Source organism: Corallincola holothuriorum (assembly GCF_003336225.1).
GTDB lineage: Bacteria > Pseudomonadota > Gammaproteobacteria > Enterobacterales > Neiellaceae > Corallincola > Corallincola holothuriorum.
On record NZ_QPID01000001.1, the window covers coordinates 228032 to 343374 of the forward strand.

The window sequence follows — 115343 nt, forward strand, 5'->3', positions numbered from 1 at the left end:
GGTCGATGTTGAAGCGTTCTGCTCGTGATCAGCATGCAGGGTAAATATTCGATCCATCGCTTTAGCAACGATAGGATCTGGTGTGTATTCTGCACACGGTGTAGCGAACATCATGTAAAGGAAATTCTCTGCATAGCCGAGATCATTTCTAGGGTACATGAATGGCTGACCGACATTGTACTTAAAGCACATTGCGGCGATTGTTGGCATTTTAGAGATCAGTCGGTAGGCTGCGATCTCACGATGACGTTCATTGGTGATGTCCAATGAGTCGTGATAGAAGGCTGACATGGTACCAACCATGCCACACATGATAGCCATCGGGTGCGCATCTCGGCGGAAGCCCTGCAAGCATCGTGTGAGTTGTTCATTCAGCATCGTGTGTTCGGAAACAATACGGCTAAATTCTGCATATTGCGTTGCATTGGGCAGTTCGCCGTACAACAGCAGATAGCATACTTCGAGATAGCTAGCGTTGTTCGCTAAATCGTCGATAGCATAACCGCGGTGTTGCAGGATGCCCTTACTACCGTTGATGAAGGTGATCGTAGACTCGCACGATGCGGTCGAAAGAAAACCTGGGTCAAATGTGAAATAACCATATTTGCCGAGGGTTCTGATATCTATTACGTCATGGCCCGCGGTACCGGAAAGCACGGGGAGTTCTATCTCCTGGCCACCGACGTGAAGAACTGCTTTCTTCTCCGTCATTTCAGGATTCTCCTTATTGGAATTGTATGATGCTCCCAAAATTAAGCGCAGTATTATTAACCGCTGCATAGGGCAGCTGTCAATTATCTATGCATTAAATCCCGTCTTGGATGCATAATTTATCATTATTACAAGTTAGTACCTGATTACAACATCTCTTGAAACAAAGATCTATTTCAGAGGTGAATAGAATTCTCCCTGATACAAATCAAAATTTAAAGAATTGTAATAAAAAAATGTCGTGGATATACTGCCCACACTACGCCCTCAAACGTAGGCAGAATGCGGCTTTGGCGCGCCAAAATGGTGCTTTTCAAACAACTGTTTGTCTAAAATGTGATCCGCATATCATTTTTGGGGTAATAACTTTATATCCCGAAAGTAATATGATGGTTAGGGCGTAAAAAAATACGACATTAAAAAAATAAATAGAGGCTCTTAAGGGCCGAGTGAGTCGGATGTGAAAAAACAAAGACCCGTTAATTTAGACCTAGCAACAATTCGCTTTCCAGCGACGGCCATTGCGTCGATATTGCACCGCGTCAGTGGCGTCATTATGTTTGTTGCAATTGCTATTCTACTTTGGCTACTAAATATTTCTCTTACCTCAGAATCCGGATTTAATGAAGTAAAGGCGATGATTGATGGCTGGTTTGTTGGTTTTGTCCTGTGGGGCATTCTGACAGCGCTGGCATATCACTTTGTCGGTGGCATTCGTCACTTATTACAGGATCTTGGATATTTTGAAGAACTCGAAAGTGGTATTCGCTCTGCCCATGTAGGTTTTGCGCTCACCGCTGTTCTGTCTGTTTTGGCGGGGGTATGGGTATGGTAACTAATGCTGCTATGTTAGGCCGAAGTGGCGTGCATGACTTTGTCTTGTTACGTGCGTCGGCGATTGTTTTAGCTCTCTATTCAATTTTTATTGTCGGTTTTGCTCTTTTTACACCAGAGATGACCTACGGCGTATGGCACGGCTTGTTCAGCACATTAGCCATGAAGGTTTTCACTTTTCTCGCATTAATCGGTCTGCTTGTGCACTGCTGGATCGGAATGTGGCAAGTGTTAACTGATTACATAAAGTGCTCGGCGCTGCGTGCCGCATTACAGTTCTTCATTAATTTAACTGCAGTTGCTTACGTCGCCGCAGGTCTGTTTATTCTCTGGGGGGTCAAGTGAGCATTCCAACATTTGAATTCGATGCCGTCGTCATCGGCGCCGGTGGTGCCGGTATGCGCGCCGCACTGCAAATTTCTGAAGAGGGCAAGTCTTGCGCTTTACTCTCCAAAGTCTTTCCTACTCGTTCACATACGGTCTCTGCTCAAGGTGGCATCACCGTTGCGTTGGGTAATGCCCACGATGACGATTGGCAATGGCATATGTATGACACGGTAAAAGGTTCCGATTATATCGGTGATCAGGACGCCATTGAGTACATGTGTAAAACCGGCCCAGAGGCGATCATTGAATTAGAAAAGATGGGGCTGCCTTTTTCTCGCTTTGAAAATGGTCGTATTTATCAACGCCCATTCGGTGGCCAATCAAAAGCATTTGGGGGCGAACAGGCCGCACGCACGGCCGCTGCCGCTGACCGAACTGGTCATGCTTTATTGCACCTCCTTTATCAACAGAACATTAAGAACAAGACCAAGGTATTTAGTGAGTGGTACGCACTGGATTTGGTTAAGAACCAAGATGGGCACATTGTTGGTTGTACCGCCATTGATATCGATTCAGGACAGGTTGTCTATTTCAAAAGTAAAGCGACGGTATTAGCCACTGGTGGTGCTGGTCGGATTTATGCTTCAACCACTAATGCGCATATTAATACTGGTGATGGCGTTGGTATGGCGCTGCGTGCCGGGGTTCCGGTTCAAGATATGGAGATGTGGCAGTTTCATCCCACAGGTATCGCTGGCGCGGGCGTGTTGGTGACTGAAGGGTGTCGCGGTGAAGGTGGCTATCTACTAAATAAAGATGGCGAACGCTTTATGGAACGCTATGCGCCAAATGCCAAAGATTTGGCTGGCCGTGACGTTGTTGCGCGTTCGATTATGACGGAGATCCGTGAGGGGCGCGGTTGCGATGGCCCTTGGGGCCCGCATGCTAAATTGAAACTCGACCATTTGGGCGAAGAGGTACTTGAGTCCCGTTTGCCTGGCATTTGCGAGTTATCACGCACCTTTGCCCATGTTGATCCCGTGAAAGAGCCGATCCCAGTGATCCCAACCTGTCATTACATGATGGGTGGTATACCTACTCAGGTGAGTGGCCAGGCGATCACTGTTGATGCGCAGGGTAACGAGAAGCCTGTAATTGGTTTGTTCGCTGTCGGCGAGATCGCTTGCGTATCGGTTCATGGGGCAAACCGCCTTGGTGGCAATTCACTATTGGATTTGGTGGTGTTTGGTCGTGCGGCAGGTAAACACTTGGGTGAAGCGCTTGATGCCATGAGCGAATCCCGTGATGCCTCTGAGTCAGACTTGGAAGCCAGCTTAGCGCGTATGAATCGGTGGAACAGCACCCAGCAGGGTGAAGATCCGGTGCAAATTCGTAAAGACCTGCAGCAGTGTATGCAGTTGAATTTCTCAGTGTTCAGGGAAGGCAACGCGATGGCTGAAGGCATGAAAGAGTTGGGTGAGATACGCGAGCGTTTAGCTAATGCGCGACTTGATGATACGAGCCAGCAGTTCAACACCCAGCGAATTGAATGCATGGAGTTGGATAACCTGATGGAAACGGCTTACGCCACAGCTAAATCTGCCAATTTCAGAACGGAAAGCCGTGGCGCACATAGCCGTGAAGATTATCTCGAACGAGATGATGGTAACTGGCTGTGCCACACCCTCTATATGCCTGAGTCAGAAGAGATGCTTAAGCGAGATGTCAATATGACGCCTAAGCTGCGTGATGCGTTTCCGCCAAAAGCTCGTACATACTAAGGGAGTATCGCAGTAATGAAAGTCGTATTTTCGCTATACCGTTACAACCCGGACGTAGATAACGCGCCAAGCATGAAGGATTACACACTTGAAGTGCCTGAAGGCTCAGACATGATGGTGTTGGACGCTTTGATCTTGCTGAAGGAGCAAGATCCGACATTGGCATTTAGACGGAGCTGTCGTGAAGGCGTTTGCGGTTCCGACGGTGTCAATATGAATGGTAAGAACGGCTTAGCTTGTATTACCCCGCTGTCAGATCTGTTGGTTGGCGGCAAAGTGATTCTTCGGCCGCTACCAGGATTGCCTGTTGTTCGTGATCTGGTGGTTGATATGGCTCAGTTCTATGAAAACTATGAACGTATCAAACCGTACCTGATTAACGATGGTAAACAGCCGCCAGCACGTGAACACCTGCAGAGCCCGGAAGAGCGTGCCAAGCTTGATGGCTTATATGAATGTATTCTCTGTGCATGTTGCTCAACGTCGTGCCCATCGTTCTGGTGGAATCCTGATAAATTTGTCGGTCCAGCGGGTTTGTTACAGGCGTATCGCTTCCTTGCTGATAGCCGTGACACTGCCACAGATGAACGTCTGTCAGAATTAGACGATGCATTTAGTGTATTTCGTTGCCATGGCATTATGAATTGTGTCAGTGTCTGTCCTAAGGGATTAAACCCAACGAAAGCTATCGGCCATATTAAGTCGATGCTTTTACAGCGGGCTGTTTAGTAGTTAAGACGTCAGGCATTTGTGCTTGGTTTACGTACGACTAAATAGCTATTCGGTTACGAATGGCTATTTTTTTGAGAGTTACACCACCGGCCAGGGGTGAGAAAACAAGAGATGGAAGAAGTCGCAATGCAGGCGTGGTGGGAGTCCAGCCACTTTGCTGGAGCCAATGCAGCCTATATAGAGCCGCTGTATGAAGCCTACTTAGAAGATCCTGATTCTGTTGATATAGAGTGGCGACGTATTTTCGATAAGTTGCCGATAGTTAAGCCTGAATCGACAGAACAGTCACACATTAAAATACGCGAGTATTTTCGGACGTTAGCTAAAGAGGGCAACCGCGGCGGCGGGCAAGTCTCAGATCCGGAGCTAGATGCAAAGCAGGTGAAAGTCCTGCAGCTCATCAACGCGTTCCGTTTTCGCGGTCATCAACACGCAAACCTAGATCCCTTAGGGTTATGGCGCCAGGAACGAGTCCTTGACCTTGATCCGAGCTTTCATAATCTTGAAGGTGACGATTTTGAGCGCGAGTTTAATGTTGGTTCATACCAAGGTGGTAGGGAAACCATGCCCCTTGGAGAGCTTATTGATGCACTGAAGCAGACCTATTGTGGTTCTATCGGTGCAGAATATATGCATATCACTTCGACAGAAGAGAAGCGCTGGATCCAGAGCCGTTTAGAGCCGAAGCATGCAGCGGTTCATTTTTCAAAAGAAGATAAGCTTGAGTTTCTTGCTGGTTTGACCGCTGCCGAGGGATTAGAAAAGTACCTAGGTGCTAAGTTTCCTGGCGCTAAACGTTTCTCATTGGAAGGTGGTGATGCACTTATTCCGATGCTTAAAGCGTTGATCCATCATGCCGGTGAAAACGGTGCGAAGGAAGTGGTTGTCGGTATGGCGCACCGTGGCCGACTTAACGTTTTAGTAAACGTGTTAGGCAAGAAAACGGGTGAATTATTTGATGAGTTTGCCGGGAAGCATTCAGGTGGTTGGGGGTCTGGTGACGTCAAATATCATCAGGGGTTCTCATCCGACTTCGAAACGGAAGGGGGTAAGGTTCATTTAGCCTTAGCTTTTAACCCGTCGCACCTGGAAATTGTAAATCCTGTGGTATTGGGCTCGGTTCGGGCACGTTTAGACCGCCGTGGTAACCCTGATACTAATACTGTGCTGCCTATTACTTTGCATGGCGATTCGGCGATAGCCGGGCAGGGTGTCGTGCAAGAAACCTTTAATATGTCCCAAGCGCGGGCGTTTAAGGTTGGCGGTACCGTGCGTATCGTGATCAACAATCAGGTTGGTTTTACTACGTCTAATCAAGAAGATACCCGTTCAACACAATATTGTACCGATATCGCTAAGATGGTGCAGGCGCCTATTTTCCACGTTAATGCTGATGACGTTGAAGCGGTGGTCGAAGTGACCAAACTGGCGCTGGATTTTCGTAATACCTTCAAACGTGATGTGTTAATCGACCTCATCTGTTATCGCCGTCATGGCCATAATGAAGCGGATGAACCTAATGCTACTCAGCCGTTAATGTACCAAAAGATCCGCAAACATCCGACGCCGCGTAAGCACTACGCTGACCGTTTGATGGCTGAGGGTACTTTGGAGCAGAGCGAAGTCTCACAAATCAACAATGATTATCGTGAGTCGCTGGACCAGGGCGAGTGCATGGTTAAAGAGTGGCGGCCGATGGAGTCACACTCTGTCGATTGGACGCCATATCTTGGCCATGATTGGGATGCGAATTATGACTCTACTGCTTCAGTAGAACGATTACAGCATTTGGGCGCGCTGATGTGCAGTTACCCCGAAGGTCATAAACTGCAATCCCGCGTTGCCAAAATCTATAATGATCGTTTAGCCATGATTAATGGTGAACGTGCGCTTGATTGGGGCGCTGCAGAAACCTTAGCTTACGCCACGCTGCTGGATGAAGGTTATGATATTCGTTTAACCGGGCAAGATAGCGGCCGTGGAACCTTCTTTCATCGGCACGCAGTATTACACAGTCAGCAAGATGCAACGGCGCTCATTCCGTTGAAACACCTACATGAGAAGCAGGGTAAGTTCGAAGTATTCGATTCGGTATTGTCGGAAGAAGCGGTACTGGCATTTGAGTATGGTTATACCACTGCTGAGCCTCGTGGCTTAACGATATGGGAAGCGCAATTTGGCGATTTTGCCAACGGCGCACAGGTCGTTATAGACCAGTTCTTAAGTTCCGGTGAGCAAAAATGGGGACGTCTATGTGGTCTAACGCTGCTGTTGCCTCATGGTTATGAAGGACAGGGGCCAGAGCACTCATCTGCAAGGTTGGAGCGTTTTCTACAGCTGTGTGCTGACCATAATATGCAGGTGTGTGTACCGTCGACTCCTGCGCAGGTATTTCATATGCTTCGGCGTCAGGTGCTTCGTAAGATGCGCCGGCCACTAATCGTCATGTCACCTAAGTCGCTGCTGCGTTTGCCTGCAGCTAGCTCTTCTTTAGATGAGCTGTCAAACGGGCGTTTCCACAATGCGATACGTGAAGTTGAGGATATCGATCCGAAAAACGTAGAGCGTGTCGTATTGTGCTCTGGCAAGGTGTATTACGATCTGGCTGAACAACGACGTAAGTCCGAGATTAATAATATTGCCATCATCCGAATCGAGCAGCTCTATCCTTTCCCTCATGAATGTCTGGCTGAAATTTTTAAAGACTATCAGCATGTTAAAGACTTCGTTTGGTGTCAGGAGGAACCTCAGAACCAAGGTGCTTGGTATTGTAGTCAGCACCATTTCTGGACTGCTATTCCGAAAGGAGCCTCTTTGGTATACGCCGGGCGCGAAGCATCGGCAGCACCGGCGGTGGGTTACGCCTCTGTACATATTGCTCAACAACAGGCGTTAGTGAACGACGCACTGATGATTGATAGCTAATTGCTAGGAAGGAACGAATAAAAATGACAATCGAGATTAAAGTCCCGGTACTCCCTGAATCAGTTGCTGATGCCACAGTTGCGACCTGGCATAAACAACCTGGAGAGGCAATTGCTCGTGACGAAAATATCGTTGATATCGAGACTGATAAAGTTGTTCTCGAAGTAGTAGCGCCTGAAGACGGTACCTTGGTAGAGATCATCCATCCCGAAGGTGACACTGTGTTGGCGGAGCAAGTGATTGCTAAGTTCAAGGCGGGTGCAGTCGCAGGACAGGAAGTGGCTCCAGCTCAAGCAGCACAGGCACCGGCAGCCAGTGAGGCCGCTGAAGCTGCTTCAAATGATGTCTTGAGCCCTTCGGTTCGCCGTATCTTGGGTGAGAAAGGTATCACTGAAGCGCATGCCATCGCGGAAATTAAGGGCACAGGTAAGGGCGGTCGCATCACTAAAGAAGATGTCGACGCCTATGCTGCAAAAGCGCCGGCCCCAGCAGGTGCTGCCGTAGCTGCAGTTGCACCTGGGCGCAGCGAAAAACGCGTACCGATGACTCGTTTGCGTAAGCGTATTGCCGAACGTCTGCTTGAAGCAAAGCAGTCTACAGCCATGTTGACAACCTTCAATGAAGTTAACATGAAGCCAATCATGGATATCCGTAAGCAGTATCAAGAGCAGTTTGAAAAGAAGCACGGTATTCGCTTGGGCTTTATGTCTTTCTATGTGAAGGCTGTGACCGAAGCATTGAAGCGTTATCCAGAAGTAAATGCATCCCTTGATGGTGATGATCTGGTTTATCACAACTATTTCGATATCAGTATTGCAGTATCAACGCCCCGCGGTTTGGTGACGCCAGTACTAAAAGATGCTGATACGCTGTCGTTAGCACAAACTGAGGACGCCATTAAGCAGCTGGCGCTTAAAGGGCGTGATGGTAAGTTGACTGTTGATGAGATTATGGGTGGCAACTTTACCATCACTAACGGTGGTGTGTTCGGCTCGCTAATGTCGACGCCAATCATCAACCCGCCGCAAAGTGCGATCCTGGGGATGCATAAGATCCAGCCACGCCCTATGGCCGTTGATGGCAAGGTAGAGATTTTACCTATGATGTATCTGGCGCTGTCGTACGATCATCGAATTATCGATGGCAAGGAGTCGGTTGGCTTCTTGGTGACGATTAAAGAACTATTAGAAGACCCAACACGTCTTCTGTTGGATCTCTAAATTTAAGTTTGCCCCGCTTTAGCGGGGTCAATAAAGAGCTGAGGGCATATAAATGCCCAGGCTATGTTCCCATCATTCAAACTGGATAATGTCCAATGAACTTGCATGAGTATCAGGCAAAACAACTGTTTGCCGAATATGGACTGCCTGTCTCCGAAGGTTTCGCGGTAGATACACCGCAAGCAGCCGTTGAAGCTGCTGATCGAATCGGCGGTGACATGTGGGTAGTAAAATGTCAGGTACACGCCGGCGGTCGCGGAAAAGCGGGCGGTGTAAAACTGGCGAAGAAGAAAGACGAAATTAAGGCCTTTGCCCAAGAGTGGTTAGGTAAGAATTTGGTCACTTATCAAACTGACGAAAAAGGTCAGCCTGTTACTAAGATTTTGGTTGAATCATGCTCTGATATCGACCAAGAGCTCTACCTGGGTGCCGTCGTTGACCGAGCCACGCAGCGTGTTGTTTTTATGGCATCAACTGAAGGTGGCGTAGAAATTGAAAAGGTAGCGGAAGAAACACCTGAACTCATTCATAAAGCAATGATTGATCCTTTGGTTGGCCCGCAAGCTTATCAAGCGCGTGATTTGGCTTTTAAATTGGGCCTTGTGGGACAACAGATACGCCAGTTCACCAAGATCTTTATGGGTCTGGGTAAAATGTTCACCGATTATGATTTTGCCCTGTTGGAGATCAACCCGCTGGTTATCACTAAACAGGGTGATCTGCATTGCTTAGATGGCAAGATCAATATCGATAGCAACGCTATGTATCGCCAGCCTAAACTGCAAGAGATGCATGATCCGTCGCAGGAAGATGCTCGTGAAGCGCATGCAGCCCAATGGGAACTGAACTACGTAGCGCTTGATGGCAGCATTGGTTGTATGGTCAATGGTGCGGGCTTGGCAATGGCGACGATGGACATTGTAAACCTGCATGGTGGTGAGCCAGCTAACTTCCTCGATGTTGGTGGTGGTGCAACGAAAGATCGCGTGGTTGAAGCATTCAAAATTATTCTGTCTGACGACAATGTAAAAGCTGTCTTGGTGAATATTTTTGGTGGCATCGTTCGCTGTGACTTGATTGCGGATGGCATCATTGGTGCAGTAGAAGAAGTGGGTGTCGAAGTGCCAGTAGTGGTTCGTTTAGAAGGCAACAATGCAGAGTTAGGTGCTAAGAAATTGGCTGATTCTGGATTAAACATTATTGCAGCAACTAGCCTGACTGACGCAGCTCAGCAAGTGGTTAAAGCAGCGGAGGCTAACCAATGAGTGTTTTGATTAATAAAGATACTAAGGTTATCTGCCAAGGTTTTACCGGTGGTCAGGGTACTTTCCACTCGGAGCAGGCCATCGAGTATGGTACGCAGATGGTCGGTGGCGTAAGCCCAGGTAAAGGCGGACAGACGCATTTAGGCCTTCCTGTATTTAATACCGTCAGCGAGGCTGTGGCAGCGACTGGCGCAACAGCGTCAGTTATTTATGTACCAGCTCCTTTTTGTAAAGATGCGATCCTTGAAGCAATTGACGCTGGTATTAAGCTGATTGTCACTATTACTGAAGGTATACCAACATTGGATATGCTGGAAGTGAAGATCAAGCTTGACCAATCTGGCGTACGCATGATTGGACCTAACTGCCCAGGCGTCATTACACCGGGTGAATCTAAGATCGGCATCATGCCTGGTCATATTCATAAGCCGGGTAAGGTGGGTATTGTTTCCCGCTCAGGAACGTTGACCTATGAAGCGGTTAAACAAACAACCGATGAAGGCTTTGGTCAGTCAACTTGTGTAGGTATCGGTGGTGACCCTATCCCTGGCACAAACTTCATTGATGTTTTGGCTATGTTTGAGAAAGATCCTCAAACTGAAGCTATCGTGATGATTGGTGAGATTGGTGGTACAGCAGAAGAAGAAGCAGCGGCCTTTATTAAGGCTAACGTGACTAAGCCAGTCGTTTCCTATATTGCTGGTGTTACAGCGCCCGCAGGCAAACGTATGGGCCATGCTGGTGCCATCATTGCAGGCGGGAAAGGAACAGCAGACGAGAAATTTGCTGCCCTTGAAGACGCTGGCGTTAAAACAGTACGTAGCCTTGCTGATATCGGTGCGGCACTAAGAGAGATTGCTGGCTGGTAATTTCCGGTGCGCTAACCTCTGAGAGGCCACCTTAAGGGTGGCCTTTTTCGTTTCTGTTTTTGCCACGGCTGCGCAGGCGATAAAAGTGAGCGAAATAGGATCACTCTTTTAGCGGTCTCTATTTCAACTATTAGATATTTTGTCTGGAGAGCACATTGGCTATTTGGGAGCGCTGTCGCGCATGGGTGTTTCAACTCGTGTTCTTTGTCTTGGTATGGTGGGTTGTTCAGTGGCTTTATACGCAGAAGCTGCTCGACGTGGGAGAAACGCTTCCCGCCTTTGAGCTTGTTACGCTGGAGCAGGAGGTCGTTTCTAGTGATTCGTTACGAGGGCGCCCAACGTTGCTCTATTTTTTTGCCCCTTGGTGTGGCGTATGCCACTTCAGTATTGATGCGGTAGACGATCTTAAGCTGAGTAATCCAAATCTGAATGTCATTGCGGTAGCTTTGGACTATCAGTCAACGACTGAAGTCGATGAGTTCATTGCTCAACATGATTTAACTATACCTGTGGTTTTAGGTGACAGGGCGATGGCCAATGCATATAAAATCACAGCTTTCCCTACCTATTACACGATAGATTCTGCAGGCATTGTTGTCTCAAAGGATATGGGGGTAACAACTTCGGCCGGTTTGTTGGCCAGAACTTGGTTGGCAAAACAATAAGTGGCGGATTTTTTTACATTCCCTAATCATATTGCGCTAGAAAACGCGCTGTAAACTTCTTTTAAAGTTGCTTAGGGAAGTGTTTGTCGATGCTTCATCGAATTGTCACATTTTACAGCTATTTTTAAAGACTTTTTTGCGCAAACCCGCGTCCTGTCGGTGCCTCAGAGAGGTTGGCTACATTTGCACAAAATTAGGGCAATTTGGCTGCAGGCCGCGTCGTTTCTGGGCTGAAGTCAGTTATCCACCAAAACTGTGGATAAGTGTGTTGATAGCTATGTTACACATGCCTAGAGGCCGCATTGTTACGTTTCGAATTGCCGATTCGTTACTATTGCTTGATGGTTTTAACGCATTGATTTTAAGTTGTTTTTATAATCATTTGTTCGTTAGATAAACGCAGCGGTTAAAAATTGTACAGCTTCTTGTTGTTACATTGTCGCTGTGCATTACTTTCTTAAAACAATAAAAAAACAAGAGATTTTTTTGAATTTTTCGTTCCATAGTCTAGATTGTGTGAGCTTTCTCATGTCAAGGCTTTTTAGGCAAAAGATTGTAGTGAAAATGAGAAAATAAGGCGCTAGATCAAGTTTAGTTTGCTCATCGCCTGCGCTCAGCCCAATATTCTTTAAAGATTCATATACTCTGGTAAATAGTGATCTTTTTAGGTGTTTGTCCGTTAATGATTTGCGAACCTTAAATTTATTCATCTTTTTGTCATGATTTGTGACCTTTTGATTTTGTTCTGTAGCAGATGAGATGGGTGATCCGAGCAGTTAAACCATGTATATTCATAACCCCTGATTTGTTTGGCCTTCTGAATGCAAAATCTGCTCTCATCCCCTATAGCACCAACCTTAAAACGTATGACTTTACCCATTTGCCTGGGGATGGTGATGCTGATGAGTTTTAATTTGGTGGACACTTTTTTCATTAGCTTGTTGGGGACTGAGCCATTAGCGGCAATTAGCTTTACCTTCCCTGTGACCTTTTCAATTATCAGTATGGTGATTGGCTTAGGAATTGGTACTTCAGCAGTGCTCGGGCGATTTGCTGGTCAGGGAAAATCAGAAGAGGCCAAAGCCCATGGTACGGCCGCGATCTATTTAACCGCCTTGTTGGTTGCAAGCTTATCTTTAGTGACCTTTTTGCTTGCTGATGAGATCTTTTCACTTCTAGGCGCTTCTGACGCGCAGATACGCTTAGTCATGGAGTATATGAACTTATGGCTTTTAGGTAGTGTGTTCTTGGCCTTGCCTATGGTCGGTAATGCTGTATTTAGAGCTAACGGGGAAACTAAGCTACCGAGCCTTTACATGGCGCTTGGTGGTGCGATCAATGCGGTATTAGATCCACTGTTGATATTTGGTATTGGGCCATTTCCAGAGATGGGGATCAGCGGGGCGGCGTTAGCCAGTGTCATTTCATTTTTTATCGGCTCTGTCATTATCATCACCGTACTAGCAAATCGTCATGGTTTAATTAATTGGTTTCCGTCTGCCGGGCTCCTCCAAGCTTGGCAACGCATTTTGAATATTGCTTTGCCTGCGGCAGGTGCAAATATGCTCACGCCGTTGGCTATGGCCGTCATGACAGCTATGGTTGCAAGTTACGGTGCTGCTGCGGTGGCTGCGTACGGCGTTGGTACTCGTCTAGAGTCAATTGCCAGCCTAGTGGTGTTGGCCTTGTCTATGTCATTGCCGCCGCTAGTGAGCCAAAATCATGGTGCAGGTAACTGGCTCCGAGTCCGAGAAGCTTACTTGTTGGCGATTAAGTTTGTAATGATTTGGCAAGGGGTTGTTTACCTACTTTTGTTGGCTACAGGTGGCTTCATCGCTAGTGCGTTTAGTCAGGATGAATCTGTTGCCGATATCATTATGTTGTTTATCTTAATCCTTCCATTTGGGTATGGTTTTCAAGGCGTGACGATTTTGACAAACTCCAGCTTTAATGCGCTCCATCAACCTCACCGAGCACTGTTACTTAGTTTTGCGCGCTTCTTCCTCTTCTTTGTGCCTTTGGCTTATTTGGGGGGGCAGTGGTTTGGTATCCAAGGCCTGTTTCTCGGTGGTTTGGTCGGTACCATACTGACCGGGGTGATTGCTTTCTGTTGGTTTCGCAAACAGCTTAATTTACATCTGCAGGAGGCATAATGAGTAAGCCTTTTAAGCTCCATTCCCAATTTGCACCGGCCGGTGATCAGCCGCAGGCAATCGAAAAGTTGATTGATGGTCTGGAAGCGGGATTAGCGCACCAGACCTTATTGGGAGTAACGGGTTCAGGTAAAACCTTTACCATGGCGAATGTGATCGCTGAGCTAAACCGGCCAACTTTAATCATGGCTCACAATAAGACATTGGCGGCGCAGCTTTATGGAGAAATGAAAGAGTTTTTCCCTAACAACGCTGTTGAGTATTTTGTCTCTTATTACGATTACTATCAGCCCGAAGCCTACGTGCCGACCACGGATACCTTCATCGAAAAAGATGCGGCCGTTAATGCTCATATTGAGCAGATGCGTCTATCTGCAACTAAAGCACTGATGGAGCGTCGAGATGTTATTTTGGTGGCCTCTGTGTCCGCCATTTATGGCCTTGGGGATCCGGACGCTTACTTAAAAATGCTATTGCACCTTCGGGTTGGCGACATGATTGATCAACGTGCGATCCTGCGCCGTTTGGCGGAGCTGCAATACACTCGCAATGACGTTGAGTTCCAGCGTGCTAATTACCGGGTGAGGGGAGATGTGATTGATATTTTTCCAGCCGAGTCAGATAGAAATGCAATCAGAGTCGAATTGTTTGACGAAGAGATTGAGCGCTTAGTCGAATTTGATCCTTTGACTGGCGCGCAGGAGCGAGTGTTACAGCGTTATACCATCTACCCTAAGTCTCATTACGTGACGCCGCGGGAACGGATACTGGAAGCCGCTGAATCGATAAAGCTAGAACTGAAAGAGCGACGAGAGCAGTTGCTATCCATCAATAAACTGGTTGAAGAGCAGCGCATTTCGCAGCGTACTATGTTCGATATCGAGATGATGAACGAATTAGGCTATTGCTCCGGCATTGAGAATTACTCACGTTATTTGTCTGGTCGCACACCGGGCGAGCCACCACCAACGCTGATTGATTATCTACCGGCAGATGGGCTGGTTATTTTAGATGAATCCCATGTGACCGTGCCGCAGATCGGAGCCATGTACAAGGGCGACCGCTCCCGCAAAGAAACCTTGGTCGAGTTTGGCTTTCGTCTCCCTTCGGCCTTGGACAACCGGCCGCTACGCTTTGAAGAGTTTGAGGCGATCGCACCGCAAACTATCTATGTCTCGGCGACGCCGGGAAAATATGAGTTAGAGCGTTCAGGCGGTGATGTGATTGAGCAAGTTGTTCGTCCTACGGGCTTGTTGGATCCGGAAATCGAAGTTCGTCCAGTGGCTACACAAGTGGACGATTTGATGTCAGAAATAAATCAACGTGTGGCGCTCAATGAGCGTGTATTGGTAACGACACTTACCAAGCGTATGGCGGAGGATCTGTCGGAGTATTTGGACGAACATGGTATACGCGTGCGCTATCTGCATTCTGATATTGATACCGTTGAGCGGGTAGAGATTATTCGGGATCTGCGTTTGGGTGAATTTGATGTGTTGGTAGGTATCAACCTATTACGAGAAGGTTTGGATATGCCAGAAGTGTCTCTGGTTGCCATTCTGGATGCCGACAAAGAGGGCTTTTTGCGCTCCGACCGCTCATTGATTCAAACCATGGGGCGTGCAGCACGTAATGTTCGGGGTAAAGCTATCTTATATGGTGACAAAATCACCGGCTCTATGCAGCGTGCGATTGATGAAACGACTCGCCGTCGAGCTAAGCAGGAAGCACATAACCTTGAGAATGGCATTGTCCCAACTGGGCTTAATAAGAAAATTGCTGACGTCATGGATTTAGGTCAGAAGTCAGGTAAAAAACAGAATAAAGCGTTGGCTATTGCCGAGCGAAAGGCGAGTTATGTACCTGCAGATCCTGCTCAGTTGGCGAAGCAGATCGCCGAACTAGAAGCAAAGATGTATGAACATGCAAAAAATTTGGAATTTGAAGAGGCCGGGCGTATACGTGATCAAGTGAAACAGTTGCAACACTCTATGGTTGTAAGCTGAGCCCGCAGCGATGAAATAACTTTTGCCAAGTTTGCTGCTGGTGTTTAGCGGCTGTTTTGATACGTTGATAGTAACCGTCATCACTGGTCAATAAACCTATAGTGTTGCTCACCTCAGTGTCACCATACAGTGGACGTAGCAACGGCTTCACCTCCTGCAGTTCTCGTAATAATTGCGAGACTACTGGTTGTACGGTGGTTGCATAGTAACCACGCAAATACCCCTTAAGCCTTTTCGCAGCGGGGCTTGGTTTGTTGTCTATACAAGTGACTTCGGGTAGCTTAACTCGTAATAACGCATTGGTGATGGCGAGCCAAGCAAGGGTGTTCTCGCTGTCTATAGCTAGCTGCCCCAGATAGTGATTGCCTTGGAGCTGGTACAGTATTTGTTCAAAAGATTGATCTAGTTGCTGGGCAAACGTTATTGTTTGATGCATCTGTTCGTTTAGCCGGGAGAGACCTTCGATAGCAGTGGAACGGCCGCGGCGGGGCAAGTGACGCTGGCTTGGCGGTTTAAATAGGCCGCGAATTATTGGATCACTCCACAGTACCTTTTGCCATACACTGGCGAGCTGTTGCTGTTTGGTTTCTCTCAGCGTTTTTAACCATTTTATTTGCTCATTGCTTTGCTGCTGTTTAAGGCATAGCTCCAAGGTTGAGAGCAGTTGTGTCTCATAAATCAGTTGTTGAGACGCCGTCATTACTTTCCCTAAAATGCTATTTCGCTCTCCCATGCGTAGTGTTAAGCCACATTCTCTGTACTGCCAGATCTCTGTCATGCTGTAGCGGATCTCTTTTAACGGGGGCGTCTTGTCCGCAGCGGATGGAAGGGGAGAAACGGCGGAGATTAAGGGAGGGGTTAGCTCTAGGTGCTCATCTCCTAGTAACCGGTTGAGGCGAATATGGTTTTGATAAAGAGCCTCGTCGGCGGGCGAAATTTTGCTGCAGCTCAACAACAAAAAGCTGCAGCACAAAAGGTAGATGAGTTTGGTTGTTGCTATCGCTTTTGCCAATGGCTTTTAACTCGATATTGATTCAGACGTAGGCCAAACAAAATCGCCGCGGAGCTAAGGCCTGCAATAAAGCCGATCCAGAATCCTTTCGCCCCCATCGCAGGTACCATTATGTCTGTCATACCCAAGATGTAGCCGATCGGTAAACCGATGCCCCAATAGGCGGCGAGTGTGATGATAAATATCGCCTTACTGTCCTTATAACCGCGCAGAGCACCTGCGCCTATTGCTTGAACTGTATCCGGTAATTGATAGATCGCGGCAAGTAACAACAGGGACGCTGCCAAGTCAATGACATGATTGTCGTCAGTGTAGACATCTGCGATCAGGTTTCTTAGGACTACAGTCGCAACGGCAGTGACTAAAGCTATTAGTAGGCCAAAGGCGATGCCACTTTTTACGGAATAAAGCGCATCTTCGGATCGTTTTGCGCCTAGATTTATACCAACACGTATCGTGACAGCCATGCCAATTGACAGCGGGATCATAAATATCATCGAACTAAAGTTGATCGCTACTTGATGTCCGGCTACATGAGCTGCTCCTAATGGGGCAACCAGCAGAGCAACCACAGCAAACAATGAGACTTCAAAAAACAGACTCAATGAGATTGGAATGCCGAGCCTTAAAAGGCTGCGGATCTGGTGCCAGTGCAATGCCGGTATGACTTCGACTAATGACACTTTCTTGTAATGCGGATGCCTGCGAACATACAGCATCATCCCTAGCATCATGCACCAGTTAACAATGGCCGTTGCCCAACCACAGCCTGCGCCCCCAAGCGCTGGCAGACCAAACTTACCGTAGATAAAGACATAGTTAGCTGGCACGTTAAGGATCAGTCCTAGTAACCCAATCAGCATGATGGGGCGCGTAAAGTCCATCCCCTCAGACATGTTTCGTAGTACTTGGAATACAACAAATGCGGGTGCCGACCAGACAATTCCTTTGAGGTAGCCAAGAGTAAGCTCAGCCAAATGGGGATCATCAACCATGCTTTCAATAATGATTGGCACTACGGGTGAGCAGAGCAGAAGTATGGCAACCATGGCCAGCCCAAGGTAGCCTGTTTGCCAAACAGCATTGGCTATTTTGTGCTGCGCTTGTGCACCATAGTAGTGTGCAGTGATAGGTGACAGCGCCATAATTAAGCCTTGAACCAGCAATAGCACCGGTAGCCAGATGCTTGTTGCGACGGCAACAGCTGCGAGATCTGTCGGAGACACTGTACCTGCCATCGTCGTGTCTATAAATGACATGACCGTAGTGGCGAGGTTGGCGGCAAATATCGGCAGACATAGGCGTAGGATCTGCCTTATTTCGCGCGTAAACTTAGCGCTGATTACTTTCATTCTTAACCTAATAAAACTTCTTGGAGGCGCATGTTTACAGGAATCGTGCAGTGTAGTGCAAGGGTCAGTAGTTTTGAACATAAAGCTAATATTAGCCGTTTGACGGTTATGCCGCCGGACACCTCTTATTTACAGCGTCTTACGACTGGTGCAAGCATCGCGATTAATGGTGTTTGCTTGACTGTGGTTAGCTTTGATAGTGAGTCCGTGAGCTTTGATCTGATCAACGAAACTCTGCAACGTTCTAATTTGGCTCAGCTAACCCTTGGTTCGTTTGTGAATTTTGAGCGAGCAGCAAAATGGGGTGACGAGATAGGTGGTCATCTTTTATCTGGGCATATCCAAACCCAAGGCGTTGTTGAACAAGTGAGCGAGTGTGAAAACCAATATGATATCGAAGTTAGTATCGCCCCTGAATGGCACAAGTATGTGCTGGAAAAAGGCTATATAGCTGTAGACGGAATTAGTCTTACTGTCGGTAAGCTGACGGAAAGAGGTTTCTGGTTGCACATTATCCCGGAGACGCTGCGGCTGACCACTTTAGGTGGTAAACCTGTTGCAAGCGGCGTTAATTTGGAGATCGATGCTCAGACGCAGGCTGTCGTTGATACGGTTGAAAGGATGCTGATGAACACCAAAAACGTTTAGCGCTCGATAATTCTCGAGTGAGGCTTTTGGAACCTATTTGGCACAAAAGCGTTAAAACAACTGCTCGTCGTCACCATCGACTGCGACCGTGGTTGTGCCGTCGGCAGAGGAATGGCCAACCGTGATATGAATACTGCAACAGCAGGCTGGACAGTCTTCATAGTAGTCTTCATCACCGCCAGTACTGTCTATTTCTGCGGTGTAGTGATGACCACAGTGGGGGCATTCAATTTGTTGCTTTAGTAGCGGATCCATGATGCCGCTCCCGTGCTCAAGTCATTCCTGTTTTAGTATGGCTCTTTCTTACTGTTTATGCCTTAAGTCGGGGAAGCCACTCTTCGATTGCCTGATTCAGCTCAACCAATGATGAGAATTTTGCATCTGCGATTGCGAACTGTACCAGTGAGGCTTGGCTTGGCTCAGGCACGGCAAAGGTTGTCATTCGAGCCGCTTTGGCTGCGATGACGCCGTTGATGGAGTCCTCTATTGCAATGCATCGGGTGGCAACGACTTCTAATGCTTCAGCTCCCTTCAAATACACTTGTGGGTGCGGTTTTCCTAGGTCTAGATGTTCCGCGGATATCAGCGCTTGGAACTTATCTTTAATCTGAAATTTTTGCACCACTGCGTCAATCAGTCGCATTGGTGAAGAGCTGCAGATAGCTAATGGATATCCGCTTGCAGATAAGCGATCCATCAGCGGCAATACGCCTGCCATTGGTTTGGCTGTTTGTTCTATCTGCGTAATCACCCGATCCATAATGGCATCCTGTAACACCTGGGAAGGGGTGTCGAAAGTGAAGCGTTGCTGCCAATAAGACACCACTTCGTCGATCCGCAACCCCGTGGTTTGATAGGCCATATCTTCGGTTATGGGCACGCCGTACGATTGAAATGCTTGTGCTTCTGCAGCCCGCCATAAGGGCTCCGAATCAACGATGACGCCATCCATATCAAAAATGACAGCATCATAGTTTTCGCTCTGTTGGTGCGAGGCGGAATTGGTCGTCATAAGGCGCTCGTTTTAATATCTGGTTGTGTTTGGTTAGAACCCATTAAGAACCAAGCAAATGGTAATAGTTCAAATTGCATTTGCTACGCTCTTTTCTTATAGTGGGCGGCTATTAAAGACAATCTCGTCTAAGCACAAAAAGCATCCTCATTTGGGATGTTTTTTGTTTTTTAATTGCATGTGGCCCTTGGTGTGGGTCACCACTGTAAATAAGGATTCTAATCAATGCCTGTAATCACTCTCCCTGACGGAAGTCAACGTGTCTTCGAATCGCCCGTAACTACTATGCAGCTCGCGGCGGATATTGGTCCCGGTTTAGCTAAGGCGACCATTGCTGGCCGTGTTAATGGTGAGCTGGTGGATGCTTGTGATGTTATCAGTAGTGACGCCGAAGTCAGCATTATTACGGCGCGAGACGACGAAGGTGTTGAGATCATTCGCCACTCCTGTGCGCACTTATTAGGGCATGCCATTAAGCAGTTATGGCCAAATTGTAAAATGGCTATCGGGCCGGTGATCGACAATGGCTTTTATTACGACGTTGATCTTGACCATGCGTTGAGCCAAGACGATCTGGATGCGTTGGAAAAACGCATGCTACAGCTGGCAAAAACTAATTACGACGTTGTGAAGAAAAACGTCAGTTGGCAGGAAGCGCGAGATACGTTTGAAGCTCGAGGTGAAAGTTACAAAATCGAGATTTTAGACGAAAACGTGCCAAAAGATTCACAACCCGGCCTTTATCATCATGAAGAGTATGTTGATATGTGTCGTGGACCTCATGTGCCAAACATGAAGTTCTGCCAGCATTTTAAAGTTCAAAAAGTTGCTGGTGCTTATTGGCGCGGTAATAGTGACAATAAAATGTTGCAGCGTGTTTATGGCACGGCGTGGGCCGATAAAAAGGCGCTTAAAGCGTATTTGAAACGCTTAGAAGAAGCTGAAAAGCGTGACCACCGTAAGATCGGTAAAGCGCTGGATCTGTTCCACTGGCAGGAAGAAGCGCCTGGTATGGTGTTTTGGCACGCCGGTGGCTGGACCATTTTCAAAAATCTTGAAGATTTCATGCGTGGCCAGCTGGTGAAGTTTGGTTATGAAGAAATCCGTGCGCCATTGATTCTGGACGTAACGTTGTGGGAAAAGTCAGGTCACTGGGATAAGTATGGTGACATGATTTTCTCTACCGAATCGGAAAAGCGCGATTATGCGGTGAAACCGATGAACTGTCCTGGTCACTTACAGATCTTTAATCAAGGTTTGAAGTCGTATCGTGATCTGCCATATCGCATGGCCGAGTTTGGATTGGTGCACCGTAATGAGCCGTCTGGATCATTACATGGTTTGATGCGTGTTCGCTCATTCACTCAGGATGATGCTCACGTATTTTGTACTGAAGACCAAGTTCAGCAAGAAGTGTCGGCGTGTATCGAGATGGTGTTTGATACATACAAAACGTTCGGTTTCGATGAGATTGATGTCAAATTGTCTACGCGTCCTGAGCAACGTGTTGGATCTGATGAGGTTTGGGATAAGTCAGAGCAAGCTTTGGCTGATGCCTTGGCGGCAAATGATCTTCAATATCAAATTCAGCCAGGCGAGGGCGCCTTCTATGGCCCGAAAATTGAATTTACCTTGTATGACTGTCTTGGTCGCGCTTGGCAATGTGGCACCATCCAGCTCGATTTTTCTATGCCCGGACGTCTTGGTGCATCTTATATCGGTGAAGATGGTGAACGTCATGAACCTGTGATGATCCACCGTGCCATTTTGGGGTCGCTTGAGCGCTTTATTGGTATCTTGACAGAAAACTACGCGGGTTATTTCCCTGATTGGTTGGCACCAACACAAGCAGTCGTCATGAATATTACTGATAAACAGGGCGATTATTGCGATGAAGTGGTTAAAAAGTTGAGATCTGAAGGTTTTAGAGCAAATGCGGACTTGAGAAACGAGAAGATAGGCTTTAAAATCCGCGAGCATACTCTAAAACGCGTTCCTTATTTATTAGTAGCAGGGGACAAAGAGGTGGAATCTGGTCAAGTGGCTGTTAGAACTCGCAGAGGTAAAGATCTCGGAGTGATGCCAATTGATGATTTCATCAACCTGCTGAAGGCCAGCGTTTCTGAGAAAAGATTAGATATCGTGGAGGAATAGCCATTAAAGGCAAAGGTGGAAGAAGAGGGCCGCTGCAACAGAAGCCCGCAAACCGTTTGAACGAAGAGATCACTCTGTCAGAAGTACGCCTCGTAGGCGTAGAAGGTGAGCCTCTTGGTGTTGTTACTATCACTGAAGCGTTAGAAGCTTCAACTGCCGCAGGCATGGACTTGGTGGAAATCAGTCCAAACGCAGAGCCGCCGGTATGTCGAGTGATGGATTACGGTAAGTTCCTCTACGAGAAGAGCAAGGAACAAAAAGAGCAGCGTAAGAAAACCAAACAGATTCAGGTTAAGGAAGTTAAGTTCCGACCTGGCACAGATGAAGGCGATTACCAGGTAAAACTGCGCAACCTGGTTCGTTTTCTTGAGGCGGGAGACAAGGCCAAAGTCACACTACGTTTTCGTGGTCGTGAAATGGCCCACCAGGAGCTCGGTATCAAGTTATTGAACCGAATTAAAGAAGACCTGGTTGAGATTTGCCAAGTGGAGTCATTCCCTCATCGAGTGGAAGGTCGCCAAATGGTAATGGTACTCGCGCCAATTAAGAAGTAACTCAGGCCTACAAGTGATCGAGAGGTCCGCCTGTTTTGCTATGTATTAACGCTCAATGCGGAGTGGCAAAATGCCAAAGATGAAAAGTAACCGAGGTGCTGCAAAGCGCTTCAAAAAAACTGGCTCCGGCCGTTTTAAACATAAACAGTCTCACCTGCGTCATATCTTGACCAAGAAGAGTACTAAGCGTAAGCGTCAGCTTCGCGCTATGCACTTGGTTGAGAAATGTGATACTAGATCAGTGCAGCGTATGCTGCCATACGCGTAAGGGGAGACTGAACTATGGCACGAGTAAAACGTGGTGTTGTAGCGCGCGCGCGTCACAAGAAGGTATTGGATCAGGCTAAAGGTTATTATGGTGCACGTTCACGTGTTTACCGCGTAGCCTTTCAGGCGATAACCAAAGCAGGTCAATATGCATACCGTGACCGTCGTCAGCGTAAACGTCAGTTCCGTCAGCTGTGGATCGCGCGTATTAACGCGGCCGCTCGTCAGAATGGTCTTTCATACAGCCGTTTCATTAACGGTCTGAAGAAAGCATCTATCGAGATCGATCGTAAGATCCTGGCAGACATCGCTGTATTCGATCAGTCCGGTTTCGCGGTACTGGTAGAAAAGGCAAAAGCGGCTCTGTAATTTCAGAGAAAGCTTTATGAATAAACGGGAAGTGTTTTCACTTCCCGTTTTTTGTGTCTGGAGAAAAGATGCTCGTAGATTCCCACTGCCATCTCGATAAGCTTAAGCTTGATGAGTTCGATGGCGATTTGGCAAAAGTGATAAGTGCGGCAAAAGCACAGAGTGTGGAACACATGCTGTGTGTTGGCATTACGCTAGAAACATTTCCTGAAATGCTGCGTCAAGTTACCGGTTTTCCAGAAGTATCTGTTTCCTGCGGGGTTCATCCGTTAGATCAGGACTCTATTTGGCAGCAAAGCAAGTTGCTAGAGCTAGCGTCAGATCCAGCCGTGGTTGCCATTGGTGAGACAGGGCTAGATTATTTCTACGCTGCAGAGTCAAAAGAGAAGCAGAAATTAGCGTTTGCTGGGCATCTTGAGGTTGCCAATACGCTTAAGAAGCCGGTGATTATTCATACCCGAGATGCAAAAGAAGATACTTTAGCCATCATGCGAGCCGGTGACGCTGAACAAGTTGGCGGTGTATTGCACTGCTTCACCGAAAGCTGGGAAATGGCGAAAGCTGCCTTGGATATGGGATTCTATATCTCTATTTCGGGGATCGTGACATTTAGAAATGCGTCGGCGTTAAGGGATGTGGTGAAACAGGTGCCTTTGGAACGCTTGTTAGTTGAAACGGACTCTCCATATCTGGCGCCAGTGCCACATCGAGGTCGACAGAATCAACCTGCTTATGTGCGTGATGTGGCGGAATTTGTTGCAGACCTCAAGGGGGTCTCGTTCCAACAATTGGCCAGTGCCACAACTGATAATTTCTATCGCTTATTTAGTCAAATTAATAGAGGCTGATTAGCGTAGTGGGGGAGTTAAACTCCCCCTATGTCAGGCTTAGGCTTCTTCTTCGTATTTCTTTAGTAACGACTCGAGTAACTCCCGGTCATTCCCCTCTTGCAGTTTCATCGCTAATACTTCTATATCTGTCATGATACGATCGCGTTCCCTCACTGCATTTTCTTTCGCCCCCATTGCGTTAGCAAAGCGCTCTTCAGCCTTAGATAGCTGCTCTAGCAACTCGCTGCGTTCTGAATTCAAAGCGTGATAATCGCGTAGCTTGGCACTTAACTGTTTACGCTCATCCTCAAACTCTTCAATGTCACTATTGAACTTGCTTTCTATGCTCTCTTTGTCAGTGACTAACTTATCGACTTGTTGTTGTGTCGCGGCCAATTTTTTCTGTAACTCGGCAGTAGAATCTTTATACCCAGCGACCTCTTGTTTTGCTTTCTCATAGGCCGAGCTATGTTTTTCCACGGCTTGTTGCATTGCTTGCAACTTAGAGCTGAGTTCATTGTTCTCCTGCTGACAGTTTTTGAGTGTCAGTAGCTCTTTTTTCAAAGCATCCAAACTGCTATTTGCCTCTGCAAGAGATTGATTACTTTGCTTGAGTTCTATTAGTTCGCTTTCTGTTGTTTCCAGTGAACAACGCTGTTGTTCTATCGTGCTTTCATGACTGCGGAGTGACGCTTCTATCTGCGCTGACTTAGTTGCTTCAGCTTCTATTCGCTCTTTATATTCCGCCAGAGATGTTTCTTTCGCTTCTAGTGCTGCGCTCAACGAACTGATTTGCTCTTCCAGATGAGCAGTTTTTTCTTTCAGTGAAGCTTTCTCTATTAAGCTCTTTTCTTCGGTTGAGTGTTTGCTGCTTAACTGTTTTTCCAAGACGCTATTTTGTGCCTTTTCCGTCTCTAAGGATTGCTCTAGCGATGCGATTTGGTCATTCGCTTTTTCTATTTCAGATTTTAATGTCGCCAGTTCTGCATCTTGCAGGCCACTCTTACTGTCAACGTCTGTGCTAACTTCCGAAAGCTCTTGCTCTAATTGTGCGATCCGATCCTGATCTACTTTTGCTTCAGATTGATGAGACTTTTTCTGTTGCTCTAACTGTTTACAAAGGTGATAGATCTCTGTTTTTGCCGCTTCAAACTGCTTATGGTACTGATCTGCGTGTAGTTTTTCTTTTTCTGCACTTTCTCTGAGCATTTTAGTGTTTAACTGAGACGACTTTAATGTGGCGATCTCGATACGAGCCTTGCCAAGGTTTTTCTGCAGTAACTGCTCAGAACTGACTTTACTCTTCAGTTGCGTTTCCAGAGAAGCGCTGTGCTTACTCAGGGCTTGAAACTGCTTCCGTAATTCAGTGATATCGTCAATATCTGCAACCGCGGCGTCTATTTCCGCTGACGATGTGCTGACCGAGCCTTTAGTTACGGCGGCTAAGGACAATGCTTGCTGCCATAACTTGGCCGTTAAAATATTTAGTTCGGCCGGAAGCTCAGTGACCGTTTTGTCATCGCTGAGCAGCACGTGAGACTTGGCTATTACGTCACTAACAGTGCCGGGTTGAAAACCCGCTTGTTCGTTAATACGGTTTAGCGTTGCAGGCTTGCACTGGCTAAGCGCATTGGACATGACTTCCAGTAAAGAGATTAGTTGGGGATCTTTTTCAGCGTTTTTTTGCTCACTCATGGCCGTTCATCAGTTCCGGTTGGTAAGAATTTGCCATTTATCTCTCTTACATTAACAACCTGTTATCGAGAGTTGGCTAAACAGGTTTCATGTTACTGTTAAAGATAGAAAAAAATTGTGATGTTGTGGGCAGAAAAAATGCTCGGGACTATTCCGGGTCCCGAGCCTAGGGGAATGGCTCTATGGAAGAGCCGTGCGCTAACTAAAAAAACACAAAAGAACTTGGTCAAACTCGTTACTTTGTTGCTTTAGCTAGCTTCAAGTGTAGACATAGATATTTAATGCACCCAAATTTTCACTTCAGCGCATTACTTAAAAGTCAGACCCTGGTCACGTACCAACTCTCTTGGCAGCTTGTTCTTTAAGCGTGATCCCGTCACCCTGGCTAAACCGATCGGTGTGCCGCGATAGGTACAGATGATATCGCCCCGTTTTGCTTGTGAACGATTTTCTATATCCTTGCCCATAAAATAGGCTTCCGCTTCGGGCGGCGATAATTCATGTTTATTTATCGCTGTTGAGCCAAACGCTATAGCAAATTCATGGGAGATACGTAATTCCTTTCTATGTTGTTCACCCACCTTAATACCGAGTCGGTCAAACTTCATTTTAGGGATCATTGGTAACAGAGCATCGGGAAACAGCCATATCTCTCTGTCTCGCTGCCAAAGGCTATGCCCATCTAGGCTGCATTCATATTGGGCTGTGATCTCCGTTTGAATTTCTGCCTGCTGTTTACGACTGGGGCGGTGGAATGGAAATTTTGCCGGCATCTCTCTGGGGGCTAATAGTTTTTTCGGGCATTCTCCATGTTTGCGGAAAGCTGAAACGAAAAAGCCCTCGCTGTCGTAATGGTGTGGCCAGATATGTAAATAGCCTTCTGGGGTCGCAGCTATTTCGGCGCCATCGAAAAGTTCATTTAGTGGGATAACGTCTATTGCATCGCGATAGGTATTAAGTAGATGCTCGCATACCTGCTGATTTTCCTGATGATTAAGGGTGCAGGTAGAGTAGATCAGCGTGCCACCAGGTTTTAGTGCCTTAAAGGCACTCTCCATCAATGCTTTTTGAGTATCACTTAGCTCTACAACGGACTCTTCTGACCAATTCTTAAAAGCATCGGGATCCTTGCGAATGGTGCCTTCACCAGAGCAGGGGGCGTCGAGCAAGATGGCATCAAACATTTGCGGCAAATACTCGCCAAATACGCGGCCGTCATAATGGGTCAGCGCGCCGTTTTTAACGCCACAACGGACGAGGTTGGAATATAGGCCTTTGATCCGGCTACCTGAATACTCATTGGCAACAAGTACGCCTTTATTGCTCATGATCGCGGCAAGTTGTGTTGTCTTTGAGCCGGGGGCGGCTGCCATATCCAGTACTTGTTCGAATGGGCGTTCGCCGACCGCATAAGCTAACGCCATTGGTGGCAGCATCGAGCTGGCTTCCTGAATGTAGAATTGCCCATTCATATGCTCAGCAACATTGCCGAGTGGCGCTTCGTTGTCGTGATCGATCCAATAGCCATCCCGGCACCAAGGGATCGACTTCATTGTCCAAGCATGCCGGTCTGCAATGCATTGGTCATCATCGTGATTGGTTTTTAGGCGATTAAAGCGGACACTTTTTCGCAACGGCCTTAAAGTTGCTTCCAGAAAGGCTTTCATTTCTTCCGGCGGAAGTATTTCTTTAACTTTTTCAAGGAAATCTGTGGGCAGAGTCGTAGGCGTCTTCACTGGGATATGTCATTCTTTTTAAGCTTAAACAAGATCATACCATAGGCAGATGAGGGCAGCTTGAAATCGATGGTGAGAAATAGGATATGTTGAATTTTTTTTGGCTGGCCATGTTTCTTATCGGTGCTGTGTCGGCGATAGGGCAGTGGCTCATAAAGAATGATAGCCAGGTGTTCTCACGCGTGATCCAGGCCCTATTTGATGCTGCGAGTTTGTCGATGACCATCGGTATCGGCTTAGCGGGCTTGCTCTGTTTCTGGTTGGGTTTAATGAAGGTGGCGGAAGCTAGCGGAGTTATCCGCGGTTTGTCGCGGCTGCTAGCCCCCTTATTTGAAAAATTGATGCCGGAGGTTCCAAGGGGCGACCCTGCGATTGGCGGTGTCACGATGAACCTGGCAGCAAATATGCTCGGTTTAGATAATGCGGCAACGCCATTGGGCATTAAAGCGATGCAGCAGCTGCATGAACTAAACCCGAACAAAAAAGTGGCATCTAACGCGCAAATACTGTTCTTAGTATTGAATACCTCCTCTGTCACCATATTCCCCGTTACCGTGTTTCTCTATCGGGCACAGATGGGCGCTGCAGTCCCTACCGATGTGTTTATCCCTATACTCTTAGCCACTGCTGCATCGACCCTGTCTGGATTAATCGCAGTGGCTGTTGTGCAGAAAATCAATTTGTTTAATACAGTCATTATTACCTACGCTGCGGCATTGCTGCTTTTGCTGGGTGCGCCTCTTCTATATCTGATGTCGTTGTCGGCGAATGCAATGGCTAATGGCTCAGCGTTTATTGCCAACTTTACCTTGCTTGGTGTTATCTGTGCGCTGCTCTCGACCGCTTGGTACAAGAAGGTCAATGTGTATGAAACCTTTGTAGAGGGGGCGAAAGAGGGGATTGAGCAAGCATTTAAGATAGTCCCTTACTTGGTCGCCATGCTTTGTGCGATTAGCGTGCTAAGGTCATCCGGTGCGTTAGATAGTTTGATCGATGGCATTCGTTATCTCCTCTCTTGGTTTGCTATCGATACGCGATTTGTTGATGCATTACCGACGGGTCTACTTAAACCATTTTCGGGTAGCGGCGCCAGAGCGTTAATGATCGAATCTATGGATACCCATGGGGCGGATAGCTTTGTCGGTCGTCTCAGCTCTGTCATGCAGGGCTCTACTGAGACAACTTTTTACGTACTTGCCGTGTACTTCGGCGCGGTCGGTATTCAGCGTGTTCGGCATGCCGTGACTTGTGGATTGATTGCAGACTTTGCGGGTATGACGGCAGCTATTGGTGTTTGTTATTGGATGTTTGGTTAATGCTTGCTAATCAGTAAGCAAAGATAGTACTGTATAAAAAAACAGTTAAGGGTCAAGTTATGGCTGTCGTAGTAAAATATGTCGTAGTAAGAAATGGTGAGGAAAAGATGACGTTTACCAGCAAGAAGGAAGCCGATGCTTATGATCGTTTGCTTGATATCGCTGATGCAATGTCATCGTACTTGAATGAAAGTGAATTAGGGCTTGGAGATGACCTTTGTGATGCTGTTGGCCATTATTTGGCGATGAACAAAGACACGGTTGTGCAATTACTTAAGAGCGGTAAATTGCCCAGTGCCCCTGAGTCAAAAAAGTAGGTGGTAATGAGTACTGCAATGGATAGAAAGACACTGATACGATATTTGGATGACTTTCTGGTTGTCGATCAATTTAGAGATTATTGTCCTAACGGCTTGCAGGTTGAAGGTTCACTTGTCGTGCAAAATGTTGTTACCGGGGTAACAGCCAGCGCCGCCTTGATTGATAAAGCGATAGCCTTAAAAGCAGATACCTTACTGGTACATCACGGCTATTTTTGGAAGGGCGAATCTCCAGAAATTGTTGGGATCAAAGCGAATCGCATTAGAAAGTTAATCCAGAACAACATTAATCTAGTGGCTTACCATCTACCGCTCGATGCCCATCCTGTTGTTGGCAACAATGCGCAACTCGCAAAGCTGCTTGGTATCGCTCAAACAGAGAGTTCTGATCCGACAAGCGTTCTCGCTACAGGCGCATTTTCGCCGCCAATCAAAAGTGTTGAGCTAGCAGAGCGGCTTAGCCAAACGCTTAACCGAGCACCGTTGCATAGTGCTGTGGTTGATGAGATTAAGAGCGTGGCGTGGTGCACTGGTGGCGGTCAAGACTTTATTGAGCAAGCCGCCGATTTGGGGTGTGATGCGTTTATTTCCGGTGAAGTTTCTGAACGTACTGTTCTTCTTTCGCGAGAGCTAGGTATTGATTTTTTTGCAGCCGGTCATCACGCGACAGAGCGTTACGGCATTAAGGCGTTAGGTGAACACTTGAATGAGAAGTTCGGTCTGGATGTTAGTTTTGTTGATATCGACAATCCTGCATAAGTCGTGATGGCTTAGTGGCCGCCTAGCCATACCCACAAACGCCCCATATATTCGTACCAGGCTTGGCGAGTTTTCCTTATCTGGTCACTATCGGGGCGGTAGTACCACCAATCTCTCGGTTTATCAGGGGTTCCCCGAATATCAGCGGGGACCGGGTAGGGATCTAGTCCCTGGCGTTTAAACAAGTTCACTGCTCTAGGCAAATGGCTGGCCGAAGTGACCAGCGCAAACGGTGCTTGTTTAATAAAGGACGCTGTCGCAATAGCTTCTTCTGATGTGTCCCTCGGTGAAGGTAAGACAACTGCATTCTGGGCCGGAAGTCCTAGGGAAATCGCTACATCCCTCATAACGATAGCGCTGGCGGTATATTCCGCTCCGCCATATCCGGTGAATATCATAATACGGTTAGGTTTTTGATAGAAATGCCGTAGCCCTTCAGTTACTCGTTTAAGCGCGCATTCGTATAATCTTGCTGAAATAACATCAATGGGTAGGCTTTGGTGCCCGCAACCAAGCACAACAATATACTTAGTGTCTTCGGGCAGAGAGAGCACCGCAGGGTACTCTTTTTCAACCGCCGCGATCTGGTAATCACCGGCAGGGGGAATAGAGGTAAAAACGATCAGCAACAAGGTGATTGCAAGCAGGCTGGTGACTATTCTATGGCTGCCAGATTTAATCGCCATAATTAGCGCGACTAAACATAGAAGAAAGATAATGGGCAGAGGAGAGATCCAAGCTGCTGCTAATTTTTTTATTATAAACATCTACTATTCTCTCGAATTACCTATTTTCGTCCCTGAACATCATCTCACTCTCTATCTATCCAAAAGCTTGAGTCTGGCAGTGGGGTGTCGTCACTTAAGAATGGGTTATTTAAATGGATAACTTTTCTATCTTTTAACTGCGCTAGGTGGATCCACTCACCAAAGGCTTCAAAAAAATGCTTCTCAAATGAGCCATTGGCTTTGGCTATTTTTAGTCCCGCGAGCAGGCGTTTTGCAAGAGCGTCATCGCTGCTATTGACGAAAAAATAGCGCGGGAAAGGGTAGTATAAAGCCAAGTGTTGCTCCACTGCCAATCCTGGATGTTGCCCCTTAAACCGTTCTATCTCTTGCCAAGCTTCATTCAAGCCTCTGGGGAAATAATCAACACGCCGCTGCTCGACCATATTGAATAGTTCTTCATATTCCGGATGGCCGATCACCGGGATCTGGTTTGAATACAGTATTTGCATATCTGCCCAGTGCAAACCAAAGCCAGCGATCATGTTGTCTCTGAGTTGGTCGATATTTTCAACTCTACTAAACTTGTCTTGGCTCTCTTGATGGATTAATAAGATCCGATAGCCAAGAAGCCCGCCAAGGACAGGGAACTTCACCGATTGAAACCGTAGTTCTCTTTCTCTGTTTGTGGGCACAAATGCGACATCAACCTTTCCTTGCTCGAGCAAGCGCAAACCTCGAGCTTCATTCACCTTTTGGTTGAAAGCGACCGCTTTTGCTGGTCCATACTGTTCGGCAGTATTGTCCAGCGCCATCTGTAGAAGCTCTATATCATAAGAAAATCGTGCATCATCTTGAAAGTAAACTACTTGCTTTACCTTTTCTGCATGCGCATTGATACAGCAAAAAGCTAATAAAACTATCGAAATTTTTGTAAGGCGTGACTGGCTCATATAGTGCCTCGATGACTGACAAAAAGGTTAGGATATATTTTGCTATACCAATATAGTTATAAAGAACTCAGTTAGTTGACTAGATGATCACAAATTAGATTTGGATCGACAGGAAATATTATGACGTTGCACTCACTTACCGAATCTTCCTCGTCCATTACTAGTGGGAATAACGCGGCAGACCACTTCTTTCTGCTTCGACCGTTTGATGATGGGGTAATGACTGCTGAGTTAACCAATCAGACTGGCCGTTATCAGACCGTAGACAAAGTGGTTATTTATGATTGGCAACATGGTCTGAATGATGATGCGCTCTTATACGGTGAAGGCTTTCAAATGTTATCGCAAACCGGCGGAGTGCTTGCTAAGCCTGTTGATATTGGTCGTTGTGATGATGGTAAAGCCTATCGGCTGTATGATCCTAATCGAGAACAACGCGTTTACAATCTCTGCGTTCTCAATTCCGGCAACCAACTCATATTGCTTGGCTTTGTCTCTTGTCATCGCTTCGCTGGCTATTTTTCTTTGCGGCATGGAAGGATCGAGGTCACGCTGGATCTGGAAGGGGTGACTCTTGCGCCCCATGAAACAATCCAGTTAGAAGGCTTTTGCTGCCTTGAGGGGCAATACTTAGATCAGCTGCTATCGCAATTCGGTCAATTGATGCAGGTCGCTCATCCCCGAGCGCTTCCAGAGAAGATCCCCCAAGGGTGGTGCTCATGGTATCACTACTACGAAAATGTCACGGCGGATGACGTTCGAGAAAACTTGGCAGAATTAAAGTCATACCCTGCATTAGAGTTCATTCAAATCGATGATGGCTATCAAGCGTTTATGGGGGATTGGCTGACTCCTTCTGACAAGTTTGACGGTGGCGTTCCTGCGCTGATAAAAGAGATTAAAGGCCAAGGGAAAAAAGCTGGGATCTGGCTGGCGCCTTTTATTGCCGAACGCGGATCACGTTTGTTTAAAGAACATCCTGAATGGTTTGTAAAGCACCCCGAAACAGATCAACCGCTAGCGGCAGAAGAGGTGACTTATGGTGGCTGGCGCTGTACGCCGTGGTACATGTTAGACGCGACGCAGTCAGAAGTTATTCAATACCTTAAGCATGTGGTTAGTACAATGAGAAATTCGTGGGGGGTTGACTATTTTAAGCTCGACGCGAACTTTTGGGGGGCCGTTCATGGGGGAAAATTGAGCCGGGAAAACGTGACACGCGTTGAGGCTTATCGTTTGGGCATGCAAGCGATTAATGAAGCTGCCGATGGTGCGTTTATTCTCGGCTGCAATGCACCCATGTGGCCAAGCGTTGGGCTAGTCGACGGTATGCGTGTGTCCGACGATGTTGAGCGGCAGTGGTATCGCTTTAATCAGATACGGCGTGAGACCTTCTATCGTAATTGGTGCCACGGAACATTGTGGCTCAATGATCCTGATTGTTTGGTATTTAGGGATATACCCGGTCAGGTTGCAAACCAGGCAAACTATCGTCTGCATTTAACAACTATCATCGCTAGCGGTGGCATTCTGATGCTCGGTGATAGATTAAACGCGCTTACCACCGAGCAAAAGTCTTTCGTAAAAGAAGTGAGCCGGTTAATTGATCAAGGCTATGGTGCAGCGCAGTTCGTTGGTCTTGATCAGCATGTTGGTGTGGCGAACTGTAGTGGTGGACGCTTAGTCACATTGACCAATGGTGGCGAAGAAGCGCTGACACTATCAATTGCCCTGCAGAGTGAAGAAAGCTGCAACGTCATTGTGGGCGCAGAAGTGAGGTTGGAAAGTGATTGTGTTGTTGTCGTTCTCGACGGCTACGATGGCGCTGTTATTGAATTAACTAAAAGCTGATATCAATACCGACGGCGACATTACTGTCGCCATGGTTAGGAATTGCGCCAGAGCTAAACATCGTTTGAACCGTTACATCTTTATTGATTAGGTAACTGGTGCCAAAGCCGATTGCAAAATCTTTATTCAGTACGCCTGTTTGCTCACCAGCGTAGTAGTGATAGAGCGGGTCATCAGCGCCTATGTTTAGCAAGTCATTTCGTTGCTTGTCATAAAACTGTCCAAAGAGTTCAACTTGATAGCCATCATCTAGATAGGGAATGGCAACCATTGGCAGAGCGACCATTTCATACAGTTTTGAATCTGGGAAGTAGCTCTCCTGGGCTGAAGGTGCGAATTTTGCCTTCTGGTATACGTCACTCAGTGTATTAGTGATTAGCTCATAAGCTGTCGCTGGAAGCGAAAGCGGATCTTGCTTAGAGGTAGGCATCGGTGTTTGCTGATCGTAGGCCGACATAATGAACAAACGTGACCCGTCGAATATTTCGACATCCGCCGCGTTCGCGCTCAAGGAGCAACATGTTGTTAATATCGCTACGATACCTGTCAGGGACTGCTTAACCACTGAGATACACCGATTAATAAACTTTAGACGTGTTAAATGTAAACAAATTTAACAAATCAATCAAAGGGGAATTGATTAAATATTGCTCGGGATCACGAGTGAATTTGTAAGCTACGAAAAACAAAGGGATTTAAATTTTGCTTATGTAAAATATTTTGACACTGAAATTGGTTGAAACGAGGCGCAAGGGGAGTTTGGTGCGTCCTAGTGGATTCGAACCACCGACCTCTACCATGTCAAGGTAGCGCTCTAACCAACTGAGCTAAGGACGCTTTACTGCTGCTGTTTGAAGCGGCTCGTATAGTAGCAAATGAATTTTCCTGCGCAAGCAGTTTTTTTGTTTTGACAACTGTTTGGTGATTTATCAGTCGATGGGAATGCGCCAGCCTCATGTTGCAGATCATAAAGTCTGTTTAAAACTGGTCAGTATTGGTGTGGATCAGTTAGAATTCCTGCCTTTATAACGACATAAACTGGGATCTGCGCGTTCTGCGCATAGTTCGGTAACTATCCATGCATAATCTGGAAGCAATTTCTGCTGAGGCGCTAGAAGCGATCTCAAAAGCAGACGACAACGCAACGCTTGAGACGTTGCGTGTCGAATACCTTGGCAAAAAAGGTAAATTCACTGATCTAATGAAAGGCTTGGGTAAGCTAAGTCCTGAAGAAAAGCCCAAAGCAGGGCAGGCGATCAACCAAGCAAAACAAGCGATCACGGGAGCAATGAATGCTCGCCGCGAGATGTTAAAAGAGCAAGAGCTGAATATACGACTCGCCAGTGAGTCGATTGATGTCACCTTGCCTGGTCGTCGCGCTTCAACCGGTGGCTTACACCCTGTTAGTCGCACTATTGCTCGTATCGAAAGCTTTTTCGGTGAGTTAGGTTTTCAAGTTAAGCAAGGCCCAGAGATTGAGGATGGCTTTCACAACTTCGATGCATTAAACATCCCTGAGCATCACCCTGCGCGAGCGGATCACGATACCTTCTATTTTAACCCTGACATGATGTTGCGGACGCAAACTTCTGGGGTTCAGATCCGCACCATGGAAGTGGAAAAGCCGCCGTTACGCATTATTTCTCCCGGTAGAGTTTACCGCAACGATTACGACCAAACCCATACACCAATGTTTCACCAGGTTGAAGGTTTGATGGTCGATGAAAATGTCAGTTTTGCTGAGCTAAAAGGTATTCTCCACGATTTTCTTCGCGCCTTTTTTGAAGAGGATCTGGAAGTACGTTTCCGTCCCTCTTTTTTCCCGTTCACTGAACCGTCTGCAGAAGTGGATGTAAAGGGTAAGAACGGCTGGCTCGAAGTCTTAGGTTGCGGCATGGTGCATCCTAACGTCCTTCGCTCCGTAGGTATCGATCCTGAAAAGTATACGGGCTTTGCTTTTGGTATGGGAGTCGAACGACTCACCATGTTGCGCTATGGCGTTAATGACCTTCGCGCATTTTTTGAAAATGATTTGCGCTTTCTTAAGCAGTTCAGCTGATAGCCGAGGAGAACAAGAATAATGAAATTCAGCGAACAGTGGTTGCGCGAATGGGTATCACCAAAATCAACGAGTGATGAGCTGGCTGAACAGATCACTATGGCCGGCTTAGAAGTGGATGAAATTGTCCCTGTAGCGGGTGAGTTCACCGGTATCGTGATTGGCGAAGTGGTCAGTTGCGCTAAACACCCTGAAGCGGACAAGTTGCAGGTTACCAAAATTGATGTGGGTGACGAGGAGTTACTGGATATCGTATGTGGCGCCGCGAATTGCCGCCAAGGCCTTAAAGTGGCTGTTGCCACCGTGGGTGCGGTATTGCCAGGTAATTTCAAAATCAAGAAAGCGAAACTCCGCGGCCAGCCATCGTTTGGCATGCTTTGTAGTGAAGAAGAGCTGGGCATGGCAGAGAGTGCCGACGGTATTCTTGAACTTCCTCTTGATGCGCCTGTCGGCCAGTCTGTGCGTGATTACCTGCAACTGGATGACTCTGTCATTGACGTCGACTTGACGACCAACCGTGCTGATTGCCTGAGCATTACTGGTCTGGCACGGGAAGTAGGTGTTCTGAACCAAATCGATGTGCAGGGCCCAGTCAGTAATTCGGTTGAAACCAGCATCACTGATGTTTTCCCTATTTCAGTGTCGGCAACAGAAGCATGTCCACGCTATTTGGGTCAGGTTATAAAGAGTGTCGATGTCACTGCATCGACGCCTTTGTGGATGGTTGAAAAACTACGTCGTTGTGGCATACGGTCTATCGATCCAATTGTCGATATCACCAATTATGTGCTGTTAGAGCTTGGCCAGCCGATGCATGCTTTTGACTTAGCGAAGTTAGACGCCGCGATCACCGTGCGCATGGCTGAAGCGGGTGAGTCGCTAACATTGCTTGATGGCAATAGTGTTGAGCTACGAGACGATACGCTTGTTATCGCTGACGCGTCAGGCCCTGTCGCAATGGCAGGCATATTCGGTGGCGAGCGCACGGGTGTGAATGCAGACACGCAAGATATTTTACTAGAGTGTGCGTTTTTTAGCCCGCTAGCTATTACCGGTAAAGCGCGAACTTATGGTTTGCACACCGATTCCTCTCATCGATTTGAGCGTGGTGTGGATCCCGAGTTGCAATATCGCGCGATGGCGAGAGCGATTGAGCTAGTTGTCGAAATATGTGGGGGGCAGGTAGGCCCTTTGATTGACCGCACTGAAGCATCTCATTTGCCGACACGAAATACTATTGAGCTGCGTCAGAGTCGTCTGGCTCGATTATTAGGATGTAGCATTCCCAATGAGCAAGTTACTGAGATCCTGCAGCGCTTGGGGATGGCAGTTGAACTGATTGATGGTGGCTGGTCAGCGGTTGCTCCTAGCTTCCGTTTTGATATTGCTATCGAAGAGGATCTCATCGAAGAGATCGCTCGTGTTTATGGCTACAACAACATACCTAATATTGCCCCAGCGGGAAGCTTAGTGATGGGCGAGCACCAGGAAGCTGCGCTGCCTTTAGCTGAGATGAAAAAACTGCTTGTTAGTCGTGACTATCAGGAAGCGATTACATACAGTTTTGTTGATCCTAAGGCGCAAGCAGTGTTGCATCCTGAAGCTGAAGCAATCGTATTGCCGCATCCTATCTCGGTTGATATGTCAGCTATGCGCGTTAGCCTCTGGTCTGGACTCTTACAAGCCGTTAAATATAACCAGAATCGCCAGCAGACACGGGTTCGTATATTTGAAAGTGGCCTTCGCTTCTTGCCAAACGGCGAAAATTTACCGGATCAGCAAGGGATGATCGCTGGCGCTATTACCGGGGGCAAGGTTGATGAGCATTGGGATGATGTGTCATCGAATGTCGACTTCTTCGATTTGAAAGGTGAAGTAGAAGCGTTATTGTCGCTAACCTCTGATGCAGAAACATTTAGTTTCAAAAAGGAAGTGAATCCAGCCCTTCATCCAGGGCAATCTGCTCGGATATATCGTGGTGATGTTGCCGTAGGTTGGTGTGGTGCTTTGCACCCGCAAGTTGCGGATAAGCTTGGTATTGATAGCCAAGTTTTCCTGTTTGAGTTGTCATTAAGCAGCGTATTGCAGCGAAAAGTACCTGAAGCTGCGCCTGTTTCACGCTTCCCTGCTAATCGCAGAGATATCGCGATTGTCGTTGAAGAGCAGATAAATGCTGCAGACTTAATAAATGCCTCAAGGAAAGTTGGCGGAAATCAGTTAGTTGGCATAGACTTGTTCGATGTATACAGGGGCAAAGGTATTCCAGACGGACACAAAAGTCTCGCTTTAGCGTTGCGCTTACAAGATAACGAGCGGACGTTAGAGGAAAACGAGATGGCTGCCATCGTGCAACGCGTCGTGGACACCCTGTCCTCAGAATATGGTGCTTGTTTGAGGGACTGATAATGGCGTTGACCAAAGCTGACATCGCTGAACACTTGTTTGAAAAGATTGGTTTGAGCAAACGGGATTCAAAAGAGATGGTCGAATCTTTTTTTGAAGAGATCCGTTCGGCGTTGGAAAGTGGAGAACAGGTAAAGCTGTCTGGTTTTGGCAATTTTGAGTTGCGAGACAAGAATGAGCGACCTGGTCGAAATCCAAAAACTGGCGAAGATATTCCAATTTCTGCACGCAGGGTGGTGACATTTCGCCCAGGGCAAAAGCTGAAAAGCCGTGTTGAAGATGCTATCGACGGTGGTGAATAGTTTTAAATTAGTTAAATTGATGTACTAAAGAAAAGCCACCTTCGGGTGGCTTTTTTGTATATCTGTTTTGATGACTACTTCTAAAGGGGTGGTTGGTGTAACAAAACTACATTAGGCGCCCATCAAGTGTGATCAACTGCAAATAATTAAATAATTCTTGTAAACTGACTTTGCTTTAGTTACAGTGTGACCAACTTAACACTAAGGCAACGGATTGAGACATGTATATGCGTTATAGCTTCCCTAAAGTTGTGGCACGTCGCATGTTCGTATTGGTGTTAGGCGTTATAGCTTTTCCTTTTGTGTTTAATACGAAAAGGGCTCAGCTGTTTAGTTATCTTCATCGCTACTGGCTCAAAACCAGTGATAAGCCGGTTTGGATGACTCAGTCACAGAGTGTTTTTCGTAAGATTTATTAGCCTTTGAGAAGCAATTGCTTCTATTGAATTTTTGCGCGGGAGTCTTTACTCCCGCTTTTTTTTGTCAAAAATTCAGCTCCGACCAATATTCTCTCACCCTGATCACCTAAAATTAGCCTACCGCGACTGATCCGAACCAGCGTTTCTGCCGTTAACCTTTTGTGTTGTATAAACAAATATGCTGTTGTAGGCGATGTTGATCGGATAAGGGTAGTCAGTTGGCGAAATTAGTTTGGTTCCGAGACGATTTAAGAACGTTGGATAACCCCGCACTCTTTCATGCCTGTGAAAAGGATGAAGGCCAGGTCTTTGCTATTTACGTTATTTCTCCGACGCAATGGCTGCGTCATCACTGGTCTCCGAGCCGCATCGGATTGATTCGACGTCGTATAGAAGCTTTAACTGCCGAACTTGCCGCCTTAAATATTGGCCTTACTGTGTTGATGGCTGATACCTATAGTGAGATTCCAGAGCTAATTGCCAGCCATTGCCAGGCGAACGATATAGATCATCTATTTATCAATAAAGAGGTCGGCTTTAATGAAGGCAAAAGAGATCGCGAGGTTAAAGCTGCCTTGCAACTGCTAGGTGTCGCTACGGTCGCTTATGATACAAGAGCAATACTGCCTCCAGGGTCGGTATTAACAGGGAAGGACAAGCCATTCTCCGTGTTTACGCCATTTAAAAAGGCATGGCTGCGCCTTTTCAGTAGTGCCGGGGTTAGCTGTTTGCCTCGACCTAAGGCGAGGCAGTGTCACACCCTGTCGTCGAGCCATAATGAAGCGTCTAGCTGGCCTGAAAATATTGACGTCAATAATAGTCAAACAGTAACTGAAGAGCAGATATTAGGTACCTTGCGCCAGTTTGTTGCTGAGAAAGTTAAAGATTATCATGCAGATAGGGATGTTCCAGCCATTGCCGGTACAAGTGCTTTAAGTCCGTTTTTGGCAATAGGTGCTATTTCTGCAAGGCAATGTATTGCCAGATTGCTATATCAGGGCAGCGGTGATCTCAGTGCGTTGTCCGAGGGCGAAAATGTTTGGCTAAGCGAACTGGTCTGGCGAGACTTTTATCGTCATTTGATTGAAGCGTACCCGCGATTATCCATGCACCGTTCATTTAAGCCTGCTTACGACTCGCTACAGTGGTGCAATGATGCACAGCTATTTCAACAGTGGTGCGATGGATTAACTGGGTATCCGTTGGTTGATGCAGGGATGCGACAACTTAAACATACCGGTTGGATGCACAACCGGCTAAGAATGGTGGTTGCCAGCTTCCTTACGAAACACTTACTCATCGATTGGCGCTGGGGAGAGCGGTATTTTATGCAGCAGTTGGTCGATGGTGATTTGGCTGCCAATAACGGTGGGTGGCAGTGGGCGGCAAGTACCGGTGCGGATTCTGTGCCTTATTTCAGGATCTTCAACCCACTTCTGCAGGCAAAACGTTTCGATCCGGACGGCAGTTTCATTCGTAAGTGGGTGCCAGAACTTAAATCGTTAGCCGTACCGGAGATCTTTGAACCGCACAAAAAGGGTAGAAACCTTTTGGCAGGAGATTACCCCATGCCTGTGGTTATTCATGCGGAGGCCCGTCAACGAGCGCTGGCGTTCTATAAAGGAATCAATGATGCAACCTTACCTTAAACGTTTCGAAACGCTGTTTACTAACCTTACTGTTGATAGTTTGGCTCAGTTGGATTCAATCTATACAGAAGAGGTTGTGTTTAAGGATCCCGCTCATACTGTTGAGGGGTTAGATGCTTTAACTGCGTACTTCTCAGGTTTATGCAATGACCTCACTCACTGTCGCTTTGAGATCTTCGAAAGAGCCTTCAACGACAACGTCTGCTTCTTGCAGTGGCAGATGTCATTTTCTCATCCGAAATTGCAGCAGGGAAAAGAGATTCTCGTGCCTGGCTGCAGTGTCCTTAAGTTTAACGACAATGGGATTTATCAGCACACCGATTTCTTTGATATGGGAACGATGCTTTACGAACAAGTGCCGCTATTGGGTGGTGTAGTTAACTTCCTCAAGCGACGCTTGGCTGCATGAGGATCCTGATAACAGGCGCTACCTCGGGTATCGGGCGGCAGCTTGCGCTAGATTACGCAGAGCTTGGTCACGATGTTATTGCATGGGGCAGAAATATAGACGCGCTCAAGCAACTTGAAGGGGCAAGCATAAGGACCCAGAGTGTTGACCTATTGGAAAGCGACCAGGTAGTAGATGCTGTTGAAGCGATGGCGGAAACAGGTTTACCGTCGTTAGTTATTATGGCGGCGGGTGGTTGCGAATATATTAATGACGGCAAGTTAGACACCGCGCTATTTATGCGGATGTGGCAGGTTAACTTCCAAAGCCAGGTTGATTTACTGGCTTTGCTAGCCCCGCATTTAGCCGAAGTTACAGACGCCCAAGTCTATATTGTCGGGTCATCTGCGCGTCTGTTTCCGTTCCCCCGTGCAGAAGCTTATGGCGCTACCAAGGCTGCGCTAAATTATTTTGCTCGTTCATTACGTGTTGACTGGCTAAAGATGGATATTAGCGTAGGCCTGGTTGAGCCAGGCTTTGTTGATACGCCGCTTACCCGTAGGAATGATTTTTCGATGCCGCTCCTAATGCCTGTAGAAGAAGCCTGTCGTCGGATCCAACGCGGGATCGCTAATCGTAAGCCATTAATCACTTTTCCTAGACGGCTGATCTGGTTTTTGCGACTGCTCGCCTGTCTACCCGAGTCTTGGCAGTTAGTAGTACAAAAAAGGTTAATTAAAGTATGAAGCGTATAGCTATCATTGGCGCCGGAATTTCAGGCTTAGTTACGGCGAAACTGCTTTCGCGAAAGCATGATGTCACCCTGTTTGAGAAGAACCACTACATTGGTGGCCACACGCATACTGTTGATGTGGAGGTGGGTGGTAAAAGCTACGCGGTAGATACAGGCTTTATCGTATTCAATGACCGTACTTATCCCAACTTTATCCGTTTGCTTGATCAATTAGGGGTTAAGTATAAGCCCACTGAAATGAGCTTCAGCGTCAGTAATAGGCAGTCTGGCCTTGAGTATAACGGCCATGACCTAAATACGCTGTTTGCTCAACGTAAGAACCTGTTTAGCCCAAAGTTTTATCGATTAATTAGCGAGATACTCCGTTTCAACAAGCTATGTAAGGCACAATCTCAATCCAGTTTCGGTCATGATTGCCTTGGTGATTTCCTTTCTAAGCATCAGTTCAGCGACTTCTTTCAGCAGCATTACATTCTACCTATGGGGGCAGCGATTTGGTCGACCAGCATAGAAGGGATGAAAGCATTTCCGTTGACCTTTTTCCTGCGTTTCTTCCTAAATCACGGTTTGCTGGATATTAAAGATCGTCCCCAATGGTATGTCGTTGGAGGGGGATCGCGCAGCTATGTCGAACCACTCGTTCGGCAAATAGATGGTGATATCCAACTGAATGCGCAAATCTCATCGGTGCAGCGTTTGGAATCCGCCGTCATCGTGAGATTTGCTGACGGCAGTGAGCAACAGTTTGATGAGGTGGTTTTTTGCTGCCATTCAGATGAAGCCCTATCTCTTCTCGCTGATGCCGACGCGAATGAGCAGGAAATACTTTCTGCGCTTGCTTATGCTGATAACGAGGTGGTTTTACATACTGATCAGTCATTGCTTCCGCTGGAAAAGCGCGCATGGGCGAGTTGGAATTACCTGATGGATGGCGTAGATACCGAGTTACCGCAGCTCACCTACAATATGAATATCTTGCAGGGGATAAAGTCGGACGAAACCTTCTGTGTCACGCTTAACGCCACGGCAAAGATCGACGCCAGCAAGGTACTAAGAAAATTCACCTATGCTCATCCACAATATACGGTCGCTGCGGCTAATGCCCAAACCATGTGGGGGCAGATTAGCGGTTGGCGGCGTAGCCACTTTTGTGGCGCGTACTGGTTTAATGGTTTCCATGAAGATGGTGTGAATAGTGCTTTAAGGGTCGCAGAAGCATTTGGGGAAACACTATGATAGGTGAGGGGTTATACCACGGTTGGGTTGCGCATACTCGCTTTGCGCCCAAGCGCCACAGCTTCAGATACTATCTGATGATGCTTTATCTAGATTTGGATAATGAAGGGAAGTGGCCAGCCCTGGTGCCTTGGTTGGGTGAGCGTCGGTTTAGTGTGGCGAAATTTTGCGCGGATAGGCACCTTTCCCACCGGTCAGAGTCACGGCTGAAGCAGCGTGTGCAAAGTGAAGTTAATGCGTTAGGCGGCGAAGGAACACTAGAGAAAGTTTTTGCACTGTGCCATCCGGCGTACTTTGGTTTTCATTTTAGCCCGATTAATCTGTATTACTGCTACCGCGGTGAAGCGCTCGTTTATATCTTAGCTGAGGTCAGCAATACCCCTTGGAACGAACGGCATAGATATCTGATTGACGCAGATAATCCTTCGTCAGTGGAAAAAGCATTCCACGTATCGCCGTTTATGGAGATGGATCAACGATACGAGTGGGCCATTGCAGAGCCAACGGCAACACTTGGTTTTGGGGTGAAGAATCTGCAAAGTGACACAGTGATGTTTAATGCCAACATGCAGCTTAAGCACCAACCGTTAACCCGAACTAATCTAAAACGTATCTTCCTACGTATACCGCTGATAACGTTCAAAATCGTCTTTGCTATCTATTGGCAAGCATTGAAGATTTGGCTTAAAGGTGTGCCTTTTATAGGTCACCCATCTGGAAAAGAGGTGCATTGATGACACGGGAAAAACGCTTACTAACAGACAAACTCTATCAAGGCACAGACACTGCGAAACCTTCAATGCGCGATAAGTTCGCCAAGCAGCTGGTATTTCGACTTTTCAACGAGGTAGAGCATGGCACAGTCATGCTGCTGGACGGTACCGACAGCTGTCGTTTCGGCGAAGGAGATGCTGATGTCACTGTTGAGATACTCGACCCTTCAGCTTACCGAGCCTTTGTTTTTGGCGGCAGTATCGGAGCGGCTGAGGCATACATTCGCGGTGCGTGGCGGTGTGATCATTTAACCCGCTTGATCCAGATTTTTGCCGCGAACCTCCCTAGGTTAGAAAGATTAGAGGCTAAGTTTAGCTGGCTGCAGTCGCCACTGCGTGTGCTCAGTCATTGGCGCCGTCGTAATAGTAGGCGGAACGCGCGTCAGAATATCGGTGACCACTACGATCTGAGTAATGATTTTTATCAGCTATTTCTCGACCCGAAAATGATGTATTCCAGCGCCATCTATCGTACCCCAGACACCAGCCTTGATGAGGCAGCGGAATATAAACTGCAGGTGGTGTGCGAAAAGCTAGCTTTGCAACCGTCTGACCACCTGCTTGAAGTAGGCACTGGCTGGGGTGGTTTGGCCATCTATGCGGCGGAACACTATGGTTGTCACGTAACCACGACAACTATTTCGGAGCAACAATATCAATTTGCACAGCAACGGATCAGAGACAAAGGGCTTGAACATCAGATCACTTTGTTAAAGCAGGATTATCGCGAGCTAACCGGCAAATATGACAAAATCGTATCCATTGAGATGATCGAAGCGGTTGGCCACCAATATTTACCGAGCTACTTCGAAAAGATATCGTCGCTACTGAAGCCGCAGGCGACAGCATTAATTCAGGCAATTACGATATCCGATCAACGTTATGTAAAGTACGTTAACAGCGTTGATTTTATTCAAAAATATATATTCCCTGGCGGTTGTTTGCCATCTGTGGAGCGCCTCTCTACCCAGGTTTCCCAGCACAGTGACATGGTGATCAGGCAACTGGAAGATATTGGTCTGCATTATGCGACAACACTGGCACATTGGCGGGAAGGATTTTTTGCCAACCTTGATGCGGTACGCGAGATGGGGTTCTCCGAACAGTTTGTGCGCCTATGGCAATACTATCTCTGTTATTGCGAAGGTGCGTTCAGAGAGCGGGTGATTAGTACGGTGCAAGTGGTGCTAAGTAAACCAGAACATCGAGCTGATCTCGCTTTCTCAGTGAAATAAGCGGAATAACTAACGTTTGTTGGGTTCGCTGCTAAGATAAATTTGATACACAACTTAGCGAGCCAAAAAACCTTGAACTGGCTGAATTACCTAACGCTTATTGTCTTTTTTTGTTTTACATCCGGTGATCTGCAAGCAGAGGCCACAGACAATAGCGGTAAAAAAACGGTACGTTACCTTTTAGGTCACGACGAGGTACGCTTGCCGGATCTGTACCCGCAACATTTACTCCAAGCGGTAATTGAAGGTTGCGGCTCTGGTTACCAACTTGAACGGTCCGAGATCTCCATGTTGCAGGGGCGTGCGGCAATGGAAATAGCGGAAGATCCTGGCAGTTTAAGTGTTGTCTGGACTATGACTTCCAGTGAGCGCGAGTCATTGTTAAAGCCCGTCCCTATTCCTATCTATCGCGGCCTGCTTGGTTTTCGCGTGCTGGTTGTGCGCCGCCAGGACCTAGCTCGTTTTAGTCACATCCGAACAATAGAACAGTTAAAAGAACTGCGCGCAGTGCAGGGGTACGATTGGCCGGATATTGAGATATTGCGTGCTAATGCGTTACCGGTTGATGGTTACGGCACAACATCTGAGATGTATCGTTTACTCAAAGAAGGGTTTGTTGATTACTTTCCCAGAGCGGTTATTGAAGTGGATAGGGAACTGGAAGTACTAAATGATGATAGTTTCGCAGTTTTGCCCGATATCGCATTAATATATCCCACCGCAGGTTATTTCTTCACTAATCATAGCGATATCGAGCTGAACACCTGTCTTACCCAGAGTATGGAAAAGATGATCGCTAACGGTGACTTTATGACAATGTTTGAGCGTTACTTTGGCCAAAGCCTTAGGCGTTACCGTTATGCAGAGATGGCCACAATTGTATTAGCCAACCCTCTGCTTGAGACGACGCGGCCTATCAATAGAAAGTATCTCGATCATGTCGCAACTGAGGTTTACAAAGACTGAGCGTAATCATACAGCGCATGTAAGATCGCCATTTTCTTCTCATTGTTTTGATGTTCCATCGCCAATTCCTCAAGTTCATGACTAAAGGTCTGAATATCTAACGCGTAGGGGTTGGGCGCAGCAAGCCTTTTTTCTCTGAATGCCTGCCATCTAAGCTGTTCCTGTTCAGATAAAAGATGAGGGTAGTTTCTGGCCTTAAAACGAAAGAACAGTTCAGCGAGCTGAGGGTCTTCGAAGTTCGGTGTGATAGCGGGTAGATCTTCAACCTTAGTTTGGTGAATCACCTCCATCGTCGCTTTGTCATGATTGCTGGCAAAACCTTGGTAAAGATTTAGGTCTACATCGTCAACATGTCCCTCGTAAGGGGCTTCATAGACGTCAGATAGGGTGTGTTTGATCTGGGCGTTGCTTCGCCACCAGCTAAGGTGCTGTAAGCACGCATCTCGGTCAATCCCTAAGCGCTCAGCATTCTCTGCTGTCAGCATCTTCGCCGGCGCCAATACCGGGCACTTATTCAGATGAACGAGTTTGAGTGGCGGTCGATAGAGTCCGGCATCTGCTTTGGCATAAAGTGCTTCCAATACCTGCTCAGTGCTCATCTTTAACAAAGGAGTCGGATCGCAATTAAGATCGGCAACCACAATGCTGTTCTTGTTTGTCGGGTGAAACATCAGCGGCAGTACCCAGCTACAGCACCCTTGAGCTGCGGGGATCTTCGAAGAGACGTGTAGCAAAGGCTGCATTTTTACAACGTCAATGAGCTTGGCAAGCTCTTGCTTTGATCTCAAGCCATATAGGTAATCGTACAGTCGTGGCTGTTTTTCTTTTATCAACTTCGCCATCGCAATGGTCGCACGCACATCTGACAGCGCATCATGGGCCTGACCGTGAGCGAGACCGTTCGCTGCAGTGAGATGCTCTAACTTAAAGCTGGGGGTACCATCTTCCCGCGTCGGCCATTCGATACCTTCGGGGCGCAGTGCGTAGCAGGTACGTACCATATCGATAATATCCCAGCGGCTATTACCGTTTTTCCATTCCCGGGCATACGGATCCATCAAGTTACGATAAAGGGTATTGCGGGTGACTTCGTCATCAAAGCGGATGGTGTTGTAACCGGCGCTGCATGTACCCGGCACACTGAATGCTGCATTCACCTGTTTAATAAACTCAACTTCAGGGATCCCGTTGGCTAATGCCAATTGCGGCGTTATCCCTGTTACTAAACATGCCATTGGTGCCGGCAGCACATCATCCGCTGGCGCACAATAAAACATCAACGGGTCGTCGATCTCGTTGAGATCTTCATCTGTACGGATCGCCGCGAACTGAACTGGGCGGTCACGTTTAGGATCAGCGCCAAAGGTTTCATAATCGTGCCAGAGGATCGTGTTCTGTTTCATAGGGTGTTTTGCTGTTTCAACGTGTTAGCTTGCTACCGATTCTAACATTCTTCTTTTTAATGTCCTGCATTGCTTTCTACTGTGCGAAGGGGAGTCGGTAGATCTAAAGGTGTTAATGACTTGTGAAGTCGAAGGTGGGCGCATATCTTCTTGGATTAAGCCAGTCACTACATACCCATACAAGCGATAGAAAAACTAGTGTAGTTCGGGGGAGTAGGAGTGAATCTAACAGATGCGACCATAATCATCGCTGATCGGCGCAAAGTATCGTTAATTCTGGATTGTTTCACTACTCGGCAACAGTGACTCGCATACGGCATAGGCCGACAGCCTGTTAGTAAAATCGGCTGCTTAACGTGTAGTTGTTGTAAATCAAATTCAACTTAAATGAAAACATAATGTTATTGCGATATTAGTGCGGCTTGATGTAGTATTCGCGCAAACAAGATGGTGCCTAACGGAGTTGTAGGTGTCGAAGTTCCTGTTCCCGCCAACCGGTCACGGTAAAGCAGGGCTCAGCAAGGAAGTCGAGCGCGTCAATCTCTCCCCCAAGAAGTTTAGGCATCACCAAACGGATTAGCCCTCAACTAATTTAGGTTGTCGTGGGAGCAGGGATGTTTAGTCGTAAATTTAGTTTCATTGCCGCACTTATTTTCACTTGTCAGGCACATGCTGCAATTGATATTCAGGCCTCTGCGCCAATTATTGAAGCGGCTGGGCAAGCCTCTTATCGTGCAATTATTTCCGACTGCGGAAGCGTTGATATTTTAGAAGCCGGAAGTGCTTCAGAATTGCTTCCTTATTCAAGTGATGATATTTCCACGCTGGTTGACCCCTTAGATAGCTGCTTAGTTTCATTTACTTTGGCAGGAGGGGATTATTTGTCGCCTTCTGTGAAGGTTGTTCGTTCTAATAAAGTGGAAGAACATCACGCAGAGACCTTCTACCCAGATGAACAGTCTCCCGAACTCAGTATTGTTAGTGCTGAGATTAGCAATATTGAAAGCCCTAAACAGCGCCTGTCTGTCACATTTGAAGCATCAGATGATGTCGATCTGTCTCAGCTTGAAATCAACGCTACGGCTTTAAGAGCTTCTGATATTCGGGCTGCAGGTGGCGTTATTGCAGAAGCAAAGAGAAACGCTTTTGCTACAACTGCTGGCTACAAGTCAATTTACCCCACCAGTAATGGACAAACTGAATTCACCTTAGTGCTAGAAGTTGAAAATTCATTAAGTGCTCAAGCTATAGCAACTGATGTGATTGTACTTGTTGATGCGATGGCTCTGGATGCGTCGGGTAATCAAACATCGATTTCAGAATTAGCGATGACAGGGGATTACATAAAGGAAGAGGCATTATCTCTCACATTACTATCCGATAGTGTCATCATCAGCGAAGCGTTGCAGACGGTTCAACTTGAACCCGTGATTGATTTCCAATTTCGTGGAAAGGTGAATGTTAGTGGGCTTGGGCAAGGGATTTCATATTCGTCAAGTCATCCGGACTTGGTAGCAGTGACGGCTGCAGGGTTAATTTACCCGCTCGATGAGACTCATTCGGAAGATGTATATGTCTCGGTGAGTTACCCCGGGCTTCCGGAAAAGAAAGTTGCAGTTGATATCGATTTTACCAAGACGCTAGAAGGCGTCTTTTTCGATCTTCCTGCTCAAGACGAAAGCTTTACCATTCCTGCACTTAACTCACCGGTGACGTTACCTTCTATTGTTGGTAGATATTCAGACGGTTCAGAGGCCGCGATTCCATCCAATTGGCAGTATCAGGTGTCTATTCCTGATGCGTATACCGCGTTTCTTAAACTGCATAATGGCCAGTTGGTTGCGACTGCACCTGTTGATAGCAAATTCCCGGCGCTTATCACGGTTTCTTATCCGGCTTTGCCGGGGTTGTCAGCGCGACTAAATGTCATCGCTTTGGATGCGGTACCAACCGTGACAGTGAACTTGCCCACTGAGTTGGCGTTGCCGAGTGACTTTAAGCTTAAGGCGGAACTTCAAGATGATGTAGGGATCGCGCAAGTTGAGTTTATGGTTGATGGCGTCATTGTTGGTACACGCCAGCAGGCTCCATATGAAATTGTGATGCCGCTGCCTGATTCTATGGTTGGTCGAACACTTGAAGTGTTAGCTATTGCCACTGACACGTCAGGGCAAAAAGGAAGTTCAGAAGCGAGTATTATCCAACTAGTACAAAAGCGACAGGCAACACCGCCTGAATTCGTTTTTGAAGCACCAGATGAAGGTATTCGATTAGTTGAAAGTACTGAATTAAGCGCAAATATCAGCACTTTCCTTGGCGAGTTGTCAAAGGGACAACTTGGCAGTAGTGGCATTTCAAAAGCAGAGCTTTTCGTTGATGGTAGCCTTGTTGGACAGAGTCTGTTCCCGGTGATGCAGATCCGTCCTATAGATGGTGGCAAAGAGGGCTTGTTTGAAATCTGGCGTGTCAAATTTCAACTACCAGATATTGCGACCAGAGAAAGTGTCACTAATGTATATTTCAAGGTTTATGGTCTAAATGGTTCAGAAACCAAGTCAGAGGCTCGCTTAGTTCGTATCGTCGAAAATAGCCTGCCACAAGTCGTTATTCGTTCGCCTGAGGTTGGCAGTTTAGCGACAGTTGGTGCCACGCTCACGACAAAAGTGGAAGTGACAGATGACACATTGGGCTTAGGCACCCTGGTTGAGCTTGTTGTTAATGACGATGTAATTAGTAAGCGGACGATAACGACGTTCAACGATGAACTCGAGGATGGCCAGACATCGAAGGTAATACACTTCGATTACGTAATCGATGCTGAAAAAGTGCAATCGACATTGGAAGTTCGGGCGCGGGTTACTGATTTTCATCAAGAAAGTATTGAAACGGCACTGCTAAAAGTGCCAGTTAAAGCAGATGATGCTCCATCTGTGGCTATTACCTCACCGACAGAAGGCACCACTTTAACTGCTGGATTACCATTGCAGATCCGTGCTGATGCGATCGATGATGTGGGTGTCGATAAGGTTGACTTTTTCGTCAACGGCCGGTTTATCGGTAGCGATGTTAGTGCGCCATATGCCATGTTCTATGAAACACCAGAGACGATCGATAACGAGCAACCTTTATCATTAAAAGCCCTTGCAACGGACAGTGTCGGTGCAACAACTGAGAGTAATATTGTGAATGTTACTCTTGGTTTTGACGAGCAGGCACCGGTGCTGAACATCGCATCGCCTGAGTTGCAGTTCGCCGAATTTGGCCGAGATTACGCACGCGTTGTCGAACAGAGTGACTTTGTTCTAAAAGCCACTGGCTTCGACAACGTTGAAGTGATTGGGCTTGAAGTTAAAGGTATTAGGAAATCTGGCCCCACTTACATTCTAACTGGTGTGTCTAGTGACACGCTGTCTGGCAATGAGTTCCTAGCACAGGCTATTCCTGGCGAGCTTAGTGCCTTTTCAGCGTTGAAATTAGTACAAAGTCCTGCGTTCTCCGGCAGTCCGGATCGTGAATTTGATAGTTACCCGATAACTGTTTCAGCGTGGGACAAGAGCGGTAATCGATCTGTTGTCGATTACTGGATCGCCGTTTATCCTGATCAGGCGCCTGAGATCGTACAAGCTGTCGCAGATAAGACATCATATTCACCCAATGACACTTTGAGATTAAGTGTATTAGCAAAAGATGATCGCGCTGTTGAATCAATTGAGTTTACCTATTGGCTGGGCCAAGAGCAGCTTGCTATCCATCGCTTTGACAAAGCGACCAACCTTGTCCCTGCACCTGAACTGTCGTTTTCTGATACGTTAGATTTAAGCCTTCTAGCTATTCCTAATAGCGATGCAGAAATTTTTATTGATGTTTTGGCTCTGGATGCGTCTTCTAATCGTTCATTAGCATTTCGCCATGAGGTTTCATTGCTGGCTGATACGAAATCTCCCAATGTTGCGTTATTACAACCGATGGCAGGAACCAGTTTAGTTGCAGATCAATTATCCGAAGTGCGTTTTGGAATTGATGATCCATCTGGATTAACGGCAGCAATACTTACGATTGATGGTGAGACGGTTTGGTCAAAGCAATTGGGCAACGTGACTGAGCACTTCGACAGTGTAAATATTCAGCCGACACCTGAGCAGACTTCTCTGACCATCGCTCTAGAAGCAGAAGATAAGTTCGGTAATCTGCAATCATCTGACTGGGAATTTGATGTTATCGGCAACGAATTGCCAGATATTTCTATCCGTCAACCTGCTGCGGGTTTGGCTGTTGTGGAAGGTGAGCAACTAACCGTAACGGCTTTGGTCACCGATGACATTGGACTGCAAGAGGTCACCTTCTTCACCACCAGTAAAGGGCAAGAGTCACTTGTTAAGTTTTACGATGACAAGAGCTTGCAGGCGGTAGTGGCTGACGGTGGTTATTTTACTGCCACGGTTAGAGTGCCGACCATTACTGATGATATGGCGATAGGGGTTAGAGCAAAGGACCAACACGATGGCACCTCATCAACCCTGCTTGAATTGCGATTTGATCATGACAACCAAGTACCTACGATCGCGTTAGAAACACCGTCAGAACCAATTGCATTGCTACCAGGCCAATCTTTTGATGTTAGTGGTGTGGCATCTGATGATCGTATCGTAAGCGAGATCTTACCTCGCTTGGTCGCTTTAGATGGCACGCCTGTTGACGTTGTATGGGAAAGCCTGGTTAAAAAAGACCGAGTTGAACAGATAAAAATTGGTAATGAAAATAGCTTTTCAGACACGGTCATCAGTGAACGACAGTACTCTGACTTTTTTGCTCGCCTTAGGTTGCCAGAAGATATCGCTGACAACGGAGACAAGTTTACTTTCAGCGTCATCGCTCAAGATCATGGTGTAAATGAAACACAGTCCGTTGAAATTGATTTGACGGTGCTTGCCGATACTACCAAGCCGAAAATAGAGGTTAACTCACCTAAAGGTACTTTGGTTGAAGGACAGCCTTTCGAATTCAATATGAGCATATCCGACAATGTGGGTGTTGCCTCATATCGTGTCACACTAGTCGCTGATGAATCCGCCGAATTAATGTCGGTCACTGATTTACGTGAGCGCTTAGTTGAAGTCGCAGAAGAAAACGTTTTCGACACTTCGCAGTTCTCTCCTGTGCTGCCGGAAGGGAAATCCGTGGCGCTCAAAGTCGTCGCAACAGACATTGCCGGCAATGAATCTGTTCATACCGAAAATCTGCTGATCAAACAGGATGAAGCGCCTGTCATTAGTATCTACGATCGCGTCCCTGAAGCTGGTTGGCAAGATGGTCAGTTGGTATTCACCGAGCTGAATATCAAAGATGACTATGCGTCTGGATCACACCCGATAAATGGTTATTCGCTGCTTTCTGGCTTTAAAACAGACACACAAGGAGAGCCAAGGGAGTGGCAGGGACAGGCTTCACTGAACGATGCTCAAAAGGAGATCGTTCAAGCTGTATTAGCCTATCCGGAGCATTCTGGTGCGGACGTCAAAATATTTCTAAATGAACGGGAGTTTGCCTCGTTCATAAATGATGAATTGGTTTATAGCCCGATCATTGCATCAAGCATTGGTTCAATTCGTATCAATATCCCCGGGCTGAATATTGGTTATAAGCTCCGCTTCGAAGAGATGGCTCTGTGTCCAGTGCAATTAACCGAAGTTGAGGTTTCATTTGAATCGTTAGTGGATAGCGGTGGCGTACTTAACTTCGAGAAATGGGTTCCTGATAACGCGCCGTATGTCGAAATTGTCCCCGTCTTTAATGATGGTAACCCTGTGCCATATTTGCAGACTATTCGTGTGGATCGTCTGGAATTAGCTAAGGCATTTAACCGCTCAACGGACAAAGTCTTGGCTGAAACACAGGTGCAGCTGACATTGACTGACCAGTTTTCACCGTCAGGGGTTTCTCATCTAGTTGCGCTTCCTCAGTGGAAAGGTACTGCCGAAGATTTTTATGTAGAACAGAGCTGGTTGTTGCCGTTCAATGCTGAAAATCGTGAACTTTCACTGCATGGATTTGCCGCTGATTGGCGTTCAATCTCGCGTCCGCCAGTAGATTTAGACAGTTTGCTCAACGAGGTTATCGAATTCGATACTGATGTGCCCACTATCTCTATCGCAGTGCCGACCCAAGATACGATCGTTAACGAAGGCGAACGCTTGCTGTTGGAGCTACAAGCGGCTGATAGTGCTGGGCTAAGTTCCATCATTTTGCAAGATAACGATGGTATCTATTCGCAAATTGGTGTGCTTCCTCAACAAGATAGCTTCCAGTTTCAGTATGAGTTAGACAAGATAAAATCGGGCGGCGTTCTTAATTTAACCGCGATCGCGATTGATCGCTCTGGGCGAGAAGTTTCTAGTCAGCTGTCGTTACCTGTGACTGCGAACGATGCACCTGACTTACGGTTGGCATCACTTTCCTCCTATCGTGTTGGTGGCAAGTTCACCAAGGTAATCGACGACGCAACGCGGCTAAATTATGCTGAGTTTTGGTTGCGAACAGGGGAAGAGTTCGAGCTGGCGCTGGACGCCGTTGACGATATCGGAATCAATGAAATAGCGCTGTATCGCCTGACCCGTGATGGTGGGCGAGTAGTGGAGTATATCGAAGGCTTCGGCCAGTCTTGTCCGCAGCAAGATATCAAAAGGGTTTTGAACAAAGTATTACCTCTCAGCTTTGAACAAACTGAGCCCACAGAGTATCAGCTACGCGTCACAGACAAACTGGGGTTGATTACTGAAAAGAATTTTATTATTCACCCGCTGGCTAATATTGCGCCAGAGATCCGTATCGTTTCTCCTGCAAATGATCAGTACATCGTGACGGGAACATTCAGGATTAAAGTTGGCGTTGTTGTTACTGACGACCGTTTGGTTGGTAGTTCTCAAATCAGTGTTTCAGCTAATGGTGTTGCTCTGCCACGGGTGTCTGAGCGTGAAGTTAATGATATCGGCGCTGACGACGCACAGGTCAAAGAAGCAATCGATGAAATTTATGATGCCTTAGAAGCCAAATATTCTGTGGCCGTCGCCGACCAATATGCAGATTTAAACAGCCCTACAACCACGATAAAAACGTTTGAGTTCGAACTGCCGCAACAGGTCTATCAGAAAAATCAGGATATTGAGTTCGTAGCAACGGTCACAGATAGTGATTCTGCATTTGGCAGTGATACGCTATCAATTATCAGTGCTGTTGATGAGATTAAGCCGGAAATCAGTGTGATTTCTCCAAGCGTCGGGATTGGCGCGGTAGAAAATGCTGATTTCACCTTAGATTGGCGTGCATATGACAATGTGAAAGTCTCCAGTATGGAGGTGTTTACAACCTATGGTCTACTAGAAACCAATCGTAACTACCGTAAGCTCGAGGATGAATATCAGCTGGTTCGTCGGGTATCATCGGTACCTAATCTTGATGCTGATCCTATTACCAGCAACAACATAGATACGCCTCGCTACAAGCAAGTGCTACATGTCGAGCGTTTGGCCGACTTGGCAGCGAAGTTTGGCGACATAGCAGACCTCCAGAATGCTCGTTTTGATGTCTGGATTAAGGTTGTTGCGGTCGACGCTTCAGGTAACTCAACTGTTCGCGAATTCAGCTTGCCTGTGACTATTGATGAACGTCCGGTAATTGACCTGACTACACCTATCGATGGCTCTAGAGCGGTCGAAGGGGCGATGCAGTTTGTTCAGGTGAATGCTTATGACGATGTTGGTATCGACTCAGTACGTCTAATCGTTATGAGAGGCGATCAACAGCTTCTCGATATGCGCAAGACGCAAGCGCCTTATAGTTTTGCCTTGCCACTGCCAGCGTTTGACCAAGCCAATGCCGACAATAACCGACTGATATTTCGCGCTGAGGCTCTAGATACCTACGGGGCTACCTATGGTGATCTTGATAAGCACATTGCGACAGAAAGCGCGATTATTGAACTAGTGCAGGATACGCCACCAACAGTTGCTATTGGCAACCCAGCTCATAATTCCAGCATTACCGAGGGTGAGTACCTATTAGTTCAGATCGCAGCGGCAGATGATATTGGTATCGACTCTGTGACCCTAAATGTGTCCGGACTTGTCACTGGGGACACCACTCTCGTTTCCGGTCGAGCGCCATTCGACTTTTATATATCAGTACCGTATGGCCAGTCAGGGCAAGATATACTGCTGACTGCGTCAGCCACCGAAATTGAAGGCATTGCTAAAGCACGCTCTGTGACCGCCGTTGATACGGTATCGGTTAATGTGACCAAAGACAGTGTTGCGCCAGAAGCCGTTATTCTTAAGCCTGCAGGCGCTGGTAGTACCATTGCAGAGAAACGTCCGCTTGGATTCCAATTATCGGTCACTGACAATGTAAAAGTATCCAGTGTGCTCGTAGAGTTAATGGCTGACCAAGATTTGAATGGCAGTTTTGATGGATCGGAAGTTGTTTCCAGCACCATTTTGTTAACCGCACCTTGGTCTGGACAGCTTAATGTTCAAACCATCAAAGACTATTTGCAAGCCGATCTGACTGCCGACACGTTACCACTGCAACTAAGAGTGGTTGCAAAGGATGGCGCAGGTAATGCCGAGGTTGTCACTCAGAATATATCGCTAATTAAGAATCAGCCTCCTCGTGTGGATCTGATCCGGTTCTTAGGTGCCGATGGCCAGATGTTCGCAAATGATGGCGACTCAGTTACTGAGGGACGTGAGATTGTCGTTGATGTTCAGGCAAGTGACCTGGAGATCGGCGTCGCTGAAGTTTCGCTATACCAAGCGAACGGCGATCCGCAAAATGCTGAATTGACATATTCGAAAGTGGAGACAGATTCGGCAGCACCTTACCTGTTCCATGTCCGCGTTGCTAAAGGTCATATCGGTGAAGCGATTAGCTTTAAGGCGATGGCCAAAGATGTCGATGGTAATGAATCTGAATTATCGACAGCCTATTCATTGACGATCAAGAAAGACCAAGCGCCAGCGGTCGTGATTATCGAGCCGGGTGCTGAAGCCGTGGTGATTGATGGTCAGCAACTCTCTGTTATCGCTAAAGTGACTGATGACTTAGGTGCAGAAGGCGTTGACCGGGTTCAGTTCCTGATCAACGGCACTCCTGTTGATACTGTTTACCAAAGCATGTCAGAACTCTCCGGTGGCGCCGGTCAGTTCGACCTATATCAGATCAATATGACACCGCCTCAAGGCACCGATGGGTTTGTGATCCAGGCCGTCGCTTATGACCGTTTGAATCAAGCCGGTACCTCTGATTTAGTCACTGTCGGTATCATTGATGATACGGTTAAACCAAAGCTGGAGATCCTTTATCCGCTAGACGGCGACGTGCTCACTGAAGGGGAAACCTTAACGGTTGCAACACTCGTTTCAGATATCGGTGTTGAGGAAGAGCGCTTTGTGCAGGCTGAATTGATCCGAGAGTATCAGCTCGCAACGGGTGAATGGGTTACTTTAAATAGTCGCACTATTGAACTGTACCGCAATGATTTGTTGGCAGGTCGTCCGGATGTCGTACCTGTAAGTACGCCGCAACAGCACAGCTATATTTATTGGGCGCAAGTGGCTGATGGCAATGTGATTGCGCGTCAGAGAAATCGTAATGAGCGGGTTCGTGCTGTCGTTAGCGTCTCAACGCCAGAGCATTCCGTTAGCGAGGAAAGCGCTTATGAAGTAGGTTTGGGGATCAGTGATAGAACCTATCTGCAGCCAGGTAATGTCAATTTAAACGTGCAGCAAACTGCTGCTCGACAGGTCTACTATTCTGCGGTTGACCAATTCAACTCAATGACGCGTCAAGGCGCATTAGTCGCCAGCTGGTCAACTGTCGACCCTGTTACGCTCGAAAATGGCGTGGCAATGATTTCCGAGGCACGTTCTAAAGTGGCCTGTGGCGCTTGTTCCGGTATCTTCCTCTCCGAATTTGTTGAAGAGGTAAATGACGACGGTGAACGCTTTGTTTACTCGGAACTGCTTAACGGCGCGTCTGAAATATTTGCTGGTGTGATCAGTGAAATTCAAGCTGACGAGCAGTTCTTATTGGCATCTAAACATGGCGTCACCGTGATAGATGTCGATGATGTGCCAGTTAACAACTTTTCTAAATTGCTAGAGAGCGAAATTGGCAAGAACCCAGATACTGGCGCAATTTATGATGGTGGAAAATTTGGTGAATTACTGATCTTCTCTGTTCAAAATGGTGACGATCAGTTTGGTTTACCATATCTGCTTAAAGGTCGTTATGAATTACCTTATCCGCAAGCCTATGGCGTTTCTCGTTCAGATAACCTCGCATTCGTTGCTAATGGCCATGGTGGCGTTCAAGTTATTGATTTGGCAGATTTTGAGCAGCCTCGCCGGATAGGTTTTATTAAACCGGATGGTTATGCGCGAGACGTTGCGGTTTCAGGGCAGTTTGCCTACATAGCCGCAAGCCACCAGGGCTTAGTTGTTGCGAATATTGCCGATCCAACCATGCCTATCGTTGCCTATGCTGACACCCTTGGATTAGCTAATCGCATTGCCATTGATGGCAACACCGCTTATGTCACCGAAATGGCAGCCGACGGTACTATTTCGCAATTAAGCGTATTCAATATTCGAGACCCCTACAATCCACGCTTTGAACGTTCGATTTCTCTCTCCCCGGGACGTAAAGAGCTGCGCGGCGGTGGCGCGTACGATGTCGTTGTTGTTGGCAACCTGGCTTATGTGACTACTCATTACCTTGATCAGGAAGACAAGCCTGCACAAAGCTTGATTGAAATTATCGATCTGGAACAACAGGACAATGCCGGTACCGATAGTTCTGTGCCTGTAATGGTACAGCGAACTGCAGCAGAAGACGGTTTCGTTATTCGTGATTTAGCCTTTGCAAACGGTGCTGTTCAAGCGGCGGCAGGCAAACAGGGCGTTGCCCGTATTGAACTGAGCGAGTTGATGGTAGTTGACGCTGCGCCCAGTAATGGTGAGACCGGAGTGTATACCGATCTTGCTCAGGTACAGATTGAATTTTCTGCAGCGTTATCTCGCAACCAAGACTTGACGGCATATATTTCCGTATATCGCGGAGATGTTTTGGTAGATGAAGCGGGGGATTATCAGATTGGTGAAGATGTCACCGCTGATTTTCAGGTAAGCCTGCTTGAGCGTGACATCGATAGCTCCCGAGTGGTGGTGTTAACTCCACAAACTCAACTTGATCCTGCAACTACATACACTTGGGTCGTTAAAGCCGGATTACAGCCTTTAACGGGTTATGCACTGGCTAACGATTACCGAGCGAGCTTTATCACTTCGCCAGCAGGCAGTGTTCTGCGCCCAGATATTCAGTCGGTGTTTCCAACCAGTGGCGCGATTGATGGTGGCAATGAAATCAAGTTGATTGTGGCTAATCTTGGTTCCGGCATCACGGTGTTGTTCGGTGAACAGTTAGCGGAAGTGATCGACATTACGGCTGATGGTGACGAATCTATCGTTACCGTGATTACTCCAGCCAATTATGCCGGTGCTGCGTCGGTTGAGGTACGAAATGAACAACAATTGTCTGACCGTATTATTGGTGGTTTCACTTACCTAGACCAATTGCAGATCAATTCGGTAAGCCCAGCGGTATTGGATGTGAAACAGGCCGGAGCGGGTGAGCATGTCACCATCGTTGGTTATGGTTTCGACAGTGACTTGGAATTAATCGCTTATCCTCATGGTTATCCAGATCTGGCTAAGCGAGCGACGATGGATGGCAGTGGCTTACGCCTGCTAAGTAGTGAACGACTAGAGTGGGTGGTGCCAGACTTTGATATTGCGGCTCGCAGTTATATCGATATTGAACTACGTACACCGGCAGGTCGTCTGGCGGTAAAACCGAAGGCCCTATTTTTGGGTGGTGTTTCTATCAACCGTACACTCGAGACCCGGCAACCCTATTCTTATGCCGATTTGAATGAGGATTTGGCACGAGCGAAACAAGGCTTGCCAAGCAAATTTGTACCTGATGTGACCAAGTTACCAGCGGGGCGCATTGTGGGTCTGCAGTCTGACGCCGAACTTGGTCTGATCTATGTTCTCGGGGCTCCGGTTCCTGGCGATGAGTCTCCACGTTACGTTCATGGCAACGTTAGTAACCAAGAGCTGTTAAATAGCTATATCGCACCAGGTTGGTTGTCGTTGGTGCATTACAAAACGGACGCGTTGCAAGATGCTGCGCCTATGGCTGGGCTGGGTTACTACGACTTACCGCAGGATCTGTCACCGTCTTCTATCACCCTGGGCAAAGATCACCTTTATGTTGCTGCTAATGGCTTCCATTTGCCGCTAATTGACACCCCATATGAAGATAGCGCCTGGTTGTTAGTGTACGAGCGGGAAACTCGCTTACCTGAAGAATTGGACGGGTTGGAAAAAGATCGCGATATACTGTTTGCCATCCCGCTGCCATCAGTTGATGCACCAACCAAAATGTCTGTCGTTGATCGCCTCTTGATCGCGCAGGCAGCAGACAAAGAGCTATTGCTTGTCAGCTTGGCCAATCCTTTGAAACCAACGTTATTACAACGGCTGTCGCGCGCAAATATTGGTGGATATGATCAAACCGTTAGAGTGTTTGATTATGCGGTAAGTGGCAATATTTTGCATCTGGTCGTCAGCGCGAGAGACGGGCGTTATTTAGTTGATTTTGATCTATCACGCCCTTCGTTACCTCAACTATCAGCGCGCAAGTTGAAAGGCAATGCCAACCAGTTGGTTGCCGACGTTGGTCAGCCATCAGGCTTGATAGCCGCGGGGCAGGGAACCAGTGTCGTCGATCTGAGTCAACCGAATACCCTAGTGACACTTGGGCAATATGTTGATAATGGTTTCTCGCTGCCCTCAAACCTGGTCGCGATGGATAGCAGTCTGACGTCCGCTGTCCAGTTTCGAACGGGAGGGTGTGGTAAGGAAAAAGCTCGGGAGGAGTTCGATTTTGTAGATGTGAGCCGTCCTGAAAATGTTCAAGTATTAGATGCGCTAGAGATAAAGCCCTGCGGCGCAATAACTCGGGTTAAGCAGTATTCATCGAACGCTATTCAGCCGAGCGATATCAGTCAACATTTAACGGCCGATGGCGTCTATGTTGCTGTAACACCTCTTGATAAATACCGCTCAAAGTTGATGTTGATAGATACATTGACTGCTGATTTGGTTGACCACTTCCCTGGTCATGGCGCCACCGGCGTTGGCCTTGATATGGTCGGCTCGTTCGACTTTAACCACGATGTGGTGATCCCTGCAGATGAGACGGCGGGTGCCTATTTGGCCCGTTATCTCTCATTGATAGAAGAGGACGGCTCACCGCAAGGCCTACCCGTTAGTTTTTCTGCTCAAATCAACGCCACAGATCCGTCCATCGTCGAAGTTGTTCCAAGTCAGCAACTCAAAGCAAATACCGATTATCGTATTGAACTAGCCGCCGATCTTGCCGCTCGTCGCAGCGAAGGCCTGGTTACTTATAAAGTAAACTTCCGCTCCGGTGAGAGTAGCGGCGCAGCTCCTCGTATTGTTGATGTTGAGAACGGTGTTGTTCCTATCGATGGTGGGGATGTCGTTGTTATTACCCAACATGCCGAAGCACCCGTTATCCGGGTTGGGGGGGAGATCGCTTCAATTGTTAGCGAAGTAACGGATGGCGAGTTGCAGCGATTCACTATCACTGTGCCGCCGCATGCCCCTGGCGTTGCGTCAATTTCCATTACCCAGAGTGATGGACGTACAGACCAGATGTTAGGCGCCGTTCGTTATATTGAACCGCTGGTGGTGAACTCAATATCGCCAATTGTTGGCAGTGTTAATGGTGGCACCAAAATCGTTATTCAGGGGCGTGGTTTCGTTGCTGGCAATGGTTTTACCAAAGTACGCATGGCCGGAATTGAGTTGGCTGAGGAAAACGTTAACGTAGTCAGTGCAGAGCTTATTGAAGTCATTGCGCCAGCAGGTCAACTGGGCAGCACAGATCTATCTGTCGTTAATGGCGATGGTCAGTTGGTCACATTAGCAGATGTTTATACCTACCAGCAGCCAGCTAATATGCGTATTGACGGCCCACCATATCGTCTTTACCAGTTGGCGCTCGATCCGACCAATACGTACATGATGGCGGCGGCGGGTAGTGCGGGCGTGCTTATTTATAATATTGATGGCTCGACCTACACCGCTGACCAGTTGGATGTTGCCAATGCCGATGAACTGCTACAAAAGATCGACCGTGATGGCGATGGTGCTGATGATCGGATAGTCGGTCAGATCGATCTGCCAGCGGGCTATCGTGCATTGGGCATCGATAGCTATTTCAGTCGTAATAGCAACCGGCTCTATGTTACCGCAGCCAAGTTTTCTGGTGGGGTTCCTTCTGACGCGCGGTTGTTTGTGCTTGGCGTCGACGGCAGTGACTTATCTGACGCTGCCATTATCAGATCTCTGCCGCTTTCCAGTGATTTTGCTAAGGGTATCGACCGATTAGACAGCCAGCTAGTGATCGCAATGGCTGATAAGGGCCTCGGCTTTGTCGACGCATTTTTAAATACTAAAGCCTATGTAACAACTAACTTCCCACTGCCTGACGCTCTCCCAGCATTGGATGTCGAGCAGTTAACTGTTGCTGCACAAGATCGTCCTGTGTTTGCCGTTGTTGGGGGAGAGTACAACTTTGATCAACAGCGATTAATGTCAGTAGAGAAAGCTGGGGCAGGTGGTTTCTACTTGGTGGGTAATAGTGCAGAGCAAGGCCTACATCTGCTGTCTTCTCTTGATATACCTGCGTCACGGGTGATGACACGTGGGAAATACGCGTTTCTAGCCGCCGGTGAGTCAGGGTTAGTGGTTGTGGATACGGCCGACTTACTTAATCCTCGCGTTGTCACTCGTATTAATGAGTTTGGATACGTCTATGATTTGTCGATTTCGAGCCATATCCTTTACATTGCTACGGATAAACAGGGCATAGTTGCAGTCGATATTAGCGATGCGAAATCACCGGTAATTCTTGATAGTTTTGAACATGTTAGTGGTGATTATTCTCGTGCGGTGATCGCTTCGCCATACGAAGTTATTTATGGCGGGAAAGGTGTTATTCAGGCGTCTCCAGACGTGACATTGAAATTACACAGCGTCACACCAGAAACCGGTGTTGTGGAAATTAACGCCGAAGCGATTGCGTCAATCCGCTTGCGCTTTAATAAAGCGGTCGACTTGTATAATAAGAATATCGAATTTATCGATGTAGAGAGCGCAGACAACAAGTTGGTGAGTTACAGCGTTGAGTTCATTAACAATGATGTACTGATCCATCTTGCTGACGACAACGGCTTTGCCGCAGGTGATCAGATCCGCGTGTTAGTTAAGCGCGGATTGAAAGCGACAAAACCGGTCTTGGTTGATGACAAGCCGATAAGCGTGACGCTTTACGAATTAGCGCAGTCAATGGAACTGCCGTTCACTGTTGCGATAGATAAGCGTGAACCATTGCAAATTGTTTCAGTATTGCCACGACATGTCGTGAAAGATACCCCGACACCACTGACTATTGCGATGAAGGGGGTCTCACGTCTAACGGAAGAGCTTAATCTATCCGTGGGTGGACAGAACGTAGTCGTAGAGCGCATTGAACCAAGCAGTGAAGATTCTACGGTCAGCATGATCTATGGTCGCATCGAAGGTTTTTCTACGCCGGGTGCTTATGACCTCACCGCAACAGCAAAACAGCAGCAAATCACGACATCTGCGCGCCTTTCAGGGGCATTAACAGTTGACGCGCCATTACGTTTTGACCATTTCTTGCCGCTTTGGGGGCCGGTACAGGGTGGCGCTCAGTTAAAGGTTTATGGTGAAGGTTTTGAACCGGGCTCCAGTGTCAGTGACGGTCTGTCTATTTCCATTGGCGGTGTGCCCATTGGCTTCATCAATGTTATCTCGTCAACAGAGCTGTGGATCAGCACGCCTCGCGGTTTACCGGGTAAACAAACGCTTGCTGGACGCAACCGATATGGACAGGTTTCTGAACTGAACGGTGAACAGGGCGTTGGCTACGGTTTGCAATTTTTAGCCGACGTTGGCTCCAAATATGTGCAGCCGTTGGATTTGATCGTTGAGCAGGAGAGCGGTATCGCGCTCACCGCTGCCGGCTATTTCAAGGATATCGGTAGAGCGAGTGTGGTTGATAATGTGCTCTTCTCTGAGTCTTGGTTAGCGGCCAGCTTTAATGTGCAACAGCCTGAAGCGCCATTGCTAGTCGGTGCAGCATCCTCTCTTGGCTCCGATCGTAAGCATCAGTTAGCCATCGATCGTTTCGCTATCAGCGGTAAGCTGTTGGCAAAAGCGTTCGACGGCGAAGACTTCAATCTTGATCTGTTAAGTGACAGTGAACGACTCACCTATGAGCGTAACAAAGACTATGCGCTACAACGATCTGCCGACTCAGTTGCTCTGCAAATTGACGAGGCTGCTGACGGCACTCGTTCACTGTTTACGGCCAACGGCGCTGCCGGTGTCTCCTGGTTAAACCTAGATGATAAAAATACACTGCAAACCAAGGGCTACCTCTGGTCAGACGGTAACGATTTGGTTGCCGGGCTATCTAAATCAGGCAATACACTATTTGCCGCCACTGTTAATGGCTGGGTGGAGAACACGCCTAAAGAGTGTCTTTCAGCGTGGCAAGATGGTGAAGCAGTGAAGGTGCTTTCAGCTAACTTTATGGATCAGGATGATCCCGTTGAAGTTTCAAATACTTTAGCTTTACGTGGTGGCGTCAATTTGAGTTATCACAATGAGTGGCTATATGGCCATGAGGCCGGAATGGCCGCTGTTTGGGGACCTTGTCCTGCGTCATGGACTGGACGTACAGTTGCACCATTGAAGTCCTACGAAAGTGATACGCTGACAGCTGTTAATCTATTTGACCCTTACCTGACGCAACAGTGGTCTTTCACGAATACGTTATATGACGTTGAGTTTTATGGTGATTATGTCATCGCTGCGCTGGGCTTCGATGGCGTTGAGATTTTCCATAAAAACGCCCCTGAAAACCGTACCAAATTATTGCTTGATACCCAGCTACAGGTCACATCGGGCAAAGCGGTTAAGCTTAAGCGGTTAGGCAGCGTACTGTTTGTTGCCAGCCATTCTGGCGTGGTGGTCGCAGACATTCGTCAGCCAATGCAACCTAAAGTGGTCTCAGCGGGTAATGTCGAACTTATTCAATCAGTTGATTACTTCAAGGGACGGTTAATTACAGCTTCTGGTAGCGCGGGTCTGAAGAGTTTTGACTTGCCGGGTACCCTTGTTGTTGATTCATCAATTAATCCAGACCAACCGTTGGCCAGCAATCAACCATTGACGATCACCTTTAGTGAAGCGGTGACATTGGAATCGGTGGCCACCGGAATCAGTCTGATTAAAGCTGAGTCGGGTGAACTAATACCTGTATCCGTTGACGCGCTAGACCTGCAAGGTGAGGGGGCTCTTACGTTCGGTATTAGCTTTAACCGCGAGCCATCTACGGCGTACGAACTGCAGGTAAATAGTGCCGACACGCTCCGTGCTACAGGCCTTTGGGTTGAATTCGGTCAATCATTAACCACAGCGCCAGAACATGCTTTGGCACCGACTATTTCTACGATAGATAACGGTGCTTACTACTTAGGCGAACAAGCGGAAGTAACCATTCGCGGCAATGGCTTTAGAGCCAGTGATGAGCTGAAGGTTTTTGTCGATCAATACGCAGTTGATTACGTCTGGAAGGATGAAAGCACGCTGGGAATACCTGCCGGTGCGCTAGAGCTACTGCCGTTATCTGCTGGTCAGCACCACATTAAAGTTACCGATGGCCGCCTCAAAGCTGCTTACCTTGGCGGTATTATAACGGCGGATGAGCGCGCCTTCGCTGAGTATCGAGTGTCGCCGGAAACATTGGATCTCGCCGGTGGTCAGCTTATTACTGTGACCGCGTCTCATCAGGTAATTCTGCCGGGGTCTAAAGTGGTATTAAAGACACCAGAAGGTGCCTTTGTTGAAAGTGAATTCACACCAGACGGTGCGGTCATTAATGACTTTGAAGATGATGTGCGCACGCTGAATTCGTTCGAGTTCCGTGCTCCAGGCGTTATCGTCCCAGGGGCTTACGAAGTCTATATTAAATACAATGATGAATTGACGCTCGTAGGTGAGATCGCTTACACGCAGGCATCGCAGTCATTATTCGAGTTACCGAATTATCCTCCCCATGTCATTGGTGCCATGCAGCAAGAAGGTGACCTGCTGATTGTTGGACTTAAGTCTGGCGCGAAACCGACCACTGAAAACCCAAGTTTGCTTAGCCACGGCATTGAACTGTATGACGTTTCCTTGCCGTCACGTCCAGTTAGAGTTGCTCAGATCGCTACAACGCAGCCTATTAGTGGCGTCGTGGTGGTGGATAATATGGCGTACTTTGCTAGTGGTAGTGATGGTTTACTGGTTGTAGACATTGCTGCACCCGCTGCTCCACTGATTATTGATCGTTTCCCGGTTCCCGGCTTTAAGGCGACAGGCTTAACTTACATTCCTGCGCGGAATGCGTTGGCTATGTCGGTTGCAGATGATTTTGGTACCGGATTTATCCGCTTCTTCGATTTGTCAGACAACCAAATGTCGCCGCCATTAGAGCTACCGAACAAGCTCTTTGTGGACGGAGAGCTGCAGGGGCAACCTGTCTCTGTGGTTTGGCATGATGGCAAGTTATTCGTCCTGCTTAAGCAGGGGGATAAGCTCTCTTTGGTTACATTTAGTGATATAGCCTCAGACAGTTACCTGATCCAGCCGTTAGATGTCATTCAGAGCGATGTTTTGGATGCAGACTTAGTCGTGCAATTTGGCCAAATTATCGTGTCATCCAGTGGCCAGACTGTGGCTTACCAGCCGAATGTCAGTGGTGAGTGGGAAGCGGTGACTTGGAATGATAATTCGTCTGAGCAGAATGCTATTTCTATCATTGATGGTGATGTGACTGTTGGCGATGATGATGGCATTAGCACGCTGCCTGACACTCAACTACTACTCAGCAAAGCACTACCTGCTACTGGCGTTGATGTGAGTCAGCAAGACACCATCGCCCTTTATTTTAGTCAATTGATTAACACCAGTGCCGACAAGATAACTCCGGCCATCTCAGTGTCCCTGGACGGTGTTCTGTTAACTGCTGGTCAATATGATGTAGTTGCAGAAAACCGCCTCAGTGGTGGTGTGATCTCAATCACTAGTGTCGATATGGGTGGCAAGGATCGGGCCGAACTGGAGATAGGTGTGAGTAGTGAACTGCTCAACCTTGGCGGCAAACCACTGGTATCTCCAGTGTCACTGACCTATCAAATGGTCGCGTCACAGCCTGTTGTGCAGCGCGTGGAGCGTATGGATGGTGATACCCCGGCGGGGCGCTATATTCATGGCGTAGCAGGGGAGATCTTAAAGATCTCTGGGCGTAACTTTGGTGATGACGTCGCTCAGCTTGCCATTACCGTGGGTGAGACAGTATTGGCCAATGACGCCATCACTCTGATTAGTGATAGTGAAATTAAAGTTGAAATACCTAACCTATTCCTAGCGGGCAATGCGACGGCTCTAGCTGTAGCAGTGGAGCGCAATGGTACGAGCTATCGCCTCAATGGTGCTTTGATTGCGTTACCTAGCGTCTCTATTCAGGACGTTAATCCATTGCGCGGCCCGCCTCAAGGCGGCAATTTTGTCGATATTTATGGTGCAGGTTTTGGTTATCAAACCCAAATCTCATTTGCCGGAAAAGTTGCCGGTGAAGCGAAATTCTTATCCAGCAATCATCTGCAGGTACGAGTGCCTGCCGGCGACTTTGGTTATGCCGATATTAAAGCAGTTAATCCGCAGTTTGCGGCAGAGCAGTCCATTGCTGAAGAGTCCTATTTCTACACGGGGGCAGCGACAGGAAGTGTCGATTTAGCTAGCGATAAGCCGAGCCCTATTGCTGCCGTCGCCTTGGACGACCAAGTCATTTACGCCGTTACTGGCGGTGAATATGACGTATATAACTTAGAAGGTCGCCTCAGCAAGAAATTGAGAACGAATGTCGCACGGTTAGTGGTGGCTGATGTCTCTGATCCTGTTAAGCCGCAAGTGGTTGAAAAACAGTTTGCTGATACGACTTACCCATATTCGTTTGATGTCACTGGCGGTTTGGGAACCAAGGGCTTTGAGTCCATTGCCATAGACGGTGATGACTTGTACATAGCCGGTGGTCGTACGCTCTATCATTTTGATAAGACGTTGGCCACAGATCCTATCTTGCTCAATAGCTATGAGCTGTCTGGCATCATTCGTGATGTTGAAATCGATGACAACTTACTCTACGTCTCTCACAGTGGCGGAGTTGAAGTTTTCCAACGTCGTAACGACCGCTTGCTGAAGTCAATTAGCCTGATAGACCGTAGTGTGCTTAAAGGCACGCCATATAATTTAAGTGTTGACGGCGACAGCCTTTGGATCGTGATGACCGATTCCCGTCGTCTTTTACAGATCGAACTGGTTTCGGGTGAATATGCGCTGACCAATAGTTTTGATACGGTTGATCTGGCGGATAATCGCTATCGCCCTGACGATGTTGTCGTTCAAAACGACCTGGTATTGGTCTCTACCGGCACAGGTGCTTCAGTTGTTGCCTATCAACTTGATCGGTTGGATGGTGCTGAAGCCGTTGCATCATTAAATCTGGCTTATCTTGTTCGCAACGGCACCGTCTTTGCCGGTGAACTACAACTGCAAGGACAAACCCTGTATGTCGCCGCAGGGCAGGGTGACGTGCAATTATATGACCTGACCAACTGGACCGCTGGGCGTTTTGCCGAGCCGATTGTACTAAAACACTATTTCTCAGTCGTCGGCGACGCTACCAGCATTGCGTTCCATCCGAACGCCTTGTACACAGGTTCAGCCTTCCCGTATGTTTCCGGAGAGCCAAGTGAAAACCCAGTGGCGCAACCGGCTAATGCGACACAATTAGGTGGTCGAATCAGCACGCTGCGCAACGACCTGCTGATGGTGACATCTCATACGCCTACGACTGGTGATGTATGGCCGCAGTCCGAGCCAGTTTCAGTACAGTTTAACCGCCTGCTCGATCAGACTTTCTTAAACGAGTTTGCTGCCGATCTGTTTGAGATCCGACTTGATGGTGCCAAAGTCGCCGGTGACGTACGTTCAATTGTCACCAGTGTCGGTACTCAGTTGATTTTCACACCGGCAGAGCAATTTATTCAGGATAAGCGTTACACCGTCACGCTTTCTGCCGGTCTGCGTGACATCCATGGCCAGCAATTGGGATCCGAGTACCGTTTCCAATTTACCGCCGCAGTCGGAGCTCAACCTGCGATAGAAGAGATCCGTCCCGCATTTGGCTCATGGCGCGGTGGCGAAACCATTAGTATCTATGGTCAGGCCTTTGCCGATGACACTGTCGTTACAATTGGTGGTGTCACTTTGGCACCACACGATATCGATGTTGTAAGTGAATACGAAATCCGTGCTTTCGTGCCCGCGCTCAGTGCTTCACCAGCCGATAATCGACCGGTCGCTATCGCCGTAAGCAATGGTGTTCTTGCCGATAGTCAACACGGTGCATTTGTTTACATAGCTGACCCAACAATCGACGCAATTGGCTTGTGGACTGCCGATGCCGTTGACAGTACGCAGCAACGATTCAAGTTTAATGATGGCAACATGCTGGGAATACAGGGTAGAGGTTTCAGCCCTACGACCCGTGTAACGATCAACGGTGTTGATGCAGAAGACGTTACTCTGGTAGGTGCTAATACCATTATCTTTAGTCAGCCTGACGGGTTACTTGGTAGCTTGCTGGTTGAACTGAGTAATATTGCCCCCGCGATTGATGGCACCACAAACTCAGATCTGAATATCACCTTGCTGGGTGAAGAGCGCCTATCTGGCGTTACCGGTATGGCTCGTGACTATAACAATCTGGTGACCTATAACGATAACGAATGGCAGCTCCTGACTAACATTGAAGGGATCCAACCACAACTGCTTGCTACTGGTGACGTCGATGATGTGATTGTTTCTGTTGCACTAAACAGTCGTTATTTGGCTGTGGCATACGGCGGTGCGGCACCTAAGGTACAGATCTATTCTCTAGCCAACCCTTATTCACCAGCCAAGGTGAGACAATTCAGCAATAGCGAGGGCTATGAGTTTAGTCAGCTGGCATTACACAATGACGTGTGGATTGGTTATAACCAAGCGCAAGGTGTTGTTTCTCCGGTACTCGGTGAAGTCACTGAGTTAACTGTTTGGGCGCAGCCTGGCATCGCCAGCGTGGCCAACCAGTATGGTGTGTTCGTACTCTACAATGACCGCGTTGAACATCATTCGCCAGAGCAACTGGCACAAGTGAAGTTACTTGAGCATACAGTGATCTCTCCGCAATCTCTGGTCGTTTCTGGTCAGCGTTTGCTGGTTCGTTCGACGAGTGAACTGGAATTGTTTGATCTCAATCTGCTGATGGCAGATCAGCCAAGCCAGTTGGGTAAAGCACTGTTATCGCAAACAGATGCACGTTTCGCCGGTGAACTACTTGTAGCGGAACAAATTTCGCCACAACGCTACGCTGTCTACGACATGGATAAGGCCGGTGAACAGCTGCTATTGCAGCACATCGTCGATATCGATGGTATCAGTGAACCGAACAGTTGGGCACTGAGTGGCGAGCTGTTGGAGTGGGTAGAGACAGGGCGTTACAGCAGTATTGCATTGCCATTGAATAACCTTTGGCAAATACAGCCACGGCGAATTGCCACTGCGAATCAACTGATTCAAGCTGCTGTTGCCGGGGAAATTACTGATTGGCTTGATGTCGCATTGGATATTATTGCCAATGGTGAACAGCGTGCTATTGCCGGTGGAACCAGTGTTGTTGGTCGTGAACTTCGCTTCCAAAACTTCGGTGCTGACTATGAAATGGGACGCACATACTCGCTGGCATTGTTTAATCAGCCAAGTAACACAATCGCCAATGCAGATGTCAATGTCGACCTGCCATGGTCGCTGACCACGACGCCACTATTTGGCGCTACTGAGCCGCGTTTGCAAAGGTTGTCTCCGGCAGGCTCTATTACCGCACGCGCCACCACCTTCACATTGCATGGTGAGCAACTATTCGCTGTCGATTCAATTCAAATCGGCGCTAATATCATCAGTGCGGCAGAATTTAGCGTTTCAGACGATGGCACCGAGCTTAGTTTCAATACTAGCTTCGATGTTGCTGGTATCCACTCAGTGACGGCCGTATTTGCAGGTGAACAGGATGCCATCTCTTTACCTGCAGCATTGCTAATTACGCAAGCCATCGAATTGACTGATGTCGTTACCAATAATGCCAAGGGTGGTGATAAAGCGCTGAGTGATTCGGGCGCCAACGTAATAACCATTGAAGGTGTCGGATTACAAGGCCAACTTCAGGTCTACCTCATGCCGTATGGTGAAGGGTACGAGCTAGGCGATTTGACGCCACTTTCGTATCGTTTACAGGATGGCAATATCGTTGTTGGTCTGTCTCCTTCAGTATCACCTGGTAGCTCTTATCAAGTGGTGGTGGTGCGTGCTACAACCAATGAAATCGTATACGCACCGCTTACTTCGCTGCTGAATGGCATTGACGACACCGCGCCTGTTATGCAGGAAGTGAAGCCAAGTGACCAACTCACTGCCGTTCGTCCATTGACGCTTGCCTTTAATGAGCCGGTCAGTTCCGTGAGCTTCACTGTGACTAAGTCGTTCCTCGATTACAGTCAGCAAGCTGACCAAGATATTACCGCCATGTTTGAGTTGGTAAATATCAGTAGTCATGCACTTCAACTCCGTTTGAAAAATGGCGCATTGACTAACAATGCCCGTTATCAAATTATCATCGACAACATCCTTGATGGTGCTGGCAACCCAGCTATTGGTACCAATGCTGGCGTGGGCCGATTTGAGCAGACCTATTTGGCCGCAGATACGCTGCCGCCCAGAGAGCTTGTTGTACGACGCCTTGCCGATGACCGCATCGTCGATCTGTCTATGTTATTGACCCGTGGCCGTACAGTTGAATTTACCGTCACTGCGGTCGATAACTACGACACCGAATTGGCTTATAGCTATCGTCGTTCTGTCGACTTTAATGCACCAAGCACCGACTGGTTGCCTATCGATGAGATCGCTAAGTTTAGTGAACAGATCAAAGAGAATTATAGCTACCTGGAGCTTCGTACTCGCGCAACAGACCGGGCCGGTAATTTTGTAGACCAGTCATTCCGGTCTGCTCTACGGGATCCATTGGTTGAACTCGAAGCCTTCTTTACTAATCCGGCTGAGCCGGAAGAATCGGTTCGTGCCGAGGTTCATTTTGATTTGCTGGGCGATATCGATATGGTCGATTTCGTTGAAATCAGCGTGGCGGAGATCGACCGCGGTGTGCCAGTCAACGTCACTGCCGGTTATGACCCATTAACCGGTAGCGTGATGGGGTCGGTGTTAAATCCGAAGATCAAAGATCTATTGCCAGAAGGCGCAGATATTGTTCCTGTTGAATTAACTGCACGCTTGCGGGTTAAGTACGGTTTTAGTGGCATTAAGTTGTTTGAAATGCCGTACACGTTGTATCTCGATCGTACACCACCGACGATTGAAATTGTTTCGCCCGGCGATGGTGACTTTGTCGCCCTCGATGAGCGCACTGATGTCCTGATCAAGAGCTTTGATAAATACGGTATCGAAACCGTAGAAGTACGCGTTAATAATGGCGACTGGACACTATTACCAGACCCCACTAAGTACAGCTTGGTGCCAACCGTCGATGACATTGCCGCCGGTATATTGGTGGAAGCGCGCGCGTTCGATCCTAATGGTAACCAAAGTGAGATCGCGGCAGTACGTATCTACCCTTATGACGCAGAAGCGGGCGCGCCCAAGGTTGACTTCTTGAGTCCGGTCAATGGTGCCAAATTCCAGGAAGGCGAGGCTGTTAGTTTCGAAGTTCAGTTGCGAAATGTGTTGGATGCAGCGATTTACTTCGACATTGGTGGTATTGAATCAGCGACCCCGGTGGCAACGGTTAGCCGCAATGCCGACGATGGAGAGCGTCAATTCGTTACCCTCAACATGCCTGCCGTTGCTGAAAATATTGTCGTCCTGGCGCGTATTCAGAAAGCGAACTTGAAAGGGTATCGCTACCTGAACGTTGTTAATGACGATGGTATCGACGAAGAGATGCCACTGACGTTGCTACCTGAAAATCGGATCCTGACTGGGACGCAGTTGAGCATTGCCGCACAACGTCCGACTGAGATGTCTGATTTCAGTGAAGAGTCAGTGGTTGAAGTCACCGATCCAGTAGACGCTGCCGATAGCTATGTTATCAGCGCCACTCAGACCGAACTCGTGACGATTAACAATCTCGGCGATGAAGTCAGTGTTGTGTCAGTGCTGAAAGACCGCTCAGCACACGAGAAACGCCTACCATACGCGCTAGAAAAAATCAGCTACCTGAGTGATGCTGCACCTACGATAGTACTGCAAGCTGCAAGTCCAGATGAACGTATTGTGGGTCAACTTAGTGTGCCTGGTTTGGATGTTGGCGAGCACTTGGTGGTTGCATTGGATAAGGCCAACGGTGGCTATCAGTTGATGACCGCCAATGGTGTTTTATTCAGCCACTTATCAGGGCATGCGAAGAGCTTGCACGCCGGTACCCGCGGTATCTACTTGCAGAGTTATGATCAGGGACAATCGGTTCTACGCCGTTTTGATGTGCGGGACGGAAAAGTTGCGCCGATAGCAAGTTTAGAAGCGCCGGTCGAAGGTGAACTGATTGCAGTTAGTGCTGATCTACTATGGTTCAAGCGCGGCCAAACTATCACCGCTTATGTGGATAGTGAGCAGGTGCTGGTACCTGCTGCTGGCAGCGCCTTCCGCTCCGAAATCATTATTTCTGCTGCGGCTCAGGGACGCTCCTTACTGCTGTTAACTGATAGCGGTATCCACCACCTGAGTGTGTCATCATCACCATTACTGAAAGTCGAAAAAGATTTCTTTGTAGCGCTGCCGGCCAAAGCCGATGGTTTCGATATCGACAGCCAACAGTTGGTTACTTGGAACAAAGATCAGTTATCCCATTACCAACTGCTGAGTGATGGTGCCCTGATCGTTGGTGCCACACTGCCAATGACGGGTGATGTGCTGGCGGTAAAACGTGATGGCGATATTATTTGGGCACAGTTACAGCATCAGGATGGAACGGTCAGTTGGGCTGCAGTGCAGCAGCAAGAGGTCGTTGGCTTCCTACCTGCAGATGCAGAATTGATCGCTGTTGCTCCTGGTTATCTCTATATCCAAGATCGCAGTTCTGACGTTGTCTCTCTTTACGCCCATGACTTGGATATTGCCGACGTACCACTGTCTGTGGATGTGGTAACAACGCCGGAAGCGCTGGCAATTGAGGTTGGCATTACATTAGTCAGCAAACCTATGGGCAGCGTGGCGCTAGCGTTATACAACAATGGCCGCTTAATCATGTCTACGCCGACTAATGCCGGCACTCAAGACCAATACACAGTTCGCGTGCCACGAGACTTGTTGCTCAGTGATACCCTTGAATTGGTCGCCACCAGTCATACGGGTGAATTCTCTGATAGCTATAACGTTGATAGCTCTGCAGACATACAGGTAGCGAGCCAGTTACCAGAAGAGGGACAACTGCTGGCTGAAAATGCTGTCGTGCCAGTGTCTCTGCTATTACCGGCAAGCGCCCGTATCTCAACAGTGAATGCTGAACTGAATGGCGAGAGCAGGGTTCTGGCAACCGGTGAACTGAATCGAGCATCGGGTTGGCTTCAGTTGCCAGCACAAGGTGCCCATGAGCTATTACTCGATCTTAATCAGCAACCGTACAACCGTTCTGCATTGCAGGTCGTAGCCAACCAATCTGATGGGTTGCAAGTGACCATGCTATCTCCCACTCATAACGGCTCTGCCCAAAGTGGTCAGGTGGTGAGTGTTGAATATGTCATAAATGGCGAACAACTTGCTGAGCTGTCCCATGTCACGGTGTCGTTGCTTGATTTTAATCGCAACTTGATCTCACAAACTTATCTGGCTGATGCCCAGGGTAGCGTGTCAATGCAGATGCCAAGTGTCGACGTACGTGACACTTATTATCTGCAGGTAACCGGATATTGGGGTGAAAGCTTCTATTACAGCAGTGCCGAAGTGGCCGTGCAGTTACTGCCGAGAAGCAAAGTGCCACAGCCGGAAGTGCTGGGTATCTCTTCAACCGTGATCGCAGGAAGTGATGTTAGCTACTCGCTTGCCCCGTTAAACCCAGGTCTTAGTGGTGAGCTGCAGGTGTTTGATAGCACGCAGACTTTACTTGATGCCGATAGCTCATCAGTCAACCTGACAGTACCTAGCGATGTTGACTACCTTACTGTCGTGGCCACCGTGCGTGACGACGAAGGTAATCAGAGCGAACGCAGCTACAAGGTTAATGTAAAACTGGGAGTTCAGTTTACGGTCGCTGCAGAAACCACTTCGTTTGACGTTATGTTGGGTGATGCGGGTCAGGCTTGGTTTAGTGTCGGTCGCGACCTCTATGACCATAACTTCAGCAACGTAGCTACGCTTTCTGGCGACATTACGGCGATGACTCGGGTAGGTGACCGATTATTGGTGGCTGTTGCCGGCGTTGGCTTACAAATGCTGGATCCACAAGAGCAGTTCCAACTGCTAAGTACAACCACATTTGCAGATGAAGTTGAACAGTTGGCCGTGAGTGCCGATCATCTGATGGTGTTTGCTGCGCACTCCGCGACTGCATTTACCATCAATGGTAATACGCTAGAACCAGCAACCTTGCAAAGTCAGTCAGACAAGCTGTTAGTACCGTTTGCCCAGAGTGAAGATATCGTCGGTGTCCGTGCGACTGTAGATGGTTTCGTGGTCTCTCGGATCAATGATGTGTTGTTCTTTGATGGTGACCTCGTTGAGAACATTGATCAGCGTTTGGAACTGGCCTCTGTAGTGAGCATGATCCAGCTTGATGGCGTCGATTATTTCCTCACAGAAGATGCTCAACTTATCTCCGCCATTGACCAACATCGCTTGGATGAAATGAGCGTGCCGGGTGGGCAACAGCTACTTGGTTTTGGTCAGTATCTAGCCGTGCTGGATAAGACCGGCGGGTCTGTGCATGTCGTTGATGTAACAAATCCTCAGCATATAGAAGGTAACGGTAGTTTCGACTTCGTCGCGGGAACCGCCTCTATCTTGGCTGGTTGGTTTGACGGTCAGATTTGGCTAGGTGGCGAGCAGGGCGGTCGACTCACGCTTCAGTCGCAGTCTGGTGCGCCATTTGTTGCTTACAGAAACAATACTAATGGTGATGTGCAGGAAGTGGCCGCGCGCGGTGGCAAGAGTCTTATCGCTGCGAGTTACTACGGCGGTTACCATCTTTCAGCCATGGGCAGTGATTGGCAGCTTTCGAGCTATCTAGAGAAAGGTTGGACGGTTGCTGTGGATGCGGTTGCCACTGATCACGAGTTTAATTACATCGCCCAACGTGGATTAAGAAAAGTGATCCGCGTTAGCCACGAAAGCATGGTCAGCGGTGATCCAGCCGCGCAAGATGTGTTTACCCAAGTTGCAGCAGAAGTGTTGCTGCTAACGGATTCTCATATTGTAGCCACCATGGGTAATACCCTGCATTTCGCTGCGAAACAGAACCTTTCATTGCATGACAGTGTGCAGTTGCCAGCGGGCGAGCAAGTGATCGCCGCAGTCAGTCACGGTGACACACTGTTTGTTAGCACGATTAATCGACGCTTGTACAAGATCAGAACTGGTAGCTTGCCGTTCGCCGCCAAAGCTGTGCTGGTTGATAGCGTGATCGATGCAGCAGGCGAGCCTATCGCACATCTTGATGCGTCAGGCTCTGCCGTGTTCTTCGCTATGAACAACGTCATACATCGTATGAGTATGTTTAATTACGATGATGTCGCGCTTGAGATCGCAGGGTTGCAATCGGTTGATGCGCTGGTGTACGAGCAGGGGTATGTGTATATCGCCTACCGTACTGCCACCCAGAGCTTGCTAGCCGTGGCTGATGCCCGCACCTGGTTACTCGAACAGGAAGCACTAGTTGAGTTCAACGCCGGCGTGACTTCGCTAGATGCTGAACATGGGCGTATTATCGTCGGCCTCGGTGAAGCCGGTATTCAGTCGCTTGACTTAAACGGTCGCTTTAGTCAGCCAACACCAGGCATCTTGTCTCCTGTCCAAGGGGACACCTTTGTTCAGGGCGATACGCTTAACCTGACCATCAGTGAATCAAGTAATGCCGTATCAGTTCGCTATTTCGTCAATGCTCAGGAAGTGGCGGGTACCAATACTGCGCCATTTGCTGCCATGGCTATGGTGCCACCAAGCTTACGTAATGGTCAGCCATTTGAAGTGACTGCGTTGGTAGAGTTGTCATCCGGTGAAACGTATCAAACAGCACCGGTAAAAGTGTTGCTACAAGGCGAGGAACTGCCGGGCAATGCGTTTAGCGTCTCTTTGACCCACCCGCTGGAAAGTGTCGCGACTTACGTGCCTAAGCCGCTTGAAGTACGCGCTGAAGTTAACGACGTGTCAGTGCCTGTTTATCAGGTTGAATATTACGAATCTGACAGCATTGACGGCCCGTACCGCATGATCGGTAAGCACTATGGACCAGAATATGTGCTGTATCGCGATTATCGCCTGGAAGATAGCGGCAAGTTCCTTAAGGTTAGGGCTGTCGATGTGTTCGGTAATACGACCGATTCAACACCGATATCATTTATCCGTGCAGAAGATGCCATTGCGCCACAGATTGGCAGCTATATGTTGACCGGACCGACACAGGCCGACGACCAAATTATTGAGCAGCATAGCTTCGGTTTGTCGGTCTCCGTTTCTGACCCTGAAAGTGGCATTGAATCTGCCATTCTCAAGCGCAATAACATTATTGTTGCGGCAGCATTTAACGCCGGCACTATCGATATTATTGAAGCGGGAGCGGTTGCGGGCACTGAGTATCTCTATGAACTGGAAGTGACCGATAAGGCTGGTAATACCGCCACACAATCCAAAACCTACAGCTTTGTAGAAGACACAGCACCGTCAGTCACTGATTTTGTGGTTAATCCTCTGCAAATACTGGAGCAGGGCGCCTTTAAAGTGACAGCGAATTTAAGTGATGACGTATCACTGCGTTCCGCTGAGCTTGAATGGAACGGCTTCATCACGCCAGTTGCTGTGGCTGGTACTCATCAACCGGTAAGCATCAGCTTGCGCGACCCGCGTGCTGAGCGTCTAACCGATGACGTAATTGCAGATATCATCCTTCGCGTGACCGATGATTTGGGGCAAGTTGTTGAACATCGCCAGCCGACCACGATTTTACGCGACTTAGTGCCGGATGCCTCCAGACTGAAAGTCGAGCATGATCCAGCGTCATTCTACGGTGGTATTGCACGACTTGAGCTGAGTGAATTTGGTTTAGCTAATGACGGCGCAGATATCGTTAAAGTTACCGTTATGCCAACGTGGCCTGCCGACGCACAACCAATTGTTAAAGAGCACATGCCTTATGAAGATGGCGTTGCACAGTCACTGCGAATGACTCTGCCGATGCCGGATCAGGAAGTGGCCGGTAACGAGTACCGATTCAAGCTGCAGTTGACCGATCATCTTGGGCAAACCGCCATTTCCGATGAGTTTGTTATTCCGCTTTGGTTCCGACCTAATAGCTTGCAGTTCGTGAATGACGCACAGAACGCTGATGTTAACCGCAGCTACGTCACTGTGGGCGACACAACGGCATATCATGTCGCCGTGCTTGATCGCACCGGGCGTCGCATACCGTTACAAACTGTACGTTGGACATTGCAAACGGCAGTTGGAGACGACCTGGGAGCGCCAGTTGAATTGGGTAGCTTTGTTTCTGATGACTCAGGTATTTCACGCCTGGCATTTGACTCGGCCATATTGGCCGGTCGTTACAAACTGAACGCCGAGTTGCAAAACGCTGCTTGGATGGATGTTGAGCCCGACAATACCGGTATTGCTGTTGCCATGGGGCTACGAGTTCAGCCGGGTGAAACCCGCAGCGTTGAGTTCGTTCATCAACCGGCAGTGATTGCAGGTAACGTTTTTGAATTGGCGCTACGAGCGAAAGATGCTGGTAGTAACATCGTAACGGCTGACAGTGAAACGAAAGTCACCGTGACATTGCCATACAGCGGTTTCTATTTTGGTTTCGCCGAAGGCGTTGTTGTTACGCCGTTGGACGATGGTGGTCAACAGGCCGAAATTGCTCTGCGCAATGGTTTGGCAAATGTACCGGTGACATCCATAACGACGGCGGGGAACTACAGTGCTCAGTTAATGATCACCGATCCGCTCAGTGACATTGACACCACGTATGACTTTATCGGAAACGGTGAATTCGTAGTTACACCGACCATGGCGTTAGAAGTGGTGCCTGCCGCCGCGTCATTGATCACCATGGAGGAGTTGTCTCAAACCAACTTGCCACTGGGTGTTGCTGGGCGTATCGAAGCCGGTGAGGCAGTGACGCTGAGCCTGGTACTCAGGGATCAGTACTACAACCCTGTCACAACCGTTAGCCCGTTAGATTTAGCCCCTGCCAACTTCTCGTTGGAGCTGGCTGTAAATGGCGCAGCAACGATTGACGGTGTTGCTTCAACTAACACGGTTGATTTTGTGAGTGGTGCTGCAACAGCAGTGATCTCGACATCTGAAATCGAAACGATTGAAGTGACGGGCGTAGCGCTGGTTGATGGTCCTGCAGATCTAGTGACATTAGGCAACATCGAACTCGATTTCCTCAAGCCTTACCCTGCTATTGAAACCGCAGAGGTGGCCATCGTTGACGACAGTGAAATCAACCCGATTGTGCTGGCCTTCAATGAAACGGTCGAAGTTGGCAATCTGGTTGATGCAGATCTGGCCGTTATCACCCTTGATGATGTAATGGTTGATGGCACGTTCGAGATCATCGGCAATACGGTTGTATTCACACCGGAATCGCCGCTCACGCTCGCGGCGTGTTACAGCATCGATACCCAGGTCTCTTCACTGTGGGGCGAAGCTGTCAACGATGCCGTGTTACCACAGACGTTGTCGGCTTGTATGCCAGAATTGCGTGCGGATATTCCGGCGTACAATGCAGTGTTGGAAGGTACTGAAATCACCTTCACTGCACAGTTGGCGGATAGCCTGGATTACGCTGCCCTGCACGGCGTTGTCTTTGTGGAATCAGCCGTTGCTCCGACGGTTGATGTCGACGTGGATATCACCGACATACGCCTGACTGCGCCTATGCATACGCTATTAAGTGTTGAAGATGGTTCGGCTATCTATTTACGTTTGTTTGCTTCTGATGACGGCGAAAATGGCTACGAATCTGCAAACCGCATCAGTTATCGCGTGCTGCAGCTGGACGGGGACTACGATGGCGATGGCCTAAGTAACGCCCTCGAATTTGCTACCGCGGGCTTAGATCCTGCCAGCAGTGATTCTGATGGCAATGGCATTGCAGATGGTCAAGACGATCTGGATGGTGATGGTCTGTCTAACCTGGATGAAGTGACAGCAGGCACCTCACTCACGATTGCTGATACCGATGGAGATGGCCTCAACGACTACGAAGAAGTCTTCGTTTACGGCTCTAACCCATTAGTTGCTGACAGTGACGGTGATGGTGTGCCAGATTATGTCGAAGTGCTTATCGGTAGTGATCCAACCAACGATGTGGATGCACGTGTAGATCCGTTCTATATCACTGCGATCCAGGTTAGTGAAACCGAGGTCAACCATAAGCTGGGTGACGCTGGTGACCGTATTCGTCTCAACGTTACCGCAACGTTTGAGCACGATGGCAAGCGTTTTGATAACGTCAACCTGAACAACACTTATGACCTGCTTGAACTGGCTAGCAGCAATGAAACTGTTGCAACGTTTGATCTATCCGCCACCGGTGCCGTGTTCGACATTCATAGCGACGGCAGCAGCGAGCTGACGGTTTCGTTACTGGAGAACGCCACGCTGAGTCAGACGGTTCAACTAAATGTGACTAAAGATGCCGTGGTGGATGATCCGGCGATGCCGCGGATCAAATTGCTAGGCAGCGTAGAGCAGCACACGCTTTATCTGGGTGCCGATCATGCGCGTATCGCCTTCGCTATTGAGTCGGATCACCCATTGTGGGCGCTTGAGTTCTACCTAGATGGTCAGCGTATTGATTACCATGAAGATCCAACCTATTGCGTCAGAATCGAGTGGCCAGAAGACAATTGCCGCGATACCACGAATTACGTTTATCGTGATACTCACGCTTATGCCAACGAACTGAGTGAGCCACCAAGTTGGGAGATTATCTCAGGCAGCCGTTTCGTACTGATGATGCCGAATGGCGTACCAGACGATGCCAAAGGCTTATTGACGGTGACAGCGAGGATCTCATACCACATCTTCCCGCTGAGTATTCAGTTGCCGCTGGCACAAGATCCGGAGCCTCAAGTGGAGACACCAGACGTGGCATTGGCATACCTTGAAGGGCAGCCGTTTGATCTTGACTACGTAGTGACCGATCCTGCCTTTAATCCATTGACCGTTGAACTGTTGTTAGATGGCGAACCGGTTAAAAATGCCGGTGAGGGCGCTGTGCCAATCCGCCGTTATCAGGCGGTGGTTGATCAGATGATCAATCAGCAGCGCTATGAGGTTGTGAAGAGTGCTACTCCGCCAGCCACTGGCAGCTGTAGCATTGATGGTGAATGGACGCAGATTGGCGATATCGGGCATCCCGCAAATGGAAAAAGTGTACTGAGTGCTGGGAAGACCGTTGTAGTTTATAACGATAATGATGGTTGGGAGGAACTCTCTGTTTCTAGAGATGGTGGACGCTCGTGGCGCCTGCTGCATGAAAGATATGTGGATTATTACTATGCGGCGCTTGCTACCGATAGAAAAGGGACCTGGGTAGCAAACGACCTTATTTCGCACGATGATGGTTTGACATGGAATAGTATTATTGACGCCAGTTTTTCAGATGGGTGGACGTCTGGCCCTAGTTTAGTAGGAACAGACGAAGCAGGAGTTTGGATTATTGGTAATGAGTCCGGTTTATTCGCGCGTTCGGTAGATGACGGCCATACATGGACTCATCTGCCTGAACACCTAAATACCAGTGGTTACGAGCCTATCAGTATGAAGACTGATAAACAGGGGACATGGATTGTTTCATTTAACTACCCTGGGGCTGCAATATCCCGCGATAACGGGGCAACTTGGGAGGCGATGCCAGACTATTTAGGGACTGATGGTGGCGATGTGTATCCACAAGCAACTGCTAGCTTGATGTATGGCTCTGATACTTGGATCGCCAATATATGGGATTCATTTTATTACCTTGTGATGGAGTCAAACGACGGCGGTAATACTTGGGGGCGTGCAGCGAATGGAACCGTAGCATATGACCATAATGGCAACCAGACATGGCTGGGAGAACTATCAAACCGCAAGTATATCTCGCGTGATAACCGCCAGACATGGGAGGAGTTACCAGTTAGATTGGGTCTTGATGGCGATTATGACGTCTCAGTTGACCGTCCTGAGTTTATTACCCCTAACACGTTAGTGGCGATTGCAGGGTTTAGTTTTATGAAATCGACCGACAACGGGGAGTCATGGCAACACATTGAAATAGAAGGTGATTTTAGGTACTTGTCGTCAGTTTCTGGTGACGGAGAATATTGGCTTGCAATTGACGAACGGGGCGGTGTCTACTCCCCATGTAAGCCGATAGATCCCAATGCCACTGCGCCGTACTTCTTCCACGAAAATGACGACGGCAAAGAAGCATCACTGAAGATCTCTGAGAAGACAGAAAGCGGTGTGCGTTCACAAGTTATCCCGTTGGGTGCTGTGAGTGTTTCACGCTACTCCTCTTGCGCTAATCCAGACGTTGAGCTGCCAGATTACTTTAAGAATGGTATTGAGGATCTGTCATGGGGCTATGACTATGATAGCGCCATCCTTGATTCACCGATTGCTCCGTCATATTCCAGTGAGCTGTTGCAGGACGTACTAGACCAGTTTGGTGAACCAACCGTCGTGACTCCGGCTTACCCCGAGTTCTATCTCGATATGCCGGAAATGATGGAACTCAACTTGGTTTACAACTTTGATGGTGTCGATATCTATATACCGTTTGAAGAAATAGAGGGCTATGATCCTGAGATCGGTCCAGATGGTCGTCGCTATCGATTCACCGGCGATCATTGGCAATTGCTCGACGCGATTGTTGATGGAGAGATCCATATCGAGGGTTACACAGCGTGTGAAGTGCGCATCGACAAGCGCTTGCCATTGTTTGTGAAGCAAGATTTAGCTCCGGTGGTAGCGCCTATTGGCAGTTTGACTCAGCCCGGTAGATCCGCGCGCACGCTAGATATATTGGTTAACGATAGTGGCAATAATCTAGTGTATGTCGGTTTGTATTCCGTGGTTGAAGGGGATGGCTATCAGGTTAACTTGCTGGGTGAAATGACCGGCCTTCAGGATATGAGGGACTGTGAGAATGACGATTGTAAGTATCGGGACTCAGGCGCTGTGTGGCAGCAGTACCTACTAAGCGACAGCGGTGAGTACAATTTGCAACTGCCGATCTCAGTCGATACATATCCATTCTCATTTGATATATGGGCGCTAGCGATCGATTCTGCGGGTCACATGGTCTACGAAAAAGTAGGCGATATGACGGTTACCGAGGAGGTTGAGTTTACGCCACCAACCGAGCGCGACATTATCTATCAGGGGGTCAGAAACCTTGAAGCCGAGGGTGTCGACCTGTTTGAGTTTGCCGTTACTGAAACATCTGTAATCAGTATCACTATGCCTAGCGGTAATATCGATTCTGTAATGTATGTGACGGATGATCAGGACAACCAGCTTTACTATAACGATGACTTTAGAAGTTCTCGTTCCGGTTTGTCGGGGATTTTTGCTCCGGGCAGTTACAAGGTATTTATCGGTGAATATTGGCTGACCCTCGGTGAGGCTTTGAGTGGCGAAAACCCCAATGCCGATGCCGCTACGTTTGATCTACTGATTGAAAATTGTGTGTTGTCTGCTGACGAATATGCCAGTGGTGAAATTGAGTCTGCTTGTTGGTCCGATGGGGACGAAGAGTACGAACAGCCTACATAATCTTGTAAAAGGCCATGTGGTTTTCATCACTTTTAACTTAACCACTTAGATTTGATAACAAATTATCGAACTCTAAAACAAATATGATTATAATCATCCCCGCTCTGATCTAATCAGGTTAGAGTGGGATGCAGTAATGATGGAGTATTAAGTAGTGAATAGCAGTACTATCAAAGGGATTTTGGCTTCTACCCTGTTTGCCGTTGTTGCCCTTACTGGGTGCGATAAGCCAGCCACTGTTGCCTCAATCGGTGACGCCGAGATAACTTCCGCACAACTCAGTGCCTACCTTAAGCACAAACGTATCCCTGAACAGGATGCGACGGTTGTTGAGCGTGCTTTGGATGATCTGATTAGCCGTGAAGCGTTGGCTCAGGCCATCGAGCAGCAAGATGTGTTGGACGCCGAACTCATCGCCGCCGAACAAGCGGAAGTTCGCCGCCAGATGTTGATTGGCCGCTATTTTGAGAAATTCCTCGCGGAACGGATCACCGACGATATGGTGCGCGCTTTTTATGCCAATAATGCCGCTGACTACGAGTCAAATCGTGTCAAAGTGGCCCATATTCTGATCCGTACAAATACTCAGATGGGTGAAGCAGAGCGTCAAGCAAAACTTACTTTAGCCCGTGAAGTGTATAGCCAACTCACCAGCGGTGGTGATTTTATTACTTTGGCAAAAGCCTACTCAGAAGACAAAGTATCGGCACAGAAAGGTGGCGAGCTGGGTTGGATCGCCGAAGGGGCAGTGAATCCCGAATTTTCTAATACAGCCTTTGCGCTGCAGCCCGGAGCATACTCCGAGCCGATGATGACCTCATTTGGTTTTCATATCATCAAGCAGCTAGAAGCGCCGCAAAAATCACGCCAGCCACTGGAAGCAGTGCAGAGCCAGATAAAATATCGTCTACAAAAAGAAGCCAAACAGGCGGAAATGGAGCGATTGCTGGCAAGCGTTGAACAATCCAAGAACTACCCTCTGACAGCCGAATAGCCTGATTGCCGTAGTAGGAGTTACAGATGTTACCCATCAAGCAATTTGGCTTGTGTTTGTTGATAGGTAGTTGCCTATCTGCATGTTCAGAGCCCGAAGAAAATACCGCGGTCAGTCACCAAGCGCCTGAATCACCCGTGTTGGTGATGGTCAATGGCGAAACGATCACTGAGCAAGATGTTGAGTTTGCTATCAACAAAACCTTTAGTGACGCAGAGCTGATGATGGCCGACGAAGGTTTGCGCCAGAAGGTGTTAGAAAGCTTGGTCGCCAGCCGAGCTATGCGTCATGCCGCAAGTTTAGAATTGACCATGGAAGCGCGTGAGTACATCGCTCAGCGCGTTGCGGCTTACGAAGAAGAGCTTTATGTACGCGAATATCTTCGTCTACATACGACACCACAGCCTGTGACCAACGCCATGGTCGAAAGCTATTACCAACAACACCCAGAATATTTTGGCGCAGATGAAGTTGTTGATCTGGAGTTGTTGACCGTGAGTGCAACGGCGCCGGACAGCGATAAGCAATGGTTGTTAGCAAATGTGGCTAGCGTTAAAGCCAACGCTAATTGGGCTGCCAGTGGCGATGAATGGCGCGCCCGAGCGGTTCAACACAGCGAGCAGCGTGTCGAAGTGTCAAAACTCTCTGCCAAGCTAAGACCCGTTGTTAGTGGTCTGGGGGTGGCTGACGTGTCTGACGTGGTGGTTGAACAAGGCCAACTGCAACTGGTCAGGGTGAAAGCCAGGCAGAGTATACCGCCGCGTCCGTTAGCTGAGGTAAGTGCGGATATTCGTAAGCGTTTGGCGCCACTCAATGTGAAGCGGGCGGTAAAAGAAGCGTCGGAAAAAGCGGCACAGACAGCCACTATCGAGTGGGTTACCCCTCGTTCATAAGTTTTTCCATTTTCAGCTAATGCAGGATGCAAGAAATGTTAACAGCCATGATATCGAAGTGCTCTAGGTGGTTTAGCACCTCTGTTGGTTTTAACGCAGCAGTTAAAAGGCTAGGCAGAGCATGCCTGGTTGTGAGTCTTTTTACTGTATTAGCTGGTTGTGATGATGAGCAACCCCCGACACTCGATTTAGCACCATTACCCGCCACAACCGCGCTCAGTGAGATTGTGGTTAAGGGTAGTGTTTATGACCGAGGATCCAGCCGCCGAGGTTTGCGTCTGCAGATCTCCGTAAATGATGGTGCGCCTGTTGCCGTGCCGTTTCGGGCGAGTTTGTTCCGCCATACCGTCGCTTTACAGGTGGGTGAAAACAATATTTTGGTTGAAGCCTTTGATGGCGATAACAACCGCACGGCCGAGCAGGTTTCAATCTACCGCAGTGATCTGCCACAGCTTATTAGCGTAACGCCGGAAAGCGGCACCATCACCACCGATGAGAGCGTTGCTCTAACCGGTGAGTTTAGTAGTGCTTGGCCTTACCCCGACACCCGTTTTTCAATCAATGACACCGTGTTAGAACCGGGTGACCAAGTTAACTACCAAGCCGACGCCAATAGCGCATTCAGCGTCCAACAGCCGCTTAAGTTAGGCCTTAACGCCTTCAAACTTCAAGTGGCCAACCCAGATGGCGAAGCCGCACAGTTCGTACAAATCATTCGTCAGGGTGACAGCCAGGTAGACAATATTGCCTTAGTGCTGGCGCAATCAGAAGGGCAGCTGTTTGAAAGTGAAATGGCGGCATTATCTGGAACAATCACTGCAAATGTGGCTGACTTAACCTCTGTCGCGATTCAATTTGCAACAAATCGCAGTGAAACCGTCTATGACGTAAAGCCTTTGGCAGATGGCAGCTTTTCAACCTCGGTCGCGCTGGCGATGGGCGACAACCTTATCACTGTCGTCGCAAAACATCCGGCAGGCCCGGTTGCAACCGAACAGTTAACCATTAAACGTATTTCTCAAGGTGTTTTTGTCTCTGTGTTGCCCACAGGAGACGAGGTGCTAGAACATTCACCAATCACCATTGAAGGTCAGATTGATTCAGATTGGCCGGTAGCGGACACGCTACTGACGATTAACGACGTGTCTTATCCGCTAGCGGATGCCGGTGAGTATTATAATTTTAGTGTTGCAGACCAGCACTTAGCGTTGGGAACTAACTACTTTACATTAACTGTCACCACCCCTGATGGCGCGCGATCCAAGTTGCTCAGTTTGGAGTACAAGCCGACAGCAGATACAACAGCGCCAATACTTGAGCTGGAAACCACAGGCACACAGACGACCAGCCCCACGTTTTCTATTCGTGGCAAGGTGACGGATCCCGGTGCGAACCGCACAGGAATCGCCTCCGTTACTATCACCAATCAGGCATTTGCGGACGCATCTTTTGCCGCAACCCTTGATGGCGATGCGTTTTCTGCAGAGATCCCATTAGCGTTTGGTAGCAATACGCTCACCGTGACTGCCGAAGACAACAGCGGCAATCAAAGCAGCTTGCAACATACAGTCACACGTCAGATCAGCGCATCATTTAGGTCGTTGCTTCCTGCGGACGGTGCGTTAGTTACCAGCCCGACGATTACAGTCAGTGGCGAAGTGGTTGCCGATGGTGGTGGCGTAATTGATTCTATCTTGGTTAATGAACGTCGCCTTGCGCCTATTGCTACCGCAGAAGCCGGTGTTTATTCGTTCTCAGCCAGCGATATCGCGCTGAATATTGGTATGAACACCATCACGGTGAGTGCCACCGGCGAGTACGTCAATCGCGTTTCGCAGCAACTGACCATCGAGTATCGTCCTGGTGATATCTCCGAGCTGGATCCGCCGACATTGGATGTTACTGCTCCGGTGGATGGTGCAATGCTCAGCGCTAACAGCTTTATGGTGACTGGTAGGGTAGTCAGTTATGCTGGCGCAGCCACCATTACGGCCAATGGCGTTGCTTTAAGTCAGGCGGATATTACCAGCTACCGACTTGAGCAAGCGTATCATGCCAAATTCGGAACATCGTTGGCGTTTGCTGATGGTAGCAATAGTATGATCGTTGAGCTTGTGGTCACGGACAGTGTTGGCCAGCAGGTCAGCGATAGTATCACCGTGTATCGCGATGGTTTAGTACCGGCGATACAGCTGGACGATTATGGGCCTGCCCCGGCGATCAACCTTGTCGCCACAACCTCTGTGACGCTCAGTGGGCTCGTCACAGATGACAATATCAGCAGCGTTACCATAAACGATCAGGCTGTTTCCGTGTCACCAACCGGTACAGACAATCAATACCGTTTTAATGGGCGGCTTGACGTGCCCATGGGCAGTGAGCAATCCGCAGTGGTCACTGCTTACGACATCGCTGGAAACAGTGTGAGCGAAGAATACCTGTTTCAGTCATCAGTGACGGTCGGACTATCCGCATTACTGCCCCCAGACAACGCAGAGTTTTTGCTCAACGGTGAGCCACTATCAGTCCAGGTTGCAGCCCGTACTGATGTGCTAACAGATGATATGAGGGTTATCGCGTGGCACGGCAGTAACGATGCCGTGGTGTTGGCACAGTCTGACACCGCAGCAAGTGGCGAACTGTTTTTACCGGCTGTTGCAGCGGAATACACTCTTAACTATGCCGTGATCGACAGTAACGATCTGATCTTGGCGCAGACTTCTCGCACCGTTAGCTTGATTGAAAGTACGCAAATCGAGACCGCGCTAATACGCCACGAACCTATTCATTTGGCGGAAAATGTTGAGCCCAATCAACCTGTAGAGTTGTACTTTAATAAAGCGATCGATCCAGCCAAACTGACTATCGAAGTACGAGAAACCCTGCACGGAGAAACCTATATCAATGCCGATGCGCCAGGAACTAATTTTCCTTACGCTAGGGGCTACACTCTGGAATCTGTGACCCGCGACAGAGAGTTCGTACCGCTCAGTATTGATGTTTTGCCTGGCAGCCAAACCATCGCCATCTACCCAAAACGCGCATTAGGCTACGGCGCGTCACTTGAAGTTGACGCCCAATATGATGGCGTCGACATTGGTCGATTCCGTTTTAACACCCGCGCACTGCCCACTTTCATTCGTGGTGGAGTGTCAGACAGCTTTGGTCAGCCATTGGTTGGGGTTAGGGTAGAACTACCTGAACTTGAACGTGCAACCACCACCAACGGTGACGGTGCTTATGCCTTTGGCTTCCAGGAACAGGGCGGGCAAGAGATCCCGAGCGGAACTTATAACCTCATCGTCAACGGTGATTTGACGGCCAGCGGCCTAGGTAGCGAGCGACTTAAAACCACGGTCGAAGGCCACCGAGACAACAAAGTTACCATGGTCCAGCTTGCACCGCTGAACCCGGCTATATCATTCGTTCCGCTGCAAAGTGGTGCCAGTGATGTGTCGTTGGCCAGTGGTGAACTCACCATCGACTTCTCTGGTGCAACGTTGCAGTTCCCCAGCGGCTACAACCAGGGGCGGGTACATGTGCAATTTACTCCGCTCTCGATGCTTGCTGGCAAGGTTGATATACAAACTCCCCCTATCTGGGCATATGCATTCCAACCCAAAGGGGTCAATGTTGAAGGTAATGTGTCTCTGTCCATTAAAATGCCCGCCATGCGTGGTGGCTATGACTACGTCCCAGATGGCGATGCCTACATGCTGATCTTAGGCTTTAACCCACAAACGGGGGTTATTTCACCGATAGGGGTAGGCCAGTTGGACAATGAGCGTAACCTTCATAGCCGGGGGACATTAAATTTGTTGTCTCTGGACTATATCAGCGTGAGCTGGGTGCCGATGGCACAGCAAGAACTCGCCGCTGAAGTAGCTGCAGGCCAGCGCAGTTTGATTGAATTAACGGCCGCTATTAGCAGCCAGTTTGCACAGTAGTTAAGGATGACCCCGATGTTTAGCTGTATCAAAAACTATCGCCATGGATTACTGGCACTGTGTGCTGCCGCTATGCTGTTTATGGCAACAGTGCCAAGCTATGCTTCTAGCTCGTTGGATTTCTTTCAGACACGACCCAAGGTGGCCTACGTTTTCGCCCGCACCGTGGTGCTGGACGATAACGGCGAAGCCATTTTAGTCGAATACAATGATGATGGTAGTGAAGCCGGTGTTGTTAATTTACCGGTTCCAGTCAGTGAAGCCGTTATAGTTTCTGCTGCTGAATATAGAGCTGAGCAGCTAAAACTCTCACTGTTTATGCAAGAGCATAAAACCGGCCTGGCAAAGCAAGCACGCTTAATCACCCGTGCTAATTATGACACCGAAGCATTCTTAGCCGCAGACAACAAAACGGAAATCAATAAACCTAGCTTGAACGGGGCGGTGAAAAGTGTGCTCGTTAGGGGGCAGGCCGATTTGCTGCCTGGTGCTAACAATCTGGTACTCCAGACATTCACTGTCAACTTAGCTCAACCTGTCACGTTGGGTGACAATATATCGAGCCTCGCATTAGACCAAAATGGCAATGTGTTGGATATGCGCGTTGGCAGCATTGCCCCTCGTTCACGATTTTTTGCTGAGGATGTAGATCAAACTGAGCAACCTGGTTATTACGACAGGCGCAAACATACTCCCTATGGCGGCGTACCAGGGATCCCGATTGTGAATCTGTCTATTTATACTAGCTATGCGCTTACTGGCGAACTAGGGCATGCAGGTTACGTCAAATTTCTTGGCTATTGTTCCCCTTTGGGGATGGAAGTGAACGGCCTAGTTACTGCAACAGTGCCTTACAGCGGTTTTGTCCATAATGGTGCCGCAGCCTTACCATTCTTTATGCAAAGCTACGATTACGATTACTGCATGGGTGTGCCAAATCTAGGCGCATCACTCATTGGTAAAATGGTTGAAATTAATATTGCAGCAATTTTGGCCACGACAGCCATTCCTGTCGGCAAATCCCATTTCTATATTGATGTGATGATGCTCAGTGGTCAGGTCAACCTAGCTAATCCTGATGGTAGCCCTGTTTCTATTGGCGATGTCACTAAATACAAAGCACATAGTCCAGAAACCGACCCAGTAGGACAGGCCTATTACGACTTTGATGCTGATGGTGTGGCTGATCGTACCGAGCTTGGTGTTATTAAAACTAAAACTAATGATGACGGTGAAGAGGTTGAGTTTTTCACTACCGCGTTAGAGCAGGGGCAAGAGGCGACACATCAAGGCGTCTATTTAAGTTCCGGCAGTGCCCCTGCCGGTGAACCAGATTTTGTTCGCTTAGCGGACAAACAGAAAAATTTCGCCAGCACAGGCTACCTTGAATCAATCAGTAAAGATGATCTCACTAACACGGATATTCTGGTATTCCGTGAATCCACTGGTGAGCTCGTTGTTGCTCGTCGTGGCTTGAGTGATGCTGAATCAGGTAATAGTAAAACCGGCCTAACCAAAGACGATACCTTTTACTATCGCATGGCCATGCGGGGTGGAAGGAATAGTCTAAACAACGTCGGCGCAGGCAAGAAATTTAATGAAAGATACGATGACTGGGCCACCCGAAATGGCTTTGCTGATGCTTTTAAAGAGCGAAAATCCAACCTGCTGAAACCCGGTGAATGGGTCAAGCTGGTGGTGATTAACCGGGCAACCGGTTACATGGCTACCCAGCGTGTTGAGCTGAAAAACCTCACTCAAGGGTCAGTGGTTCCGCAAATCACCTTGACGCCCCCCAACCTGAAAATTTGGGCTGAGCGTAAGTATAAGGTTGAACAGGGGCTAACCGCTGGTAAAGACAGAAAATACCTGATTGGCGCCGAAGGGGCAGGGTTAACCTCAGACAGCGAAATTAAAGTATTCACCGAATGGTTTGATCATGATGGCAGCCCGCTACCGGCAGGCCTCGCCGAAGATGACGGTGAAATGTACGGCATGACAGGCCGGCTGGCCAAAATTGTTGGCCCCGATATGTTGGCTGCCGTTGCGGATTCCGATCTTGCCAACTTCCCGATTGCCCCAGGGCGTAACACCCAGGTAGTGCAAGTTAAAGAAGACGGCGCACGGCCAGAGCACTATTACATTCACGTAGTGGGCACGCAGAAAGATGAAAACCCCAGTTTCGAGCAAACAGGGGCAGGCGAGGGCGCACTGGCCACCCGTCCCGCAAAACTCACTCCGTTCTTAACGCCGTTATATGACGAAGCCGGTGACGACTTACAGTGGCTAAGCTACAACCAGCTGAAAAAAGAGTATGAAGAAGCGGAAGATCCTGCTGATTTGATTGAGCCCAACAGCCCAACCCCATCTTATGCGTGGCGCTATCGACCAGAGTATCAGTACAGCCGGTTTGGGTTTGAGGTTGAAAAAATCAGAGCGTCTGATGAGGATGAAGTTAGGGTAGAAGATCTTTTGTCTGGCAATCACCCCGTACTGACATCACTTGATGAACTGGTGGAGTTTCTCTATTCATTAAATGGTGCTGCTGCCCCACGCCTAGCCCCCATTGATGGTGAGCAAACTATGGTGCTTGCTTTAGGGGAAAGTGAAGTCGAACTTTCATTTGACGATAGCGGCGCAGTTAAATTTTCTGAAAGCTCATTGTCACACTTAAGCTCTTTGGAAGTAGAAGACTATCTGACGATGCGCCTCTACCTAAATGAAGATGCTGCCAATACATTGTGGGAATTGGCTTTTGATTATTTGCTGATTGATACCGAATACGCAGGTTACGATGCTTCGTCTGGCGAGACTTTTTATGTGTCTGCTGATAATCCGGCGGTTCCCTTATCTGCTTTGCTTATCGGTTATGCGAGTCGAGATGAGTCATTAAAACAGCCAATGCCTCTGCAGTGGAAGCTTGAAGGTAGTGGCTCGATGAAGGCACCGGTCACCATTAATGGTGACGGGGGAGTTTTTGAAAATGTGGTGCTGTTACCCTCCGTGACTGGTGCGTCGGCAGTGGTTACTGTTGAGTCTCTTGATGATGAAGCCGTTAATGCAAAATTGCCGCCTATTGAAGTTGTGCCCGGCAAGGTGGCAAGGGTTGAATATAGCTTAGATGGTGCATTGTCCGTCAGCGGCGCAGAGCAGCTAAAGATAAGTGTAACGGCGTATGACGCTCACAATAATCTCGTTCCTGGCGCGAATGTGTCATCGTTTATCGAAGGAAGTATTCTTGAACTGAGTGCTGACTTAAAGACAAATGAAAGTGCAAAGGCAAATCTACTACTTACAGGTGGAGAAAGCAGTGGTCCTGGGAGTATCAGAATCACCGTAGATCAGTTTGAGCTTAATGTCCCCCTTGAAGTTCGTCCATTAACGGTTGAGTTTGTTAACACATTTGATGAAATATATCCTTCAAACTCTGCTGTTGTCACCTCTCTAATTACCACCGTAGACGGTGCGCCTGTTAAAGATGTCTATGTTGATTTCAGTACTACTTATGGCTATTTAGAAGAAGGCTATGTAAAGACTGATAATTCAGGTATTGCTCGCATTAAATATACGGCGCCTTTATCTCCCCGCGAAGGTATCATTACTGCCCGAGTTGGTTACACATCAGGAGTAGCACACCCTATTGTCGTTAAAGACAATCCTTCAACTCCCAAGGCGGTGGAAAGTAATTACGCTTCTTTTGTCGGTGATAAAACAACTGATGGAGCGATAAATAATGTAAGAGCGGATGGCACAGTCGTTCAAGTTGCATACAAAACCAATGACCAAGTAGCGGTTTCCGGAAAAGCAGGTGAAACAGTCATTGTCAACTTAGGTGATGACCTCGCACCTAACCAAATGCCACTGGCCGCATATTCCATGAGCGGTTTTGATGGTGGCTCTTTAGCTGATGATACAGGGCACTATCCGCTTACAGCTGAGTATATTTCAGCTGTTAATGGCTCAAGTATGGGGGCAGGGCGAAGCCTCAAGCTGCGCGGGACATTCTCTAATGACTTCGGTGAATTTAGTAGCCGGTTAACAGCCCCTACTGTACCAGTGCTTCTTTCTGGAGAGGATTTCTCATTTAACTTTGAAATGTCTCCGAATGAGAGTGTGGGTAACTTATTAGACTTAGGGCATGGTGCACATCAAGTTAACTTACTTCCAGACTCTACTATTGAATACACAGTTACCACTGAAGATGGTGTGTTCTCTGTTACTTCTGCACCAATAACCCTAAATAATTGGCACTCTGTCAGCGTTCAGTGGCACCGTGATACGATCAGACTCGTCGTCGGCAGTCAGGTATCTGAGCAAGCTGTTACTGGCCAACCTAAGGTCGGTGCGCCGGAAGATGAATTTGATCCCCAGCTTAGTATTGGTTTTGGTTTTGTGGGGGAGCTCAACTTCATTCGCTTCTTCGGCGGGGCATCTGCACCATTAGTTACCTTTGCTGATGGCCGGACAGTTGCAGAAGTTAGTTTTGTCGAATCAGGTTCACAGCAACTTACCATCGTCAGCACAGGTCAAATGAACAGTGCTGGCGAAAATGTACCTGTACAGCGTATTGCTCTAAAAACCCCCATTAATCGTCAATATGTATCGTTATTGTCAACGCCAGCCTTTACATATATGGCAGGTCAAATGGTGGAGATGGACAAATCTCTACCTGCGCTGGACTTCGCTAAGGCCGATGAACGCTTTAAAAGTTTAATTGATGGTAAGTTGGCGTCGCCGTTATATAGCGAGTTTATTCCTGTTGCCCACGCTGGCTGGCTCACCGACTTTGTTTGGGATGCCGTCAATTTCTTTCTTCCCATCGAAGATTTAAACATTGTTGTAACGCAGCTTGGGTATTTGGCAACAGATCCTGAGAAGTTCGACGCTGTTGAGCTGTTACTTTCATCAATTAACGTCATTACAGTGATACCAGTCGCTAAGCCTTTAAAACTGGTCACAGGTCCAGCAAAAGCGGTTATGCGTCATCTGCGCAAGTTAAACCCTCGAATAGCAAAAATTATGGGCGAATATGTGGGGGTAGTGGTCAAGCAGGCCAAAGATGGAAAGTTCGATAACTTAGCTAATTTATTACCATTCTTCCTCATAATGGTGGAAATGTTTGAGGATGATGAAGCGCGTGCTGGCATGGAGTTCATGCTCGGCACCTTAGTGAGTGCAGACGATTTGCTCTCCTGGATGAGTTATCTTTCGTTACCTGCAGAAGGATGGAATGGTGATGGTGAGCCGAACCCTGATGATATTGAAATCTCGTCCGTCAGCCATACTGTGCCGAGTTTATGGGGGATAGAGCAAGCCTATGCCAAAAAACGTAGCCGGATCTCAGGCGCTATCTTAGGGAAAATGCTTGGAAAATTATCTAAGCGATTGATTGGTAAAGAGTTGAAGTCGGTACCTCAAGCGCTTAAGCATATACGTAAAGCATTATTAGACACTAAACATCCAGAGATTAGAGCCAAAATTCTCTCTCGAGATTTTGTCTCTGGTGCGGTGAGGGTGACGGTTAGAAATGGCAGTACCGCAGTGCGTAATTTAATTCGTGGCAAAACTAATATGCGATTCTCGCCCACCATGTTTATGGCCATCACCAGTTATCTGACCTGGGAAAGCAGTTGCGGGATGTTGCTTGAAGGCGAGCCTGGCGATGCCGCAGCCCTTGGTTGTGATATGGGGCGCGATGAAGGGGATTTTGTTGGGTTAAATGAAAACGTACGCAAAGAAATTGCCCTAATGTATGGCAAGCTGTTTGCTGATGGGGCAACAGGTGTTGGGCGTGACAAGTTTGAAGAAGAAGATCCGAATATCGATGTCGACCTTATCCCTAAATCGGCGATGGAGTTGAAACGACTTTGGGGCGGCGGACACGGTATTGCGTTTCATTTATCGCAAATTGCCTATTACCAATTGCTGCACCGCAGTTTAGGTGGCAAAGCGATCTTAGCTGTTGAAGCCCCCCGTGCTATTGCTTTCTTTAACGATGAAGACGATATTGGCAATTTGAAAGGCAAGTTAAGCTGTGGTCAGGGCAAGAAGTGCTTACTGAGAAAGCGGCGTTTTATCGACATTGTGTTAGATGGCGGTAAGAATGATGAAGGTGCGCCTCAAGAACATTGGGTAGAGCTTAAATCTTATGCCGCCCGCGGTGAAAAAGGCGCAAACAGAGCCATTGCGTCCGTAGGTAAATTGCAGCTATGGCATATGAATAAAACGAAGGCGGGTAACTATGCCAGCAACGGCACTGGCACAGGTACCCAAGGGGTACACCGCCAGTTCAGCTTGGATCGTGTTGCAGCACATTTAGGTAAGTCTTGGAAAGCTTCAGGTATATTGTGGGAAAACCCCGACCCTTTGGTAGTAACAGATTTAAGGTTAGTCAGTGATTATGAGTGGCGTTTTCAGGCCTTTAATGTCAAAGACAAAGCCAGTGGAAAGTCAGATGTTAGCGTTAAGTTAGGTGGTGTGGGTCAGGTTAATACGGCCTGGTGGGTAGGGGCACGTCTACCGACCAATATAACCTCTGATGTAGCTGAAGCTAACTTTGGTACCCGCAAACTGAAAGGCACAGACAGAAGTTCAGCAAGAAAGATGCGCTCTATTAATCAGGCGACCATTGCTGCTGAGATACTTAAGTTGGGGATGGGGGACTTGCTTAAAGATTATGCGCAAGAGTATGTCGAAGAGGAGATACTGGATTGAACAGTGAATTACGCCCCGATTGGTTGGTTGCGTTAGTTAATGATCCGCAGTGGCAACAGCAACAAGAGGTTGCCTGGCAGTATATTTACGATGAGCGCAGTAAAGATGCCCCCCGTTGGGTGTTAGATGGGTTAAAACAGTGGTTTTTCACTGCGATCCCTACCGCAGAGATGATCGCGACACCGACGGTAAATCACAAAGAAAGAGTGTGGAGAGCTTTACTTGAGTATTGCCCTGTGCAGACCCCGGAAGGGCTGGTTTGGTGTATTCAAGCCTACATGCCGTCATCCTGCTATTGGGGGACTCGTTTAGGAAAGCATCAGGATCATCTTCGCATCACAGTTCAGCAAAGCTTTTTGGGGGCTATCTACAGTTATCCATGGTTGAGTGATCAAGCCTGTTTAGATCTGTTCCATTTTATCTACGGTAAGACGTTTCAAGCCGATCGCAGAATGCCATTTGATTTTGAAGGCAAAGAACGGCCTCTACTGGAGCAGAATACCCCGAATATACTATTTAGACTTTTCTTGGATATTACAGCATGGTTAGGGGATGCGGACGAACGAGAGGTTGTTTGGTATACGGATCTGGAATTTTTATTCTCATTCCTGGATCAGGTGTCTCCCGAGCTATTTACTGAATATGAATTTAGCGAAGAAGAGCTGCCAACATCAGACATGCACGCCAGCGGTTATCTGATTAATTTCAAAGACTACCGAAGCCGCCGGCGTCGCTATAGAAAAATACTGCGGATGGTGGCAAACCAAGCCTGTTACCCTGACTTTCCAGAAAGCCAGCAGCGCTTTATGGCCGACTATTATCAGCGTTTAGATACTTTGCCGGCGCACTACCAACCTGAGCTACAGGGGCTGTGGGCACGAATAAAACAAGAGGTGAAAGAAGAGCAGGAGGTAAGCTAATGGAGTTAACTGCATCATTTACTGCTAGCCCAGCGCACACAGCGTGTTGGGAAGCGTTGCTGCAAGGATTGGAGAATGAAGAAGTCGGGGCTATTTTTCAGGATCGCGTGCTAGCGGCTTTTGGCAAAGCCGCCGATGAAGCGTTGGATAAACTGTTGCAGTTTTATCCGCCTAGTTGCTTCATTGCGGAAGACTGGGGCCAAGAGGGCAACCGCTTCGAATGGACGATGGCGTTACCCGGTGCTTATGACTGTTTAGCGGGCGAGCTGCAACAGTGGCTGCAGCTTTGTGGTGCCGAACAGATTGAAGTGATACCCAGCCCATTTGATGATTGCTGATCATTGAATGGTCTTTATTCAATGATCCCTGTTTATATACAGGTTTGCCTGAGAAAAAGTGCACGTCTCTGGCTTTGTTTCTTGGCTTTTTGTCTGCTTTTTGTTGGCCTGTGTACTGTTACGCCAAAGATCCAGAGCATACTTGTCATCAGTATGCTTTTTGTTGTGTTTGGCGGGATGTTGGTATTTCTTCTGTTACGAGATTCTGCATTATGGTGGCGCTTAGTGTGTGCGCTTTTACTGCCGTTAGCCGCTTGGGTCGTGCTGTTTATTGGCAGGGAGAAATTACTGGGGCTTTCGATTTATCAAGTGCCCACAGGCTCGATGATCCCCGCCATACCTGTGCAAAGCTTAATTCTAGTAGATGTAACTCAGCGATCTCCGAAGCTATGCGATATCGTCAGTTTTAAACACCAAGGTATTGTGCAGGTTAAACGTTTAGTTGCTATGCCGAATGTTACTATTGGCATCGCCGGAGACGCCCTGATTAAGGATGGCCAGCAGTGGGAGTGCGAAGGCGTGAAGAACTGGTTAGCAGATATTGCCAAACCACCCCAACGATTTGACCTAGGCAACCAACAATGGTTTTTCGTTGGTGACAACCGCCCCTACAGCACAGACAGCCGCTCGTTTGGTGCTATAAAAAGTGAGCAAATCATCGGAGTGGTCGTTGATATTTGGACTCCTAGCGCTGACTGATAGCTTTTTGCCACACAGGAAGTGGTGACACAATCTCTGCCCTACAAGCCCGTAAGTATAGGCGCCTAAACCAGGCCCCCCCTAAACAGCACCGTGTCAGCTACTTACTGATTTAACAATCAAAACCCCAAATCAAACCTGTTTTTTTTGCGCTGTCAGTGAGCAGTGCAGCTGACATTGCACTGACTTCAGTTTGGGATTTTGCGCCGTTTGCTGACAAGGCCTACAGCGCCAAACCTCAATAGGAGTGCGGCGGCAGATGCCGGCACGTCTTGCACAGGTATACGGTCAGACAGTACAAAAGCGTCTGGTTCGAAGAGCGGGGTGCTGGGACAGGGGACATCCACCCGATCTTGACAGTACTAGGGGCGTTCCCTAGGTTGTTTCAGTGATAAGTAAGTAAGGAAGCCGTGATGACTCGCCCCCGCGCAGAGCGGGTTTCACCCGCCGATACGCCCTACAACCATTGCGTTCGCCGTGCTTTCTTGTGCGGTGAAGATAAATTTACCGATACGGATTACAGCCACCGTAAGGCTTGGGTGTTAGAGCGTTTTGCTCTGTTAGATGAAGTATTCACCATTGAATTGTGTGCTTATGCAGTGATCTCTCATCACTATCATCAGGTGGCTCATCTCAACTCCAAGAAGGCTAAAAGCTTGAATGATAGTACTAAGAGATGGCTGCACTTAGTGGTTTTTCTTAGAGTTGATGAAAAATAGTTGTGCTGTCTTTGGTGACAATTACCTCTGTCGTTTTTAAGCCATGTCACTGTGATACCGACGTTTTAATTCATTACGCCAGTTCATTGGCCCTTGATAATTTCTAGGAACATCTCAGACATTTCATCCGCCATCTCGTCGCTGTCGTAGCCCCGGTAATGGTTGGCAAACGCTTGGCTGTTGGCTGTTAGCTGTGGGTCCGTTAAGCCTTTGTTGATCATGGTTTGGTACTCTTCGGTGGTGCGCTTGGTGTCGCAGGCTAACGCTAAGCCTTGCTGTTGCAGTTTGTTGGCTAATACGCCTTGCTCCATATGCTCTGGTAGCATCAGTAGCGGTACACCAGCCAGCAGCGTTTGCGCCGAAAGGTTGTGGCCACCATGACAGATCACCAGATCGGCAGCGCCCAGTTCGGTGTTTATGTCAATAGGGGTTTGGCTGAACTGTGTTAGAGGGTCGTTGCGCAGAATATTGGCCAGTTCACCGTTGTCATTCATATATACCAGCTTCTCGGCATCGCTGTTAACCAACGCCCAAACCAGCGCTGAGATATTGGGGTAGCCCGCTTTTAGATAACAGAGCAGCCTTTTTTTCGTTTTGCTATGGGCCGCGCTGGGTACCTCGGTATTGTCGCTGTTACCTATTTGGTTTTGTGTGCCGAGCTGCTGCGAGAATAGTGGCCCCCAGTATCCGTCTTGATTTTGTCGCTGATAGTGGTCCATGTGGGGTAGGGTGTTAAGCACATCGTTATCACTGCACAAAATCTGTTGGGCGTTGGTCACTTGGGACGCGCCTGCGGCCTGCAGCACCTGGTTTATCTGTTGTGTGAGCGCCTGGTCTGCCACGATACGAGCATTGTCGTCAACGTCTGGTGCCATATCAAATGCAGGGAACGGCGTTTGCTTGGGGGGACAGCAAAATCCTGTGCCGATACCGATATGGGGGATCGACAATAGGTGGGCCGCAATACGCGCTGTTGGCGCGTGGTCTGCGACCACCAATGAAACCTGGTGTTGTTTGAGTAGCGCTTGCCAGTCATCACAATGTTGTTGTAGTTGCTTGCCGTCATGATAACCGGCGGCAAGTAAGGTGGCTGCATAGTTGGTGATCGGTTTTTCGGTGAATCTCTGGCCGCTATTTGAAGAAGGAGACGTTTGGCGCCAACGCGGAGCTTGTAAAACGATAGGCGTTAACTGAGCTGGCGGACAGGATTTGAAGCTTAATAGATCGTGAGGTGTTTTTACGACCAGTATGACCTGCACACCTGACTGAATGAGTCGGTCGGCTAGCATCTTTAGGCCGGTGACATGGCCTAAGCCGCCACCTAGCTCCCAACATAATGCGATTGTATTACTCATGGTTAGCTTAGTTTTTACCTTGTTATAGGGTCTGCGCCGGATACAAAAGAAGCCAGCAATGCTGGCTTCTTTTATGCTTAGCGCACTTGGTCGTTAAGCGTTACTTCAATTTTGCTTTTCTGCGGCGGTTACCTGCCAGACCAGCAGCACCTAAACCGAGCAGCAACAGTGACGCCGGTGCAGGTACATCTTGTGCAGGTTTACGGTCTGACTTTACAAACGCATCTTCATTGAAAATGGGAGTGCCTGTAATGTCAAACGGGTCGCCGAAGTTGTAGTGCGCTGGCCCAGCATAATCGTAACCAGCAGCCTGGCCAGAATTTACTTCGGTTTTTAAGTAGTACTCGATATCGACCGTTTCACCTGCGCGAACAAGACCCATATCGACAGTAATGTCTTGGTCGTCCCAAGCGATACCATCCCAAGTGCTGTGGGTGTTTATGGTGTCACCGGTTTGGTCGAATACAACACCGCCCGCTTCGTAGGCTAAGTAATACTCTGAGCCCCAAGCTGCGACGCCGTTGATAAGAATGTGCAAACTAAAATCGACGGAGGATAGGTTGTCGAGATCATTGCCACCAAACCAAGTGGTTACGCCAGCAGAGCCTGCATCTAGCGTAAAGTTGAAGTCAAAAATTCCGTTAACGCCAGTATTGTTCGTAAAGCTGTCGCGCACGGAATATTTGGCAGATGCACCTGTTTCGGAAAAGTCACTATTCCATCCCCAGCCAGATTGCAGACGGATAGCATAAGTTCCGGCTGGATCCGCTGTGACCTCGGCATAGCCGCCGCCAGTTGAGCTGTTTACTACGTCAATGGTTGTTACGCCATCATTGCTTCTATCAGAAGTAAACTGAGAGCCCGCTGTGGTTTTTACTGACACAATGGGGGCTGCAAATGCGTTTGCGCTTAGCAAGGTGGTTGCGATCGCGACAGCGAGGCGTTTTTTGGTAAATATAGAAGTGGAGAGTAGAACAGACATACTACTTAAGTCCTTTTACTTAGGTTAGAAACTTGTGGCAGACCAATTTCCGTGGAACAAGCCATGGCTTCGAATCGCTGCCAAATCAGTAAGCGCGTTATTTTATATAATTCAGCGGGTTATGCCAGCCATAGTTAGAAATACATTGATCAGCGATAACTCTTTCGATCTGAGAACGAATCGTAGGATTAGAGGTGGCTACCCTTCGCGTTAGTCGCAAGTTAAAACGGATAGGGTAGCCGAGTGTTTGAGTGGCGCTTAGTTAAGGCGTGTAATAGGTAGCGGCACCAGGGCCTACGGGTAACCCTATGACGAAAACCCACAAGAAGAAGAACAGGCTCCAGCCCAACATAAAGACGATGGAATAGGGCAGCATGGTGGCCACCAAGGTACCGATCCCTAGGTCTTTTTTGTAACGTGCTGCTGTCGCCATAATTAAACCAAAATAGCTCATCATTGGCGTGATCAAATTGGTTGTTGAATCACCGATACGGTAGGCCGCTTGAATAGTTTCAGGGGCATAGCCCACCAGCATCAACATGGGCACAAATATCGGCGCGGTCACCGCCCATTGGGCAGATGCAGAGCCCAACATCAGGTTGATAAAACCGCAGACCAGAATAAAGGCAAAGAACAGCATCGGTCCGGTCATGCCGATGGATTGCAATACCTCTGCGCCCATTACCGCGGTGACGGTACCAAAGTTGGTGACTTTGAAGAACGCAACGAACTGGGCGGCAAAGAAAACCAGTACGATATACATACCCATGGTGCTCATTGATTCGCTCATTGCATGGATTACGTCGCGGTCTGTTTTCATTTTGCCCACCGTACGGCCGAATACATAGCCGGGAATGGCAAAGCAGATAAAGATGAAGGCGACAATCCCTTTAAGGAACGGGGAGCCCGCGACCGCGCCGGTGTCGGGGTGACGCAGAATGCCACTCTCCGGTACGATCGTCAGTGCCAGCACAGCGCTTAGTACCAATACGGCGATACCGGCGTTTTTGAGCCCGCGCTTCTCATCGGCGGTGAGTTGATATTGGCTGGTGTCGTCTTCCTGAACTGACTCATCACCTTCGCTGGGATCCCACTTACCTAATTGCGGTTCAACTACGCGCTCTGTCACTACGGTGCCAAGCAGGGTGATCAAAAAGGTGCTTGCCATCATAAAGAACCAGTTTACTTCCGGGCCAACAACGTAGTCTGGGTCGATCATCTGTGCGGCTGATTCAGTAATCCCTGAAAGCAGTGGGTCGACCGTGCCGATCAGCAGGTTGGCGCTATAGCCGCCGGAAACACCAGCAAATGCAGCGGCTAATCCTGCCAAGGGGTGTCTGCCCAATGATTTAAAAATCATCGCCGCAAGTGGGATCATCACGACATAGCCGAGTTCTGATGCTGTATTAGAGATGATGCCTGAAAACACGATGATCACGGTCACCATACGTGGTGAGGCGCTCATTACCATTCCGCGCATTGCAGCAGAAAGCAGGCCCGCACGCTCAGCGATACCTACGCCTAGTAACGCAACTAACACAGTACCTAGGGGGGCAAAACCGGTAAAGTTCGGCACTAGACCCGTCACTATGATAGCCAGACCTTCAGCGCTCAGTAGGCTGAACACTTCTATCGTGGCACCTTCTGTACGGGGGTCAGATACGCTTAGCCCGAAGTAAGAGGCGATACCCGAGGCGACGATCACTGTGAGCGTGAGAATGGCGAACAGGGTGATCGGATGGGGCAGGAGGTTACCAAGAAACTCGACACCGTTGAGGAATCGGCTGAACAGGCCGCTTTGCGTGCCAGGCTTAGAATGTGAATTTTCAGGATTTGTCATAAAGAAGAAGCGGTCATCAGTTAATGCAAGCAATTAACATACGCATTCTCAATCTCTATCTCCAGTAGTAACGTCGAATAGGTACTCAAAGGTAGTGGAATTTGCCGGTTACAGTGCAACTATTGCTGTATATACAAGTTGTGTAGTTGTTTGATTTAAATGCATTATGTTGCAGGGGGCTTTGTTAGCTGTTATTCATTGGCTAATCTTCATTGGATAAGCTAGACAGAAGAAATGGATTAGATTGACCGTGGCGTGCACGAACATGGGGGCGACCAGATTTCTATAATAATGGTAAGCCAATGCATATCCTAACCCGGCTATGCCAGCCAGAATCACCCACTGCCAGCCCCCAGCGATATGGGCGATAGCAAAGGTGAGTACCGCCAGTACCAAACCGAAACGACCTAACTGTTTGCTTAGATAGTGTTGCAGCAGCCCACGAAACATCACCTCTTCAGCCGTGACAGTAATACCGATATTGATGAGCACAAACCAGTACCATTGCACTGGCAGTTTGAGATCCCAACCTAATACGCCCATTAGATAACCGGCGCTCGCAGTCACTAAAACAGTGGATAGGGTGATTAGGGCAATTGGCTGCCAACCAAGCTTGCTGGAGTTAGCGGAACGGGTCTGCTGTCTGTCGCGTGTTAACAGTAACGGTAATAGCACGATGGCGATCAGTAGCTTGTCGTAGTTAAACGTTAAAGAGTGCGGCACTGCTCCTGATGAGATTAACCGCTGTTGCCAAATCGGTTGGTTATAAAAGCCCGGCAGTAGATGCAACATTAAAGCGGCGCTGATCAGTAACATCGACCAGACAAATAGCGGATTGTTGCCATGACTTTGGCGGCTGAGCTGATGTGCTAAGCCTAAAAATGTTAGTGATGCTAGCAAACCATACAGGTCAATAGCCCCGAGTAGCAGTGCCGTGGTAAACAAGCCAAGCGATGCAATGAGGCTGTAATGGGTTAACGTTGGATAGTTGGCCATATTGATGCTGTTTCGGCGTATTACGCGTGAGATCCACAGGCAAGTTAGGTATGGATTAAGCTAACCCGTCCGTACCATTCTGCCAAATATATTAACTTACCCGATCATCGTTTTAATGATGTCTGGTTGTCTCAGGCGTTACTCCTAAGGCTTGGATTGATATGTTAAGGCGGTGATAGCGCCATATCGCCGTGGGTTATTAGCAATGAGAATTGTTAATGCATTCGTGATCTGTTCGAGGTGTTGGAGCAAAATTTATACACCCTTGAGCTAGCGGCTGTTATAAAAGGACAAAGTAGCGATCAGGCGGCCATATTAAGACAAATAAATCAGCCTGGTCTAAGCTTGCGATAGCGCCCCAATATTTGGACAGGACGCATCGCATAGACATGGGGGAAGTTATGCAATCATTAAAAGTAAAAGATCACATGGATCGTCGACCTGTCACCTTTGAACCTGGTCAGACAGTGGCTGAAGCTGTGCAACGACTGCTCACAGCGCAGCGCATTGGTGGCCCGGTTATTGATGAACAGAAGAAGCTGGTTGGCTTTATTTCACAGCAGGATTGTTTAAGAGCTGCGGTGGAAGCTTCCTATCACTGCGAGGGCGTCGCATTGGTGAAAGAGCTGATGCGTACTGAGGTGCTGACGGTGAGTCCGGAAGACTCCATTTTGGAGTTGGCCCAGCAAATGTTGGGACAAAAGCCTAAGTTGTATCCAGTGGTTGATGATTATGGTCTTCTTATCGGCTTAATCGCTCGCCGTGACATTCTGCGCGCCTTGTCGACCCATCTTGATACATGCTTTGGTAAAGCCAGTTAAACTGAGGCTTTCACCACCATCCCAAGCTTGGTAGGATCGCGCCACATTTTTTGATGTGGCGTTGATCGTGCAAGCTGATACTTTTCTGGACACCTTATCACTCCTTCCTAAACAAGCGCAGGCCGGTTTGCGGCGACGCTTTGAAGGCTTAAAACGCATTGACGACGGCAAGCGTCGGGAAAAGATCCAGAAATCACTTAATGCCGATCTGGAAAAGGCGATCATTCGTGCAACATGGAATGAATCGATATCATTCCCTGAAGCCTTACCTGTATCTGAGCGCAAGCAAGAGATAGCCGAAGCGATCCGTGACAATCAGGTGGTCATTGTTGCCGGTGAGACAGGCTCAGGTAAAACCACCCAGATCCCAAAGATCTGTCTCGAGCTAGGCCGCGGTATTGGTGGCATGATCGGTCACACTCAGCCTCGTCGTTTAGCGGCACGCAGTGTCGCAGATCGCATCGCTGACGAGCTGGCCACATCCCTTGGCGATGTGATTGGTTTTAAAGTCAGGTTCTCTGATCACACTCAGCCACGGACGCGGGTTAAGTTGATGACAGACGGTATTCTGCTTGCAGAGATGCAGAATGATCGCCTGTTACGGCAATACGACACGTTGATCATCGATGAAGCACATGAACGCAGTCTAAACATCGATTTCTTGCTCGGCTATTTGCGACAACTGTTGCCTAAACGCCCCGATCTAAAAATCATCATCACTTCTGCCACCATTGAAACCGAACGCTTCTCCAAACACTTTAACAATGCGCCGGTGATCACCGTCTCTGGCCGTACCTTTCCGGTGGAGATGCGCTATCGCCCGCAGGTTGAAGGCAAGCAGGTGGACCCCTTGCAAGGGATCTTTGATGCTGTCGATGAGCTACAGCGGGAAGGTCAGGGCGATATTCTTATTTTCCTCAATGGCGAACGCGAGATCCGCGATACCGCAGATGCCCTGAATAGAAGGCAGCTACGAAATACGGAAGTTTTGCCGCTTTATGCTCGCCTGTCGGCGCAAGAGCAGCAACGTATCTTTAAATCGCACCGCGGGCAGCGCATTGTGTTGGCGACGAATGTCGCAGAAACATCCCTGACGGTGCCAGGGATCCGCTATGTGATTGACCCCGGCACGGCACGTATTAGTCGTTACAGCTATCGCACTAAAGTGCAACGCTTGCCTATTGAGGCGATCTCTCAGGCCAGCGCCAACCAGCGGGCAGGACGATGCGGCCGTGTTGCCGCAGGTATCTGTATTCGTCTGTATAGCGAAGAAGACTTTCTTGGTCGTGCGGAATTCACCGATCCCGAGATCCTACGCACAAATCTAGCCGCCGTTATCCTGCAGATGATTGCGCTTAAACTGGGGGATATTCAAGCCTTCCCATTTATGCAGCCACCGGATCAAAAGCACATACGTGATGGTATTAAGCTGCTTGAAGAGCTGGGAGCGGTGGTTGGTACGCAACAGAAATTGACCCCTCTCGGCCGCCAGTTGGCCCGTATCCCGGTGGACCCTAAGTTAGCTCGTATGGTGGTGGCTGCTAATGACTTCGGCTGTTTGGATGAAGTACTGATTGTGGCATCGGCATTGTCGATCCAGGATCCCCGAGAACGGCCGATGGATGCAAAACAAGCATCCGATGAAAAGCATCGTCGTTTCTATGATAAGGACTCTGACTTTTCAACCTTGGTTAATCTCTGGCGCTATATCAAGCAACAGCAAGAGGAACTGTCGTCAAGCCAGTTTCGTAAGTTGTGCAAGAAAGAGTTTCTTAGCTATGTGCGCGTCAGAGAGTGGCAAGATCTGCACTTTCAACTCCGGCAAAGTTGTCGCGAGTTGCATCTGACCATGAACGACACAGAAGCCAGCTATGACAACCTTCACCAAGCGTTGCTAACCGGCTTATTAAGCAGCATTGGTATGCTTGATAAGGAGCAGGAGTACCTGGGCGCACGCAATCGGCGTTTCTATCTGTTTCCCGGTAGCGCCTTAGGTAAGCAGCGTCCGAAGTGGCTGATGGCTGCAGAGCTTATGGAAACCAGTCGGCTATTTGCCCGTGTCGCCGCGAAGATCCAACCGCAGTGGGTTGAGGCTGCAGCGCAGCATTTAGTTAGCCGGACGCACAGCGAACCCCACTGGAGCAAAAAGCAGGGCAACGTGTTGGCATTTGAGCAACAAACACTTTATGGCCTGCCTATCGTTACCAAACGTAAGGTGTTGTTTGGCCATATCGATGAAACTGAATCGCGGGCGATCTTTATACGGTCAGCGTTGGTTGAGCGTCAGCTGGGTAGTAACTTAGCTTTCTATCAAAAGAATAACGCGGTAATCGACGTCATCCACAAGGAAGAGGAGAAGATCCGCCGTCGTGATCTTTTGGTGGACGACGATCAATTGTATGCCCTTTACGATGCCGACCTGCCAGCAAATATATATGCTCGTGTCACGCTGGAAAAATGGTATCGCCAAGCCGTCAAAGATAACAAACAGGTGTTAGTTTACGACCGCGAGACCTTGCTGCAGAGGCATGAAGATGATCTCAGTCAGCTATATCCTGACCAGTGGCGTAGCGGCAATATCGACCTCAGTCTTAAATACCTGTTTGAGCCAGGAAAGAAGATCGATGGCGTCAGTGCCGAGATCCCAGTGGCGGTGCTAAATCAGGTTGACGAGCATACCTTTGCCTGGGGTGTGCCTGCGCATCGTGAAGCATTACTGGTGGCGCTAATTAAGTCGCTACCGAAACCGATACGGCGCAACTTCGTGCCTGCCCCCAATTATGCCAAGCGGGTGTTAGATGAAGCGGTACCAGAAGATGAGTCACCGCTTGAAGCGTTGACGCGGGTATTGCGCCGCGCAAGCGGAATAACGATACCTGATGAAGCATGGAACTGGGATTTGGTGCCCGATCACCTGAAACTTAATTTTAGGGTGGTTAATGAACAGGGGCAGGCGCTGGCCGAAGGGGAAGATCTTGACGATTTAAAAGCGAGCCTGCAGGACCATGTGCAGCAGACGCTTAGCGATGCCGCGGATGATGCTATTGAGCAAAGTGGTTGTGTGACGTGGGTGTTTGATACCTTACCTGAAGAGTACGTGCAGCAAAAACGTGGGTACGAGGTGCGTGCTTTTCCGGCGATCGTTGATGAAAATGACTCAGTAGCGGTGAAACTGTTTGATAATAAATCAGCAGCTGACGAAGCGATGGCTAACGGCGTGCGGCGCCTGCTATTAATGAACGTGCCATCACCGATTAAATATCTTCGTGATGGCTTACCTAACAAAGCTAAATTGGCGATGCATTACAATCGCTTTGGCAAGGTACAACAGCTGGTTGAAGATTGTATTAATGGCGCGGTAGACAGCTTGGTTGCGGATCCTGTTACTGTGCGCAGCGAAGAGACGTTTAAGCGCTTACTAGAAACAGTTAAAGCTGAACTCGCTGACACCACCATGGCTGTGGCGTTACAGGTTGAGAAAGTTCTAACATTGGCTAATCAGCTGCAAAAACAGCTTAAGGGCAAGATGAGCCTGGAAACTGTGCGTTCTCAGGCGGATGTAAAGGCCCAACTTGAAGCGTTGGTTTACCCTGGGTTTGTCGCTGATACCGGGGTGACGCATTTGCAAGAGTTACCTAGATACCTGCAAGCAGTGGTCAAACGTTTAGAGAAGATGCAGGTTGACCCGCAACGGGATCGCTTGCATCAAGTCACCCTGGATAAGGTGCAAAATGCGTTTGATCTGGTGCAACAAAAAGCACAAAAGAAACCAGGGTTACGCAGTGAAATGGAACGCCTGCGTTGGATGCTTCAGGAGCTTCGTGTCTCGTTATTCCATCAGCAGCTGGGGACGCCATATCCGATATCGGAAAAACGTGTCATGCAGGCGATCGATGAGGTGAAGCGATGCCATCAGTTGTAATTTCTGCTATCGCGGCTTCCCATACTTATCCTCTTAGAAGCGCGGTATTACGTACAGGCTTACCTGTTTCTACCTGCATCTTTGCCGGCGATGATGCAGTGACAACCTACCACTATGGTGCTTTTGTTGCGCAGCAGTTGGTGGGTATTGTATCGATCTATCGGGTCGACAACGAAGAATTAATCGCACAGCAAGCAGATTTCAGTTGGCAGTTGCGCGCCATGGCTACGCATCCTCAAGTGCGCGGTCGCGGTGTCGGTAAGGCTCTGGTGCAACATGCACTGGCGCAGCATGGCAGCAGCGCGCCGCTTTGGTGTAACGCCAGAAGTCATGCCTGTGGCTTCTACCAAAAGCTTGGATTTACGGGTATCGGCGCGTCGTTTGAAATTCCAGGGGTTGGTCCACATCTAAAAATGATGTTTGTAGAGCACAGCAGTGGCTCGGCTATTGATTGATTGTTGTGCCACTTTGATGGCGTTAAGATCAAAATTTGGTGAATTGTTGTAAGGCCTGACTGGTATTTGTAAGGGAGAGGGCGCTAAACTCGCTTCCCATATTCTGGTCGCCACTAAATACAGAGAGAATTAAGTACTATGGGAAGAGCGTATCAAAACCGTAAGGATTCGATGGCAAAAACGGCTGCGGCTAAAACGAAAGTTTATTCGAAGTACGGCAAAGAGCTTTATGTTGTTGGCAAAAATGGCGGCACGGACCCGGATACCAATCTCACCTTACGTCGCTTGATCGAAAAGGCAAAGAAAGATCAGGTGCCTGCCCACGTCATCGAGCGCGCCCTAGATAAAGCCAATGGTGCGGGTGGCGAAGACTACGTGACAGCACGTTATGAAGGTTTTGGTCCAGGCGGTTGCATGGTGATTGTTGATTGTTTAACAGACAACGGCAAACGCACTTTTTCTGATGTACGTAACTGTTTCACAAAAAACGACGCTAAGTTAGGTTCACCTGGCGCCGTTGCCCACATGTTTGATCATCTGGCGGTATTTATCTTCGCTGGTGAAGATGAAGAAGCGGTGTTGGAAACATTGATGATGGCTGATGTCGATGTCACCGATATTGAAGCTGACGACGGCAAGATCACAGTTTTTGCTCCTGCAGCCGAATTCTATAAGGTGAAGTCGGCGTTGTTGGAAGCGGATGAAGCGCTTGAGTTTGAGGTTGACGAGATCAGTTTCGTGCCGCAAACCGCGTGTCCTGTCAGCGGAGAAGATGCCGAGGTATTCGATAAGTTTCTAGCGATGCTGGAAGATTGTGATGACGTACAAGAGGTTTATCACAACGCGGAACTGGCTTAGCCTTACCTCTCTGACATAATAAGTAAGGGCGCCTGCTGGCGCCCTTACTTATTCTCCTGTTCTTCCTCGCTTCATTAACCTTTTATGACACCAAGCCCTAACTTTGTAACACTCGGCAAAAAGTCATCTATGCTATTGATAGTTGCGCGTTTGTCTTGATCGCGGACGGCACTTTTCTAATTGACTTGATGGGGAAATGTAGATGTTGAAAAGGATTGGGGAAAGAGTGTTGATTGTCACGGGTCTTATGGTCGGGCTGGTGGCTGGTTCTGTCGCCGAGGATGGCCCGATTGACGCAGCAGAGGCCTATGTTCTTGGCGCCGATGGCATGGTGGTATTGTCGGGCACTGGCGCTTGTGTACGCCACAGCGGTTGGAGTGAAGAAAAGGCCAAGGTTGTTGGCTGTGACGGTTACGCACTTAGCACCGATGTTGAGTTTGTTAAAGGTGAAGGTGATGGCTTGATCACCGGCTTATCACTGCCACAGGCGGAACTGTTTGCATTTGACAGCGCAGAGATGGGGGAAGAGGGTAAGGCCTATCTGTTGAGTCGAAAGGCTGAATTGTCAGAGGATTTCAACGGCGTCTACTCAGTAACCGTCATTGGTCATACCGACAGTACCGGCGACGAGACTTATAACCAGGATTTATCACTGCGCCGTGCCAATGCCGTCGGTGACTATCTTAAGTCGATAGGTGTACCGGAAGGGCGCTTGAATACCCTCGGTCGTGGCGAAAATGATCCTTTGGTTACGAATGATACCGTTGAAGGTCGTGCCCAAAACCGTCGTGTTGAGGTTTTTGTAGTGGGTGAACTGCGCGCGTTGGATCGACTAGTATTCCCAAGTATCGCTTTGTTTGAACGGCGCAAAGGTGAACTGACAGGTGAGGGCGTTGGCCTCATGCGAACTCACATAGAAGAGGCTAGGGAGTTACTGCGTAGCGCAGCCTTTATTGAGATCGTTGGTCATACGGATGATGTGGGTGACGATGATTACAATATGGCTCTCTCTGTTGAGCGCGCAGAATCTGTCGGGCTCTATCTTATTGAAGCTGGTGTTGATTCGTCCAAAATTGTGATGCGTGGTGCAGGTGAAACAATGCCTGTCGCAACTAACGCCACAGAACCAGGAAAAGCACAAAATCGTCGTGTAGAGGTACTCATCTTCGGACGAGGTCGCTTCTAATTCGTAAGTTGTATCATTCAGTGAAGGTTGAGCGGGAACGTGTTGTGCTCAACCTTCATTTACTCCCTCATTAAATCATCGTATCCTAATCTTTTAGTTTTAATTTCCCGTATTCCTGAGGTTCAAGGATGAGTAGTTGTAGTTATCATGCCGATAAACAAGGTAGTTGGCATTGTCCTTCCTGTATTAAAAGCTTTTGTACAACCTGTTTTCCTGGTGGCGAAAAGAACTTTGATGGTACGTCTGCGCGCTGCCCGCTTTGTCGTAGTGAACTGACATTCAGCGTTGAAGATGAGGATTTGCCGCCGTTTTGGCGTATCAGCTGGCAGTTTTTCCGTTATCCGTTGCAGTTGCAGCCGATGATCCTACTCGGGCTACTGTTCCTGGTGACACAGATAGCGATGTCCGATCTCTCTGCTACTGTCACGGAGCAAGCTGGACAGCTGGTGGTTGGCGGCGTGTTAGCGCTGGCGCTGTTTATTATGGTTATTCATTATGGCCTAGCGATTATCGCAGCGTTATCTGAAGAGCAGTGGCAGGCGCCAAAGCTGTTTGATAGTGAAAGCAATATCTTGCTTACTTTTAAGCTACTGGTTGCGCTGTTTGTGATGTACTTTTTTGCGGGCCTCCTGTCTATGGTCTCGCACTCTTTAGCCGTTATTGCTTCTGTGTTGGTGACACTATCGATACCCGCTGTCACTATGGTTATTGCCCTTACGCATAGTTTACGCGATGCCACGAATCCGGCGATCCTTGCTGGGGTGATGGTACGTATTGGCTGGAGCTACTTATTGCTTTGGTTTGCCTACACGGCAGTGTCGAACGGTGGTACTGCGTTGGTTTGGCTATTTGAGGGGACTGAATCTATCAAGTTTCTTGTCACTCTTTTGGTGGTGGGTAGCGCGTATTTTTCACTCGTTGCGTATGCCATGATGGGATACACACTCTTCGTTAATCGTAATAAATTGGGGCTAGGCAACGCAGAGCAGCAGGGGGTGTCGTTGCAGCCAGCTGAATACGACTGCCAACGTGTGCTTGGTTACTCCCATCTATTGTTGTTTGAAGGCCGCAAAAAACAAGCATTTGAAATGGTCAAAGATGGTTTGCGTCGGTATCCAAATGAGATGCGCTTAAGAGAGCGTATGCACCGTTTGTTGATGTTGAGTGAACAAACGGAGCTGCTTGATAAACATTCCCAACGCTACCTAGCCCTGTTGCATGAAAAAGGCAACATCGGTGCCGCAGCCAGAACATTGGATGAAGTGATCACTAAGATCCCGGGTTTTGAGCCTGAGCCAGAACTACGCTATGCCATCGCTAATATCTATTTTCAGCAGGGGCGCTTTGATAAAGCGGAAGCATTGATCGGTGAACCTGAATCTTGGCCAGCAAGTTATATAGATCGCGCCGGGCTCTATCTGTTACTTGCAAAAGCGGGATTAGAGAGCGGTAGACCGCTGCAAAGCGTTGCCGAGCTTGCGGCGACCGCAGGTAAGTTAGCAACACCGGCAAGCCAACAGCAGTTGGAAGCGCAGCAACTTAATCAGATGGCGCTGAAGATGGCTGAGCATTCAGAATAATGCGGATTGCTGCAGCCTCTGCGTTATGGGCTGCAGAGGCTGTTATGAGTAGAGGCAAGAGTGAAGCGTGTGCGTTGGTTGCAACATCTGTCGACCATAGATTTGAGTTGACCAGTTCGGTGACTACATGGCTTGCCGCTTTATGGTCGTTATGTATTAGAAGCGTGTAAACCAGATCTATACGCTCTTTTGCTGTCCATAGATGGCTGTCGCAGAGCAGTACCGATTGATGTTCCTGCCATATTGGGTACGCCCAACCAAATCCTACAGAGGCATCGCTTTGAAAAGCTAAAAGCAGTCGGTAAAGCGCTACTATTTGTGCTTCACTGACGCGCTTTGCGAGGGTGAACGCGTAATACCATAATCCTTCATAAGTAGGTTGTTCTTTTAATTGCTGACGGCAAACAGCCAAAGCTTCAACCAACCTCAGCTCGTTTTCTAGCTTGATTGCCTTTGCCGATATCGTTAATGGTGCGGCGCTCGCTTCAATCTCGCTTTGGTTAATACTTGATTGTACGCGCCGACTAAATAATCCGCACCAGCTACCGATGATATAGAAAGCGGTACCCGACATAAGCCCAAAGGCGTGTGCCATATATGCGACATTATCATCACTAAGTGCGGCACTTAGTAGCTCATAGCCAAGCCAAACAGGCAGCAGAACCAACGCCGGTGCGCGGAAGCTAGTAACGATAGGCCCCAAAACGGCAAAGCACTCACGCCGGCGCCATCCATAAACCGCCAAATAGACTCCCATCAGTCCTGATATGGCCCCTGAAGCCCCAACCAATGGTGTACTGCTGTCTGTGTGGAGCAGCGCAAATCCCCATCCGCTGCATACGCCAGTAAAGAGATAAAGAGTGAAAAAATTTAAGGCGCCTAAGTGCTTTTCCAAAGCGCTGCCGAATATCAGCAGAAACAATAGATTTCCCAGTAGGTGAAGCCAGTCGCCGTGAAGATATTGATGAGTAACCAATTGAAACCACGCCATTTGGCTAGGTACTAGCGCATATTTGGTAATCGTGGCATCTGTTTCAGTTGAAAACACGGCGAAGCAAAGAAAGGCGATGGCGATCGTCACAAAGGGTGGTTGGTGCCAGTCAAGCTTATCTTCCGTTGGGACAATCAACATAGTCTTATCTTAATGTCGTTCAATAGTGCGTGTGCTGAGTGAGGTACGTATTTAACTCAAACTAAATGTAAAGGATCTAGCGAATCACTAGGCTGTACGCCATCAGTGGAAATTAAAAAGCCGTGCTAAATAGCACGGCTTTTTGCTCTGGCAATGGCCCTTAGATTGCAGGTTTGGTTGGACCTGCTGTAGCCTGATCTTTGGCTTTTAACGTCGATACGCCTTGACTACCGCCGGCACCTTGGCCGAAACGGCGCTCAATAATCGAGGCATCCACACCTGATAATGTCGCAGGTGTCGGCTTCGCCATTTGACTAGATACCGCAGTTGCGTAGCGACTGACTGGAGTGGTAGAAACGACAATATCATCGGCTGATTTAGCGTCGGAGCTAACTGGCTCTGCTGCTGCCTCAACTACCACAGGCGTGTCACTTGCGACCACTTGCTCTGTGGCTTCCACTTCTGGCTCAATCGCTGACTCGACTACTTCGCTAGCTTTGTCATCAGACGCAACCGATGCGTCTTCAGCGGCTTTTTCAACAACAGGATCTGTTGTTACGTCAGATCCTTGCTGTGCCTCAACTTCTACGCTAGCCGATTCGACCTGCTCAGAGACTTCCGGCTCAGAGAGCTCGATCGAAACTTCACTGTCAGTCGCTGTCGTCTCTTTGACTGGCGCTTCTTCAGGAGCTGCTGCGGTAACGTCAACGGTTTCAGCGGCTGTATGCTCTTCGCTCGCAACGTTCGCCTTAGTTTCAATAGAAGCTGTCTGTTCAACAGTCGCAGGTGCGTCTTGGGTGTTGTCGGCACTGCTTTCTACTACTGGCGTCTCGTTAGCGGCTACTTCAGCAACTTGCTCGGCAGCAACTTCAGGATAACGGGCGCCTACCGGATCTTCAGAGACCTGCTCAGCAACAGGAGCGAGTTCTGGTAACTGCTCTTTCTTGCTTGGCACTGGTGTGGCTTCTGAACTTACACGAACCTTCTTGCGTAAGTTACGGCGCTGACGACGCTTTGCGACCTGCTCCTGTTTTTGTGTTGCAGGTTTAGCTGTGCTTTCGTTCTTATCAGTAGCCACTGAATCAGTGGTCGACTGTTGCGCACCTTCAACACGGTTTTGCTGCTTTCTACCACGATTGCGGCGACGTTCGTTCTTTTGCGGCTTATCTTCTGACGCGCCACGGCTATCTTTGGCCGCTACAGCTGGCTTTGTGTCATCACCCTTCTTGCGCTCATTTCGCGGCTGGCGACGACTGTTATCGCGCTCGTTATTACGGCGGCGACTGCTGTTTTTGCCACGGGATTGCTGACGCCCTCTGTCACCATGGGGGCGCTTACTCTTATTGCTCTTTTTCTTTGGCTTAGCGCCGAACAGAGAGGCAATAGCAGCAATAATAACGGCGATGATGCCGGGGTTCTTGTCCTTTGCCTTCTTAGCGTTGGCCTTTGCTTTTTGCGGTTGTGCTTTTGTCTTTGTGACTGTTTCGGTCGGTGCGGGTGCACTCGCTGCTGGTGTTGTAAACCCTTGCAGCACAGGCTGTGCGCGGGTGGCTACTTCGCCAACGGTAGCCGAAACTGTCGGCTCCGGCTGTTCAGCCGGCATAATCATCGCGTAGCTCGAATCTTCTTGAATATCGTCTTTACGTAAACGAGTCACCTGATATTTGGGTGTCTCCATATGCTGGTTTGGAATGATGATCACGCCAACACGGTTACGTTTTTCAATACCCCTGATCGCAGCACGCTTTTCGTTGAGTAAATAAGTTCCGACTTCTACAGGTACCTGGGCATGTAACTGCGCGGTATTTTCCTTGATCGCTTCCTCTTCGATAAGACGAAGCACAGACAGTGCAATGGATTCCACACCACGAATGCTACCGGCGCCATCACAGCGAGGACAGACATTTTGACTTGATTCACCCAGTGACGGGCGTAGTCGCTGGCGTGACATCTCTAACAGGCCGAAACGGCTAATACGACCTAG

General features: G+C 48.3%; 64 protein-coding genes and 1 tRNA gene (2 of these 65 running past the window's edge). 47 read left to right on the top strand and 18 right to left on the bottom strand.

Annotated elements, in window-relative coordinates; all coding sequences use genetic code 11:
* A protein-coding gene (locus tag DU002_RS01060) for a citrate synthase (protein WP_114336498.1) crosses the window boundary here: on the bottom strand, positions 1-711 show its 5' portion. It extends 573 nt beyond the left edge of the window; only the first 711 of its 1284 coding nucleotides appear in the window; its start codon is at positions 709-711; the stop codon falls past the left edge of the window.
* Between the two features lie 460 nt (positions 712-1171).
* Between DU002_RS01060 and sdhC the strand changes: the two genes are divergently transcribed.
* The 11 genes from sdhC to uvrB all read left to right on the top strand — a co-directional run bounded on the left by sdhC (position 1172) and on the right by uvrB (position 15488).
* The gene (gene sdhC, locus DU002_RS01065; RefSeq protein ID WP_114336499.1) at positions 1172-1546 is read left to right on the top strand and encodes a succinate dehydrogenase cytochrome b556 subunit; all 375 of its coding nucleotides are present in this window, start codon (positions 1172-1174) and stop codon (positions 1544-1546) included.
* Positions 1540-1890, top strand: a complete 351-nt coding sequence (sdhD, locus tag DU002_RS01070) for a succinate dehydrogenase, hydrophobic membrane anchor protein (RefSeq protein ID WP_114336849.1) — start codon at positions 1540-1542, stop codon at positions 1888-1890. Before sdhC ends, sdhD begins: the two co-directional genes overlap by 7 nt.
* Positions 1887-3653, top strand: coding sequence for a succinate dehydrogenase flavoprotein subunit (gene sdhA / locus DU002_RS01075; protein ID WP_114336500.1), 1767 nt, complete (start codon positions 1887-1889; stop codon positions 3651-3653). The genes sdhD and sdhA overlap by 4 nt, the downstream gene beginning before the upstream one ends.
* Positions 3654-3668: 15 nt before the next feature.
* On the top strand, positions 3669-4382 hold the full coding sequence (locus DU002_RS01080) for a succinate dehydrogenase iron-sulfur subunit (RefSeq protein ID WP_114336501.1): 714 nt from the start codon (positions 3669-3671) through the stop codon (positions 4380-4382).
* 114 nt (positions 4383-4496) lie between these two features.
* Positions 4497-7310 carry a 2-oxoglutarate dehydrogenase E1 component gene (gene sucA / locus DU002_RS01085; protein WP_114336502.1) on the top strand — a complete coding sequence of 938 codons (2814 nt, stop codon included), beginning with the start codon at positions 4497-4499 and terminating at the stop codon, positions 7308-7310.
* A gap of 23 nt (positions 7311-7333) precedes the next feature.
* Positions 7334-8530, top strand: a complete 1197-nt coding sequence (gene odhB / locus DU002_RS01090) for a 2-oxoglutarate dehydrogenase complex dihydrolipoyllysine-residue succinyltransferase (protein ID WP_114336503.1) — start codon at positions 7334-7336, stop codon at positions 8528-8530.
* A 95-nt stretch (positions 8531-8625) separates the two neighbouring features.
* Positions 8626-9795, top strand: a complete 1170-nt coding sequence (sucC, locus tag DU002_RS01095) for an ADP-forming succinate--CoA ligase subunit beta (RefSeq protein WP_114336504.1) — start codon at positions 8626-8628, stop codon at positions 9793-9795.
* Positions 9792-10664: a succinate--CoA ligase subunit alpha gene (gene sucD / locus DU002_RS01100; RefSeq protein ID WP_114336505.1), complete on the top strand. Its 873-nt coding sequence runs from the start codon at positions 9792-9794 to the stop codon at positions 10662-10664. Before sucC ends, sucD begins: the two co-directional genes overlap by 4 nt.
* Positions 10665-10819: 155 nt before the next feature.
* The gene (locus DU002_RS01105; protein ID WP_158537923.1) at positions 10820-11329 is read left to right on the top strand and encodes a TlpA family protein disulfide reductase; all 510 of its coding nucleotides are present in this window, start codon (positions 10820-10822) and stop codon (positions 11327-11329) included.
* A gap of 821 nt (positions 11330-12150) precedes the next feature.
* Positions 12151-13482: an MATE family efflux transporter gene (locus DU002_RS01115; RefSeq protein WP_114336508.1), complete on the top strand. Its 1332-nt coding sequence runs from the start codon at positions 12151-12153 to the stop codon at positions 13480-13482.
* Positions 13482-15488 carry an excinuclease ABC subunit UvrB gene (gene uvrB / locus DU002_RS01120; RefSeq protein ID WP_114336509.1) on the top strand — a complete coding sequence of 669 codons (2007 nt, stop codon included), beginning with the start codon at positions 13482-13484 and terminating at the stop codon, positions 15486-15488. Before DU002_RS01115 ends, uvrB begins: the two co-directional genes overlap by 1 nt.
* On the opposite strand, the gene DU002_RS01125 is transcribed toward uvrB, so the two are convergent.
* Positions 15472-16440, bottom strand: coding sequence for a DUF3080 family protein (locus tag DU002_RS01125; protein ID WP_158537924.1), 969 nt, complete (start codon positions 16438-16440; stop codon positions 15472-15474). The two genes, uvrB and DU002_RS01125, sit on opposite strands and share 17 nt — an antisense overlap.
* Before the next feature lie 44 nt (positions 16441-16484).
* On the bottom strand, positions 16485-17852 hold the full coding sequence (locus DU002_RS01130) for an MATE family efflux transporter (protein WP_114336511.1): 1368 nt from the start codon (positions 17850-17852) through the stop codon (positions 16485-16487).
* Between the two features lie 30 nt (positions 17853-17882).
* Here DU002_RS01130 and DU002_RS01135 point away from each other — a divergent pair, with 30 nt between their 5' ends.
* Positions 17883-18500, top strand: coding sequence for a riboflavin synthase subunit alpha (locus tag DU002_RS01135; RefSeq protein ID WP_114336512.1), 618 nt, complete (start codon positions 17883-17885; stop codon positions 18498-18500).
* A gap of 51 nt (positions 18501-18551) precedes the next feature.
* Here DU002_RS01135 and DU002_RS01140 read toward each other — a convergent pair whose 3' ends face one another.
* Both DU002_RS01140 and hxpB read right to left on the bottom strand, forming a co-directional pair.
* Positions 18552-18755 (bottom strand): CPXCG motif-containing cysteine-rich protein, encoded by a 204-nt coding sequence (locus DU002_RS01140; RefSeq protein WP_114336513.1) that lies wholly within the window; start codon positions 18753-18755, stop codon positions 18552-18554.
* A 55-nt stretch (positions 18756-18810) separates the two neighbouring features.
* Complete coding sequence (gene hxpB, locus DU002_RS01145) at positions 18811-19512, bottom strand: hexitol phosphatase HxpB (RefSeq protein ID WP_114336514.1); 702 nt, start codon at positions 19510-19512, stop codon at positions 18811-18813.
* Positions 19513-19737: 225 nt separating this feature from the next.
* Here hxpB and thrS point away from each other — a divergent pair, with 225 nt between their 5' ends.
* The 5 genes from thrS to DU002_RS01170 all read left to right on the top strand — a co-directional run bounded on the left by thrS (position 19738) and on the right by DU002_RS01170 (position 23704).
* On the top strand, positions 19738-21666 hold the full coding sequence (thrS, locus tag DU002_RS01150; RefSeq protein WP_114336515.1) for a threonine--tRNA ligase: 1929 nt from the start codon (positions 19738-19740) through the stop codon (positions 21664-21666).
* The gene (gene infC, locus DU002_RS01155) at positions 21663-22220 is read left to right on the top strand and encodes a translation initiation factor IF-3 (RefSeq protein WP_407642894.1); all 558 of its coding nucleotides are present in this window, start codon (positions 21663-21665) and stop codon (positions 22218-22220) included. The genes thrS and infC overlap by 4 nt, the downstream gene beginning before the upstream one ends.
* A 70-nt stretch (positions 22221-22290) precedes the next feature.
* Positions 22291-22488: a 50S ribosomal protein L35 gene (rpmI, locus tag DU002_RS01160; RefSeq protein WP_114336517.1), complete on the top strand. Its 198-nt coding sequence runs from the start codon at positions 22291-22293 to the stop codon at positions 22486-22488.
* A 14-nt stretch (positions 22489-22502) separates the two neighbouring features.
* Positions 22503-22856 (top strand): 50S ribosomal protein L20, encoded by a 354-nt coding sequence (gene rplT / locus DU002_RS01165; protein ID WP_114336518.1) that lies wholly within the window; start codon positions 22503-22505, stop codon positions 22854-22856.
* 68 nt (positions 22857-22924) lie between these two features.
* Entirely contained in the window at positions 22925-23704 is a 780-nt protein-coding gene (locus DU002_RS01170) for a TatD family hydrolase (RefSeq protein WP_114336519.1), read from the top strand.
* Positions 23705-23743: 39 nt separating this feature from the next.
* Here DU002_RS01170 and DU002_RS01175 read toward each other — a convergent pair whose 3' ends face one another.
* Positions 23744-25381, bottom strand: coding sequence for a hypothetical protein (locus tag DU002_RS01175; protein WP_114336520.1), 1638 nt, complete (start codon positions 25379-25381; stop codon positions 23744-23746).
* 308 nt (positions 25382-25689) lie between these two features.
* Positions 25690-27117: a 16S rRNA (cytosine(1407)-C(5))-methyltransferase RsmF gene (rsmF, locus tag DU002_RS01180; RefSeq protein WP_114336521.1), complete on the bottom strand. Its 1428-nt coding sequence runs from the start codon at positions 27115-27117 to the stop codon at positions 25690-25692.
* Positions 27118-27203: 86 nt separating this feature from the next.
* On the opposite strand from rsmF, the gene DU002_RS01185 reads away from it, so the two are divergent.
* The 3 genes from DU002_RS01185 to DU002_RS01195 are packed head-to-tail and all read left to right on the top strand — an operon-like array spanning position 27204 to position 29512.
* On the top strand, positions 27204-28433 hold the full coding sequence (locus tag DU002_RS01185; RefSeq protein ID WP_114336522.1) for a nucleoside recognition domain-containing protein: 1230 nt from the start codon (positions 27204-27206) through the stop codon (positions 28431-28433).
* A 59-nt stretch (positions 28434-28492) separates the two neighbouring features.
* Complete coding sequence (locus DU002_RS01190; protein WP_114336523.1) at positions 28493-28750, top strand: YebG family protein; 258 nt, start codon at positions 28493-28495, stop codon at positions 28748-28750.
* 18 nt (positions 28751-28768) lie between these two features.
* Positions 28769-29512: a Nif3-like dinuclear metal center hexameric protein gene (locus DU002_RS01195; RefSeq protein WP_114336524.1), complete on the top strand. Its 744-nt coding sequence runs from the start codon at positions 28769-28771 to the stop codon at positions 29510-29512.
* A gap of 11 nt (positions 29513-29523) precedes the next feature.
* Here DU002_RS01195 and DU002_RS01200 read toward each other — a convergent pair whose 3' ends face one another.
* Positions 29524-30279, bottom strand: coding sequence for an ElyC/SanA/YdcF family protein (locus tag DU002_RS01200; protein WP_114336525.1), 756 nt, complete (start codon positions 30277-30279; stop codon positions 29524-29526).
* Positions 30280-30323: 44 nt separating this feature from the next.
* Complete coding sequence (locus DU002_RS01205; protein WP_130565651.1) at positions 30324-31052, bottom strand: type 2 periplasmic-binding domain-containing protein; 729 nt, start codon at positions 31050-31052, stop codon at positions 30324-30326.
* A 258-nt stretch (positions 31053-31310) separates the two neighbouring features.
* Between DU002_RS01205 and DU002_RS01210 the strand changes: the two genes are divergently transcribed.
* Positions 31311-33041: a glycoside hydrolase family 36 protein gene (locus tag DU002_RS01210; RefSeq protein WP_114336527.1), complete on the top strand. Its 1731-nt coding sequence runs from the start codon at positions 31311-31313 to the stop codon at positions 33039-33041.
* Here the strand turns inward: DU002_RS01210 and DU002_RS01215 are convergent.
* Together DU002_RS01215 and DU002_RS01220 are read right to left on the bottom strand one after the other, a co-directional pair.
* A complete protein-coding gene (locus DU002_RS01215) occupies positions 33031-33552 on the bottom strand; it encodes a hypothetical protein (RefSeq protein ID WP_130565649.1) in 522 nt (173 codons plus the stop codon). The genes DU002_RS01210 and DU002_RS01215 overlap by 11 nt on opposite strands.
* A 249-nt stretch (positions 33553-33801) precedes the next feature.
* A tRNA-Val gene (locus DU002_RS01220) sits at positions 33802-33878 on the bottom strand.
* Positions 33879-34119: 241 nt separating this feature from the next.
* Here DU002_RS01220 and pheS point away from each other — a divergent pair.
* The 11 genes from pheS to DU002_RS01275 all read left to right on the top strand — a co-directional run bounded on the left by pheS (position 34120) and on the right by DU002_RS01275 (position 45225).
* Positions 34120-35100, top strand: coding sequence for a phenylalanine--tRNA ligase subunit alpha (gene pheS, locus DU002_RS01225; RefSeq protein ID WP_114336529.1), 981 nt, complete (start codon positions 34120-34122; stop codon positions 35098-35100).
* Between the two features lie 21 nt (positions 35101-35121).
* Entirely contained in the window at positions 35122-37503 is a 2382-nt protein-coding gene (gene pheT / locus DU002_RS01230) for a phenylalanine--tRNA ligase subunit beta (protein WP_114336530.1), read from the top strand.
* A gap of 2 nt (positions 37504-37505) precedes the next feature.
* Positions 37506-37805 (top strand): integration host factor subunit alpha, encoded by a 300-nt coding sequence (gene ihfA, locus DU002_RS01235; protein ID WP_114336531.1) that lies wholly within the window; start codon positions 37506-37508, stop codon positions 37803-37805.
* Between the two features lie 227 nt (positions 37806-38032).
* Positions 38033-38224, top strand: coding sequence for a DUF2517 family protein (locus tag DU002_RS01240; RefSeq protein ID WP_267896987.1), 192 nt, complete (start codon positions 38033-38035; stop codon positions 38222-38224).
* 218 nt (positions 38225-38442) lie between these two features.
* Positions 38443-39873: a deoxyribodipyrimidine photo-lyase gene (phrB, locus tag DU002_RS01245; protein WP_114336533.1), complete on the top strand. Its 1431-nt coding sequence runs from the start codon at positions 38443-38445 to the stop codon at positions 39871-39873.
* On the top strand, positions 39854-40282 hold the full coding sequence (locus tag DU002_RS01250; RefSeq protein ID WP_158537925.1) for a nuclear transport factor 2 family protein: 429 nt from the start codon (positions 39854-39856) through the stop codon (positions 40280-40282). Before phrB ends, DU002_RS01250 begins: the two co-directional genes overlap by 20 nt.
* The gene (locus tag DU002_RS01255) at positions 40279-41007 is read left to right on the top strand and encodes an SDR family NAD(P)-dependent oxidoreductase (RefSeq protein ID WP_114336535.1); all 729 of its coding nucleotides are present in this window, start codon (positions 40279-40281) and stop codon (positions 41005-41007) included. The genes DU002_RS01250 and DU002_RS01255 overlap by 4 nt, the downstream gene beginning before the upstream one ends.
* The gene (locus DU002_RS01260; protein WP_114336536.1) at positions 41004-42251 is read left to right on the top strand and encodes an NAD(P)/FAD-dependent oxidoreductase; all 1248 of its coding nucleotides are present in this window, start codon (positions 41004-41006) and stop codon (positions 42249-42251) included. The genes DU002_RS01255 and DU002_RS01260 overlap by 4 nt, the downstream gene beginning before the upstream one ends.
* On the top strand, positions 42248-42985 hold the full coding sequence (locus DU002_RS01265) for a DUF1365 domain-containing protein (protein ID WP_114336537.1): 738 nt from the start codon (positions 42248-42250) through the stop codon (positions 42983-42985). The genes DU002_RS01260 and DU002_RS01265 overlap by 4 nt, the downstream gene beginning before the upstream one ends.
* A 65-nt stretch (positions 42986-43050) precedes the next feature.
* Entirely contained in the window at positions 43051-44259 is a 1209-nt protein-coding gene (locus tag DU002_RS01270) for a class I SAM-dependent methyltransferase (RefSeq protein WP_233496384.1), read from the top strand.
* 72 nt (positions 44260-44331) lie between these two features.
* Positions 44332-45225: an ABC transporter substrate-binding protein gene (locus DU002_RS01275; protein ID WP_147271754.1), complete on the top strand. Its 894-nt coding sequence runs from the start codon at positions 44332-44334 to the stop codon at positions 45223-45225.
* Here DU002_RS01275 and sbcB read toward each other — a convergent pair.
* Positions 45213-46628: an exodeoxyribonuclease I gene (gene sbcB, locus DU002_RS01280; protein WP_114336540.1), complete on the bottom strand. Its 1416-nt coding sequence runs from the start codon at positions 46626-46628 to the stop codon at positions 45213-45215. The two genes, DU002_RS01275 and sbcB, sit on opposite strands and share 13 nt — an antisense overlap.
* A gap of 614 nt (positions 46629-47242) precedes the next feature.
* Between sbcB and DU002_RS01285 the strand changes: the two genes are divergently transcribed.
* The 9 genes from DU002_RS01285 (at position 47243) to DU002_RS01325 (ending at position 98232) form a co-directional block, all read left to right on the top strand.
* Complete coding sequence (locus DU002_RS01285; protein WP_114336541.1) at positions 47243-83008, top strand: Ig-like domain-containing protein; 35766 nt, start codon at positions 47243-47245, stop codon at positions 83006-83008.
* A gap of 154 nt (positions 83009-83162) precedes the next feature.
* On the top strand, positions 83163-84002 hold the full coding sequence (locus tag DU002_RS01290) for a peptidylprolyl isomerase (protein WP_114336542.1): 840 nt from the start codon (positions 83163-83165) through the stop codon (positions 84000-84002).
* A 26-nt stretch (positions 84003-84028) separates the two neighbouring features.
* The gene (locus tag DU002_RS01295; RefSeq protein WP_114336543.1) at positions 84029-84895 is read left to right on the top strand and encodes a peptidyl-prolyl cis-trans isomerase; all 867 of its coding nucleotides are present in this window, start codon (positions 84029-84031) and stop codon (positions 84893-84895) included.
* 131 nt (positions 84896-85026) lie between these two features.
* A complete protein-coding gene (locus tag DU002_RS19660) occupies positions 85027-88842 on the top strand; it encodes a carboxypeptidase-like regulatory domain-containing protein (protein WP_233496357.1) in 3816 nt (1271 codons plus the stop codon).
* Between the two features lie 15 nt (positions 88843-88857).
* Positions 88858-95556, top strand: coding sequence for a hypothetical protein (locus DU002_RS01305; RefSeq protein WP_114336544.1), 6699 nt, complete (start codon positions 88858-88860; stop codon positions 95554-95556).
* The gene (locus DU002_RS01310; protein WP_114336545.1) at positions 95553-96476 is read left to right on the top strand and encodes a hypothetical protein; all 924 of its coding nucleotides are present in this window, start codon (positions 95553-95555) and stop codon (positions 96474-96476) included. Before DU002_RS01305 ends, DU002_RS01310 begins: the two co-directional genes overlap by 4 nt.
* The gene (locus tag DU002_RS01315; RefSeq protein ID WP_114336546.1) at positions 96476-96814 is read left to right on the top strand and encodes a hypothetical protein; all 339 of its coding nucleotides are present in this window, start codon (positions 96476-96478) and stop codon (positions 96812-96814) included. The genes DU002_RS01310 and DU002_RS01315 overlap by 1 nt, the downstream gene beginning before the upstream one ends.
* Before the next feature lie 81 nt (positions 96815-96895).
* Positions 96896-97513, top strand: a complete 618-nt coding sequence (gene lepB, locus DU002_RS01320) for a signal peptidase I (RefSeq protein WP_158537926.1) — start codon at positions 96896-96898, stop codon at positions 97511-97513.
* 413 nt (positions 97514-97926) lie between these two features.
* The gene (locus tag DU002_RS01325; RefSeq protein WP_114336548.1) at positions 97927-98232 is read left to right on the top strand and encodes a hypothetical protein; all 306 of its coding nucleotides are present in this window, start codon (positions 97927-97929) and stop codon (positions 98230-98232) included.
* A gap of 83 nt (positions 98233-98315) precedes the next feature.
* On the opposite strand, the gene DU002_RS01330 is transcribed toward DU002_RS01325, so the two are convergent.
* From DU002_RS01330 to DU002_RS01345, 4 genes are all read right to left on the bottom strand, one after another.
* Positions 98316-99587, bottom strand: a complete 1272-nt coding sequence (locus DU002_RS01330; RefSeq protein ID WP_114336549.1) for a glycosyltransferase — start codon at positions 99585-99587, stop codon at positions 98316-98318.
* A gap of 100 nt (positions 99588-99687) precedes the next feature.
* On the bottom strand, positions 99688-100569 hold the full coding sequence (locus DU002_RS01335; RefSeq protein WP_114336550.1) for a PEP-CTERM sorting domain-containing protein: 882 nt from the start codon (positions 100567-100569) through the stop codon (positions 99688-99690).
* 262 nt (positions 100570-100831) lie between these two features.
* On the bottom strand, positions 100832-102409 hold the full coding sequence (locus DU002_RS01340) for an AbgT family transporter (RefSeq protein ID WP_114336851.1): 1578 nt from the start codon (positions 102407-102409) through the stop codon (positions 100832-100834).
* Positions 102410-102604: 195 nt separating this feature from the next.
* Positions 102605-103405 carry a CPBP family intramembrane glutamic endopeptidase gene (locus DU002_RS01345; RefSeq protein ID WP_114336551.1) on the bottom strand — a complete coding sequence of 267 codons (801 nt, stop codon included), beginning with the start codon at positions 103403-103405 and terminating at the stop codon, positions 102605-102607.
* A gap of 401 nt (positions 103406-103806) precedes the next feature.
* Here DU002_RS01345 and DU002_RS01350 point away from each other — a divergent pair, with 401 nt between their 5' ends.
* The 6 genes from DU002_RS01350 to DU002_RS01375 all read left to right on the top strand — a co-directional run bounded on the left by DU002_RS01350 (position 103807) and on the right by DU002_RS01375 (position 112227).
* Positions 103807-104226 carry a CBS domain-containing protein gene (locus DU002_RS01350; protein WP_114336552.1) on the top strand — a complete coding sequence of 140 codons (420 nt, stop codon included), beginning with the start codon at positions 103807-103809 and terminating at the stop codon, positions 104224-104226.
* A gap of 61 nt (positions 104227-104287) precedes the next feature.
* Entirely contained in the window at positions 104288-108148 is a 3861-nt protein-coding gene (gene hrpA / locus DU002_RS01355) for an ATP-dependent RNA helicase HrpA (RefSeq protein WP_199405134.1), read from the top strand.
* Positions 108133-108603 (top strand): GNAT family N-acetyltransferase, encoded by a 471-nt coding sequence (locus tag DU002_RS01360; protein ID WP_114336554.1) that lies wholly within the window; start codon positions 108133-108135, stop codon positions 108601-108603. Before hrpA ends, DU002_RS01360 begins: the two co-directional genes overlap by 16 nt.
* A gap of 138 nt (positions 108604-108741) precedes the next feature.
* Positions 108742-109461, top strand: a complete 720-nt coding sequence (locus DU002_RS01365) for a YebC/PmpR family DNA-binding transcriptional regulator (protein WP_114336555.1) — start codon at positions 108742-108744, stop codon at positions 109459-109461.
* 202 nt (positions 109462-109663) lie between these two features.
* Complete coding sequence (locus DU002_RS19570) at positions 109664-110647, top strand: OmpA family protein (protein ID WP_114336556.1); 984 nt, start codon at positions 109664-109666, stop codon at positions 110645-110647.
* A 128-nt stretch (positions 110648-110775) separates the two neighbouring features.
* Positions 110776-112227 (top strand): tetratricopeptide repeat protein, encoded by a 1452-nt coding sequence (locus tag DU002_RS01375; protein WP_114336557.1) that lies wholly within the window; start codon positions 110776-110778, stop codon positions 112225-112227.
* On the opposite strand, the gene DU002_RS01380 is transcribed toward DU002_RS01375, so the two are convergent.
* Together DU002_RS01380 and rne are read right to left on the bottom strand one after the other, a co-directional pair.
* Positions 112187-113359, bottom strand: a complete 1173-nt coding sequence (locus DU002_RS01380) for a rhomboid family intramembrane serine protease (RefSeq protein WP_114336558.1) — start codon at positions 113357-113359, stop codon at positions 112187-112189. The two genes, DU002_RS01375 and DU002_RS01380, sit on opposite strands and share 41 nt — an antisense overlap.
* 160 nt (positions 113360-113519) lie before the next feature.
* A protein-coding gene (gene rne, locus DU002_RS01385) for a ribonuclease E (protein WP_114336559.1) crosses the window boundary here: on the bottom strand, positions 113520-115343 show its 3' portion. 1122 nt of this gene lie beyond the right edge of the window; the window shows 1824 of its 2946 coding nt (coding positions 1123-2946); the start codon falls outside the window, past its right edge — the gene reads right to left on this strand; its stop codon occupies positions 113520-113522.

Bases quoted from the DNA above. Each gene is read 5' to 3' on its own strand.
- DU002_RS01200 (WP_114336525.1), bottom strand. From the start codon at position 30,279: ATGTTTATAATAAAAAAATTAGCAGCAGCTTGGATCTCTCCTCTGCCC.
- thrS (WP_114336515.1), top strand. From the start codon at position 19,738: ATGCCTGTAATCACTCTCCCTGACGGAAGTCAACGTGTCTTCGAATCG.
- DU002_RS01315 (WP_114336546.1), top strand. From the start codon at position 96,476: ATGGAGTTAACTGCATCATTTACTGCTAGCCCAGCGCACACAGCGTGT.
- sucD (WP_114336505.1), top strand. From the start codon at position 9,792: ATGAGTGTTTTGATTAATAAAGATACTAAGGTTATCTGCCAAGGTTTT.
- DU002_RS01255 (WP_114336535.1), top strand. From the start codon at position 40,279: ATGAGGATCCTGATAACAGGCGCTACCTCGGGTATCGGGCGGCAGCTT.
- DU002_RS01175 (WP_114336520.1), bottom strand. From the start codon at position 25,381: ATGAGTGAGCAAAAAAACGCTGAAAAAGATCCCCAACTAATCTCTTTA.
- DU002_RS01380 (WP_114336558.1), bottom strand. From the start codon at position 113,359: ATGTTGATTGTCCCAACGGAAGATAAGCTTGACTGGCACCAACCACCC.
- DU002_RS01210 (WP_114336527.1), top strand. From the start codon at position 31,311: ATGACGTTGCACTCACTTACCGAATCTTCCTCGTCCATTACTAGTGGG.
- DU002_RS01265 (WP_114336537.1), top strand. From the start codon at position 42,248: ATGATAGGTGAGGGGTTATACCACGGTTGGGTTGCGCATACTCGCTTT.
- DU002_RS01285 (WP_114336541.1), top strand. From the start codon at position 47,243: ATGTTTAGTCGTAAATTTAGTTTCATTGCCGCACTTATTTTCACTTGT.
- uvrB (WP_114336509.1), top strand. From the start codon at position 13,482: ATGAGTAAGCCTTTTAAGCTCCATTCCCAATTTGCACCGGCCGGTGAT.
- DU002_RS01130 (WP_114336511.1), bottom strand. From the start codon at position 17,852: ATGAAAGTAATCAGCGCTAAGTTTACGCGCGAAATAAGGCAGATCCTA.
- DU002_RS01260 (WP_114336536.1), top strand. From the start codon at position 41,004: ATGAAGCGTATAGCTATCATTGGCGCCGGAATTTCAGGCTTAGTTACG.
- DU002_RS01240 (WP_267896987.1), top strand. From the start codon at position 38,033: ATGCGTTATAGCTTCCCTAAAGTTGTGGCACGTCGCATGTTCGTATTG.
- sucC (WP_114336504.1), top strand. From the start codon at position 8,626: ATGAACTTGCATGAGTATCAGGCAAAACAACTGTTTGCCGAATATGGA.
- DU002_RS01340 (WP_114336851.1), bottom strand. From the start codon at position 102,409: ATGACAAATCCTGAAAATTCACATTCTAAGCCTGGCACGCAAAGCGGC.
- DU002_RS01350 (WP_114336552.1), top strand. From the start codon at position 103,807: ATGCAATCATTAAAAGTAAAAGATCACATGGATCGTCGACCTGTCACC.
- DU002_RS01295 (WP_114336543.1), top strand. From the start codon at position 84,029: ATGTTACCCATCAAGCAATTTGGCTTGTGTTTGTTGATAGGTAGTTGC.
- DU002_RS01335 (WP_114336550.1), bottom strand. From the start codon at position 100,569: ATGTCTGTTCTACTCTCCACTTCTATATTTACCAAAAAACGCCTCGCT.
- hxpB (WP_114336514.1), bottom strand. From the start codon at position 19,512: ATGACGACCAATTCCGCCTCGCACCAACAGAGCGAAAACTATGATGCT.
- DU002_RS01140 (WP_114336513.1), bottom strand. From the start codon at position 18,755: ATGGATCCGCTACTAAAGCAACAAATTGAATGCCCCCACTGTGGTCAT.
- sdhD (WP_114336849.1), top strand. From the start codon at position 1,540: ATGGTAACTAATGCTGCTATGTTAGGCCGAAGTGGCGTGCATGACTTT.
- pheS (WP_114336529.1), top strand. From the start codon at position 34,120: ATGCATAATCTGGAAGCAATTTCTGCTGAGGCGCTAGAAGCGATCTCA.
- DU002_RS01205 (WP_130565651.1), bottom strand. From the start codon at position 31,052: ATGGCGCTGGACAATACTGCCGAACAGTATGGACCAGCAAAAGCGGTC.
- rpmI (WP_114336517.1), top strand. From the start codon at position 22,291: ATGCCAAAGATGAAAAGTAACCGAGGTGCTGCAAAGCGCTTCAAAAAA.
- DU002_RS01270 (WP_233496384.1), top strand. From the start codon at position 43,051: ATGCGCGATAAGTTCGCCAAGCAGCTGGTATTTCGACTTTTCAACGAG.
- DU002_RS01360 (WP_114336554.1), top strand. From the start codon at position 108,133: ATGCCATCAGTTGTAATTTCTGCTATCGCGGCTTCCCATACTTATCCT.
- odhB (WP_114336503.1), top strand. From the start codon at position 7,334: ATGACAATCGAGATTAAAGTCCCGGTACTCCCTGAATCAGTTGCTGAT.
- DU002_RS01365 (WP_114336555.1), top strand. From the start codon at position 108,742: ATGGGAAGAGCGTATCAAAACCGTAAGGATTCGATGGCAAAAACGGCT.
- DU002_RS01330 (WP_114336549.1), bottom strand. From the start codon at position 99,587: ATGAGTAATACAATCGCATTATGTTGGGAGCTAGGTGGCGGCTTAGGC.
- rplT (WP_114336518.1), top strand. From the start codon at position 22,503: ATGGCACGAGTAAAACGTGGTGTTGTAGCGCGCGCGCGTCACAAGAAG.
- DU002_RS01135 (WP_114336512.1), top strand. From the start codon at position 17,883: ATGTTTACAGGAATCGTGCAGTGTAGTGCAAGGGTCAGTAGTTTTGAA.
- ihfA (WP_114336531.1), top strand. From the start codon at position 37,506: ATGGCGTTGACCAAAGCTGACATCGCTGAACACTTGTTTGAAAAGATT.
- DU002_RS01305 (WP_114336544.1), top strand. From the start codon at position 88,858: ATGTTTAGCTGTATCAAAAACTATCGCCATGGATTACTGGCACTGTGT.
- DU002_RS01190 (WP_114336523.1), top strand. From the start codon at position 28,493: ATGGCTGTCGTAGTAAAATATGTCGTAGTAAGAAATGGTGAGGAAAAG.
- DU002_RS01170 (WP_114336519.1), top strand. From the start codon at position 22,925: ATGCTCGTAGATTCCCACTGCCATCTCGATAAGCTTAAGCTTGATGAG.
- DU002_RS01250 (WP_158537925.1), top strand. From the start codon at position 39,854: ATGATGCAACCTTACCTTAAACGTTTCGAAACGCTGTTTACTAACCTT.
- DU002_RS01080 (WP_114336501.1), top strand. From the start codon at position 3,669: ATGAAAGTCGTATTTTCGCTATACCGTTACAACCCGGACGTAGATAAC.
- DU002_RS01345 (WP_114336551.1), bottom strand. From the start codon at position 103,405: ATGGCCAACTATCCAACGTTAACCCATTACAGCCTCATTGCATCGCTT.
- DU002_RS01185 (WP_114336522.1), top strand. From the start codon at position 27,204: ATGTTGAATTTTTTTTGGCTGGCCATGTTTCTTATCGGTGCTGTGTCG.
- pheT (WP_114336530.1), top strand. From the start codon at position 35,122: ATGAAATTCAGCGAACAGTGGTTGCGCGAATGGGTATCACCAAAATCA.
- sbcB (WP_114336540.1), bottom strand. From the start codon at position 46,628: ATGAAACAGAACACGATCCTCTGGCACGATTATGAAACCTTTGGCGCT.
- DU002_RS19570 (WP_114336556.1), top strand. From the start codon at position 109,664: ATGTTGAAAAGGATTGGGGAAAGAGTGTTGATTGTCACGGGTCTTATG.
- sucA (WP_114336502.1), top strand. From the start codon at position 4,497: ATGGAAGAAGTCGCAATGCAGGCGTGGTGGGAGTCCAGCCACTTTGCT.
- DU002_RS01325 (WP_114336548.1), top strand. From the start codon at position 97,927: ATGACTCGCCCCCGCGCAGAGCGGGTTTCACCCGCCGATACGCCCTAC.
- DU002_RS01115 (WP_114336508.1), top strand. From the start codon at position 12,151: ATGCAAAATCTGCTCTCATCCCCTATAGCACCAACCTTAAAACGTATG.
- DU002_RS01195 (WP_114336524.1), top strand. From the start codon at position 28,769: ATGGATAGAAAGACACTGATACGATATTTGGATGACTTTCTGGTTGTC.
- DU002_RS01375 (WP_114336557.1), top strand. From the start codon at position 110,776: ATGAGTAGTTGTAGTTATCATGCCGATAAACAAGGTAGTTGGCATTGT.